This is a genomic window from Streptomyces sp. NPDC005784 (assembly GCF_042871525.1).
GTDB lineage: Bacteria > Actinomycetota > Actinomycetes > Streptomycetales > Streptomycetaceae > Streptomyces.
On record NZ_JBIAIQ010000015.1, the window covers coordinates 105911 to 211454 of the forward strand.

Below are 105544 nucleotides of genomic sequence, written 5' to 3' on the forward strand. Positions count from 1 at the left end.
ACATCCTGTGGGCCAAGCGCGCCCGCGAGGAGCACGACGCCTTCGCCCAGGCCCTGCGGGACCAGGGGGCGCGGGTCCACTACTTCGCGGAGTTGCTCGCCCAGAGCCTCGACCTGCCGGACGCCCGCACCTGGCTCCTGGACCGGGTCGTCACCCCGGCGACCGTGGGGCCCGCCCTGGTGGAGGCCGTACGGACGTTCTGCGCCGGTCTGGACGGCGAGACACTGGCCGGGTACCTGATCGGCGGCCTGCTCAAGGCCGACCTGCCGATCGCCGGCCCGCGCAGTCTCGTGTGGACCGCGCTGGAACCGGACGACTTCGCGCTCGCCCCGCTGCCCAACCACCTCTTCCCGCGCGACAATTCGTGCTGGATCTTCGACCGCGTCAGCGTGAACCCGATGGCCAAGCAGGCCCGGAGAAGGGAGAGCCTGCACGCCGCGGTGATCTACCGGTTCCACCCGCTGTTCGCCGGGTCCGTCAAGGCGCCCCTCCTGGACGGGAGTTCGGTGCGGGACGGGCTCGCCAGCCTCGAAGGCGGTGACGTCCACGTCCTCGGCAACGGGGCCGTCATGGTCGGCATGGGGGAGCGGACCACCCCGATGGCCGTGGAATCCCTCGCGGGCCGGCTCTTCGCGGACGGCACGGCCCGAAGGCTGATCGCCGTCCAACTCCCCTCCAGCCGTGCCTTCATGCACCTGGACACCGTGCTCACCATGGTCGACCGCGACGCGTTCACCATCTACCCGGGACTGGCCGACTCGCTCCGCTCCTGGACCCTCCTGCCCGGCGGCGAACGGGAGAGCGGGTTCGACGTCACGGCGAACTCCGACCTGGCGACCGCCCTGGCCGAGGCGCTCGACCTGGACAAGGTACGCATGCTCTCCGCTCCGCAGGACGTACGCGCCGCCGAACGCGAACAGTGGGACGACGGCAGCAACTTCCTCGCCGTGGCGCCCGGGGTCGTCGTCGGCTACGAGCGCAACGTCACGACCAACACCTATCTGCGCAAGCAGGGCATCGAGGTGATCACCATCGCCGGCGGCGAACTCGGCCGCGGGCGCGGCGGACCCCGCTGCATGAGCTGCCCCATCGAACGCGACCCGGTCACCTGACCACAGCGAGGAGAACCCCCATCATGACCGTCGACCTGCGAGGCCGCTCCTACCTGAGCGAACTCGACTTCACCGGGGAAGAGATCCACCATCTGCTGGACCTCGCCGCGGACCTCAAGGCGGCCAAGCGCGGCGGCACCGAACGCCCCCGCCTGACCGGCAAGAACCTCGCGCTGATCTTCGAGAAGACCTCCACCCGTACGCGCTGTGCCTTCGAGGTCGCGGCCGCCGACCAGGGCGCCGCCACCACCTACCTCGGTCCCAGCGACACCCATTTGGGTGTCAAGGAGTCCGTGCGCGACACCGCGCAGGTCCTCGGCCGGATGTTCGACGGCATCGAGTACCGGGGCTCGGCGCAGGCCATCGTCACCCAACTCGCCAAGTACTCCGGCGTTCCCGTCTTCAACGGTCTGACCGACACCGCGCACCCCACCCAGAGCCTGTGCGACGTGCTCACCATGCGCGAGCACTCCCACAAGCCCCTGACCGACATCAGCTACTGCTACCTCGGCGACGCCCGCAACAACATGGGCAACTCGCTGCTCTCCATGGGCGCCCTGCTCGGCATGGACGTACGGATCGCCGCGCCCCGGGCCCTCTGGCCCGAGGACACCCTGGTGGGCACCTGCCGAGCCCTCGCCGAACGCAGCGGAGCCCGCGTCACCCTGACGGAGGACGTCGAAACGGCGGTCCGGCAGGCCGACTTCCTGCACACCGACGTCTGGGTCTCCATGGGGGAACCCGCCGACACCTGGCGGGAACGCGTCGAACTGCTCCTGCCCTACCAGGTCGACGCCAAGGCCCTCGCGGCCACCGGCAACCCGGACGTGCGGTTCATGCACTGTCTGCCCGCACTCCACGACCGCGGCACCCGTCTAGGCCGCGAACTGTTCGACACCTACGGCCTCGAAGGGCTCGAAGTCACCGACGAGGTGTTCAACTCACCCGCTTCCATCGTCTTCGACCAGGCTGAGAACCGGCTGCACACCATCAAGGCGGTACTCGTGGCCACCCTGGAGGACTGAACCATGCGTATCGTCGTCGCCCTCGGCGGCAACGCGCTCCTGCATCGCGGCGAACGCCCCGACGCGGAGCGGCAGCGCGCCAACATCGACCGGGCGGTCACCTCTCTCGCGGCACTCGCCCACGAGAACGAACTCGTCATCACCCATGGCAACGGTCCCCAGATCGGGCTTCTCGCGGTCGAGAGCGCCGCCGATCCGGCGCTGAGTGCCCCGTACCCGCTGGACCTCCTCGGCGCCCAGACCCAGGGCATGATCGGCTCGATGCTGGCCCGCGCGCTGCGCGCCGCGCTGCCGGGGAGAGCGGTGGCCGCCCTGGTCACCCACACCGTGGTCCGGGCCGACGATCCGGCCTTCGACCGTCCGACGAAGTTCGTCGGACAGGTCTTCCCGCGGGAACTGGCGCAGTCCCTGGCCCGTGCCCGTGGCTGGGACGTCGCGGCGGACACCACGGGCTGGCGCCGCGTGGTGCCCTCGCCCGAGCCGGCCGGGATCGTCGAGACGGACACCGTCCGCGCGCTGCTGGCCGCCGGCACGCTGGTGATCTGCGCGGGCGGCGGGGGCGTCCCCGTCACCGCCGACCGGGACACCGGCGCGCTGACCGGGGTGGACGCCGTCATCGACAAGGACCTCACCGCCGTACTGCTCGCGGAGGAGCTGAAGGCGGACTTCCTGCTCATCCTCACCGACGTCCCGTACGTCTACTCCGGCTACGGAACCCCCGGCCGGCGGCCCGTCCTGGATGCCACCCCCGCCGAGCTGAGGCGCGGCGACTTTCCCGACGGTTCGATGCGGCCCAAGACCGAGGCGGCCGCGCGGTTCGTCGAGCGCACCGGCGGCCTCGCCGCGATCGGTGCCCTCGACAGCGCGTACGAGATCGTCCACGGCAAGGCCGGGACCCTGGTCAGACCCGAACTGCCCATCGGGTAGCGGCACAAGCGGGCCGTCTCGGCAACGGCAGCCGGGGGAGAGCCGGTGGGTCAGGCCGGGTCGGCGTGGTGCAACGGCACCGTCCACTCCAGGACGGTGCCGCTCGGCTCGTTGGGCGTCAGGGCGCAGGTGCCACCGAGGTGGTCCGCGCGGGTGCTGATGTTGCCGAGACCACTGCGGCGGGAGACGTCGGAGCCGATGCCTCGTCCGTCGTCCGCCACGCGCAGCCGCAGCGTGGTGGCGGTGGCCTCGGCCGTGACCTCCACGGCGGTGGCGTGGGCGTGCCGGGCCGCGTTGGACAGGGCCTCGCGCAGGACCGCGACCACGTGTTCCCGCTGCTCGTCGGACACGTCGGTGTCCAGCAGGCCGCTCATGCGCAGGGAGGGGGTGAAGCCGAGTGTCTCGGCCGCACGGCCCACCTCGGTGACGAGCCGGGCGCGCAGACCGGTGGCGCCCGACCGGTCGCTCTCCCGCAGGGCGTAGATCGTGGAGCGCACGACCTTGATCGTGTCGTCGAGATCGTCCACCACCCGCTGGACGCGTTCGGCCACCTCGGGCCGGTCGGAGAGCCGGTTGAGCACCGACTGCAGGCTGAGGCCGCCGGCGAAGAGCCGCTGGATGGCCAGGTCGTGCAGGTCGCGCGCGATGCGGTCCCGGTCGTTGAGGACGAGCAACTGCTCCGCGTCGCGGCGGTGTTCGGCGATCTCCAGGGCGAGCGCGGCGTGCCCGGCGAAACCGGCGATCATCTCGACGGTGGCGTCCGGGAACACGGTGCCGCCCTGCCGGTTCGCGACCTGGAGGACGCCGCGCACCCGCTCCGGGGTGCCCAGCGGAATCACGAACGCCGGGCCGAGTTCGAGAACCGACGCGCTGCCCGTCCCGGTGCGCGGGTCCTCGCTGAGCGACGCACTGACGATGCGCTCGCCGGAGGTGAACACCTTGGCCGCCAGACTCGTCCCGTCCGGCAGGGCCAACCCCCGTACCAGTTCGGCGTCGCGTCCCTCGGCGGACTCGATGACCAGGTCCGTGGTGCCGGTCACCGGCACCGCCAGGGTCACCAGATCCGCGTCGGACAGCTCCCGGACCGTCGCGGTGAACGTGTGCAGGACCTCGACCGGATCGGCACCCGACAGCAGGGTGCGGGTCAGGTCGCTGCTCGCGGCCAGCCAGCGCTCACGGCGCCGGGCGTCGTCGTACAGCCGGGCGTTGTCGATGGCCACACCGGCCCCCGCGCCGAGCGTGCGCAGCACCGCCTCGTCCTCGGCGTCGAACTCGGCCCCGCCGTGTTTCTCCGTGAGGTACAGATTGCCGAAGACCTTGCCGCGGACTTGTACGGGGGTGCCGAGGAACGTGGTCATCGGGGGATGACCGGGCGGGAAGCCGACCGAGTCCGGGTGGTCGCTCAGCACCGGGAGCCGCAGCGCGTGCGGCTCGCGGATGAGGAGGCCGAGGATGCCTTCTCCCCGGGGATAGTTCCCGATGCGGGCGATGGTCTCCTCGTCGATCCCCACCGTGATGAACTGCTTGATGCCGCCCTCTTCGCCGAGGACACCGAGTGCCCCGTAGCGGCAGTCGACGAGCTGAACCGCGGATTCCACTATCTGCCGCAGGACCACGTCCAGGTCCAGGTCGCTGCCGATCGCGAGGACCGCTTCGAGAAGGGTGTGCACCCGGTTCTGGGTGCCGCGCACACGCTGCACCTGCTCCTGCAGGTCCTCGAGCAGGGCGTCCAGCCGGAACTGCGGTGCCGACGGCTCCTCCGGAAGGTTCGCGCTCTGGTCCATTCGTGTTCTCCTCGATCGCCGCCCGACGAAGCCATGATGCCCGACCGGCCGCGCCCGCAGTCGAGCACCTGTGCGGAACGCGGCGGACGGCTTCGGGGCGCAGGGGAGGAACCATGCGAAAGTGAGCCGGGGAGTTGGCGCTACCGGGCGTGCAGGGTCTCCAGCGCTCTGGCCAGCACGCGGGGATCATGGTACCCCTTGTAGACCTCCGGCGGTCGTCCGGGGAGCCGAAGGAGCTCGGCCACCGCGGTCCAGGCGGTACGCACGGAGTACTCGACCGTGAACACGACATCGTCGGGGACCTCGGCGAACTGGCCGATGAAGGCGAGGTTGACCGACCCCTCGGGCACCACCGCGGGCCGGTCGTCACGGCGGCGGACCAGGAACTGACTCGTGATGTACGGCATCACACACGGCACGACGGTCGACGTCTCCCGAACCCGGCCCGTCACGGACGCGTCGAAGCGCAGATGGTGCAGGACCTCGTCGAGGATCTCCCGGCCGGAGCACTCGGTCATCGGCTTGCCGGTGAGATTGCCGGGGCGGTCGGGGGAAAGGCCGTAGCCCCACCAGACCGAGACGCCCTCGGGCTGGTCGCGGTAGACGGGCTGGCGGTTGGCGACGATCGTGAGCAGCCAGTTGGAGGCGGTGAACGTCATCAGACCGCCTCGTCCGGCGGGCCGGCCGCTGAACTTCTCCAGAGCTTCGAGGAACGCCGGGTCCCGGTCGGTGACGGTGAACGACTCCCAGCGGGACTCCTTCACGTTCTTGTCGAAGGCGGCGGGGTTGCCGAAGTCGTCGCGGCCTCTGGCCAGCCGGTTCCAGAGCAGCCACGCGTCGGAGCGGCGCGGCGGCGCGGGGGGTGCCTCGGTGTGCGAACCGAGGCTGGAGGCGTCCGTCATGGAGCCGTTGGTCACCAGGACCAGGTCCTCGGGGGTCACGTCGATCCGCTCGTCCCGGCCGTCGTGGCTCACCCGGATCTGCTCGACCGCGGTGCCGCGATGCCCCGGCGCGAGCCGCAGGTCGGTGACCCGCCACCCCGTCCGGACGATGACGCCCCGCTCGCGGAGCCAGGCCTCCAGGGGGCGCACGATCGAGTCGTACTGGTTGTACCGGGTCCGGTGGATGCCCGTCATGGACGAGAACTCGGGGAACAGGTGGAGGAAGCGCCGGAGATAGCGGCGGAACTCGATCGCGCTGTGCCACGGCTGGAAGGCGAACGTGGTGCACCACATGAACCAGAAGTTCGTGGTGAAGAAGTGCTCGCCGAAGCAGTCCGTGATCCGCGTGCCGTCCAGATGCCCCTCGGGCGCGGCCAGGCAGCGGAGCAGGTCGATCCGGTCCCGTTCGGAGAACCCCATCGAGCGGGTGTCGACGATGTCTCCCTGTCCGTCGACGAGACGGGAGACATCGTCCCAGGCGAACTCCTCGTGCCCGTCGAGAATCTCCCGTGTCACCGGGACCGAGGGGTCGTCGAGGGAGGGGACTGCGGACAACAGGTCGTACGTGCAACGGAATTCGGCCTCGAACATCCGGCCGCCGCGCATGGTGTAGCCGGCCTCCGGGGTGCCGCCCGCGTCCAGGCTTCCGCCGGTTCGCGGCTGTGCCTCGAAGATCTGGATGTCCGAGCCCTCGAACCCGCCGTCGCGGATCAGGAAGGCCGCCGCCGCCAGAGCCGCGATCCCACCGCCCACGAGGTACGCCTTCGTCATCACAGGGCTCCCTGCGCGTCGCCGGAGGCGCCCGTACCGCCGTGTCCGGTGCCATCGGGTTCCGTGCCGTCGACTCCAGTACCGTCGTGCGCCGTAGGGGTGTGCGGTGCCAGGCCGCCGCCGCGCCACGGTGGGGCCTCCTGGTGGTGGCCGGAACGTCCGGAGTGGGCGGCCTGCTCCGTCCGGCGGCGCAGCCGGTCCTTGAGCTGGTCGATCACCTCGCGGCCGGTGGCCTCCTCGGCGAGGACGACCACCTCGTGGCCCCCGACCCGCAGTTCGGCCGCGGCCGACCAGGGGCGGTCCGCATGATGGACCGCCGATCTCGTGATCCGCACCTCGCCGGTGACGTCGGGCAGGCCGGGCCGTCCCACGACCGCGTCGATCTTCGCCCGCGCGTACGCCAGGGTCTCCTCGTCCACCTCGCCGTCGACGCGCAGTCGCACGTCGGGAGCCGTCCGGGTGTTGTCGCTGGTCATGTGAATCCTTCCGAAGATGCGCGGGTGGGTCAGGAGGCTGTGGGGCGGTCGGCCTCGGTGAGGAGGAGGCCGGTGATCAGATCCGGGCGGATACGGACCGTGTAGTCCATGGCCCGCTTCACCCAGGGCCGCAACATCGCCTGGTACCGGGCCAGTTCACCGGGATCGGTGACCAGGGCGGCGAAGCCCGTCACGACCACGCTCCAGCCGAGATGCGTGTCCGGGTCGATGGCGTCGGCCTCGTACGCGACGACGACACCGGACGAACGGCCGCTCTGCCGGGTGTACGCGGTCAGCGCCGCGCCCTCGTGGGTGCGGATGACGATGTCCCCGCCGTGCAGAACGTGGTTGACCGGGCGGATCGTCGGCAACGCGTCCCGGGTGAAGACGACGCGCCCCAGGGACACGCTGCCGAGCAGCCGCAATGCCTCGGTGTCGTCGAGCGCGACGCTCCGCCGCGGTTCCAGGGAATCCGTGCCGCCGCCCCGGACACCAATGATCAACTTCTGTGCCGACTCGTCGCTCACACCGTGCCTCCGGCTGCGGTAGTCCCGCGTTCGCTTCGGCGGGCGGGGGCGCCAGGGGCTACGCGGGGAAAGGGGATCGGGGCCGCGGTCGGCCCCTGGGCCGGCAGTTCGTTCTTGCCCTTCTTGCCCTTCTTGCCGTCCGTGCCCTTCTTGCTGTCCGTGCCGTCCTGGACGTGTGTGCCGGTCGTGCCGCCCGCGCCGGTCGCGTCGTCCGTGCCGCCCGGCCCGTAGTAGGCCGCGCGCATGAGCCGGCTCATGTCGTCGAGCATCGGCATCCGCGGGTTGGCGGGCGCGCACTGGTCCTCGTAGGCGTTGAGGGCCTGTTGGGGCAGGGCGTCGAGGAAGGCGCGCTCGTCGACGCCGAGCGTCCGGAAGGACGGCTCGATGCCCACGGCGTCTCGCAGTCGCTCCACGGCGCGGGCGAGGGACTCCACGCCCTCCGCGGGGGTGGCCGCGGGCAGACCGAGGGTGCGGGCGATGTCCTGGAAGCGTTCGGGCGCGCGGTAACTCTCGTACTTCGGCCAGCCGGTGAGCTTCGACGGGACGGTGCCGTTGTAACGGATCACGTGGGGCAGGAGCACGGCGTTGGTGCGCCCGTGGGCTATGTGGAACGTGGCACCGAGCGTGTGGGACATGGCGTGGACGATGCCGAGGAAGGCGTTGCCGAAGGCCATGCCGGCGATGGTGCCCGCGTTGTGCATCTTCTCCCGCGCCTGCGGCCGGCCCGCACGGTCGTTCACGGCGGCCTCAAGGTGCTCGAAGACGAGCCGGATGGCGTGCAGGGCGGGACCGTCGGTGAAGTCGTTCGCGTACACCGAGACATACGCCTCGATGGCGTGCGTGAGGGCGTCGAAGCCGCTGTCCGCGGCGAGCGCCGGGGGCAGGTCGGCGGCGAGCAGCGGGTCGATGATGGCCACGCTCGGCGTCAGCGCGTAGTCGGCCAGCGGGTACTTCTTGCCGGTCGCGGGATCGGAGATGACGGCGAACGGGGTGACCTCGGCTCCGGTGCCGGAGGTGGTGGGGATGCACACCAGCCGGGCGCGCTCGCCGAGGACCGGGAAGCGGAAGGCCCGCTTGCGGATGTCGGAGAACTTCTGGCGCATGTCGGCGAAGTCGATCTCCGGCTGCTCGTACAGCAGCCACATCACCTTCGCCGCGTCCATGGGGGAGCCGCCGCCGAGCGCGATGATCGTGTCCGGGCGGAAGTCCCGCATGAGACGGGCACCGCGCCGCACCGAGTCGATGCTGGGCTCGGGCTCGACGTCGTCGATGATCTGCACCGTGACGGGCTCGGCCCGGCGCTGCAGGACGCGGCCGACGCGGTCCACGAAACCCAGCCGGGTCATGGTCGCGTCCGTGACCACGGTGACCCGGTGCACGTCCGGCATCGAGGCCAGATAGCGGATGGCCTGCGGCTCGAAGTAGATCTTCGGCGGGACCTTGAACCACTGGAGGTTGTTGTGCCGGCCGCTGACCCGCTTGATGTTCAGCAGGTTCGCCGCGGAGACGTTGTTGGACACCGAGGTGCTCCCCCAGGAGCCGCAGCCGAGGGTGAGCGAGGGCAGCAGGCTGTTGTAGACCCCGCCGATCGCGCCCTGCGAGGAAGGGGCGTTGACGATCACCCGTACCGTCTTCATGCGCTTCCCGTACTCCTCGGCGAGCGCCGGGTCTCCTGTGTGGATCACCGCGCTGTGGCCCTGGCCGTGGAAGGCGACCATGTCGGCGGCCAGGTCGAAGCCCTGCCGCACCGACCCGGCCCGCAGCACGGCCAGCACCGGGCACAGCTTCTCGCGGGTGAGCGGCTCCTCGGGACCGACCCGGTCGGCCTCGACCAGGATGACCGAGGTGTCGGCGGGCACCGTGAACCCGGCCTGTTCCGCGATCCAGGCCGGGCTCCGGCCGACCGCCTTCGCGTTCACCTTGGGTTCGCAGCCGCTGTTCGAGACGGCTCCCGGGAAGAGGTACACCTCCAGCTTGCGCTTCTCCTCGGAGGTGGCCAAGTGGGCGTGCAGCGTGCGGAATTCGGCCACGGCGGAGTCGTAGATCTGGGTGTCGAGGATGACGGCCTGCTCGGAGGCGCAGATCATGCCGTTGTCGAACGACTTGGACAGGACGAGGTCGTTGACAGCGCGGCGCAGGTCGGCACTGCGGTGCACATACGCGGGTACGTTCCCGGCGCCCACGCCGAGGGCCGGCTTCCCCGCCGAATAGGCCGCCTTGACCATGGCGTTGCCGCCGGTCGCGAGAATCACGGAGATGCCCGGGTGGCGCATCAGGACCCCGGTCGCCTCGACGGACGGCGTCTCGATCCACTGCACGCAGTGCTCCGGAGCACCCGCGGCGACCGCCGCGTCCCGCACGATACGGGCCGCCTCGGCGCTGCAGCGCTGGGCCGAGGGGTGGAACGCGAACACGATCGGGTTGCGGGTCTTCAGCGCGATGAGCGCCTTGAACAGGGTCGTGGACGTCGGGTTGGTCACGGGGGTCACCGCGCAGACCACGCCGACGGGCTCCGCGATCTCGATCATGTCCTCGATGTCGTCGCGGGCGATGACCCCGACGGTCTTCATCCGGCCCATGCTGTGCGTGACGTGCTCGCACGCGAACATGTTCTTGGCGGCCTTGTCCTCGAAGACCCCGCGACCTGTCTCCTGCACGGCGAGCAGTGCCAGCTGCGTGTGATGGTCGAGGGCGGCGACCGAGGCCTTCTTGACGATGTGGTCGACCTCTTCCTGGGTCAGGGCCTCGTAGTCGGCGAGCGCCTTGAGCCCGTTCGTGACCAACTGGCCCACGGCGACGGTGATGTCGGAAGGGGCCTGGGTGGCGGGAACGCCGGCGGAGGGAGTCGTGGCGGCAGGAGCGTCGGCGGGAGGCCCCTCGGCAGAGGGCGCGTCGGCGGGAGGAGCGGTCCGGGTTCGGTCGTCCTGCGGGGTCATGGCGGGCGTTCCTCCGTCGTCGTGGGCCGGTGCCGCGGGTCGGCGGCGGTGGGAATGCGGCGCCGCGAGGGACCGGCGCCGCTTCCTCACGAAGCCTCGCGCGATCTCTCCTCGTCACCCACGTCCTGTTGGTCCCCGGCCGGGGACCAACAGGCCCCGGCTCACGCGGGCCGGTGGGCCCACGCAGGGCGGGCCGCACCGCACCGGACCGGGTGCGAAGTCGAGCTGTGCCGTGCCGGAGTTGAGCCAGTCAGGTCGAATCGCCGGGCCGAGTCGAGCCGGATCGAGCGAGTCGCGCCAAGTCGAGTCGGCCCGAACCGGGTTGAGCGGAGTCGAGCCGAGCCCGATCTTCGAAGGCCGGTGGGTCTCTCGCAGGACAGTGAGAGGCAGCATCAAGTCCTGGGACCGCGAGCTCTAGCTGCGCCTCACCGGGCGGCAGCTGGAACCCACGCTGGCCTTCGCCCGCCGCCTGGCCGAGCTGGGCAAGGAGGTCTGGGTCCGCTTCGTACTGGTCCCGGGCCTGACCGACGCCACGGAGAACGTGGCGGGAGTCGCCTCCTTCGCGGCGTTCCTGGGCAACGTCACCCGCGTCGACGTCCTGCCCTTCCACAAACTCGGCGCCGCCAAGTGGGAGGAACTGGGCAAGGAGTTCACCCTCGCCGAGACCTCCGTCCCGACCGCCGCCCAGGTCGCCAAGGTCCGCTCCGTCTTCACCGCGTGCGGCCTGAAAGCGCTGTGAACTCCCGGTCGTGGCCCTTTCGCGGACCCGGCGGCGGCACCGCGGCGACACCCGTGGCGGCACTGGGGGGCGGCTCACCCGGCCGGTCGGCAGGCCGGCGGGCTGTCCGCACGCCGGTCGACTGCCCCCTACCCCTCAGCGTTCAGGCAGCCAGTGGTGGGCGATCCGGTGTGAGGGGTGCCGCTCGGGCGGGTGGGTGTCATCGACGCGGAAGGTGAGGCTGTTCATGACCCCGACAACCCCGTCCACCCGCCACGTCAGCCGGATGGCCTGCGGGATCTCGCTCCGGTGCTCCAGGCGTCCCTCCAGTGTCACCACGCCGTCGGCGACCGAGACGATCACGGTGTGGGGCGGCAACGACAGGGTGTGACCCATTACCTCGTCGGTCACCTCCCGGCGGATCTCCTCGTCCGTCCGCAGGAAGACCCGCAGCAGGTCGCGACGGGTGGCGATCCCGATCAGCCGGTCCTCCTCGTCCACCACGGGAAGCCGTTCGATGCGATGGCGCTCCATCACCCGGGCGGCATCGGCCACGCGCTGCTCCGGATGCACGGTGATCGCGGGCGTCGACATCAGCTGCTCCGCGGTCGTGGCACGGGCCGGCTCGGCCTCGGCACCCGCCGCACGGCGCGCCACCCACTCCGGACGTGCCGACCGCGGCAGCCCGCGGAGCAGGGACGGCAGACGGCGGCCTCGTCCCTGCCCTGGGTCGGACCGGGCCGCCTGCCGGCGCAGCAGATCGGTCTCCGAGATCACACCCACGACCTTGTCGTCGTCGTCCACCACCGGCAGTCCGCTGATCCGATACCGGTCCAGCAGCCGTGCCACGTCCTTGAAGGACATCCTGCGGTGCGCCTCGACGACCTCGCTGGTCATCACCTGCCCGACGATGAGGGTCATCTCGCCATCTCGCTTCCTTCTCGGATGGCTCCAGCGTTCCTTCCCGGCGCGCGCGGGGGCAGGGGCCGACCGTCCTCGGCCAGGGGCCGGACCGTCCCGGCAGGGGGGGTCAGAAGACCCGCGCGCGGGGAACGCCCCTCGCCCCGGGCTAGCCCTTGAAGCCGACCCCGCCGTACAAGGACACCGGCTCGTCGCCGATCGGGGTCTCGCCCTCCGCGAGCTCGGGACGCCAGTCCTTCACGGAGACGACGCCCGGCTCGACCAGGTCCAGTCCCTCGAAGAAGCGGCTCACGTCGGCGTGTGAACGGCCCACGAGGGTGACACCGCCGCGCGCGTACGCCTCGATGCCCCGCCGCACGTCCTCCGGCTCGAAGTCGGCGGTCATCGCGGACAGCGACAGGAAACTGCCCGGCGCCAGCGCGTCGACCAGGCTCTCCACCAGCTCGTAGGCGCCACTCTCGTCGGCGATGAAGTGCATCAGCGCGATCAGCGACAGGGCCACGGGACGGTCGAGGTCGAGCACGCGCGCGGCCTCGTCGAGGATCTTCCGCGGCTCGCGCACGTCCGCCTGGACGTACTCCGTCCTGCCCTCCGGGGTGCCGCGCAGCAGCGCCTCGGCGTGGGCGAGGACGATCGGGTCGTTGTCGACGTACACCACCCGTGCGTCCGGGGCGGTGCTCTGCGCGATCTGGTGGAGGTTGGGCTCGGTGGGAATGCCGGTGCCGATGTCGAGGAACTGGCGGATTCCCGCCGTGCGCACCAGGTGGCGCGTGGCCCGCTGCATGAACCAGCGGTTGCTGCGCGCGGCCCGTTTGGCGCCGGGGTCGCGCGCCGTGATCTGCTGCCCGAGCCGCTCGTCGACCGGGTAGTTGTCCTTGCCGCCCAGGTACCAGTCGTACACCCGGGCCGGATGTGGCCTGCTGGTGTCGATCCGGTCCGCGGTGGACTCCGTCCCCGTCATACGACAACTCCCTGCTCGGCTGGGCCTGTTCACCCCGTCAACCCGTGTTCGGCGGGGTGTACGGGCAGTGTGCCACCGCGCGGAGGGCGGGGCGTGCGCCGCCGTCGATCCTCGGCCACCAAGCGGCCACCCGGCCCCGGGCGTCCGGGACGGATGGGTGGATACCGGCCGGAGGGGGATCTTCCCAAGGGCCCGGAGCGGGGCTATAGTCCGAAACTAGCAGTGCTAATTAATGGCAGTGCTGATCAAGCGTGTGCTCATCAATATCCGGTGTCCGTCTCCGGTGTCCGTCAGGAGTCCTGTCGTGCGTCCCGTCCACTTCGCGGCCGCCCGCCGCACGCCCATCGGCAAGCTGCGCGGGGCCCTGTCCTCCGTGCGGCCCGACGACCTCGCCGCGAGCGTCATCCGCGCTCTGGTCGCCGAGGTGCCCACGCTCGATCCGGCCCGCGTCGACGACGTCTACTGGGGCGCCGCCAACCAGGCCGGCGAGGACAACCGCAATGTCGCCCGGATGGCCGCGCTGCTCGCCGGACTGCCCGACAGCGTGCCCGGCGCCACCGTCAACCGGCTCTGTGCCTCCGGCCTCGAGGCCGTCACGACGGCGGCCCGCGCCATCGCCTCCGGCGAGGCCGACATCGTGCTCGCCGGCGGCTCCGAGTCGATGAGCCGGGCCCCCTTCGTCCTGCCCCGACCGGACGAGGCGCTGCCGCACCGCATCGAGACCGTCGACACCCGGCTCGGCTGGCGGCTGGTCAACCCCGTGATGAAGGAGCTGCACGACGTCCTGTCGATGGGGGAGACCGCGGAGGAGGTCGCCGAGCGGTACGGCGTCTCGCGCGAACGGCAGGACGCGTTCGCGCTCCGTAGCCACCAGCGTGCGGCGGACGCCCGTAAGAACGGGTACTTCGACTCCGAACTGCTCCCTGTGGAGCGCCCCGACGGCGTGATCGTCGACAGCGACGAATGCGTACGGGAGGACACCTCGCTCGACAAACTGGCCCGCCTCAAGCCGGTGTTCCGCGCCGGCGGCACGGTCACCGCGGGCAACGCCTCGCCGATGAACGACGGTGCGGCAGGCGTGCTGCTCGTCAGCGAGGAAGTCCTGAACGAACTCCACCTGGAGTCCCTTGGCCGGTACGTCGCCGGAGCCTCGGCCGGCGTCGACCCCGACGTCATGGGCATCGGCCCCGTGCCCGCCACCCGCAAGGCACTCGGACGCGTCGGCTGGACCGTCGCCGACATCCAGGAGGCCGAGTTCAACGAGGCGTTCGCCGCCCAGGCCCTCGCCTGCGTGGACCGCCTCGGCATCGACCCCGACCTCGTCAACCCGACCGGGGGCGCCATCGCGCTGGGCCACCCGCTCGGCGCCTCGGGCGCCCGTATCCTCACCACCCTGCTGCACCGCATGCGCCGCACGGGCGCCGAGCGCGGCCTGGCCACGATGTGTGTCGGCGTCGGGCAGGGCACCGCGGTCCTGGTCGAGCGCCACTGACGCCCCGGCCCGCCGTCGTACGCGCGGGGCGCCACGGGACGCCGTACCCCCCGCGTGCGGCCGCCCGGTCCGTTCGCTCCCACGCGATCACGACGGCGGGCGGTCCGTTCGCTCCCACGCGATCACGGCGGCGGGCGGTGTGGTCGTCCCCGTGCACCCGAAGGTCCTCAAGAGGGATCCGCGCGCCCGCTGCACCGGGTGACCCACGGCGACCTGGCGGGACCCTCCTCACCCGGGCGAGTTGCGTGGGCATAGCATCGGCCCCCGCATGAACACGATGACGCTCTGGCACATATCCACCGGGGAGTTCGCCGCTCTCGCCGCCGCGGCTCTGCTCGTCGGCTTCTCCAAGACCGCCGTCAGCGGCGCCAACACGGTCAGCCTGGCGGTCTTCGCCGCCGTACTGCCCGCCCGCGCCTCGACCGGCGTTCTGCTGCCCCTTTTGATCGTCGGCGACGTGCTCGCCGTCGCCACCTACCGGCGCCACGCCCACTGGCCCACGCTGTGGCGCCTGTTCCCGGCGGTTGCCGCCGGGGTCGTCCTCGGCACGGTGTTCCTGGTGTGGGCCGACGACGGGGTCGTACGGACCTCTATCGGCGCGACTTTGCTGCTGATGACCGGGATCACCGTGTGGCGCCGCAGGGCCGCCGTCCAGGACGAGGAACCCGACTCGGTCGTGACCCGCACGGGCCGTATCAAGGCACGTTCCTACGGTGTGCTCGGCGGCTTCACCACCATGGTCGCCAACGCGGGCGGCCCGGTCATGTCGATGTATCTCCTGTCGACGGGCTTCCGCAAGCTCGGCTTCCTCGGCACCTCCGCCTTCTTCTTCCTCATCGTCAACGTCTCCAAGCTGCCCTTCAGCGCGGGCCTCGGCCTGATCAACGGTCGTTCGCTGCTGCTGGACGCGGCCCTGGCCGTCTTCGTCGTGCCGGGGGCATTCCTCGGGAAATGGGCGGTGAAGCGCATCAACCAGCTGCTCTTCGAGCGCCTGGTGATCGCGGCGACGGTGGTGGGCGGAGTGCAGCTGCTGCTGTGTTGACTCCGGACCTCCGGACCTCCGGACCTCCGGACCTCCGGACCTCCGGGGCGCCCCGGCCGCCGTCTCCGCCGCCGCCGTTCCCGTACCCCGTACGCTCGGTCCATGTCCCCCCACGTCCTCCTCCTCGGCGGTACGACCGAGGCCCGCGAACTCGCCGCCGAACTGGCCGCGCGCCCCGGCGTGCGGGTGACGACCTCGCTGGCGGGCCGGGTGTCCCGGCCGGGAGCGCTCGAAGGGGACGTACGGACCGGGGGGTTCGGCGGGGCGGACGGACTCGCGCGTTGGCTGCGCGAACACCGGGTGGACGCCGTGGTCGACGCGACGCACCCCTTCGCGTCCGGTATCAGCGCGAACGCGGCACGGGCCGCGGTGGCGACCGGGATTCCCGCCGTGGTGCTGCGCCGTCCCGGCTGGCGCCCCGGCCCCGGCGACCGCTGGCACCCGGTGGACTCCCTCGCCGAAGCCGCCGCACTGCTGCCCGAGCTGGGCCGCCGTGTGTTCCTCAGCACGGGCCGCCTCGGTCTCGCGGCCTTCGCGGATCTCGCCCGGATTCATTTTCTCGTACGTTCGGTGGAGACGCCCGATCCGCCGCTGCCGCCGGACACCGAAGTACTGCTCGCGCGCGGTCCCTTCACCGTGGGCGACGAGAAGAGCCTGCTCCGCGGGCATCGCATCGATGTCCTGGTGACCAAGGACAGCGGAGGAGCCGCGACCGCGGCCAAACTGACCGCCGCCCGCGACCTCGGCCTCCCCGTGGTCGTCGTACGCCGTCCACCCCTCCCGAAGGGCGTGAGCGCGGTACCGGACATCGCGTCGGCGCTGGCCCTGCTGGACCTCGGCCCGAGCTGACCGGCCGCCGGATCCGCCGCACAGCGCGCAACCCCGTCCCGGTTCCCGGTCCCAACGGCGCACCCGCGCACCGCTGTTCGCGGCCGGCCGGGCGCCGGCCCGGGCGCGGGACCCGTCAACTCGTCGTGGCCGACGTCAGTTCCGGGGTCCGGTCGGGCAGGCCCTGGGTCAGGTCCTCGACCAGCAGACGCTTGGCGATCGTGTCGACGGCGGCGCGCAGTTCCGTGCCGGACGGGCGGCCGACATCCTGTTCCACGCGCTCGGCGAGCCATCGGCCCCAGGCCTCGCTGATCACCCGTGCCTCACGTTCGCCCGCCGCGGTGTGCGAGAACAGCGAGCCGTGCCGGGTCAGATAGCCCTCCTCGACCATGCGGTTGAACACCGGGACGAGCACCTCGGGAGGCAGATGGCGCCGCGCGGCGATCAGCGCGAGGTTGGCGTGGCCGACCATACGGGTGAACAGCTCCACCTGCATCACGGCCCAGGCGCCCGCCACATCCAGCCGGGTGTCGGACTCGGAGACGATCCGTCGCGCGGTGTCCATCTCCGTGGTGCCGAGGATTTTCGCGACCGAGAACTCCAGCAGCCGCTGGGAGTTCGCGGTGGACGGCGACGCGAAACCCTCGCCCATGTCCGTCGACCCCATGCGCGCGCTGTCACGCAGCTCCACCTGCTTGAGGAAGAGCGCCACGACGAAGCCGAGGACCGCGACCGGAACCGTCCACAGGAACACCGTGTGAATGGTGTCGGCGTACGCGTCGATGATGGGCGCGGCCGCCTCGGACGGCAGCCTGTGCAGCCCCTCCGGACTCTGCGCCGCCTTGGCGATGACGACCGGCCCGGCCGCACCGGTCTCCGCGGCCGCCCTGACCCCGTCGGCCAGGTTGGGCTTCAGCGCGTTGGTGTAGATCGTGCCGAAGACGGCCGTACCGAACGAACTGCCCAGCGTGCGGAAGAAGGTGACCCCGGACGTGGCGGTGCCGAGGTCGGTGTACTCGACGGTGTTCTGCACGGCGATCGTCAGCACCTGCATGCACAGCCCGATCCCGGTGCCGAGCACGAACATGTACAGGGACTCCAGCCAGGCCCCGGTGTCCGGTCCCATACGCGACATCAGATAGAGCCCGACCGCCATCACCAGGGAGCCGACGATGGGGAAGATCCGGTACTGCCCGGTCTTGCTGACCACGTTCCCGCTGAAGACCGACGCGATGAGCAGCCCCAGGACCATGGGCAGTGTGCGCACACCGGAGAGGGTGGCCGAGTTCCCGTCCACGTACTGCAGATACGTCGGCAGATAGGTCATCGCGCCGAGCATCGCGAATCCCACGATGAAACTGAGGATCGAGCAGACCGTGAAGACCGGGTTGGAGAACAGCCGCATCGGCAGCATCGGTTCGGCCGCGCGCGTCTCCACCCAGCAGAACAGGCCGAGCGCCACCAGACCGCCCACGAAGAGGCCGATGATGGCCGGCGATCCCCAGGGGTACTCGTTGCCGCCCCAACTCGTCGCCAGGATCAGGGCGCTGGCCCCGACCGCGACGAGCGCGATCCCCAGATAGTCGATGACCGGCCGGGTCACCGACTTCACCACGGGAATGGTGCGGGCCGCCGCGATCACCACGACGATCGCGAGCGGCACGTTGATGTAGAACGCCCACCGCCACGACAGATGGTCCGTGAACAGTCCGCCGAGCAGCGGCCCGATGACCGTGGCCACACCGAAGACGGCACCGATCGCGCCCTGGTACTTGCCCCGCTCGCGCAGCGGGATGACATCCGCGATCAGCGCCATGGAGGTCACCATCAGACCGCCCGCGCCGACGCCCTGCAACGCCCGCCAGGCGATCAGCAGCGACATGTTCGTGGCGAGCCCGCACAGGAACGAACCCGTGATGAAGATGATCGCCGACGCCTGGAAGACCACCTTGCGGCCGAACAGGTCGCCGAACTTGCCGACCAGCACCGTCGCGACGGTCTCGGCCAGCAGGTACGCGGTCACCACCCAGGACATGTGCGCCGCGCCACCGAGATCCGACACGATCGTCGGCAGCGCGGTGCCCACGATCGTCTGGTCGAGCGCGGCGAGCAGCATGCCCAGCACGATCGTCGCGAACACGACGTTGCGGCGGCGGTTGTCCAGCACCGGCGGTCCGGGCGCCGCCGCGGGTGGCGCCGCGTCCTCCGTGATCGTCATAATCGCCACCCTCACACCGGCGGGCTCACCGTGCATGCGGGGCGACCCGCCCGGCGTACCGCCGCACTGGCACTGTCCGGGACCGCGCCCGCGGACTCGCGCCCACCATGCGGCGCCCGGTGAACTACGCCCGCGGATTCCTGCGCAGCAGATAGGTGTCCATGATCCATCCCTTGCGCTCCCGGGCCTCGGCGCGCAACCGCTCGATACGGGGGGCTGCTTCGGCCAGAGGACCCGAGGCGAGGATCTCGTCCGGTGTGCCGATATAGGCGCCCCAGTAGATGTCGATGTCCTCGTCCGCGAACTGCCGGAACGTCTGGTGGGCGTCGAGCATCACGACCACGTCGTCCACCCCGTCGGGGAAGCCCTCCGCGAGGCGCCGCCCGGTGGTGATCTGCACGGGCCGGGCCACCCGGTTCAGCCCCGTGCGGTGCCGGGCGACGAGCGCCGAGACGCTGCTGATGCCGGGCACCACGTCGTAAGAGAACTCCACCGTGCCCCGGTCCAGGATCTCCTCCAGGATGCCGAGCGTGCTGTCGTACAGGGCGGGATCGCCCCACACCAGGAACGCGCCGCTCTCGTCCTCGCCCAGCTCCTCGGAGATCAGCCGCTCGTAGATGGCCGCGCGGGCGCTGCGCCAGTCCCCGACGGCCGGCGAGTACGCCGAGCCGCCCGCGGTCCGGTCCCGGTCCGGGTCGCGGGCCTCGACCAGGCGGTACGCCCCCTCCGGTATGTGCGCGTCGAGGATGTCGCGGCGCAGCTGGACGAGGTCCGACTTCACCTCGCCCTTGTCCAGGATGAAGAACACGTCCGTGCTCCTCAGCGCCTTGACCGCCTGCAGTGTGAGCTGATCGGGGTCGCCCGCTCCGATGCCGATGACATGAATCTTTCGCACACCCGGAGTCTGCCGCACGCCACTGACAGTGGACGCACCGCACCCGACAGTGCCCCGGTCGGGCACCGAACACATACGAGCACGGGTGCCGAGGCATGCCCTCGTCAGGCGCCCCGGCCGCGCAGTCGTGGCGATGACCCCGCCGCGTCGACCCGCCCGCCGTCGCGCTCCACGAAGCCCGCCAACTCCCTTGCCCAGGCGGTGAGTTCAGGGAGGTCCAGGTCGTACGGTCGCAGTCGGCCGGTCCCCGAGGCCCACTCCTCGACCGCCGTCGCGCCGCGGCGCAGCAGCCGTACGCCGCCCGTCGCGTTTCCCCGGGCCGCGTGGGTGAGCCCCACGGCGAGCTGGGCCAGCCCCCGCCAGAGCCCCCGCTCGTCCTGCGGGCCGGACTTCCAGGCGTCCTCGAAGACCTCGTGCGCGTGGAACGGCCTGCCCGCGTCCAGCAGCGCCTGCGCCTCGGCGACCGTCTCCCCGGGGCCGCGCACGACCCCCTCCGGCTGTCGCTCCACGCCGTCCGCGCCGTACGGCAGGGGGCGTCCCAGTCCGTCGCGGGGCCGGGCGTTCCGTGCCCGCCCGTCGGTGTCCCGATCCCGTCCGCCGGCCCGCCGCGTCTCAGATGTCCCGGTCATACGCCGATTGTCGCGCGCCCCCGGCCCCCTGCGGAGCAGCCCCCGGCGTGGGGTAAAGTTCTGTTCGCACGATCCCGCGGGTCACCGCGGGTGAAGCACCGGGACGTGGCGCAGCTTGGTAGCGCACTTGACTGGGGGTCAAGGGGTCGCAGGTTCAAATCCTGTCGTCCCGACTGGAGACAGTCGCAGGTCAGGGCCGGTTTCGGAGGTATCCGAAACCGGCCCTTGATCATTTTTGGGGACCAGTTGGGGACCGGCGTACTTGACCGAGGTCAGCGGGTCACGGCGATCGGGCTCGGCAGCGAGCGTGGTGCGCGCAGCACGCTGAAGTGTGCGGAAAGCGCCGCCCTGGCGGCCGTGATCTTGTCCAGGTCCTAGCCGTCGGTCGCCCCGGTCGCTCCGGCCGGTGCCCGATTGACGCCGGGCGGCGGACTTGAGGTTGCCGCCACGCGGGCGGACGGTTTGCATGTGGATTGATCTAACAATCGGGGCGCCACCATCAATGTGCTGACGTTGGGACGCCGAGGACAGCGTCTAACAATTCTCTGGGATGGACAGTGTCCAGAACCCACGCCGCACCGCATACGCCACAACCGGAGCATCGCCCCGCCCCCCGTTCGCCGAGCGGCCCCCAGAGCCAGTCCCAGTTCCGGTCCGCATCGCTGGGGGCGGCCGCCATGGGGGAACGGACCGCCAACGGAGCCTCCGGACCGCCTGATGCCCCGTACGTGCTCCGCATCGCGGATTTCACCCGTGTCCCGGTGCGCTCTGCCACGGCGGAGCGGCTTCAGCCCCGGCTGGCTGCACGATCGTCCGGCGACGTCTTCGAGCAGGAAGCCGACCGGGTGGCGGAGCACGTGGTCGGCAGGGCCCCGTCCGGGTCGCCGCCACCACACCCACATGAGCGTGGGACCGGGGTTCAGCGGGCAACGGCGGTTCCGGCAGCGTCCACCGCCGTGCCGACAGAGGTGGACGACGTCTTGCGTTCGCCGGGACAGCCCCTGGAACCTGTCGCGCGGGCGTTCATGGAGCAGCGCTTCGGACGTGATTTTTCGGGGGTGCGGGTCCACACCGACGCCGAGGCGGCGCGCTCGGCCCAAAGCGTTCGGGCCCTCGCCTACACCGTCGGGAGGCACATCGCTTTCGCCCCGGGCATGTATGCGCCGGCCACCCACGAGGGACGGCGCCTGCTGGCCCACGAGCTGACCCATGTGGCTCAGCAGACGGAAGCCCGCGGTGCGGGTGCGCGTCCGAAGCTCCAAAGACAGCAGGCCCCGGCCCAAGGAGCCACCAAGGTGTCCCCGAAAAGGGGCTTCGTCATTTACCTCGCCGACCCTGACGGCGACAAGCTCGAAGCAGAGCTCCTGCGGCGCGGCATTCTCAAACCCGGCCAGTACGACCCCCCTCTCTTCGCCGGGGACGGCTACTACTTCGAAAAGGTCAGCGGCACCGGACCGACGGCAAGCCACACCCGTGTGCTGGGTGCGACGTCCATCTTCAACGCGGCAGGGGTGGTCATCGGCTTCCGGATCGTTTCCTACCTGCCGGGCCAAGGCCAAGGAGGCCAGCCGGGACAGTCGGGCGAGCAGAAGCCGGTGAAGAGCCCGGCTCAGTTGAAGGCCGAGTTCGACGCGTTGTCGGAGCCGGTCAAGGCCCTGCTGAAGGATGCGGCATCGCGCAACGAAGCCAACCTCGAGCAGGTCATGCGCATCGCGACGAGGCTCGATCGGCTGGCGCCGGAGGATCAGCAAGTCTACAAGCCGCTGGCCAAGCACTTCGCATCCGACCTGGACGCGTTCGGACGATCGATCGACGCGTATGCCGAGTTCAAATCCAACATCAAGGCGCAGGCGGATGCCGAGCGAAAGGGCGCCGCATCCGGGAAAGAAGGTTCCGGCAAGGAAGAGACCGTCGAGCAGAAGCTGGCCAAGACGTGGAGCCGGTTCGACGAGAAGAAGTTCGCCAGCATGAGTGTTGCCCAGAAGGAGGGGCTGGCTCGGGAAGTCGCTGCGCAACAGCGTGACATCCAGCTGGAGCACATGGCGGAGCACCCAGGAGAAACGGCCGTCGGTATGGCCGAGGGAATGGTCCGCCTGGACAAGACGGCCGCAAGGATCGTCGACGCCGTGAAGGAGGCTGCCGACGGGAAAAGAGGCGCCTACGCCCGTCTCGCGGGTGCCGCAGGCGCCTACAACAAGTACGTGGCAGCCGCCGCTTCCGTAGTGTTCGTCGCGCTCCTGTTCGTCCCCGGCGTGAACCTGATCGAAATGGCCGCGTTCGGTCTTGCGACGGCCGCGGCGACCATTGCAGTGTCGGCGGCGGAATCCGAACTGCGCATCAAGGCCGCGGGTGAAGCCAAGAGCCCCGAGGAGCTCAAGACGCAGACGGCCGGGGCGGCGGCGGCCCAGGTCCAGGTCGTCGTGGCCGCTGTGATGCTGGCGCTGACGGTGGTCGCGAAGATCGTCGCCCGGATGCCGTTGCCGGGCCGCTACCAGAACGTGGGGGCGGCGCTGACCGCGGCGCAGAACGCCCTGCTGGAGAAGAGCGGCATCGGCCCGGCATGGCAGGGCGTCAAGGCCGACCTGCTCGGCAAGCTCCGCGCGTCGAAGGGGGGGTTGCCCGAGGCCCTGGCGGAGCAGACGAACGAAGTCGCGGCGGAGGCGAAGTATGTGGAGGCCATGTCGGGCGAGGAGTTTGCGCAGCACCTGGCCGACGGAGACCCGAAGCTTGCCGATCTTGGCATTCCGCCCGCGCAGGCGAAGGGAATGCAGCAGATGGCGGCGGCGACGCCGGAAGGGGCGAACATCGCGGAGCAGCTCCGGCGCAACACGCTCCAGGCGTTGCGGGAAGCCCCGGCGGAGGCGGCGAAGAAGGTCGACACCTTCGTGAGAGGCGTCGACGGCTCCGTCGAGAAGGTGGCGGCAGCCAAGAATCCAGAACAGCTGAAATCGGCCATCGAACAGGGGAAGAAGAGCCTCGGCCCCGAAAACCAGGCCCGCCAGGCGCTCGCCGAAGAGCAGGCCTTCATGAAGAAGAGGATGGTGGGCGCGCGGCGCCGGACTCTGGAGGAGCAGGCTCGCAAGCAGTTGAACGAACTGTCGGCGGCGATGACGGAGATCCAGACGAAGATCGCTGAAGTGAAGGAGGCCGAGTTCGCGGCGGTGAGAAAAGTCATCGAGCTCAGGCGGAAGGTCGCGGGAAGCCCGGCCGGCAGCGATGCCCATGCAGCCGCGCAGAAGGAACTGACCGCGGCCCAAAAGGTGGTGGCCGAGCTGAAGGAGGGGGATGAACTGGGGGGATACCGGGAAAAGGCAGAGAAAACGAAAGTGGCAGAAGGGAAGGTCTTCGCGTCCCTGGGACTCGGCCGCCCGAACTTGTGGGAGGCGACGAAGGCAACCATCAGGAAGGCGGCCAAGACGCTGAACGGGAAGTTCCTCGATGCCAACACGGAGGAAGTCATCGAGGGGACTCCGGAATACGGCCACGTGTGGGGCAGAGAAAATCGCCGACTCGTTCTGGAAGCCGCCGAGCAGGGCATGAACCAGGAGCAGTTCAACCGCTGGGTCAACGCACACCCGGAGTGGTTTCAGTTGGAGACGCTGGAGAACAATCGCAGCCGCCGCTTCGAGAAGAAGGGGACCGACTGACGCTGCGTCGGCCCCACCTTGCCGCAGTCTTCATCCTGTGGTGCTCGAATGATCATCGCCATTGGTCAAGAGGCGTACCGGTACTCGCTGATCACACCGCCGAGGACGACGGTGCGGAGAAGTCTGTGGGCGCCACATGCTTGAGCCGGAGGTGGCTCTTCCTGGGCTCGGAGCGGTAGTTGGTTTCGGCTGCGGTGGGGGCGATGCATGTTGTAGGGCTTCTGGTATTCGGCTAGGACCTGGCGCGTGTGGGGGTCGGTGTCCTGACCGGCGCCGGCGGGACGTTCTCCGCCGGGATGGACCTCAAGGCGTTCCTCAGGGGCGAGAGCCCCGCGATCGAGGGCCGGGGACTGGCCGGCATCACCATCACCCCGCCGAAGAAGCCGCTGATCGGCGCGGCCGAGGGCTGGGCGCTGGCCGGCGGGTTCGAGCTGCTCCTCGCCTGCGACCTGGTGGTCGCGGGCGACACGGCCAGGTTCGGCGTCCCGGAGGTGACCCGCTCCCTCGTGGCGGCCGCCGGTGGCGCACTGCTGCTGCCCCGCCGCATCCCGTACGCGATCGCCATGGAGATGCTCCTCACCGGCGATCCGATCACCGCCCAGCGTGGCGCGGAGGTGGGCCTGGTCAACCGGCTGGTGCCCGAGGGGAAGGCGCTGGAGGGCGCGCTGGAGCTGGCCGCGCGGGTGGCGTCGGCCGGCCCGCTCGCGGTCGCCGCGACGAAGCGGATCGCCCGCTCCAGCGCCGACTGGACCCTCGCCGAGGGCTGGGAGGAGCAGGAGCGGATCATCGCGCCGGTCTTCGTCTCCGAGGACGCGCGTGAGGGCGCAGCCGCCTTCGCCGAGAAGCGCAGCCCGGTGTGGAGCGGCCGGTAGGACGGGTGGTGACGGTCCGTCGGTGTGCGCCCATGGACCGTCGTCCCAACCCGTCGGGCGGCGCCGGGCAGGTCCCGGCCGGGCCCGGCGCCGGACGGTGTCCGGGGTGTCCGTCGGTTCTCCCGCTCTCCGCGTCAGGCGATACGTCCGACGTACGCCAGCGCCTGCCTCAGCAGCACGCCGTGACCGCCCGGCATGTCGTCGGTGACCACCGGTGACGCGGCCTCCTCCGGACTGAACCAGACCAGGTCGAGGGCGTCCTGCCGGGGGCGGCAGTCACCGGTCACCGGCACGATGTACGCCAGGGACACGGCGTGCTGGCGCGGGTCGTGGAACGGGGTGACGCCCAGCGTCGGGAAGTACTCGGCGACGGTGAAGGGATGCAGCGAAGCCGGGATCCGGGGGAGTGCCACCGGGCCGAGGTCCTTCTCCAGATGGCGCAGCAGTGCGTCGCGAACCTTCTCGTGGTGCAGCACCCGGCCGGAGACGAGGGTACGGCTGACCGTCCCGTCCGGACCGATACGGAGCAGGAGCCCGATGTGGGTGACTTCGCCGTTGTCGTCGACGCGCACCGGTACGGCCTCGACGTACAGGATCGGCATGCGGGCGCGGGCCGATTCCAGTTCGTCACGGGACAGCCAGCCGGGCGTGGTTTCGGTCAAGTCAGACATTGCTTGATCATACTTTCCGTGCGTCCGGTGCGGGCGTGATGCTCCAGGTCAACGATGCCCCACGGAAAGGGTCATCGCGCGTCCTCAGCGACACATTGTCGGCCATGCCGCTCGGCCGCACGTGTACGCGAACCGGGGCCGGACGAGGCGGAGAGGATCGCCGGCTTCGAACTGTGAGCCCCGGCGGCCTCGTAGCCTGGTATCCGCCCGGCAGGACGACCGGCGGGACCACGGGAGCGGCATGGCCAAGGAATTCACCACGGACATCACCGACGCTGTCGTCGACAGCTTCGCGGGCACGGCCGACCCGAGGCTGCGGGAGCTGCTCGGCGCGCTCACCCGCCACCTGCACGCCTTCGTCCGCGAGACAAGGCCGACGACGGGGGAGTGGGAGGGCGCCATCGGCTTCCTCACCGCGACCGGCCGGATGTGCACGGACACCCGCCAGGAGTTCATCCTCCTGTCGGACGTGCTCGGCGTCTCCATGCTGCTGGAGAACCTGAACGGCGACCGTGACCCGGCCGCGACGGAGTCGACGGTCCTCGGCCCGTTCCACATGACGGCGTCGCCCGTACGGGAACTCGGCGCGACCATCGACCTGGTGGGCGCCGGCGAGCCGTGCGTGGTCAGCGGCCGGGTGCTGTCACGGGACGGCACTGCGCTGCCCGGCGCGGTCCTCGACGTGTGGCAGGCGGACGGCGAGGGCTTCTACGACGTCCAGCGGCCGGACGTCCAGCCGCCCGGCAACGGACGCGGCCTCTTCACGGCGGACGCCGAGGGCCGCTTCCGGTTCCGCACCTGCGTTCCGAGCCCGTACCCGATCCCCACCGACGGCCCGGTCGGCGCCCTGCTCGCGGCCGCCGGCCGCCACCCCTACCGCCCCGCCCACATCCACTTCATCGCCTCGGCCGAGGGCCACGCCCCCGTCACCACGCACATCTTCGTGGCGGGCAGCCCCTATCTGGACTCCGACGCCGTCTTCGCCGTCAAGCGGAGCCTCGTCCAGGACTTCGCCGAGACCGACGACCCCGCGCTGGCACGGGAGTTCGGCGTCGCGAACCCCTTCCGGCACGCCCACTTCGAACTCGTCCTGGAGCCGGATTGACTTCCTCCGCTGCCTAGAGGCGGGGGGGCCAGCGGTTGCCCGCTGGGGTTCCTGCTTCATCGACGACCGCCCCGTCCGGGAGGACTCCCGTTGAGGTCTTACACCGTCTCCACAGGCAGCCACGGCCAGCCCGGCCGCGAGAATGTTCTGCGCCGCGTTCGCGTCGCGGTCGTGCACCGTGCCGCACTCGCAGGTCCATTCACGGACGTTCAGCGGCAGGGTCGTTTCTCCCCCGCAAGCGGGAGGTACCCCCAGCACGGCCCGAAGGCCGGAGTATCCATGGAGGAAGCCCCATGACCACCCCGCTCGACTTCTCCTACGAGACCCGGCCCGCCCGGGTCGTCTTCCGGCCCGGCGCCTCGGTGACCGCGACACCGAGGGAGGCCGCGCGGCTCGGGCTGCACCGGGTGCTCGTGGTGTGCGGCAGCCGGGGCGTGGAGGTCGCGCGGTCGGTGGCGGACGCGCTCGGCGACAGCTGCGTGGGGGTGCACACGGGCGCCCGGATGCACGTACCCGTGGAGGTCGCCGACGAGGCGGTCGAGGTGGCGCGGGCGGCCGGCGCCGACGGCTGTGTCGCCGTCGGGGGCGGTTCCGCGATCGGCCTCGGCAAGGCGGTCGCGCTGCGTACCGGCCTGCCGCTGATCGCCGTTCCCTCCACGTACTCGGGCTCCGAGATGACGTCCGTGTGGGGCCTGACGGAACACGGGGTCAAACGCACCGGACGCGACTCCTCCGTACTGCCACGCTGCGTCGTCTACGACCCCGAGCTCACCCTCGGCCTCCCGGTCCCGCTCTCGGTGACCAGCGGCGTCAACGCCCTCGCGCACGCGGTCGAGGCGCTGTACGCCCCCGATGGCTCCCCGCTCGTCTCCCTGATGGCCGAGGAGGGCGTACGGGCGATGACCGGCGCCCTTCCCGAGGTGGCCGCGGCCCCCGCTGACCCGGAGGCGCGCGGCCGGGCCCTATACGGCGCCTGGCTCTGCGGTGCCTGCCTCGGCGCGACGACGATGGGCCTGCATCACAAGGTGTGCCATGTCCTCGGCGGCACCTTCGGTCTGCCGCACGCCGAGACCCACACCGTGGTCCTCCCGTACGTCCTCGCCTACAACGCGCCCGCCGCTCCGGAGGCGATCGCCGTCCTGTCGCGGGCCATGGACACCGACGACGTCCCCCGCGCCCTGCGGGAGCTCGCTGGCGGCCTCGGCGCTCCCGGCTCGCTCGCCGAACTCGGTCTGAAGGAGGCCGACTTGGCCCGCGCGGCGACCCAGATCGCAGCGGAGTCCTACCCCAACCCGCGTGAGGTCACAGCGCACGGCGTCCTGGGGCTGCTGACGGCCGCGTACGAGGGATGGGAGCCGCGGCGCGAGGACTCCTAGAAGGCTGCTGAAAATCTTGTCGTGGGGCTGTCCGGCCGTAGGCCGGGCGGCCCTTCTTGCTTATGCGGTGGCCGGGGTGAGGTGCCAACTGCCGTTGGCCCGGGTGAGTCCGAGGTTGATCAGTCGGCGGAGGTTGAGGGCGGCAGCACGGTGGTGGAGCCAGATGTTGTTGGCGATGACGCCCCGGTGTGGGACCCGGCGGTGGCCTTTGGCGACCAGCCAGGCGATGGCGCGTTCGACTGGTGGCCGCCATCTGCGGTATTCGTGCTGCCAGGCCACATCGGTGGCGGCCTGGGCCCGGGCGGTGGCCAGCAGTTCGTGCTGGGGGTGGACGTTGAGGGTGCGTCCGGTCCTGGAGGTGGTGCAGCGTCCGCGCAGGAGGCAGCCGGTGCAGACACGTTTGAACTGGGCGGTGCGGGCGCCGTCCGCTTTGACCTGGCCGAGGTTGGCGGTGTGTCCGGCCGGGCAGGTCGCGGTGCCGGACGCCGTATCGATGCGGAAGTCGTCGATGGCGAAGCCGCCGGGGACGGCCTGCCGCAGCGGCGGCGGTTTGATCACCAGGGTGTGCCCGTCGGCCTGCAGCTGTTCGCGCAGACGGCCGGTGCCGTAGGCGGAGTCGCCGAGCACTGTTAACTCCTGGCCCTCGTGCTCGTCGGCCAGCAGATCGCAGGCGACAGCGGCCTCGTGGTTGCCGGGGCCGTAGCCGCCGGTGAGGGCAACCGCGGTGAACAGCCCGGTCTCCGGCTCGAAGGACACATGCCCTTTAAATCCGTCCTGGTGTCGGGTTCGGTTCTTGTGGATGTGCCGTGCGTCGGGATCGACGGTGGACACGGTCCGGTCCGCCACCGTGCGCCGGGCGATGCGCCAGCGGCCGTCGCGGCCGTCGGAGTCGTCGGCCGGTTCCACGTCCTGGCCCGCGACCAGGGCCAGCAGGCCCACCGCATTCGCCGCCCTCTCACCCAGTTCCTGTTCGGGCAGGCGTCCGAGCAGGTTGAGGGCGTCGGTGACCAGCGCGTCGACCAGCGTGGCGCGGGCGGCCTCGTCGTCCCAGGCGATCCTCGGCTTGCCCGGGTCGGTGTAGTCGTGCGCCGTGCACCACTGCTCCGCGCTCTCCTCCGCGCCGGGGACCTCCCGGATCACCCGGCGGATGGCCGAGATGATCTGGGTGACGGTGTCCTGGGTGGCCACCGCGTCATCAAGCACGGTGGAGTCCAGCGCCCGCCGCTGCCTGCCCTTGAGTACGCCGGTCGCGGCCACGACCTCTTTGACCTTGGTGAAGATCCGCGTCGGATCGGCCGAGTGACGCAGCCGGCGCCGGAAATACGTCAGCAGCGACGGATCGAACGCCATGTCGTACAGGCCCAGCCCGCAAGCGGCCTTCCACCGCAGGTCACACCGCAGTTCCTGGACCGTCTCGAAGTCCGACAGCCCGTGCAGGCTCTGCAGCACCACCGTCGCGGCCAGCACCTGCGGCGGCAGACTCGGACGGCCGTTGGACGAGGGATACATGTCGGCGAACATCCCCGGCGGAAACAGCACCTCGCGATGCTCGGCCAGGAACGCGAACACACTCCCCGCCGGGATCAACTCCCGGCAGGTCTCCCACACATCCGGCCCGACCATCTCCCCGGCCCATTCCCCCTGCATGCCTACAAGACTGGCCCCGACCCCACCGAGCCGGGGCCAAAACCCCAGATTTTCAGCAGCCTTCTAGATGAGTAGTTCCGATGTGGCTCAGTGGTCGTAGGCGGTCAGTGATCGGGTGATGGGTGCGCCAGTGTTTCGGTTGTGCCAGATCGCGCAGGTCATCGCCAGGATCCGCTGGGTCACCCGGACTCCGACGCCTTCGATGGTGCGTCCGCCGTAGGACAAAGAGGACTTCGACACGGTGCTGCCCGTGCTCACGGATCAGCAGCGACATCGACTACGCGGGGGACTCACGGTCCAGCGCCGACATCAACACCATCGGCGCGGAGACCGGCAACTGCCCGCCGGTCCAGCATCAGTGAGCCGCGCCGACCCGGGGCACGTCCAGGACCTGTCCGGCCGATCGCGCACACACGCGGGGTGTGGCACGCACAGCTGCGACTTGTCGTCGGCCACCCGCCTGGACGCGGCGGGACTGTCACACCCCCCTGCCATGCTGTGAGCCATGACAGCAGCCAAGGATTCGCCCGCTTCCGCCACCCCAGCGGCCACCATGGACGCCCTGTTATGGCGGTGGGTGGATCACGTCAATCGGGACGGTGAGAAGGGAATGACGCGGCCGGAATGGTTCGCGTGCGTCGGAGAGTTGGAACTGGCGGAGACGGTCACCTGGTACGGGATGGCGACCACCGGTCGATGGGGTCACGGCGGCCTGCTCTCCGGCCCCGGCAAGGCTCCGGTGTACGCGGGCTTCTACTGGTCTCAGGTGGGCGACGAACCGGCGGTGGCCCGGGTCAGCATGGTCGTCCTGCCGCTGGCGGATCCCGCCCGGATCGTCGCGGCCGACTGGAACGACGGGTACAACGGCTACGAACCGGCGGCGCTGGACGGATACGCCGTCCTGTGCGGCGATCCGTTCGATCCGCTGCACGTCGGCGGCCGCGATGCCGAGGCCGATCTCCGCGAGGTCAAGCGGATCATCGCGGCCGGCGACGGCCAGGGCCGCCGGGTCAACTACGCCGAGATCGTCACCGATCCGGACCGCGGTGGCAACGCCCTGTTCTTCCCGGTCAATGAGGAAGAACGAGACGGCTACGAGGCACTGGAGGAGGACGGAACGGTCGTCTGCCTCGCCTTCATCTCCTACGACTTCCCCTACTAGACGAGTAGTTCCGATTGCGGGGTTCTCAGACGTGGGGAGGGTGTCCAGCATCGGGTTGTGGCGACCGATTTAGACACCCTCTTGACGGCACCTGTACGTGCATGTCGATGACCGTTCGAAGACCCCGCGATGGCGTGGGCGACCGCCTCGTCTGACCGACGCGGAACTGGTGACGCTGGCCGTGGCCCAGGCGATTCTGGGCTTTCACTGCGAGGCCCGCTGGCTGCGCTTCGCCCACGCGCATCTGCACGGGATGTTCCCGTATCTGCCGCAACGGCCGGCCTACAACAAGCGCCTGCGGGCTGCTCTGCCCCTGGTCAAACGGGCCATCCGGTCCCTGGCCGCGGACTGCGACCTGTGGCTGGACAATGTGTGGATCGTGGACTCCACCCCCGTCGAGTGCGCCCGCTCGCGCGAGACCGTGCGGCGTTCGGACCTGGCCGGCTGGGCGGGCTACGGCTACTGCCACTCCCACTCCCGTTTCTTCTGGGGTCTGAGACTGCACCTGGTGTGCACCCCGGCCGGCCTGCCCGTCACCTGGGCCCTGGCCGATCCCAAGATCGACGAACGGCAGGTGCTGGCCGCCCTGATCGGCAACGAGCCCCACCTGGCAGCCCGTCCAGGCCTGCTGATCCTGGCCGACAAGGGCTACACTGCCGCCGAACTTGACCGCTTCCTTGCCGCCCGCGGCATCAGCCTGCTGCGGCCCTCCTACCGCAACCGCGGCACCCCGCATCCGGCCGAACCCCTCCTCAAGACGGTCCGCCAGCTCATCGAGTCGGTCAACGACACCCTCAAGGGCCAGCTCGACCTCGAACAGCACGGCGGACGCACCATCGAAGGCGTCGGAGTCCGGGTGGCCCAGCGGATCCTGGCGATGACCTGCGCGATCTGGCACAACCGAAACACTGGCGCACCCATCACCCGATCACTGACCGCCTACGACCACTGAGCCACATCGGAACTACTCATCTAGGGGTTTCTGACTCCTAGGGACTTCCTTGCCTGACAGCGACTTGCCTGACAGTAACTTGACTGTCAGGCAGGGGAGTTGTGCTCCGAATCGGTCCGGCGGCTCCCCACAGGCCGCCCCACCCTCCCCATTGGTGCATCCGTCATCGCTCTGACACCCGCTACCTCTGGTGTTTTTCGCGCCCGCCCGGAAGGCTGATCTGGGCATGCCAAGACGACCGCCTGGTCTGCCCTGCCCCCACGCCGCGGTCGATCTGGAGGAAGCAGTGACAAGAAGCTCGCGGGCCCGCAAGGTCTCGCTCATCCTGGGCAGCGCCGTCGCGCTGGTCGTCGCCTTCCCGGGCAGCGCCCTCGCCGACCCGCCCACGGCCTTGCCCGGGAACGCGGACGGACTGGAGTCGACGTTCCAGCCGGCCTTCGACTACGACACCGACGGCTGTTACCCGACGCCCGCCATCGGCCCCGACGGCACCATCAACCCCGGTCTCAATCCCTCCGGGGCCCTGAACGGCCACTGCCACGACTCCTGGGACCTCGACAACACCAACGGGTACTCCCGCGAGAAGTGCAACAACGGCTGGTGCGCCATCATCTACGGCCTCTTCATGGAGAAGGACCAGGCGGTCGTCGGCAGCGGCCTCGGCGGGCACCGCAACGACTGGGAGCACGTCGTGGTGTGGGTCCAGGACAACGAGGCCAAGTACGTGTCCACCTCGGCCCACGGCAACTTCAACATCTACACCCGAGACCAGATCCGCTGGGACGGAACGCACCCCAAGGTCGTCTACCACAAGGACGGCATCGGCACGCACTGCTTCCGGCCCGCGAACACCAACGACGAGCCGCCGGAGAACTCGTACCACACCTGGCAGTTCCCGACGCTGGTCGGCTGGAACGGCTACCCCGCCGGGCTGCGCGACAAGCTGAGCGCCTACGACTTCGGCAGCGCCGTGTTCGGCCTCAAGGACGGCAACTTCAACTCCCACCTGACGAAGGCCAAGCCGGCCGGCATCCCGTTCGACCCCAACGCCTGACCGGTCCCGTGGGCGACGACCCCCGCCGCGTCGGCCGATGGCCCCTGCCGCGCCCGGACGGCGACCCCTGCTGCGCTGCGACGATGACCGTGTGTGTGCGGCCGTCCACCGAAGTGCGGTAGGGTTCGAGTGCGCGAACACGCGGGCCACCGCGAGTGAGCCGCATCGGGACGTGGCGCAGCTTGGTAGCGCACTTGACTGGGGGTCAAGGGGTCGCAGGTTCAAATCCTGTCGTCCCGACTTTTCGAAGTCGCAGGTCAGAGGCCGTTTCAGACAGGTTCTGGAGTGGCCTTTTGATCATTTCCGGGGACCGGGTGGGGACCAGTTCCGCTTGAACGCGGCCGAAGCCCACCTTGACTCAGTCAAGGTGGGCTGTACAGCTCGTTCGCTGAGCACGGCTTCGCCCACCTTAAGACTGGCGGGCCCTCGGCAAGGGCCGCGCCGACCTGAGGTGGGCGACCGCCCTGATGAGGGTTCTGCTGGTGCCGGCGAACCGCGAAGTCTCCCGGTGACCGACCATCGTTGTCGAAGTCATCCGTCCACGACCAGCGCGAGCACTCCGAGCCACGCATACACCGGACCGTGACCAGCAACTCCACGGTGCACACCGCTCAATGGACACGAGAGGTAGGGCTTGAAGGCGTCCGATCTTCGCGCCGCGGCCTCCGCCCAGTCCGACAGCAGCTCGTCTTTTAGCTGTTTCCCTGTGCTCCTTGAGGTTCCAGCTTCGAAAGTGCACCATGGTCCGCTTCGTTCGCCTGGCGGGCGGGGCGGCTCTCGGCGGCCTGCCCGCCAGGCGCCCGGGGAACAGGGCACCCGGCCGCGCCACCGCGACCCGCGGTTCCTCGCCCCGAGCGTTGAAAACGGGTAAGGAGGCTTCGGCAACGACACCTCCTGGAGTCGAGGGGCGGCCCGCATGCGCGGACCGCCCCGGTGGTGCTGTCAGACCGTCAGGTTCAGGGGATGCTCTGGTACAGCGCGGAGACCTGATTGGCCGTCAGGGCGTAGTCGTACGCCTGGACGCCGCTCACGGAACCGTTCACCCAGTCGTCCTGGCTGCCGTTGTACAGCCCCCGGCCGATGACCAGGCTTCCGGTGGCCGCCCACGGGGTGACGCCGGTGGCGGTGCCGGCCGGGGTGCCGTTCACGTACAGCTGGGCGGTCCTGGTGGCGGCGTTGTAGACGCCGACCAGGTGGGTCCAGGTGTTGGCCGAGGCGCCCGCGGTGTAGGCGAAGGCGAAGGTCGGGCTCGGGGTATCGGCGCTGGTGAAGCCCAGGGCCCAGCCGGGGCTGCCGGTGTGGGAGTGGTTGTATTGCAGGTAGAACGGACTGTTCTGGGTGCCCTCCTCCGCGAGGACGGTCTGGTTGGCGGTGCCGACAGCGTTGAGCTTCACCCATGCGGAGAGGGTGAAACTGCCCGTGCTGTCCACCACTTGGGGGTTGGGGCTGACGGCGTAGCCGGTGCTGCCGTCCAGGCTCAGCACGGTGCCCCGGGTCGCGTCGGTGGCCCAGGTCGCGCCGCCCGTCAGGGTGAGCGGGTTGTTGCCGAGGTTCGGGTTGGCGCCCGCCGCGTTGAGGGTGTTGAGGGTGTCGGTCGCGGCAGTGTCGGTGGCCACCGGCATGCCGCCGCCGTCGTCCAGGTTCCAGGTGTCGATGGGGGAGAGCAGGGCCGTGGTGAGCGCGCCGAAGGCGGGGTTGGACAGGTTGACGTGGTCGCCGCCGTCGGCTGCCGCCGCCAGTTTCTCCTCACCGGTGGCCGAGTCCGTCACGGCCACGGCCGCGTCGAGGTCGGCGAAGTAGACGGCCGGAGAGGCCCAGGGGTTGCCCAGATTCATGCCGCCGAGGAAGGCGTTGACGTCCGTTCGGTTGGTGTCCGTGGTGCTCGTGCAGGGGGCGTTGGGCGTGGCACCGTCACCGGTGAAGCCCTCGCAGGGCGTCAGCGAGGTGAGCACCACGTTGATGCCCCAGCCCTGGAGCTGCTCCACGAGTGCGGTGTAGCCGTTGGCGTCCAGGTCGTCGCTGGTGGCCCCGGCCAGCAGGTCCTCGAGGCCGTCGTCCACGATGACGGTGGAGATGCCGGGCTGGTCGAGGATGTCGCGGTCGAGGCGGGAGAGCACCGAAGGCCCTCCGATGACACTGCCGTTGTAGGTCTCTGGGTTGTCGGTCATGAGCTGGTTGGACTCGATGCCCTCGGCGATGACGCCGTAGGGGGTGGGCGTCGAGGGCTCGGCGGCGGTCAGCCCGTCGGCCACCCGGTACCCGTTGGAGTTGGGCAGCGTGGTGCCGGGCTGGAACGGGTCGACTAGGTGGTCGCCCAGCACGGCCTCGGTGGGCACGCTCGCCGACTGCACGTCCAGGTCGGTGACCAGATCGGTGAAGTTGCCGTAGGCGACCGCGTTGGTGGTGAAGGGCGTAGCGCTGGTGCTGGTGGTCAGGTCGCCGGTGCCGCTCGCGGTGATGTACTCGTAGGAGCCGCCCGCGTAGGAGTGCTGCACCAGGTAGGGGACGGCGTTGCTGAGTTGGTAGGAGACCAGCAGGTACTGGCCTGCGGTGACGGTGAACGCCAGCGGGTCGCTGTAGACCATGCCGCCGACGGGGACGGTGACCGACTGGCTGCCGCCGAACTTGAGCGTCGTCGGGGTGCCGGCCGGGATTGAGCCGATCGCGCTCGGGGTGGAGCTGAGGGCGACGGTGGCGTGGCCGATGGAGAGCTTGTCGGTCCCGAGCGCGTTGTCGAGCTTGACGCGGACGGTGCCGCCGGAGACCGAGGGCTTCAGGGCCAGGCGGATGGTCTGGTTGGAGAAGGTGCCGCCGCCCGGCAGCCCATAGCTGTCCTCGGTGGCGCTGGACCAGGCGCCGGTCCAGGACTGCCCGGCCGGAGCGGCGGCGTAGCTGCCGTTGGCCTCGGTGGTGCCCGCGGTGGTGTTGCGGGTGCCCAGGGCGAAGACGTGCAGGGTGGACTCGCTCGGTCCGGCCGCGCCGGTCAGGTCGGGCATGGTGACCGAGGCGATGGTGCGGGTCGGGTCGACCGGTACCGAGAAGGCGTAGAGCTGGCGGTTGGCCGTGCTCTGGGTGGTGCCGTTGGCGTGCGGGAAGACCGCGGCCCTGGGTGGCGCGCTCCTCGCGAGCGGCATCGGGGCGCTCGGACCGGGCGAGGCGCTGATCCTCGCGGGCTCCGCACTCGCCATCACCGGTACCACCACGGTAGCCGCCTCGGTCGCCGCACCCAACATTGCCTACGCCGTCCAGAACGGCGATGGCGGCGGCGACGGGGGCGGCTCCGACAGCTCGTCCTCCGAGGACCCGAGCCGGGACGGGGATGCGCGGGCCCTGGTTGAGGAGCACACCGACGGCAAGAACAATCCGCAGCTCACTCTGGACAATGCCTACCGCGCGTTGGACGGTGCCCCGGAAGGGACTCGTGCCCGGGTGATGCCCAAGGAGAACGAGCTCACGAGCAAGCCAGGAGCCAAGGGGAAAGACAGGGTCAAGAACGCTGACCTCGAATACCTCGACCAGCAGGGTGACATCGTCGGCTACGGCGAGGTCAAGACCATCGGAGAGGCCGACGAGGGGAGGTTCACCGGGCAACTTGACAGTGCCGTCAAGCAGTTGCGCTGGCGGCAGGACTGGAAGGGCGGCACGGACGTCGACGAGATCTTCATCCAGGTCCCCGACCTGGCCGATCCTCCGGAGGTCAAGCAGTGGGTTCGCAGCTATCAGGACGCCCGCAGGGGCGGAGTGAAGTCGATCAGCGGGTTCCGTCTGCGGGTCTTCAGCGAAAGCGGCAACAGTCTGGGGACCTTCGACTTGGGCGCCAATGCCGACGAAGGCTATGTCGAGGACCACACCTACCATTCGTCGAACGGGTACTCCTACTGAACCGCCCGGCGCTGAATGACCTCAGACCGTAACCCGGGGCAGGGGCGGACGCATGCCGTAGAGGCGCGTCCGCCCCTGGCCCTGTCCGAAAGGCACGTTCCTTGTCCTCGACGCTCTACCGAGTGCGCGAATCCTTTCTCGACGCCCCGAGTGCCCTGACGCGGGCGCGGGCGATCATGCACGACCTGGCTGACTGGACCGCCCTCCCCTGGCCCCAACTGAAGCCGGTCACCACGGCCGAGCAGTACGCACACGCCCTCCAAGCTTTCGACACGGCACGCATCTACGGGAACCAGGGACGGCCCGGCGTTGGTGCTGCCCTGGACGAACTGCGGCGGCAAAGCGTCATCACGTTCGACAACGAAGAGCCGAACTCCTCGTTCGCGGGGTACCTAAGGCTCCGCCCCGACTTGGCCGAACTCTGGCCGCTGCCAGAGGGGCTGACCCTCACGCTGGACTCGGCCCTGCCCTTCGGCCATCCCTACAGCGAGCCCGACGAGAACTGCACCGAGGAGGAACTGGACCAGATGGTCTCGGTGCTCGGGCCGCTGACCCTGAAGGTCAGATGGGACTGTGGCTGGCGCGGCCTCCCCGAGTTCAAGGACTGCGGCGTGCAACTCTGCCTGAACAGCGTCTGGCTGGAGCAGATCGCCAAGCCGTCCCCCGGCGAGTTCGGCGTCTGGGTCTCCCTCGGTCCCCGCGTCGCCTGGACGCCCGAGGGCGAAGCCTGGCTCCGCGACTCCGGACTTCCGCTGGGCGAACCCCAGCAAGGTTGGTGACTCGGACGCCCGGAGCCCTACGCCCCGGTGGAGGCGAGGCGTACGCGCCACTCGCGCGAAGCGCCCGCGCGAAGCGGCCGGGGCTGGGCAGGCCGATCTGGCGGGAGATCTTGGTAAGCGGCAGACCGATGCTTTCGTCAGCTGGCCGGCATCGGTGAGGCGCTACTCGGTGAGTGGTGCGCGCGCATAAGTCCAGTCCCCTTCAGGCGCCCGAGCGCCAGATCGAGAAGACGGTCGGCGTGATCATCCCGGGCGAGGCGCTCGCGGGAATCGGCCACCATGCTGCGACGCGAGCCGGGATCGTCCAGTTCCATGGCCAGGGCGTATGTGAAATCGATGCGGCAGTGGACCGCATTCGCCGCCTGACGGTCCGACGGACCGAGCGGGAGTTGCAACACACAGACGGTCGCCGAAGGGGTGGGCGAGATGCCGGGGCGTCTGTCGCGCGGGCACCAGCTCGTGAAGTCTTCGTCGCACCACAGTCCGTCCAGCGGGTTTCACACCCACACCGCCGTCGTACCGCCCGGGCTGCTCGCCCGCGTGATCTGCGCGGTTAGAGACGGGACTTGCTCGCCGAAACGGGGACGGAGTGACAACAGGCACCTTGAGAACTGCATCGATCTTCGAAACAGTCCTGAGCGTGCCTGCTGATCATGCTGGCGCACCGGAAAACGCCAAAATCCCCGACTGTGAGGATGCGGGAGGCACCGCTCAAGGGTCTGACCCGATCCCCGTGGGGACCAGTTGGGGACCACACGATGCTCGCGACCCTGAACAACACACGCGGGGACGCACGTTCAGCACCCCAGTTCTGCCTGATATGTGCAGGTAGTTCATATGGCCCTCACTCCTGGGGGTCAAGGGGTCGCAGGTTCAAATCCTGTCGTCCCGACTTGTGAGAGTCGGGTCAGGGCCGGTTTCGGAGGAATCCGAAACCGGCCCTCGGTCGTTCCCGGGGACCAGTTGGGACCCGCGTCCTTGACCGGTGTCGACGGGTGACGACGATCGGGTTGGGCAGCGAGCGCGGTGCGCGCAACAACGGCTGCTCGTGTGTCCGAGAGCGGTTCCAGCGAGCCGTGGACGACGGCGACCTGCCTCCGGAGACCTGCCTCCGGAGACCGATCCGGGGCTACTGGCCCGCTACGTCACCACCTTGGCATTCGGCATCGCCGTGCAAGCGACGAGCGGTGTCGGCCGCGATGAGCTCCAGGAGATGGCCGACGCCGCCCTGCGCAACCGGCCGCTCTCCTGAGGACCGCCCGGCGTTCTTCTTCGCGAGCAACTGCTCGCTGTAACTCACCGTGCCGCTCATGCTCCGGCGCGGTCGCCGGCGCTGGCATGGGCTGCCGCCTCTGGGAACGCTCCGACTGCCCCCAGCGCGCCGCACCACCCCTCGGACGCCCGTTGCGGGTCGACCGGAACAGCACCACGTTCGTGCCCTGTCCCGTGGCCCGATCCCCGGAATGACCGAGCAAGGGCACGGCGTCTCGCCGGAAGGAGTGACGCCCTACCTGGCTGTGCGTGGGCGCGGACCCGGCCGAGGTCGCCAGGCCGGCAGGAAACAGCGTCGAGGTTCTCCTGTCCCGTACGCGAAGTGTCTCCATGACCGGCGCGGCGCGGCGTTCAGTACTGCTCGGTCTCCACGAAACCCGCGTCCGCGTCGTCGGCGCCGAAGGCGTCGGCGGCGGCGGTCGGGTCGAATCCGGGCGGGCTGTCCTTGAGGCCCAGGCCCATGCCGGCCAGCTTCGCCTTGACCTCGTCGATGGACTTCGCACCGAAGTTGCGGATGTCCAGGAGGTCGGCCTCGGAGCGGGCGACGAGCTCACCCACGGAGTGGACGCCCTCACGCTTGAGGCAGTTGTACGAGCGGACCGTGAGCTCCAGCTCCTCGATCGGCATGACCAGATCGGCGGCGAGGGCGGCGTCCACCGGGGACGGGCCCATGTCGATGCCCTCGGCGTCGATGTTGAGCTCGCGGGCCAGACCGAACAGCTCGACCAGGGTCTTACCGGCCGACGCCATGGCGTCACGCGGACGCATGGCCTGCTTGGTCTCGACGTCGACGATCAGCTTGTCGAAGTCGGTGCGCTGCTCGACACGGGTCGCCTCGACCTTGTACGTGACCTTCAGCACCGGCGAGTAGATCGAGTCGACCGGGATGCGCCCGATCTCCTGACCGACCTGCTTGTTCTGGACGGCGGAGACGTAGCCGCGACCGCGCTCGACGGTCAGCTCCATCTCCAGCTTGCCCTTGCCGTTGAGCGTGGCGAGGACGAGGTCGGGGTTGTGGACCTCGACACCGGCCGGGGGCGCGATGTCGGCGGCGGTGACCAGACCCGGACCCTGCTTGCGCAGGTACATCACGACCGGCTCGTCGTGCTCCGAGGAGACGACCAGCTGCTTGATGTTGAGGATCAGGTCGGTGACGTCCTCCTTGACGCCCGGCACGGTGGTGAACTCGTGCAGGACACCGTCGATGCGGATGCTGGTGACAGCAGCGCCGGGGATCGACGAGAGGAGGGTTCGACGCAGGGAGTTGCCGAGGGTGTAGCCGAAGCCCGGCTCCAGCGGCTCGATCACGAACCGGGAGCGGAACTCGTCGACGACCTCTTCGGTCAGGGACGGACGCTGAGCAATCAGCACGGGGTGTTGCCTCCAGTGGTTTGGCGCCCGCTATGTGACGCCGTAGACACCACGAAGGGTACGGGCGATCCGGGCGATCCGGTCTCCGCAGAGGCCAAACCGCCCGTCACCCCAACCCGGCGGGGTGGGTTGGGGCTGCCATTCCGCCCTCGCCCCCACGGCCGTTCCTGCTTTACCCGCGTCCATCGCTCGGGCGCGCAGGGCGGCCAGGCAGGCATGCGGGGCCACGGCAGGGTGATGTCGTGGTCATGGCGTTGGCCGGGACAGTTGGCAGGGGTGGTGTACGGGACGTCCACGTCGCCGCCTTGGTGCCCGTGCCGTCGGGACATTGGTTGGATCGGGATCCGGGGGATACCTCGTCCGACCGCTGGTCATCATCGCCGTGCCAATCGTGGCGGGCACCCGAGGTTGAGCCGTGCGGATGACGTTCCAGTACCTCGCCGGACCACCGCCGACCGCACATCCCGAGCAGGCCGTCGTCCCGTGATACGACAGCCATGAGGCCCGTATGCCGACGTGTTTCAGATGGCTTCTGATACCGAGGAGACGATGAACGTGTCGGCCACACCCGCCGAATCTTCCCCCGCCGCACCAATGGATCCGCTCGCGCTGATCCGCAGCCGCCGGTACGTGGTTCTGCTCGTGATGGCGGCGCTTCTCGGCATCCCGGTCTCCGCGGTCGCGTTCGGATTCCTCGCACTCGTGTCCGAACTCCAGTCGTTGACCTACACCGACCTGCCCACAGGCCTGGGCTTCGACGGGACGCCGTCGTGGTGGCCGATCCCGCTCCTGACCCTGGCCGGACTGCTGGTGGCGCTGACCATCCGCTACCTGCCGGGGGAGGGTGGGCACAAGCCGGCCGAGGGTCTCGTCGCCAAGGGAGCGCCGTCGGCGGCGGAACTGCCCGGCATCGCACTCGCGGCAGTGGCCTCGCTGGGAATGGGCGTGGTGCTCGGGCCCGAGGCACCGCTCATCGCGCTCGGCGGAGGCCTGGCGGTGTACGCCGTCAGATCGGTGAAGCGTGACATCCAGCCGAACGCGAGCGCCGTGCTGGGCGCCGCGGGAAGTTTCGCGGCCGTCAGCACGCTGCTCGGCTCCCCTCTGCTCGGCGCGTTCCTCCTGATGGAGGCCGCGGGCCTCGGTGGCGTGATGATGGGCGTCGTCCTGGTGCCGGGCCTGCTCGCGGCGGGCGTCGGCGCACTGATCTTCACCGGACTCGGGTCGTGGACCGGGCTGGGCACGTACTCCCTGGTGCTTGACCACGTGCCGCACGCCGACCGCCCGGACATCGCCGGGTTCGGCTGGGCGCTTGCCGTCGGGGTGGCCGCCGCCCTGCTCGGGACGGGCATCCGTCGGGCGGCACTGTTCCTGCAGCCACGGGTCGAGCGGCGGCGGGTGGCGGCCACCGCGCTGGCCGGTGCCCTCGTGGGAGTGGCCGCGCTCGTGTACGCCGAGGGGACGGGGAAGGCGGCGTCCGACGTGCTGTACTCGGGTCAGAGCGCGCTCGGCCCGCTGCTGGCCGGTCAGTCCGGATACACGGCAGCCGCCCTGGTCGTGCTCGTGGTCTGCAAGGCCGTCGCCTACAGCCTCTCCCTCAGCAGCTTCCGCGGCGGCCCGGTCTTTCCGTCGATGTTCGTAGGCGCGGCCGTCGGGCTGGCCATGAGCCACCTCCCCGGGCTGGACGTGACATCGGGCTTCGCGATGGGCGTCGGCGCCATGTGCGTGGCGATGCTGAAACTGCCGATGACCGCCGTGCTGCTGGCCACCCTGCTCCTGGGAACACAGGGCCTCACCGTCATGCCTCTCGTGATCGTCGCGGTCGTGGTCTCCTACGTCCTCTCGCAGCGGCTCGCCCCCGCCGCCGCTACCGCATCGCTCCCGGCGACAGGAGCCCCGTGAGCCGTCGGTCCCCGCTCCGCCGCACGGGGCCGACTCCCCTGGCCCGGTCGTGGCGTTCCGCCGCCGACGGCGGGACGCCCGTCCCGTCCCGCCCCGACCCCCGGCGGAACCGAAGTTCTGCGCACCGGGCCGTTCCGTAGCCGGGCCGACTGGTGGAGCCCACCGCCGCTGCGGCTCCAGGGGCCTCCGTCCGACCGAAAACAGACGCCTTGTCGATGGGAGGACCCCGCATCTTTGGGCTATCACGTCCCCGGGATCACCTACTCGGAGCACTGGGGGCCGCCCAGCCGCCCTCGCCGTCCACCGGCTCGGCAACAACGGCACCGACCGGAAACTCCTCAAATCCTGGCCGCTCGGGCACCTGACCACCGCGAGCCCACTCGTCATGTCCTGCTGAATCGCCGGGGAACAGGCCGAGATGTCGCCGGAGGCCGTATCGGAATTCCGATACGGCCTCCGGCTGTTTCGTGTGCACCGCACGGGACCGATGTGGGCGCCGCTGGGCGATGTCCTCGGACCGCCCGGAAAATGCGGGTCAGGCTTGGTCCAGGAGCGCGACCAGGGCCTTCCGCAGGGTCGTCCGGGGGTCCTTGGACGGGCCCTCGGACCGCCAGGCGACGAAGCCGTCGGGGCGGACCAGCACCGCACCGTCCGCGGAGACGCCGTGGACCGCCGCCCAGTCCGTGTCGACCGCGGGGACCAGGTCCGCCTCGGGCCCGCCGCCGATCCGGTACGAGTCGAGCGGGACGCACAGCTGCCGGGCCGTGTCCTTCGCCGCCGCGTGCCACGCGCCGGCACCGTCCGCCGAGCTCAGCAGCACCATGGAACGCTCGTACAGATCGAGGGTGGAGATCCGGGCGCCCGCGCGGGTCAGCCACAGGTGCGGCGCCCGGGTCCCCGGCTCGCCCGTCAGCCGTACACCCTCCGGCACGACCGGAGCGGCCGCGTCGGCGCCCAGCACCGCGCCCTTCGGGTAGCGGTAGGCGAGCGCCACATTGAGAATCCCGCCCTTCCTGCCGCCGGGGCCGCCCGGCCCGCCCTGCCCGCCGGCTCCCGGCTCCGGGGTGTACCCGGGGTGGCTGTGCTCGACCGAACGCGACGAGGCGCGGGCGCTCGTCGCCTCCGCCACCGGCCGGCGCTCCGCGTCGTACGACTTCAGCAGACCCGGGCCGGCCCAGCCACCCAGCACCGCGGACAGCTTCCAGGCGAGATTGTGCGCGTCCTGGATACCGGTGTTGGAGCCGAACGCCCCGGTGGGGGACATCTCGTGGGCCGAGTCGCCGGCCAGGAACACCCGTCCCTGCGCGTACCGTTCGGCGACCCGCTCCGCCGCGTGCCAGGCCGCCCGGCCGGTGATCTCCACGTCGAGATCCGGCACGCCGATGGCCCGCCGGATGTGCTCGACGCAGCGCTCGTCGGTGAACTCCTCCAGCGTTTCCCCGTGTTCGGGGTGCCAGGGCGCGTGGAAGACCCAGTGCTCCTTGTTGTCCACGGGCAGCAGAGCCCCGTCGGCCTCCGGATCGGTCAGATAGCAGACGATGAACCGCCGGTCGCCGACGACCTCCGCGAGACCGCGGGAGGTGAACGTGAGACTCACGTTGTGGAACAGGTCGCCCGGACCCGTCTGCCCGATGCGGAGCGTGTCGCGGACGGGGCTGCGCGGACCGTCCGCCGCGACGAGGTAGTCCGCGCGGATCGTCGTGTGCTCACCGGTCTCCCGGCTCTTGACCTTCGCCGTCACTCCTTCGGAGTCCTGCTCGAACGACATCAGCTCCGTGGAGAACCGCAGATCGGCGCCCAGCTCCCGGGCGCTCTCCAGCAGCACCGGTTCGAGGTCGTTCTGGCTGCACAGGCACCAGGCGCCCGGGCTGAAACGGGCCAGCCCGCCGCCCGGGTCGATCTCCTTGAACAGCCACTCCCCGGCATCGCCCACCAGGGTCGGCGTCTGCAGGATGCCGTGGTTCTCCGCGAGGACCGACGCGGCCTCCTCGATGCGCCGCTGCACCCCGGCCACCCGGAAGATCTCCATGGTGCGCACATTGTTGCCGCGACCGCGCGGGTGGATCGAGGTACCCGCGTGACGCTCGACCAGGATGTGCGGCACCCCGAGGCGCCCCAGGAACAGCGAGGTGGACAGGCCCACCAGCGAGCCGCCGACGATGAGGACGGGCGTGTGGTGACCGATGTCTCCGGCGTCTTCGAATCGGTTCATTGACTGCCTCCAGCGTCACCTGCGACGTGAGTGAGGAATGGGTACGCAAATTCCATCCCCTGCAGGGACCGGTTCGCTCGGCGGGGGCACCCGGATGGCGCGCGGTTCACTCGTCCGACCCGTGGGGCTCGCGAACTTCCGGCCTCGCGTCAACGATCAGCTCATGGCGGCCCCGGCGCTTCGGACACCGCGGTCGTTCCTGACTTCCGTGACGAAGAGGAGAGGTGTGCCGCAATGGCAGTCTCGGGACGTATCTCGCAGTCGGCGTTCGACGGCTCCAAGCTTCGGGTGATCCTGCTGCTCGACCTGTACGAAGGCGCTCAGCAGCAGTTCCTCGACGCGTACGAACTCATGCGCAACCAGGTCGCCTCGATCCCCGGCCACATCAGCGACCAGCTGTGCCAGTCGATCGAGAACCCCTCGCAGTGGCTCATCACCAGCGAGTGGGAGAGTGCCCCGCCCTTCCTCGCCTGGGTGAACAGCGAGGAGCACGTCGAGACCGTCCGGCCGATGCACAGCTGCGTCCGCGACACCCGGTCGATGCGCTACAGCATCCTCCGCGAGACCAGCCCCGCCGAGCCCCTGACCCCGGAGTCGGCCAGGACGCCCCGGCAGGTCGAGGCCCGCGTCGGCGACGGTGTCGCGCGCCACGCCCTCACCTTCACCGTCAAGCCCGGATCCGAGTCGAAGGTCGCGGAGATCCTGGCCGGGTACCAGTCGCCCCAGGCCCAGGTGGACGACAAGACCCGGCTGCGCCGCACCTCGCTGTTCATGCACGGCAACCGCGTCGTGCGGGCCGTCGAGGTGGAGGGCGACCTCCTCGCCGCGCTGCGCCACGTATCGCGCCAGCCCGAGGTGCGGGCGGTCGAGGAGGCCATCAACCCCTACCTGGAGCAGGACCGGGACCTGAGCGACGCCGACTCGGCGCGGGTCTTCTTCACCCGTGCGGCGCTCCCGGCGGTGCACCACGTGGTCTCCGGCCGCAAGGAACCCGCGAAGCTGCGCCGGCACGCGCTGTACTACCCGGCCCGGCAGGGCTGCGGCATGGAACTGGCCCGGCTGCTCGCCCACCAGGACGAGGCCGCGGCCGACGACAAGGACAGCCCGGTGTACAGCAGCACCGTGTTCCAGCGCGACGACATCGTGGTGCGGCTCATCGACATCGTCGGCGAGCTCGACGCCGACCCGGTCGCCTCCCTCGGCCTCAAGGGCGCCAAGAAGGCCGCGGAGCTGGAGCGCCTCCTCGACGGTTCCGCGATCGGCGTCGAAGGCTCCCTGGGGACGGAACGCAACATCAACCGCCTCCTGTCGCACGCCGACATGCTGCCGATCACCGACCGAAGCTCGGCGGGCTCCTGACGGACCGCCGCAGCCCGCGTCCCCGGACGTCCCATCCGACGTCCTCGCCACACCCGGAGGTATCAAGCATGATCAAGCACCATCCACGCATCGTGGACCTGAGCGAGACGGAACCGAACCGCAGGCGCGGAGGAGACATCCGGGCCCTGCTCACGCCCGCCACGGCGGGGTCCACCAGCGGATTCATGGGGCTGGCCATCATCCAGCCCGGTGAGCGCATCGGCGAGCACTACCACCCGTACTCCGAGGAGTTCGTGTACGTCGTCAGCGGCGCCCTCGAAGTGGATCTGGACGGTGAGGCGTTCGGGCTCCGGCCCGACCAGGGTCTGTTGATCCCGATCGACATGCGGCACCGCTTCCGCAACGTCGGCGACGAGGAAGCCCGCATGGTCTTCCACCTGGGCCCGCTCGCCCCGCGTCCGAGCCTCGGCCACGTCGACACCGAAGAGACCGACGCCGCGCCCGGCCACGAGGTCGTCATCGGCGGGCCGGACCTGTCCGCGCCGGACCACGGACAGCCGTCCGAGCGAAGTGGGGCCATACAGTGACCCGGCGGGTGGCCGTCACCGGTATCGGTGTGGTCGCTCCGGGAGGCACCGGGGCAAAGGCGTTCTGGGACCTCCTCGCGGCCGGCCGCACCGCGACCCGCGGTATCACGCTGTTCGACCCGGAGGGCCTGCGCTCGCGCATAGCCGCCGAATGCGACTTCGACCCGCTCGAGCACGGACTCGACCCGGACATGAGCCGCCACGCCGACCGCTACATACAGTTCGCCGTGGTCGCCGCCGGGGAAGCGGTCCGTGACTCAGGACTCGACGCCGGCCGGGAGGACCCCTGGCGCGTCGGAGTCTGCCTGGGCAGCGCCGTCGGCGGCACCACCCGACTGGAGCACGACTACGTCCTGGTCAGCGAAGGGGGCCGGCGCTGGGACGTGGACCACCGCACGGCCGACCCGCAGCTGCACCTGGCGTTCTCGCCCAGCACGCTCGCCTCGGTCGTCGCCTCGCAGTTCGGGGCGCAGGGACCGGTGCAGACCGTCTCCACCGGCTGCACCTCCGGACTCGACGCGGTCGGATACGCCTTCCACACCATCGAGGAGGGCCGGGCCGACGTCTGCATAGCCGGGGCGTCCGACTCGCCGATATCCCCGATCACGATGGCCTGCTTCGACGCCATCAAGGCCACGTCGCCCAACAACGACGACCCCGAGCACGCCTCCCGGCCCTTCGACGCAGACCGCAACGGCTTCGTCATGGGCGAGGGCGCGGCCGTACTGGTCCTGGAGGAGTACGAGCACGCCCGGGCCCGCGGCGCGCACATCTACTGCGAGATCGGCGGCTACGCCACCTACGGCAACGCCTATCACATGACCGGTCTGACCAGCGAGGGCCTGGAAATGTCCCGGGCGATCGACAGCACCCTCGACCAGGCCCGCCTCGACCCCACGCTGATCGACTACGTCAACGCGCACGGCTCGGGCACCCGGCAGAACGACCGGCACGAGACCGCCGCGGTCAAGCAGTCCCTGGGCGAGCACGCGTACGACACGCCCATGAGCTCCATCAAATCCATGGTGGGCCACTCGCTGGGCGCGATCGGCGCGATCGAGGTCGTCGCCTGCGTCCTCGCCCTGAAGCACCAGGTGGTGCCGCCCACGGCGAACTACGAAACCCCCGACCCCGAATGCGACCTGGACTACGTGCCGCGCACCGCACGCCCCCGGAAGCTCAGGAATGTGCTCTCCGTCGGCAGCGGGTTCGGCGGATTCCAGTCCGCGGTGCTCCTGACCGGGCCGGGTGGGAGGACACGATGAGCACTCAGCGCCCCCGGCGCGCGGCAGTCACCGGAATCGGTGTGATCGCGCCCAACGGATTGCGCGCCGACGCCTACTGGAAGTCCGTCAGGGAAGGCCTCGGCGTGCTGGACCGGATCACCCGCGAGGGCTGCGAGCATCTGCCGCTGCGCGTCGCGGGTGAGGTCCGGGCCTTCGATGCCGCGGACCTCATCGAGGAGCGGTTCCTCGTCCAGACCGACCGATTCAGCCATTTCGCGATGGCCGCGACCGTCCTCGCCCTCGACGACGCGGGCCTCGGAGCGGTCGACCCCGAGGAGGCGTACGACATCGGAGTGGTCACCGCCGCCGGATCCGGCGGCGGCGAGTTCGGCCAGCGGGAACTGCAGAAACTGTGGGGCCAGGGCTCCCGGTTCGTGGGCCCGTACCAGTCCATCGCCTGGTTCTACGCGGCGAGCACCGGCCAGATCTCCATCCGCGGCGGCTTCAAGGGGCCGTGCGGGGTCGTCGCGAGCGACGAGGCCGGGGGACTGGACGCCATCGCGCACGCCGCCCGGGGTGTACGGCGCGGCACCGGCGCGATGGTCGTCGGCGCCGCGGAGGCGCCCCTGGCCCCGTACTCGATGGTCTGCCAGCTCGCCTACCCCGAGCTCAGTACCGTCGAGGACCCCGATCGCGCCTACCGCCCCTTCACCAAGGGAGCCTGCGGCTTTGTACCCGCGGAGGGCGGCGCCATGCTCGTCGTGGAGGACGAGGGGCGTGCGCGCGACCGGGGAGCGGCGGTCCGGGCCGTCGTCGCCGGACACGCGGCCACGTTCACCGGCGCCTCGCAGTGGGAGCGGTCCCGGGAGGGACTCGCGCACGCGATCCGCGGCGCCCTCGCCGAGGCCGACTGCGCCCCGGAGGAGATCGACGTCGTCTTCGCCGACGCCCTGGGCGTCCCGGCGGCGGACCGCGCCGAAGCCCTGGCCATCGCCGACGCCCTGGGGGCGCACGGCACCCGGGTACCCGTCACGGCGCCCAAGACGGGAATCGGACGGGCCTACTGCGGGGCGCCCCTGCTGGACACCGCGGCCGCGGTGCTCGCGATGGAGCACGGCCAGATTCCCCCCACCCCCAACGTGTTCGACATCTGCCACGACCTCGACCTGGTGATGTCGAACGCCCGCCCCGCCGAACTGCGCACGGCCCTGGTCCTCAGCAGGGGACTCATGGGGTCCAACGCGGCCCTGGTCGTGCGCCGCGGCGGAGACCACGCCCGGTAGTCCGGGCAGCACGTGAGGAGAACACCCGCATGATCACCACCGAAGTGACCGTCGACGAACTGGCCGCGCTCATGAAGAAGGCGGCCGGGATAACCGTCGACCCCAAGGAACTCGCCGGGTCCATGGACGCGCCGTTCGGCACCCTCGGACTCGACTCGCTCGCCCTGCTCGGCATCGTCGGCGAGCTGGAGAACCGGTACAGCCGGCCCCTGCCGCCCGACGCGGAGCGCTGCAAGACGCCTCGCGCGTTCCTCGATCTCGTCAACGACACCCTCAAGGCTGGAGCCTGAAGTGGCCGGACACACCGAGAACAGCATCGTCATCGACGCCCCGCTCGACCTCGTCTGGGACATCACCAACGACATCGAGAACTGGCCGCAGCTCTTCAGCGAGTACGCGTCCCTCGAAGTCCTCTCCCGGGACGGCGACACGACGACCTTCCGCCTCACCATGCACCCCGACGAGAACGGGAAGGTGTGGAGCTGGGTCTCGCAGAGAACCGTGGACCGAGCGAAGCGAACCGTCCGGGCACGCCGGGTCGAGACGGGACCGTTCGCGCACATGAACATCCGGTGGGAGTACGAGGAGACCCCGGCCGGCACCCACATGCGCTGGGTGCAGGACTTCGCGATGAAGCCCGACGCCCCGGTCGACGACGCCTGGATGACGGACAACATCAACCGCAACTCCGTCACACAGATGGCCCTCATCCGGGACCGGATCGAGCAGGCCGCCCGCGAGCGCCGCAGCCCGGCCGCCATGCCCCGCTGACCGACGGCACCGGCACAGAAAGGACACCCGATGCACCACGCCCTGATCGTCGCCCGCATGGCGCCCGACTCGGCGCCGGCGATCTCCGACGTGTTCGCCGCCTCCGACCGGGGTGAACTCCCGCACCTCATCGGCGTCAACCGGCGCAGCCTCTTCCAGTTCGGTGACGTGTATCTGCACCTCATCGAGTCCGAGCGGGACCCCGGACCGGCCATCGCGAAGATCGCCGGACACCCCGAGTTCCGGAGCGTGAGCGAGGAACTGTCGGCGTACGTCAGCGCGTACGACCCGCAGACGTGGCGGAGCCCCAAGGACGCCATGGCGCACTGCTTCTACCGCTGGGAGCGGGACGCCGCCGGCTGAGCGGGCGTCCGGACACAACCCGAGGCCGCCGGCTCCGCGACGAAGCGGAACCGGCGGCCTCGGGATTTCTCGGGTGCCTTCCGGATCAGCCGGGGACGGTGCACTCGAAGGCGTGCAGATAGGCGTTCACCGGGCGGATCTCGCCGATGACCAGGCCCGCGGCCGTGAGCCGGTCGACCATGCTCTGCCGGGTGTGCTTGGCACCGCCGACGTTGAGGAGCAGCAGCAGGTCCATGGCCGTCGTGAACCTCATCGACGGGGTGTCGTCCACGAGGTTCTCGATGACGACGACCCGGGCACCGGGCCGTGCGGCCTTGCGGACGTTCGAAAGCGCCCTGCGGGTGCTCTCGTCGTCCCACTCCAGGATGTTCTTGATGATGTACACGTCCGCCTGGACCGGGATGTCCTCACGGCAGTCCCCGGCCACGATCCGCACCCGGTCGGCCAGCGCCCCGCCGCTCCGCAGTCGCGGATCGGCGTTCTCCACCACGCCCGGCAGATCGAGCAGGGTGCCGTGCATGCCGGGGTGCTTCTCCAGCAGACTGGCCACGACGTGTCCCTGACCGCCACCGATGTCGGCGACCGCCTTCACACCCCGCAGGTCGAGCAGGTCCGCGACGTCCCGCGCCGACTGCGAACTGGACGTCGTCATCGCCCGGTTGAAGACGTGCGCGGACTCGGGGGCGTCCTCGTTGAGGTACGTGAAGAACTCCTTGTCGTACACGTCCTCGAAGACGTTGCGGCCGGAACGGACCGCCTCGTCGAGCTGCGGCCACACGTTCCACGTCCAGGGCTCGGTGCACCACAGGGCGATGTACCGCAGGCTGTTCGGGTCGTCCTCGCGCAGGAGCCGGGACATCTCCGTGTGCGCGAACGTGCCGTCGGGGCGCTCCGTGAAGACTCCCTGGCAGGACAGGGCGCGCAGCAGCCGGCGCAGGGTCCCCGGCTGGGTCTTCACCGCGGCGGCCAGGTCCTCCGCGCTCATGGGCGTTTCGTCCAGGGCGTCCGCCACACCCAGCCGCGCCGCGGCGCGTACGGCGGCGGCGCAGGCCGCCCCGAAGACGAGTTCCCTCAGCCGCATGGGCGGCGGGGGACTCTGATCGACAGTCGTCATTCAATGCCTCGTTTCTGGTGTCGTGCCGTACGGGCAGACCGGATCGGTCCGAACGGGGGGCGGACCGGGCTGAACGGAGGCAGGACCGGGCCGTACGGGGGTGCGGACCCGGCTCTGCGGTCGGGCCGGGACGTCAGCACAATCCGGCGGGCTCGGAGACCTTGCAGGTGTTGCCCGGGAACGTGTTGCCCTTGCCGGTGTCGCGGTTGGCCAGGTCGGACGGGCCGTTGCGCAGGACCACGTTGTCGCGCACGACGTTGCGCTCGCTGAGCGCGCCCACGAAGCTCTTGAACAGCACGATGCCGCCCGACAGCGGGGACGTGCCCACGTTGTCCTCGACCCGGTTGTGCGTCACGCGCACGTCCTCCGCGCCGGTGAGGACGATTCCCGAGCCCTGGAGGGCGGGCAGCCGGGCGGTCTTGGGGCAGGACTTGTTGTTGGCGTGGATGTAGTTCCGGCGCACGGACAGGTCCCCGACCCGGGGCTTGTTCTCGTCACCCACGATGAACACGGCGGTGCAGTTGCCGGTGGCCTCGTTGCGGGCGACGGTCAGGTTCCGCAGCCGCCGCACCGTGATGCCGATCCGGTTGCCGCTCAACTGGTTGTGGGCGACCAGCGTGCCCTTGGTGTCGCGGGCTCCCTCCTCGGTGGCGACCGTGTTGGAAAGGAACACTCCGGCGTCGCCGTTGTCCTTCGCGACGTTGCGGACGAACTTCGTGCGAACGGACCTCTCCTCGGCGAGGCCCCACTGGCCGTTCTTCTCGGCGGTCACCCCGCGGACCGTCAGCCCGTCGGTCCCCGACGCCCACAGACCCTGCTTGGAGAAGCCCCTGAGGGTCAGTGAGGCGACGGTGACGCCCCGGACGCGACTCTTGTCCGTCCCTGTCACACAAATGCCGTTGCCCGCCTTGGCGCACGCGTCGGTGGTGGACGTACCCGGCACGATGACGGTGGCACGGGCGCTCGCGCCCCGCAGGGTCAGGTTCGCCACCGTGATGGTGACGCTCTCGTGGTAAGTGCCGGGGGCGACGACGACGGTGTCGCCCGCTCGCGCCGAGTTCACGGCCTTCTGGATGGATTCACCCGGGCGTACCAGGTGCACTGACGGGTGGTCGGCCGGCAGAGCGGCACCCACGCCGGACGCCACGACCACCGCGGTGCACGCGAGGTAGGCCATCTGTTGTTTGGTCATAGGCCGAAGTTATGAACGGGTGTTCCGGCCCGCCACCGGTGATCCCCCAGGTGGGCCGCAGCTGTCACCGTGACGCGCCGGGAGGACCTCACGACGACGCCGCCCCGGCCGGAGGATCCGGCCGGGGCGGCGTGCGCGGAACCGTGCCCGCGGGGGTGGTGCTGGGGTGGTGCGTGGGTCAGGCGAGGATCGCCAGCGTCTCGTTCCAGGTGGCGGACGGGCGCATGACCTTCGCGGCCTTGGCCGGGTCGGGCTGGTAGTAGCCGCCGATGTCGGCCGGGTTGCCCTGGACCGCGTTCAGCTCGTCGACGATCGTCTGCTCCTGCGCGGTGAGCGTCTCGGCGAGCTGGGCGAACGCCTTGGCGAGGTCCGCGTCGTCGGTCTGCCGCGCCAGCTCGTCCGCCCAGTACAGGGAGAGGAAGAAGTGGCTGCCGCGGTTGTCGATGCCGCCGACGCGACGGGTCGGCGACTTGTCCTCGTTGAGGAAGGTCGCCGTCGCGCGGTCGAGGGTGTCGGCGAGCACCTGGGCGCGCGCGTTGCCCGTGGTGGTCGCGAGGTGCTCGAAGCTGGAGGCCAGCGCGAGGAACTCACCGAGGCTGTCCCAGCGCAGGTAGTTCTCCTTGACGAGCTGCTGCACGTGCTTCGGGGCGGAGCCGCCGGCGCCCGTCTCGAAGAGGCCGCCGCCCGCCATCAGCGGGACGATCGACAGCATCTTGGCGCTGGTGCCCAGCTCCAGGATCGGGAACAGGTCGGTCAGGTAGTCGCGCAGCACGTTGCCGGTGACCGAGATCGTGTCCTCGCCGCGGCGGATGCGCTCCACCGACAGCTTGGTCGCCTCGACCGGGGACAGGATGCGGATGTCCAGGCCCTCGGTGTCGTGCTCCGGCAGGTACCGCTTGATCTTCTCGATGAGGACGGCGTCGTGGGCGCGGTCCTCGTCCAGCCAGAACACGGTCGGGTCGCCGGTGGCGCGGGCGCGGGTGACGGCCAGCTTCACCCAGTCGCGGATCGGGGCGTCCTTGGTCTGGCAGGCGCGGAAGATGTCGCCGGCGGAGACGGCCTGCTCCAGGACGACGTTGCCGGCCCGGTCGACGAGGCGGACCGTGCCGGTCGTCGGGATCTCGAAGGTCTTGTCGTGGCTGCCGTACTCCTCGGCCTTCTGCGCCATCAGACCGACGTTCGGGACGGTGCCCATGGTCGACGGGTCGAAGGCGCCGTTGGCGCGGCAGTCGTCGATGACGACCTGGTAGACACCGGAGTAGCTGCTGTCCGGCAGGACCGCGAGGGTGTCGGCCTCCTGGCCGTCCGGACCCCACATGTGGCCGGAGGTGCGGATCATGGCCGGCATCGAGGCGTCGACGATGACGTCGGACGGCACGTGCAGGTTCGTGATGCCCTTGTCGGAGTCGACCATCGCGAGGGCCGGGCCCTCGGCGAGTTCGGCGTCGAAGGACGCCTTGATCTCGGCACCCTCGGGCAGCGCCTCCAGGCCCTTGTAGATGCCGCCGAGACCGTCGTTCGGGGTCAGACCGGCGGCGGCGAGCGTCGCGCCGTGCGCGGCGAACGTCTTCGGGAAGAAGGCGCGCACCACGTGACCGAAGACGATCGGGTCGGAGACCTTCATCATCGTGGCCTTGAGGTGCACCGAGAACAGCACGTCCTCGGCCTTGGCGCGGGCGATCTGCTCCGTGAGGAACTCGCGCAGCGGCGCGACGTGCAGGACGGACGCGTCCACGACCTCGTCCGCGAGGACGGGTACGGACTCGCGCAGCACGGTGGTGGAGCCGTCGTCGCCGACCAGCTCGATCCGCAGCGAGCCGGCCTCCGAGATCACCGCGGACTTCTCGGTGGACCGGAAGTCGTCGACGCCCATCGTGGCGACGTTCGTCTTCGAGTCGGACGTCCACTTGCCCATGCGGTGCGGGTGGGTCTTGGCGTAGTTCTTGACCGACGCGGGGGCGCGGCGGTCGGAGTTGCCCTCGCGCAGCACCGGGTTCACGGCGCTGCCCTTGACCTTGTCGTAACGGGCGCGGATGTCGCGCTCCTCGTCCGACTTCGGGTCGTCCGGGTAGTCCGGGAGTGCGTAGCCCTGGGCCTGCAGCTCGGCGACCGCGGCCTTGAGCTGGGGGATCGAGGCCGAGATGTTCGGCAGCTTGATGATGTTCGCGCCGGGCGTCTTGGCCAGCTCACCGAGCTCGGACAGGGCGTCCTCGATGCGCTGGTCCTCCTGGAGGAACTCCGGGAAGAGGGCGATGATGCGCCCGGCCAGCGAGATGTCACGGGTCTCCACAGTGACACCCGCCTGCGAGGCGTACGCCTGGACCACCGGCAGGAACGAATACGTCGCCAGGGCCGGGGCCTCGTCAGTGTGCGTGTAAATGATGGTCGAGTCAGTCACCGGGTGCTCCGCTCCACGTCTGCAACATTGCTCGACATCAAGATATCTCCTGAGCGGCCCCGGCTCGACAGGGGTCCGTCCCGGGTCGGGCCGGGCGTGGCGGAAACCGCCGTCCGCATCGGACCGGGCGGGCCGGACCGGACACCGCCCCCGTCGCGCCGCGCCGGGGCGGAAGTGAAAACGGCGGCCGAAGTGAACGCGGAATTGCCGGTTCGAGGCAACCGGGCGCCCCGCCCAGGCGTACTGGAGGGTGATCGCGTACTTGATCTTGCGGCGGAACGCCAGGCTCCCCGCCGCCCGAACGAAAGCGGACCATGAGATATCGCACCAGAGTGACGGCCCCCGCGGCCGCGCTGCTCGGCACGGCCGCCGCGCTCGTCGCCGCACCCACGGCCTCGGCGCGGCCCCTCGCCTTAAGGCCTGATGAGGGCACCCCGGGCGCGGAGACCCTCGGCGATTCCGTCTTCCCGGCCCTCGGCAACGACGGCTACCGCGTCGAGGCGTACCACCTCGACTTCTCGTACGACGCCACGACCCGGCTGGTCGACGCCAAGGCGACCCTGATGATCAGGGCGACCCAGGACCTCTCCCGCTTCTCGCTCGACGCGCTCGGCCTGGACGTGCGCGTGGTGCAGGTCGGCGGTGTCGCGGCCGGCTTCGAGCAGGCGGGCGAGAAGCTGCGGGTCACCCCGGCCCGGACCCTGCCGAGGTCCCGTGCCGTCGCGGTCTGCGTCGAGTACCGCGCCGACCCGGCCAAGGCGCTCGCGCACACCGCCTGGGTTCCCACCCCCGACGGCTTCGCGGTCTGCCCCCAGCCGAACTCCGCGCACACCGTCTTCCCGTGCAACGACCACCCGGTGGACAAGGCGGACTTCAGTTTCCGCATCACCGTGCCGAACACCCTGCGCGGTGTCGCGAACGGCACGCTGGTCTGCACGGAGAGCCTGGACGGCGACCGGACCGCGTACACGTACCGCTCGGGTTCCCCGATAGCCACCGAGCTGGTGCAGATCACGGTCGGCGACTACGTCGTCAAGGAGCGGCAGGGCCCGAACGGGCTGGGGCTTCGGGATGTCGTCCCGACCGCGCGCGCCGCCGCGCTGGAGCCGGCGCTAGCGCTCACCCCCGGCCTTGTCGACTGGCTGGAACAGCGCCTCGGCGCCTACCCGTTCGAGACGTACGGGCTGCTGCCCTGCAACTCCGACGACGCGAACGCCTTCGACTTCACGGGCCTGGAGACCCAGACCCTGACGCTGTACAAGCCGAACTTCCTGCTCCAGGAGGAGAAGAAGATCGGCTCGCACATGATGCACGAGCTGGTCCACTCCTGGTTCGGCAACAGCGTCAGCCCGGCCAACTGGGCCGATCTGTGGCTGAACGAGGGCCACGCGGACTTCTACGGGCTGCTCTACCGCTACGAGCGCGGCTGGGCCGACTCGCTCGGCATGACCACCATGGAAGCCCGGATGAAGGACACGTACGCCAGGGGCGACCAGTGGCGCAACGACTCCGGGCCCGTCGCCGCGCCGAACGAGGCCAACCTCTTCGACAACCAGCGCTACCTGGGCGGTGTCCTGGTCCTCTACGCGCTGCGCGAGGCCCTCGGTGAGGACGTCTTCAACCGCATCGAGCGCACCTTCCTCGCGCGCCACCGCAACTCCGCGGCGACCACCGCGGACTACATCGCGGTCGTCTCCGAGATCTCCGGACAGGACCAGTCCGGTTTCCTGAACGACTGGCTGTACGGGACGAGGACACCGCGTATGCCGAACCACCCGGACTGGACGGTCACCCCGGTGGTGTCGAGCCTGGTCGCGCCGCGCAACCGCGCGCCCGGCCACTACCCGGACTCGACCGCCACGCTCTGATCGCGCCGGCGACCGGCGGGGGCAACCGGCGGGGGGCCGGGCGGAGTGTTCCGCCCGGCCCCCCCGGACCGATCTCAGGTCGTCAACGGACGGGCTCTCAGGGCCGTTTCGCGGCCTCGCGCTGATGGGGGATGGCGGTCTCCAGGAATCCCGCGCCGCCGGGCTGGAGCGCGACCGTCCGGGCGGGCGACGGAATCCGGATGCCCTCGTCCCGGTAGCGCTTGTGCAGGCGCTTGATGAACTCGTGCTTGATCCGGTACTGGTCGCTGAACTCGCCCACGCCGAGGATCACGGTGAGACCGATGCGGGAGTCGCCGAAGGTGTGGAAACGCACCGCGGGTTCGTGCTCCGGGACGGCGCCGTCGATCCCGGTCATCACCTGGGCGACGACCTCGTTGGTGACCCGCTCGACGTGGTCCAGGTCGCTGTCGTAGCCGACGCCGACCTGCACGGTGAGCGTCATCCGTTGCTCGGGCCGGGTGAAGTTGGTCATGTTGGTGCCCGAGAGCTGGGCGTTGGGGATGATGACCAGGTTGTTGGAGAGCTGACGGACCGTGGTGTTGCGCCAGTTGATGTCGACGACATACCCCTCCTCGCCGCTGCTCAGCTGGATGTAGTCGCCCGGCTGGATCGTCTTCGACGCGAGGATGTGCACGCCCGCGAAGAGATTGGCGAGAGTGTCCTGGAGGGCGAGGGCGACGGCCAGACCGCCCACGCCCAAGGCCGTCAGCAGCGGCGCGATCGAGATCCCGAGGGTCTGCAGGACGATCAGGAAGCCGATCGCCAGCACCACGACCCGGGTGATGTTGACGAAGATGGTGGCCGAACCGGCGACGCCCGAGCGGGACTGGGTCACCGACCGGACCAGGCCGGTGATCAGCCGGGCCGCGGTGACCGTCGTGACCAGGATGAGCAGGACGGTCAGCGACCGGTTGACGGTGCGGCCGACCGGCGCCGTCAGCGGAAGCACCGCGGCCGCCGCCGCGATGCCCCCGGCGACGGCCGACCACGGCACCACGGTGCGCAGCGCGTCCACCATGACGTCGTCGCCGCTCCAGCGGGTGCGCTCGGCGTGCCTGCCCAGCCAGCGCAGCAGCATCCGCAGCAGGAACGCCGCCAGCAGCCCGGCTGCCACGGCTATTCCGGCGATCATCAGGTCGTCCACGGTGACGGAGCGCTTCATCGATGACCTCCTCGGAAGCCGGGACCGGGGTGAGGGCCCGCGGGCCGAATGTGCTGTGTCGTCACTTGCCACCTGCTCGAATCCGGGAACGCACGATCATGCCCGGACGGGTGTTCGTCGTCGTCCGGGGGGACCGCTCATCCTGCCGCATCCGCATGCCCCTCCGTCACCAGCCCTGTGTGCCAGCCCTCTTGACGGCCGGCCCGGCCAACTGCCTTTGCCGGCGGGGGCGCAGGTGCGGGTGGCCGTCGCGCGGGCTCCGGCGTCACCGCCACGGCCAGGAGTTGCTCGCCCTGCCGTCGCGGCCGGCCCTCGCGGGACAACTGCGGGCCCGGCCCGGTCTTCCACATCCGGGAACGGCGGCCGGCGCTTCAAACGGTCTTCTCGCTGTCCCTACCGCTCCTTGACCTCGACGCGTGCTGTGTTGTTCTTCGGGCGGGGGTCTCCCTCCCGGTACATCGTGGTGACGAAACCGGGCCGCAGATCCCCTGACGCCTCGATGCGGAACTCGAACACGTACCGCAGCTCCTCCCCGGCCGCGAGGTACTGCCCGCCGGTGCCCCCGCAGCTGTAACCCCGCCCCTTGGGCTTGCCCAGCCCCACATTGTCCTCATATCGCGTGGAGGGCCGGTTCGTTTTGTGCCCGAAGCAGATCGGCGGGGCGTGCACCACGGTCACGCCCGGAGGCACGGACAGCCACAACGGGGCGTAGGCGCTCCTCCCCTCCTTCTGCGTGGGGTTCCTGGAACCGGGCCCGAGGTTGCGCACGGTGAACTCCGCCCGCACCACGTCGCCGGGCCTGCCCCGCAGGGTGGTCCCGGTGACGGCGAAGTCCGCCGTGTTGGCCACGTCGACGGCGGTGCGCAGTGGATGCTGCACCTTTGCGTCCGTGCGCAGGTGCGTGGCGGCGGAGGACCGGGGGACGGCCGTCAGCTCGTCGGGTGCGTCGCCCATCCGTTCATTGCCCAGGGGCACCTGCACCAGGGGGGCGTCGGCCGACATCGATCTCACTTGGTACCCGACGCCTTCCCACATGGCGTGGACGTCGGCCCGTACCGCGCCGAGATCGAGGTCGTACGAGGCCAGCGGTTCGAAGGGGCCCAGCACCTTGCAACTCACGGTCGCCGAGCCGGTCTCCGAGCGCACCCACACGCAGTTGCGGAACCGTTTGGTGAGCGACAGGCCCGACGAAAGCGTCAGTTCGACCCGGACCGCAGGGAGAGGCGCGCGGGTGAAGTTGGTGAAGCCACCCGGCAGTGGCAGCGTCCCGCCGGGGGCGAGCCGTTCGCGGGCGTTCGCCCCCCGGTCGAACGTCGGCCCGGTCTCCGGCACCGTGACCGTGTACCGCTGCATGCCGCGCGAGCCGTCCCCGGCGGTGGCCGTGATCCGCACCTGATGGGAGGTTCCCGTGGCTGAGGTCTTCGGGCGGCCGACGCGCACCGCTCCGGCCCGGACGGGCACGCCCCGCCGGACCGGGCCGATGCCGTCACAGACACCGATCAGGTCGCCGTCGGGGTCGCAGGGCACGTCCACGTCGTCCGAGACGGCCTTCAGGGCGGAGGCGTCGATCGTCACAGTGACGTCGGTGAGGTCCGCCCGTCCCACGTCGGACACCCAGATGCCGTTGGAGTGGGCGGTCTTGTCCATGGGGGCGATCTCCTCCCACGGTGTGTCGATGACCACGACCAGGGGGCGTGTTGTGGCGTCCGGCCGGGTGGTGTTCGCGTCGGCGGGTGCCGTGGTCAGCAGGGCGCCCGCCGCCAGAGCCATGCCGACGAGTGTGAGGCGAGGGGAGCGCCGGGGGGTGCGATTCATCAGGACTCCTCCCGGAGGGTGTGGGAAGCCTCGGACCGGCGCCGCCGCCACAGGGCGCCGCCGCCCAGGGCCAGTGCCGCGGCGATGCCGCCGCCGATGAGGACGTGGGAGGGGGAGACGCCCCCGCTCGAGGCCGACGGGAGGGACGGGGCGTCGGCGATGTCGACCTTGATGGCGGCCGAGTCGTTCGACGGGTCGCTGTCGTCGCGTTGGTCGGACGTCGCCATTTCGATCCTGCCGGGCCTGTTGTCGGCCCGGTCGATGCGGAACACGAAGGGGAAGTACTCGAACTGCCCCGGGGACATGGTCCGGCTCTTGTCGAGACGGTGCTGCCAGCAGTAGTAGTGGGACGCGCCCGGGGCACCCTTGTCCCCGTGTCCTCGCTCCTTGCCCCGGCAGAAGTCGGGGACCTCGACGGCCGTCAGTCCGGGCGGCACCGTCAGGTTGACCACTACCGCCGTCTCGTTGTCCTCCTCGCTGTCGAAGACGGCCCGTATGCCCGCGGGACCGTTGTTGACGAAGAAGAAGTCGGCCTTGACTCTGTCTCCCCGCTTGCCGCGCAGGGTCACCTCGTTGAGCGCGAGGTCGACGGGGTTGTCGACGTCCAGACGGGTCGACACCACGTCGTACGAAGCCGAAGCCGAAGCCGAAGCCGAAGCCGAAGCCGAACGGACGTACCGGTCCGCGTGGTCACGCTCGCCGAAGGTCAGCTGGCGGCCTGTGCCCCGGCGTGTGCCTTCCGGCGGCTTGGCGTCGACGCCCACGCTGTAGTAGATGTTCCCGAAGCGCGCCGCGTTGTCGACGTTCACCTTGCCGAAGTCCAGGTCGTAGGACCGGCCGGACCGGATCGTGCCTTCCAGCCGGCAGGTCATTCCGTCGACCAGCAAGGTGTCGTTGTCCTCCTCGTACCAGCAGTTGCCGAACTCCTCCGCGAAGGAGAGGTAGTCGGCGAGCTGAACCTCCACATACAGGGTGTCGAGCGTTCGTCCCGTGCTGTTGGTGAATCCTCCGGGCAGGTCGAACTTCGCCCCGGGGGTCGTGGTGACCTTCTCGACCGCCCGGTCGAAGCGGGGCTTGTCCTCCTCGGCGGCGGCGAGGTGCGGTGTCCCAAGGGCCAGCAGCAGACCGGCCACCAGAGACAGTGACCAGGCACGACCGGACGGCTGCCCGAGCGTGCGGCTCTCTCGACGGGGCAAAAGCCCTCCCTCTGTCGTGGAACGCCGGTGGGCCGACCCCTCGGGGCCGGCCCACCGGACGGTGTGTTCGCACGCTGAGACCATGATCGCCGTACGAAGGTTGTACGACCCGGGCGTCGGACCTCGCTGCCGGCGGTGGCATCGTGGTCGACGCCCGCGCGGCGCCGAATGGCGCACCCGCATCGCCGCCCTGGCAGGGCATCCGCCGGGGCGGTCGCCCGCTCGCCGCCGCGGCCTGAACGACCCGGCGAACCCAGGCGGTCGGAGTACTGGTGCCGGAGCGGGCGTCGGCCCCGGTGTCAGACTCCGCCGAACGAACCGTGCCGCCCCGCGCCGGAGGCGAAGCGGGCCGCGCCTTCCATGCTTTCGTCCAGTACGCCCATGCCGTACCGGAGTTCGGTCCGCATGGCCTCCTTCTCGATCAGGCCCTCCTGGTCGAGGACCGAGGCACGGTCGCTGCGCAGACAGGACTGCGGGAAGTCTGCGATCTCGGCGGCCAGTTGCTCGGCCTCGGTGCGGGCCCGGCCCACCGGGACGAGCCGGTTGGCGAGCCCCATCCCGTACGCCTCCGGAGCGGTGACCGGGCGACCGGTGAGGATCATGTCCATCGCGCGGCTCATGCCGATGAGCCGGGGCAGTCGTACCGTGCCCCCGTCGATCAGCGGGACACCCCAGCGGCGGCAGAACACCCCGAAGACGGCGTCCTCCTCGGCGACCCGCAGATCGCACCAGAGCGCCAGCTCCAGACCGCCGGCCACGGCGTGTCCCGCGACCGCCGCGATCACCGGCTTGGTCAGCCGCAGCCGGGTGGGACCCATCGGCCCGTCACCGTCCTCGGCGACCTCGTTGCCGCGCTCGGTACCGATGGCCTTGAGGTCCGCGCCCGCGCAGAAGGTGCCGCCCTCGCCCCACAGCACGGCGACGCGAGCCGTCTCGTCGGCCTCGAACTTCCGGAAGGCGTCCGCGAGTTCGGCGGCGGTCGCACCGTCCACCGCGTTGCGGGCGGCGGGCCGGGAGAGGACGACGGTGGTGACGTAACCCTGACGTTCGATCCGGACCGGCATCGCGCTGCCCCTTTCTGAGTCGGCGCGCCTCATCGCACGCCGTGGCTACTCCTCGGTATCACAGCACGCGACAGAACGCACCACCCGGAGCGGACGGGCTCCGTCCCCTGCCGTGGGGCGTGCGGCCGATCCCCCGCGAGACCGGGAGCCGACGGGCTCGGCCTCTGGTGTCCGGATCCCGGGTTGAGCAGTTCGTGCGACTCGGAGCCGACGGGCTCGGCCTCTGACACCCGGATCCCGGGTTGAGCAGTTCGTGCGACTCGGAGCCGACGGGCTCGGCCTCCGGTGTCCGGAACCCGGGTTGAGCAGATCGTGCGACCGGGGGCCGACGGGCTCGGCCTCTGACACCCGGCTCCCGGGGTTGAGCAGACCGGCCGCACGGGAACGGGCCGGGCGGCGGCTCGGATCACCTTCGGCTCAGATCACCTTGTAGCGGACCAGCGCCCCCAGCGTCAGCGCCCCAGGGAGGAGCGGCAGCCACACGGTGATGATCCGGTACGCCAGCACCACCGCGGTCGCCACCGCCACCGGGCCGCCCGCGGCGACCAGCGCCAGGATCAGCGCCGCCTCCACCGAACCGAGACCGCCGGGCGTCGGCACCATCGCGACCGCCACCGTCGCCGCCAAATAGGCGATCATCATGTGCGTGGGCGACACCGGGAGCCCCAGCGCACGCCCCACCGCGGCCAGTCCGGCCGCCTGGAGCAGCGGGAAGGCGAGCGAGCCGCCCCACAGGGCGAAGGCCCGGGACGGACGGGTGTGCACCGAGCGGGCCTCGCCGAACGCGGTGCGCAGGAAGGAGAAGACGGCCGCGCGCAGCCGCCGTACGAGAGCGAGCGCCGCCACCGCGGCGCACACGGCCGCTCCGATGCCGAGCAGCAGCGGGCCGGCCGTCCCGTCCGGCAGCAGACCGCCGAGCCGCAGCGCTCCGGGGAACGCGATCAGCAGACCGATGAGGAGGCTCAGCCGGGTGACCGACTCGGCGAGCAGATACAGCGCGAGCGCGGCCGACGAGCGGGCCAGTGGCACTCCGCACACGGTCATGAACCGCAGATTGACCGCCCCGGCGCCGAGCCCCGTCGGCAGCAGATGGTTCGCCGCGCCCGCGGCGAACTGCGTGGCGAGGAGCCGGCGCGCAGGCAGCCGTTCCATGACCGCGCCCTGGCGGGTCACGGCCGCGGCGACCCAGGTCAGACAGGTCGCGGCGGCCGCGGCCACGAGCCAGGGCCACTCGGCCGACTTCAGATGGCCGAAGCCCTCCATGAGCACGGACCGGTGGCGCACGGCCACCACCAGGACCAGGGCCAGCGGGAGCAGGCACAGGACCGGCCGGGCGGCAGGCCTCAGGGTGAGGCGGCGGGGGAGCCGGGGCAGTGCCCGGGGAAGTCGTACGGCTGTCACATCGGGAGAGGTTTTCCACACCGCACCAACGTGAGGTTGCGGGCGCGGAGACTGCGGCTGACACGCCGGGCAAGCTGCGGGAGGGGTGGCCCTCGGGTGCCCGGTGTTGACCCTGGTATTCACCTCGATGTCGATCCCGATGCCCGTCCCGATGCCGACCACGGTGCCTACGCGGGGCCCTCCGCGCGTATGTTCCCGACCGGAGGCGTTGACCTCAACAAAGCTTGAGGTCCTACTGTCTCTCCCATGAGCATGGAGACCACAGCCTGGACACAGCTGCACAGTGTCATGAACGCCCAACAGGAGCGTCGTCCCTTCGACCCCGCGACGCTGCGCCGCATCGCCGCCTTCGCAAGCCCGCACCGCCGTCGTATCGCGCAGTTCGTCCTCCTCAGTGTGGTGACCGCGCTGCTGGCCGTCGCGACGCCGGTGCTCGCGGGGCGCGTCGTGGACGCCATCGTGACCCACGGGGACGAGAGCACCGTCATCCGTCTTGCCGTGCTCATCGCCGTCATCGCGCTCGCCGAGGCGGCCTTCGGGATACTGGGCCGCTGGCTTTCGTCGACGCTCGGCGAGGGACTCATCCTCGATCTGCGGACGGCTGTCTTCGATCATGTGCAGCGCATGCCGGTCGCGTTCTTCACACGTACACGTACGGGCGCGCTCGTCAGTCGACTCAACAACGACGTCATCGGCGCCCAGCGCGCCTTCAGCAACACCCTGTCCGGAGTCGTCAGCAACGTCGTGACGCTGCTGCTCACCCTGGTCGTCATGCTCACCCTGTCCTGGCAGATCACCCTGCTCGCGCTGGCCCTGCTGCCGGTGTTCGTGCTCCCCGCCCGACGGATGGGCAGCCGGATGGCCAAGCTCCAGCGGGAGGCCGCGGACCTCAACGCCTCCATGGGCACGCGGATGACCGAGCGCTTCTCCGCGCCCGGCGCCACCCTCGTCAAGCTCTTCGGGCGGCCCGGGGAGGAGTCCGCCGAGTTCGCTGAGCGCGCGTCGCGGGTGCGGGACATCGGGGTGCGTACGGCGATGGCGCAGTCCGCCTTCATCACCGCGCTGACGCTGGTGTCGGCCCTGGCGCTCGCCCTCGTCTACGGGCTCGGCGGCTGGTTCGCGCTGGAGGGCACGCTGCAACCCGGCGCCGTCGTGTCACTGGCGCTGCTGCTCACCCGCCTGTACGCCCCCCTCACCTCGCTCGCCGGGGCGCGCGTCGAGGTGATGAGCGCCCTGGTCAGCTTCGAGCGCGTCTTCGAGGTGCTCGACCTGAAGCCGCTCATCGAGGAGAAGCCCGACGCCCGCGCGGTCCCGGACGGACCCGCCGCCGTCGAGTTCGACGACGTCCGCTTCGCCTACCCCTCCGCCGACAAGGTCTCCCTCGCCTCCCTGGAGGAGGTCGCCGCCCTCGACACCCGGGGCGGTGCCGAGGTCCTGCACGGCATCTCCTTCCGCGCCGAACCCGGCCAGACCGTCGCGCTCGTCGGCTCCTCCGGCGCCGGCAAGTCGACCATCGCGCAACTGCTGCCGCGCCTGTACGACACCGACGGGGGCGCCGTGCGCATCGGCGGGGTCGACGTCCGCGAGCTCAGCGCCGCGTCGATGCGCGCGACCCTCGGCATGGTCACGCAGGACGGGCACCTCTTCCACGAATCGGTCCGCGAGAACCTGCTCCTCGCCCGGCCGGGCGCGAGCGAGGACGAGCTGTGGGACGTGCTGCGCCGCGCCCGCCTCGACGAGCTCGTACGGTCCCTGCCCGACGGCCTCGACACCGTGGTCGGCGAGCGCGGCTACCGGCTCTCCGGCGGCGAGCGCCAGCGCATGACCATCGCCCGGCTGCTGCTCGCCCGCCAGCGCGTCGTCATCCTCGACGAGGCCACCGCCCACCTCGACAACACCTCGGAGGCGGCCGTCCAGGAGGCACTCACCGAGGCACTGGCGGGTCGCACCGCCGTCGTGATCGCGCACCGGCTGTCGACGGTGCGGGCCGCGGACATGATCCTCGTCGTCGAGGCGGGCCGGATCGTCGAGCGGGGCACCCACGAGGACCTGCTCGCGGCGGACGGGCGCTACGCGGAGCTGTACCGGACACAGTTCAGGACCGGGCGGGAGGACGCGGCGGAGATCCCGGTCGCGGAGGTCCCGGTCGCTGACATTGCGGTCACGGTGGACGCGACGCCGTAGGCGCGGGGTGGAACAGCCAAGTGGACGCCCGCCGCACACCGGCGGGCGTCCACTCATGTTCCCTTTCGGGACGCTCGGTCCTGGTTCCCCTTCGGGCCCTCGGTCAGGTGGTGAACCGGTGACTGCCGGAACCGACCCGGTACACCGCGCAGCCGTCCTCCGTACGCAGGAAGGTCGCGCGGGTGTGGGAGACCGCGTCCGGTCCGGTCGCGGGGATCCACACCTCGGCCGTGGTGTTGGCGGGCACGGCGCAGGTGAGGTCGAAGCCGCCGGAGCGCTGGTGCCACCGCGTGGACACCTCGCCGTACACGGAGGTGAAAGTGGCGCGGGCGGAGGTGACGTCGCCGCCCGGCCGGGGGCGGACGACGATCTCCCGGTAGCCGGGCCGGCCCGGTGAGATGCCGGCGATGTTGGCGTACATCCACTCGCCCACCGAGCCGTACGCGTAGTGGTTGAAGGAGTTCATGTCCGGGGTCTGGAAGCTGCCGTCGGGCCGGATGGAGTCCCAGCGTTCCCACATCGTCGTGGAGCCCTTGTCGATCTGGTAGCCCCAGCTCGGGAAGGAGCGCTGCTGGAGCAGCCGGTAGGCGACGTCGGTGTGCCCGGTGTCCGTGAGGACGGGCAGCAGCCGGGGCGTGCCGAGGAAGCCCGTCGACAGGTGCCAGTCCTTCGCGCGGATCAGTTCGACGAGACGGCCGGCCGCCGCCGTGCGCAGGGCGTCCGGCAGCAGGTTCATCGACAGGGCGAGAACGTACGCCGTCTGTGTGTCGCCCTTCACCTTCCCGTCGGCGCCGACGTAGGCGTTCTGGAACGCTTCCCGAATGCGCTCGAACAGGGCGGTGTGGGGCGCGGGGTCCTTGCCGAGCGCGGTGGCCATCCGGGCCGCGAGGTCGGCGCTGTGCGCGAAGTACGCGGTGGCGATGACGTCCTTGGGCGTCTCGTCCGAGACGTTCAGCCAGTCCCCGTATCCGTCCGCCGGCCGCAGCAGGCCGTTGCTGTGACGCTCCAGGTAGGTCAGCCAGGCCTGGACGGACGACCAGGCATCGGCCAGGACCTGCCGGTCCCCGTAGGCCTGGTACAGCGACCAGGGGACCGTGACACCCGCGTCGCCCCAGCCCGCGACGCCGTTGCCGACCGTACCGACCATCGGGGCCACGTCCGTGAACGCGCCCTCCGCGGTCTGGCCGTCACGCAGGTCCACGAGCCACTTGGCCAGGAACCGGGCCGACTCCATCGTGTACGCGGCCGTGGGCGCGAAGACGTTGATGTCGCCGGTCCAGCCCAGCCGCTCGTCGCGCGCGGGCGTGTCCGTCGGGACGGAGAGGAAGTTGCCCCGCTGCCCCCAAGTGATGTTGCTGTGAAGCTGGTTGAGCATCGGGACGTCGGTCTCGAACTCAAGGGTGAACGGCGCCGAGGTATGCATCACGCGACCGGTCACGGCCCGCGCGGAGGGAGTGCCGGGGAACCCGGTGAGTTCGACATAGCGGAATCCGTGGAAGGTGAAGCGCGGCTCGTACGTCTCCTCGCCGCCTCCCTTGAGGGTGTACGTGTCGGTCGCCGCGGCCGAGCGCAGGTTCGCGGTGTAGAGGGTGCCGTCCGGGTTGAGGACCTCGGCATGGCGCATCCGCACGGTCGTCCCGGCGTCGCCCGAGACGCGCAGCCGGACCGAGCCGACCATGTTCTGGCCCAGGTCGAAGACGAAGACGCCCGGCGCGGGTTCGGTCACCTTCTCGGCCGGCCGTTCACCGGCCACGCGTACCGGGCCGTCGACCTGCGCGACGATCTGAGGGGGAACGGCATCGCCCGCGGCGCGGGCAGCGAGCCAGGCCCGGTCGTCGAAACCGGGTGAGGTCCAGCCGGCGGTCTCCATCCGCGCGTCGTACGTCTCGCCGCCCAGCAGGTCGGCCGCGACGATCGGCCCCGCCGCGGCCCGCCAGTCCGTACCCGAAGTGACGCGCTCACTCGTCCCGTCGGCGTACTCGACCTCCAACTGCGCCAGCAGCGCGGGGCGTTCACCGTACTGGTGAGGCCCGAACATGCCGACGTCGCCCGCGTACCAGCCCGGCGCCACATACGCGCCGATGGCGTTGGCGCCGGGCCGCAGGAGGGAGGTGACGTCGTACGTCTGGTACTGGACGCGTTCGCGGTAGTCGGTCCAGCCGGGGGCGAGCTGATCGCGGCCCACCCGGCGGCCGTTGAGGTGGGCCTCGTACAGGCCGAGGGCCGTGGCGTACAGGCGGGCGCGGGCCACCCTCTTGCGGGGGAGCGTGAACTCGTGCCGCAACTGGTTGGCGGCGAACGACGCCGGGACGACCCTGCCCCAGGGGCCCGACCCCCACGCGGCGGCCACCTTCGCCGCAGACCAGCCGCTGTCGTCGAAGCCGTCCCCGCGCCAGTCGCCCGCGGGCTCCGCGTCCGTCGTCCTCCAGGAGGTGTCGGTGGCGATCCGCTGCTCGCCGGACGCCGTGCTCAGGGTGAGAACGGCGATCAGACCGGCGGGCCCCACCGTCGCGTTGGTCGCCGCGACCGCGAGGACGTTCCGGCCGGGGCGCAGCCGCCCGAGGACGTCGACGACGGCGGGACGGCGCCAGCCGTCGTGGTCCGTCGCCAGATCGGTGCGGGCCACTTCGGCGCCGTTCACGGACAGGGAGAAAACGTTGTCAACGGTGATGGCGATCTTCGCCGCCGTGACACCGTCGGGGACATCGACCACCCGCCGGAACCATCGCGTTTCCGCCGGAGCGCTGCTCGCCGGATCTCCTTCGGGGAACCAGATCCAGTTGCTGCCTTCGAGGGAGGGTGCGTCCGTGAGGACGGTGGGAGCGGAGACCCAGTCCGCGGACCACCGCGCGTCCATGAGTCCGGTCTCCCACCAGGACGGCGCGCTCCAGCCGGAGGCCGCGCCATCGGTGTCCCAGACCCGTACGGACCAGAAGTAGCGGGTCCGCGGGGTGAGTTGAGGACCGGCGTACGGGACGAGGACGGACTGATCGGACGTCACCTTCCCGCTGTCCCAGACGTCCGGACGGGACAGCCTCGACGCGCTGGAGGCGACGCGGAGTTGGTAGGCGCTCTGGAGCGTCCCGGGCTTGTCCGAGACCAACGGCCAGCTCAGCCGGGGGTGTTGCGCGTCGAGCCCCAAGGGGTGCTGGACGTACTCGACGGTCGGAGCGGTGATGCGCGGAGCTCCGCGCCGGGCGCGCGACCCGGCTGGCGCGGACGCCGGTGCCGACGTGGGTGCGGCCGCGGCCGGTCCCGCTCCGGCGGCCGTCGCGGCGACGGCACCCGCCGCGCCCGCGAGAATGTTCCTCCTGCTGATCAACTGCGGCCCCTCACTTAGGAGTTGTGAATCGATTCAAATCAACTTCCCAGCGGTGAACGTAGGGGTGTGAGGGGTGAGGGTCAATGAGTGTGCAGGCGATTTCCGGAATTCGGCGCTGCTGATCCGTGTCATCACGGGGATCCGGCCGGTTCGTTCGCTTGAGGATTGAACGGTTTCAATCGGTGGGCGGCCCGCTTTCGGCACGGGTCCCGGCATGCTGCCGCGCGCAGGATGGCCGCAGTCGTGACCGCCCACGCCCGCGCCCGGCGGCGAGGGGCCGGAGAGGTGCGTCGGAACTCCGTGGCCCTGAGCCGGGTCCTCGGCCATGATGAACGGCGTTGTCTAGACAGAGGTGGTAGTCGGGGTGGCGATTTCGTGGGCGACGCGGGAGTTGCTCGACAGGTACGTCAGTGATCCGAAGACGGTGACCTGGCGGTGGGAGTCGATGGTCGTGGACGTGGTGCTGCGGTACGGGTCCCGATCCGACGTCGAGGCGCTTCTCCCGGTGTTCCTCGATGATCCCGGAGCGCGCGAGAAGCTGGTTCCGGTATTCGCCCGGCACGGAGACATCGGTGTGGCCGAACGCCTGCTGGAAGCGAGCGTCGAGGCGGGCAGGCTGCGCGAAGGTGTGCCGACCGGTGTGCTGCACGCCGTCGGTTACCTGGGGTGCGAGTCGGCCGAGCGGATGCTGTGGGAGTACGTCGACGGTCCTCACCACGATCACCACGAGGCGATGGATGCGTGCCTGGGATTGCTGCACCTGTCGTGTCAGGGACTGCGGACCGAGATCGCGGAGGCACTGGAGCGGCACATCGGCTCCAACGTGTTCCCAGAGTTCCTGCCGATCCTTGCCGCGAAGACGGGTGACCCATCATGGTTGGGAAAGCTCGTCGAGTGGGGCGAGGGCGGCGCATCCACGGACTGCAACGGTGGCCTGATCCTTGGCATCGCTCTGCATGGCGATGCCGCGCGCGCCGAATTCGCCCGACTGTTGTGGAACCCGCGCTGGCAGGCTTACGGCGGCGGGCCGGGCTCGGACTACTGGGCGTATGCGGGCACACGCGTGCTGGGACTCGGTATACCGGAGCTGTACGCGGAGCTGGTCGCGCAATTGGGTTCCGACGAGGGCCCCGACAGGAAGCGGCACTGCATCGAGACATTCACCGTCCTCCTGAGTCACTGGCTGGACCGTCGATGGGTCGGTCTGCGTGCGGCGCCGGATCCGGACGAGAGCAGCGACGCCGTTTGCGACCTTCTCTTCGAGTGGTCTTCCCCTCATGGGGACGACTCGTTGATCGGCCTGGCCGGCCGTGCGCTCGGTCACGAAGACCGGCTCGTCACCGAGTTGCACCATCTGGAGGCGACCCTGCGGAGTGAGGCGAGACACGAGATGGAGCTTCGCGTGGTCGCGTCTCATTGACGGGCGAAGTCATACCGACTCCGCAGGTCGGACACCTGGGTTTCTGGCGGGGGAAGGCGAGGGCGAGGTCGATGGAAGGCCCCCTGGCCTGCCCCTTCCTGCCCCTTCCTGCCTCTTCGCGCCCCGGAACCGATCGTGGACGGTCGCAGGGTGCGAGAAGGTCGTGCTTTCGCCTCAGCCGGCGTGCCCGGCCGCGAAGCCGACGAAGTCGGTCCAGGCGTTGTTGCCGAGGCTCACTATGGGTCCGGCCGTGTTTTTCGAGTCGCGTACGAGTGTGTTGCCCATCCAGGGGGCTACTTCGAGGCACTCGCCCCCTTCGCCGCTGCTGTAGCTGCTCTTGCTCCAGGCCGACTCGGGCACGATCCCAACCGGGTCTACGACGCTCATCTCTCCCCTAGCAACTTCTCAACGAAGGCCAGCGATTCGCGCGGAGTGAGTGCCTCGGCGCGCAGAATCCCGTACTGCTCTTCGAGTTCTCGGACCGACTTCCGCTCCGTGTAGAGGCGGCTGTCCTTGTGCACCTCTGCATAGGCGATCCTCCGCCCTTCCAAGGTCTCGATCAAGGTGAACGGACCTGCAAGTCCCGCATGGTCCTCGCGCTCCGTGGGCATCACCTGGACTCTGACGTTACGCCGATGGCCGTGGAGCAGCATCTGCTCCAACTGGCCGCGCATTACGGGCCAACCGCCCAGTGGACGTCGTAGAACCGACTCTTCGATCACGAAGCTGATCGTGGGCAGCGGCATCCGAGAGAAGATCCCCTGTCGGGCCAAGCGCGCTGCGACCCGCTGCTCGACGATCTCATCGTCCAGCAACGGGCGCCGCATGGTGAATACGGCCCGTGCGTACTCATCGGTCTGCAAGAGACCTGGTACTGCCTGATTCGCGTAGACGTGCAGCTCAACCGCTTCTGCTTCCAGTCGCGCCGCATCCCGGAAGAAGGCCGGATACTGCGCCCGAGCCACCTCCTCCTTGCCCGCGCCCAACACCCCGCCCGCGTCCAGTACTTCATCGGCCCGGTCGATGAACTTGGGCGGCGGGATTCGCCTCCCCTGCTCGAAGGAGGCGATCGTCGACGCCGAGTACCCCGTCCGCGCCCCCAGTTCCGTCCGGTCGAGTCCCGCCCGCTCCCGGAACAGCTTCAACTGCCGTCCGAACACGTGCAGGATGCCCGCCCCGGACTCGTACTCACTCTCCGCCCGCTGCTCCTCCACGCCCGGCACCTCCCGTACGTACCGCCGATGGAACCGCTCCCGCGGCCAACGCGCCGCGGGGGAGGCCGGTCACGCCTCACTCCGCGTACAACCGAGCAGCCGTCACGTACAACGGGTGCCGGTCCGCGCGTCATGCCTGTTCAAAGCTACGCACGGGCCGCGACCGTTCTCCCCATGAAGCCGGAAATTCCCCCACACAGGCATATGCCGCAACGCACGGTGGTCGTACGGGAGTTCGCGATGCGGTTCACATCGACCCCACGCGGCGCACGACTCGCCCGTCGTCTCATCTCGCACCGGCTGAACGAGTGGGGTCACCCGTACACGTCATCGGCCAACGAGACCGTCACCCTGATCACGGCCGAACTCACCGCGAACGCCGTCCGGCACGGCCATGTTCCCGGCCGCGACTTCCACCTCCGGCTCGCCGGGACCGACGGCGTCCTACGGGTCGAGGTCACCGACACACGGGCCGAGAGACTGCCGGTCCCGGCGGCGCCGTACCCGGACGAGGCATCCGGGCGCGGCCTCCTCCTCGTCGACGCCCTCGCCGACGACTGGGGAGTCACCCCGTGCCCGGTCGCCCCCGGCAAGACCGTATGGGCGGAGGTACGCCTCCCCACGCCGGCGGGCACACCTTGAACAGGGCGGGTGAGAGGTCACATGTCGAGTGTCATGAGGAGGCGATGGGCGCCGGGGCCGAAGTGGTCCGGGCGGGGGCCCGAGGGGTCGCGCGCGAAGCCCAGGGACAGGTAGAGCGCTATGGCCGGGTCGTTGGCCGGCTCCACCCAGAGGAGGACGGTCTCCGCGTCCGCGGTGCGGAGTTTCTTGAGGGTTTCCAGCATCAGTTGCCGAGCCACTCCCTTGCCTCGCATGCCGGGTGAGACTCCCAGGCTGACGATCCAGCTTTGCCCGTTGTGCGGTGGCGTGGCCAGGACGTAGCCGCAGACGCGGCCGTCGTCGTCTTCCACTACGAGCAGATGGTCCGGGTACATGTCCATGAACTGACGCATCAGGGAGAAGGGAAACGGATCGGCGGGAAAGACTTCGTGATCCAGACGCAGTAGATCGGACATGTCTCGATCGCTGGCCTTGCTGACCCGGACGAACCAAGGGTGAAGTGCTCGCATCGAACCAGAATCGCCCTGCCGCTCGGCCCGTTCAAGTCCTCGGATCCGGTGTCGGGTGCCGCATGCGACCGTGCGCCCCTCATGCCTCCTTTGTCGGCAGGGATTCAGAAGGAGGGGAAGTCGTGGATCGGCTCTGTTGATACCGTGGAGCATGCCTTTGGGATCACCCGGAAAACAGGCGCAGTTGAACGCGGACGCGCCGTGGGACGCCTTCGACCCCGCACTCTACGTCCAGAACAACTACCGCACGGTGCTGTCCGTGGACGAGACGATCATGTCGATCGTTCGCGCTCACTTCAGTGATCATTTCCGTAAGGCTCCCGCTCGGCCGGTCCGGGGTATCGACGTGGGGGCGGGAGCCAATCTCTATCCGGCCCTCTCGATGCTGCCCTGGTGCGACGAGATCACCTTGCTGGACAAGGCGAAGCCCAACCTCCGCTATCTGCGGCAGCAACTCGCCCGGCACGACGGAAGTTGGGACGACTTCTGGCGCAAGTTGTGCCTGGACGACGCCTACGCGTCGATGCCGGGTGGCCCCTGGCAGCGACTGGGCGATGTGGCGCGGGTCGAGCAGGGCGATGTCCTGAAGCCCGCCGAGCGAGGAGAGAAGTGGCAGGTGGGGACCATGTTCTTCGTCGCCGAGTCCATCTCCACCTCCCCCGATGAATTCCATTGCGCTGTCGAACACTTCCTGGAGTCCCTTGTTCCGGGAGCGCCCTTCGCGGCTGCCTTCATGGAGAATTCCGAGGGATATCAGGTGGGGGACACCTGGTTTCCCTCGTGCGAGGTGAAGCAGGCCGAAATCAGCGCCAGCATAGAGCGCCGCACCGAGCACGTGCAGACCCACCGGATCGGCGGTCCGGGGGAGGTGCGGCCCGGCTATACGTCCATGATCCTCGCGTGCGGATTCCGGTGAGCGGGCGGCTTCCGAGGGGCCATTCAGGAATCCGCGGCCGGGCGAGAGGGCCGGTGAGGGGGAGCACGGAATGCGGATCAAGCCGCGTCAGCACCTGCTGGATATGTGGCGGGCATTGGCCCGTCACTCTTTCGAGCAAGGAGCGTGGTCCTGGGGTGAACGGGGTGGTCTCAGCAGTGTCGCCGACGCGGAACGACTGCTCTGCCTTCTGTACCCCGCGACGGAGATCCCGGCATTCCGCCTGGACGACCCGGACACCACCCAGAGGGATGTGAGAGAGGCTCTGCGCAACGCGGGAGACTCCACCGACATTCCGCTGCGACTCATCGAGATCCTGGGTGAGTTCATGAAGAAGCACCACGACGGTGAAGCCCCCACCTTCGCCGGTGGCCACTACTTCGCCTCCGTCGACCCCGAGCGGGAACTCTCCGAGGAGCAGAGAGAACTCGATGTGGTCGACTCCTATTCCATGTCCGTGAGCCTTTGCCTGGCCACCCTCGGGTTCCTCAAGGTGTACCGGTCGACCGCTCGCACGTCCGCCCGGGCCCGCATCGACCAGCTCTGGGAAGACACGAGCGAGCGGCTGACCGCCGCGATCGTGGGCCTGCTGCGCTCCTTCACCGTCGACGTCGTCGAGATCTCGTCCGGTCAAGGGCAGGCGCTCGCGGGCCTGCTCGGCGGAGGCCGTCTGTCCGACCGGCAGGTCATGCAGCGATTCCAGCGCCGGTTCAAGCCGCTGCGCGCGCTGATCACCGAGAGCCTCACTCTGGGGCTGCCCTACGACGTCCGCGACGAACTCCGCAACGAGAACCGCCTGTTCGAGTGCGGCTGGGCGTGGGGCGTGGTCAAGGACGCCCCCGAGATCCACACGGAGTCGCGGACCCGTCGCGGCGCGCAGCCCGGGGGCGTCGCTCACCCCGTGCCGTACCTCCACTTCACCGTCGTCGCCCTCGACGGCATCATCGACCTCCTTTCCGAGCGCACCCTCACCCTCGGCCTGCTCGACGCCGAACAGCAGCAACTGGCCTCGGCCCTGAGGCTGCGCTTCGAGATCACCCAGCAGTACTGGTCGACCATCGCCCGCTTCGACGACGACGCCTGGCCTCTGGAGGAGATCCCCTGGCGCACCACGCTGCAGCGGCTGGAATCGGAGTACTTCTCCCTCACGGTCGTCTCCATCCTGGTCCACGACCTGATGCGCCGAAGAACGACCGACCACGACCTCACCCGCATCGTCACCGTCATGGAACGCCTCGCCGAACGCGGCCGGATCACCGGGCGCACCATTCGTGACGACCCGGCCGTCGCGCTGCACAGCCCCGGGATCACGATGCCACTGCTGGGCAGTGACGAACTCGGCCCGACCATGGCCTGGGTGATGAACGACTTCTCCACCCAGTTGCTCAAGCGGGCCGTCCAACTCTGCTCCCTGGCAGGCAACGTCGAGTCCGAGGAGCGTCTGCTCCAACTGGCCGAGAGCGTCCTTGACCATGTGTGGCGGCGCCGTGTCCCCGAAGGCGAGGGCGCCGGACTGTGGGACGACGTGCGGTCCGTCCACCCCGAGTCACCGGCTCCCACGACGACGCCGTCCTGGAGCGTCACCGAGCGCGTCACCGAATGCATGGTCGCCGCGCACGGTCTCTTCGACCGTCCGCCGATCCCGAGCCTCGCACTGTCCGCCACGGCGAGGGAGGCGATCAGCGAAGCCGCCCATCTGCTGGGCAGGGAACAGAAGGATCACCCGGCACCGCCCTCCAGGACCCAGCAGGGAGAATGGACCAAGGGCATCGAAGCGGACCTCCGGCGCGCCCGGGAACTGATCGAACGCCGGCCCGGAACCGCCCTCGCGCTGGCGCTCGACGTCCTCGTGCGGCTCGACACCCTCGCCCGCGCCGCGGACCGGGAGGTGTGACCGTGCTCGTGCTCGCCGCCTCGGACAAGGGAGGGACCGGCCGCTCCGTCACCAGCGCCAATCTGGCTTACCGTCACGCCCTGGACGGAGCGGACGTCTGCTTCCTGGACTTCGACTTCGGATCCCCCACCGCGTCCGCCGTGTTCGACCTGCCCACCACGGACCTGGAGGTCCAGGGAACCGGTCTGCACTCCTATCTCCAAGGCACGACCGGCGAACCGCACCGCGTCGACGTCTGGGCGCGCACGGAACACCCCGACCTGCGCGACCGGCCTAGCGGATCCGGCCGGCTCGTCCTGTTCCCGGGCGACCGCTCCGGAGGGGAGTTCGTCACCGGGGAGGACCAACTCCACCGATGCGTCGACCTCGTACTGAGCCTCAACCGAGAATTCGACATGATCGTCGTGGACCTCAGCGCCGGGCGCAGTTACGCGATGGACCTGGTCCTCGCGGCCACCGCGCCCCGCGGTGGGCTCGACAAGCTGAAGCAGCGCTGGCTCGTCTTCCACCGCTGGACCCACCAGCATGTGAGAGCCGCCGCCGAACTCACCTTCGGCAGGCAAGGCATCGTGCAGGCCGGTGCGGCCAGAGGTCACCGGCCCGACACACTCAGCGGCTCCATCCGCTTCGTCCGAGCCGCCGTACCCGACCTGGAGTCACCCCTGTGGGCCCAGGTGACCCCCGCCCAATACGCGTGGATGCGGCAGTGCGACCGGGCACTCGAGGAACTCGCCGCCGACCGGGGCATCGGCGAGAGCCGGGTACTGGCATCGATTCCGCTGGAACCCGTCCTCCAGTGGCAGGAGCGTCTCATCACCGACGCGGACGTACACGACCGCAGGATCGCCGCCAACGAGACCCTGCAGGCCATGGGTGACCTGGCTCGGCGACTGAACGACGAGAGGTACTGGGGGGAGCTGTGAACCAACCCAGCTCGGTCTTCCGGGAGACCAGCGCCGAACCCCGCACGGAGTCCGTGCCGTTCTCCCATGTGTCCCTGGAACTGGGGCACTTGTACATGGAGGACTTCACCGAGGGGGGCGACCGCCTTCGTCGGCACTTCGCGACGGCAAGGCCGTGGGCGGACGCCGCCCGCGTCGGCGTCGGCACCCGGCTCGCGGGCGGCAGACCGCGCGTGAGTACCTGCTTCCTGATCGACGACTACTTCTCCCGGCTGTCCACACCGGCCGAGCTGATCCCCCCGCTCCTGGCCGCCGCCGCCGAGGCCGGACTGACGATCGACTACCTTGCCCGCGAGTCCGGTTGCGCGGTCACAGCCGGCACCGATCGTGCGGAGGTCCACCCGGCCGAGTCCGTTCTGCAACGGCTCGTGGAGTCCCCGCCGCCCGGCAGCAGCGGGTTCCGGCCGCCCGTCAGCCGCATCGGCTGGCTCAGCAACGGCCGGCGCGCCCCGACCCAGCGCACCTCAGCGGCCCTGGACTCCGCCGGCGCGGTCTGGCAGCCACCGTCGGAGACCGGCGCACGCGGTCACTCCGTCTTCATGGACGTCGAGTTGTGGAGCGACTCGGACGAGCGGCGCACCTGGTCCTGCGCCTTCCTGGCCGCTGTCTGGCAGTTGGTCCGGTTGGGGCTCCTGCGCGACAACGGCCGCGCGGTGCTCGCGCCGACCCCCTGGGACGACAGGGAGTTCCCCGAGGACTGGGACGAACTGCCGTCTGTCGTAAGGCTGAACCCGCGGGCCCAGCCCTTCACCGCCTACCTCACCTGCAGCGTGCTGCCCACCCGGTTCATGCCCGTCGAACACGCCGTACGCGTCATCCTCGAACAGGTCCACATCGAGGCCCAGGTGCAGGAGCAGGTGAACCAGCGCTCCAATCGCGAGAGTTTCACCGTGCCCGCGGATGTCGCCGACCGCACGTCCTACGTCTTTCCACCAGGACTGTGATGACTCACCTCGCCACGCACACACCCCCCGCCATCGCCTGCGGCGAGGTACGCACCTGCATGCTGCCCGCCGGCAACGCCTTGGACGAGCGAGCGGCCACGCGTCTGCTGCACCTGCGCGCCGACGAACGGGTCAGGATCTCCCGGCGGCCGAACCGTCTCGCCGTCTCCCCGGACATCCTCACCGGCGTCGACTGCGCTCTGCCCGCCTCCACCGGCGCCCGCGTGCGTGCCGTGGGCACCGTGACCACCCGCGCCCTGCTCATCGAGGGCCGGGTCCTCCAGTCCACAGCCTCCTTCTCGCTCCCCGCCTCCGGAACCGACCGCCGACAGCCCTGGGGCTACTACCTGGCCCGGCCCGGATCCCTGATCCCCATCGGAGGACTGGCCGAGAAGCCGGTCGCCCAGGGCCTTCTCGGCAACCCTCAGCCAGGCCTGCTCGATGTCGGATCGATCGCCGAAAGCATGCTGGCCAGGATCTCCCAGCACCGGATCCTCGACCACGACGCCCCGCTCCGCGCCGCCGACACCACACTGCGCTGGACGGTGACGACGGCCGCCGCCGACGAGGAACCGTCCGCACTGTTCACCATGGCCGACGAACGCCTGCGCACCCTCGAACTCCGCCTGCCGGGCAGTACCCCGCTCATCGCGGCGGCCGGACTCTGCGAGGACCTGGCCCTGCACGACTGGCTGCTCACGACCGTCGCGGACAGACTCGACGGCCTGAGAGTCAGCACCACGGACAGCCGGAGCGTTCTGAAAGTGCTGCGCCCGCTCGTCGACCACCTGCTGCATCTGTGGATGCCCAGGGCCCGCCTGGACCCCGCCCTGCACAGTGTCTGGGACCAGTTGGAGAAGACCCCGGGCCTCAGCCGACAGTGGAACACGCTGACACAACGCGTCCGGGACCAACTCGCGCTCCACGCAATCCGGTTGCGTGAGGAGGTGCCGACCTCGCGCTGATCGGGCAGCATCCTGGGAGACATCTGGCGGGGGAGACGACAATGCACGGAGCATCGGGGACGCCGGGGCCGGTGGCGGGCGGGGTGCGGATAGCGCCCATTGTGCTCAAGACGCTGGTCACCGTCGTCGTCAGCACCATCGCGTATGTGCTCACCAACCTGGTGCACCAGTCCGGCGACGAGCTGTGGAAGATCGCGGTGTCCGTCGTCATCGGCGGATCCGCTCTCATCGTCCAGTACATGGTCGACTTCGAGCAGCGGCTGGCGCAGATGGAGACCGGGCAGCAGGAGCGCAGCCGAGAGCACCAGGAACACTTCATCGAGCTCAGCGAGGCCGCCGGACTCCTGCGCGACCTGGACCAGGCGGGCATGAGCGCCGGCGACGCGAGACGCCTGATCAAGAGTCTGAGCCGGGTCGGGCAGCAGGGACCGGAGATCGTGAAGGCATTCGCCCGGGCCGAGACGGAGAGTCTTGCCTTCGTCGTCACCGACCTGACCGGGATGACCGCCCAGTGGCCCCGGGACAACACCGAATGGCTCATCAGACTCACCGAGTGCGCGCGTCGCACCATCGACGCCACGAGCAGTTCCGTCGACCAGCCCTTCTGGGACACGGACTCGGCGAAGCCGTACCTGGACGCCCAGATAGAAGCGATGCGGGCCCGCAGTGTCACCATCCGACGGCTGTTCATGATCAAGGAATCCGAGCGGAACGATCCCGCGTTCATGACACGGTTCCTCAAACTCTGCGAAGAGCAGCGCGGCTTCAGCATCGACGTGCGTTTCCGCGTCCTGTCCTCCTCCGGATCTCCCGAGCGGCGGAACCGCAGGGCAGCGGCCGCACGAGACGTCGTCATATTCGACAGCGAGCTGTGTCTGGAGTTCGACCCGGACCGGCAGGAGGGCAACGTGAAGACCCGACTCGACGCGGACGGCCGTCGCATCGACGGCGAGGTGAGGACGTTCAACGAACTCTGGGCGACCGCCACCGAACCCTCCGCCCAGCCGGAGCCGTCACCCGACCCCCAGGCGTGAGGTCTCCCGTCCCGCCGGTCGACGAACCGAGGCGTCCCGGCCCCGCCCCTCAGCCGGTGCCGGGCGGGCCCTGCGGGGAGATCAGGCCACTCTCGTAGGCGAGTACGACGGCCTGTACGCGGTCTCTCAGGTCGAGCTTCGACAGGATGCGGCCGACATGCGTCTTGACCGTGGTCGGGCTGAGGAAGAGGCGGTCCGCGAGTTCGGCGTTGCTGAGGCCCGTCGCCAGCAGGCGCAACACCTCCAGTTCGCGCGGGGTCAGCCCGGACAGGTCCCGGTGGAGGCCGGTCCGCGGGGACTCCTGGCGGTGCGCGAAGCGCTCGATCAGTCTGCGGGTGATCGTGGGCGCGAGCAGCGCGTCGCCGGAGCGCACGAGGCGCACGGCTGCCACGAGGTGCTCGGGGGTGACGTCCTTGAGCAGGAAGCCGCTCGCTCCGGCGGTGAGCGCCGCGTACACGTAGTGGTCGAGGTCGTACGTGGTGAGGATGATGACCCGGGTGCCGTCGGAGCCGTCGGGTCCGCCGCCGAGGATGCGCCGGGTGGCCTCGATGCCGTCCATCCGCGGCATCCGGATGTCCATGAGGACGACATCGGGCCGGGTGCGCCTGACGGCGTCGACGGCCTCGGCCCCGTCCGCCGCCTCGGCCGTCACCTCGATGCCGTCGGCGGCGAGGATCATCCCGAAACCCGTACGCACCAGGGCCTGGTCGTCCGCGATGACGGCGCGCAGGGCGGGACCGTTCACAGCGACTCCCACGGGACCCGGGCCGTGACCCGGTATCCGCCGGTGAGCGTGGGCCCGGCGGTGAGCTCGCCGCCGTAGACCGCGAGCCGCTCGCGCAGCCCGATCAGTCCGCGGCCGTTGCCGTCCACCGGAGGCGAGTCCCGGACGGCTCCCGTGTCGGTCACCTCGATCTCCAGCCAAGGGCCGGCGAAGCCGATCGCCACCGACGCACCGGCGCCTCCCGCGTGCTTGATCGTGTTGGTGAGCGCCTCCTGGACGACGCGGTACGCCGTGAGTTCCACCCCGGGCGGCAGCGGCCCGGGCGGCAGCGACACCGCCAGGCCCACCGGTGTCCCGGCGGCCCGCACCCTTTCGGCGAGGGCGTCGAGCTGTCCGAGGCCGGGCTGCGGTTCCAGGCCGTCGGCGGGGCTGTCGGCAGCCGCGTCCGGGCCGGCGAGCAGGCCCATCACATGGCGGAGTTCGGCCATGGCGGCGCGGCCGCCGGCCTCCACCGCCAGCAGCGCTTCCTTGGACCGCTCCGGGGCCGCGTCCATCACCTTGCGCGCCGCGCCCGCCTGAATGACCATCACGCTCACATTGTGGGTGACGACGTCGTGCAGTTCGGCGGCTATCCGGGCGCGCTCCTCCTCGACGGCCCGTCGCATGGCCTTCTCCTGGGCCTGCTGGAGGTCCGTGAAGCGTTTCCGGCTGGCCTCCAGCCGCAGGCGCCCGAAGCGGACGAGGCTGGCCAGCACCCCGACGACCAGGAGCACGACGGCGGGGCTGGACCAGCCGGGGAGCACGGGGTCCGAGTCCCGGAACGCGACACCCGCCAGCACGGCGGCGACGATCAGCGCGGCCATCGCCCGCGTCCGGTAGCGGCTGTGCGCGACGGCTCCGTACGCGCCGATACTGCAGGTCAGCACGTTGATCCAGGAGACGCGGTCACCTATGGCCAGTGCGGCGGCGGCGACCACCCCGAACGCGAGCAGCGGATACCTGCGCCTGGCCACGAGCGGCAGCGCCGACAGCACGACCAGGACCCAGGGCGCGGAGGACCGTGGGTCGTACGGGCCCACCGGGCCAGGGGACTCCGGGCCGGGGGCCGGAGGCCGCACCGGGTACCTCAATGCGCCCCGGCTCTCGGACACGGCCCTGGAGCTGATCCGTACCGGCCCGTCGCCGGGGTAGCGCGCCGCCACGACCAGCGCGACGACCGTCAGCACGACCGCCAGCACCACGTCCACGCGCACCGCCCGCCGGGACAGCGGGGCGGGCTCACCCTCCGGCCGCATCGCGTCGCGGACGTGCGCCCACCACGTCCCCGGCCGCAGCACGTCACCGGCCCGCTCTCGCCATGCGCCCGCCAACGGCTCGTCACGCGGCCGCCCGTACGGGTCCTCCGTCTTCATCCGCACATTGTGTGGCCCCGCTGCACGGGTCCGCGTCCGCCTGCGCGGCCGGGTCCCCGGTCCGCCAGGAGTACTCCTCGGGGATGACCCCTCGGCCGGGTCCTCCGCGGGGAGGGCCCGATGTCGGTGCCGCGGCCGACGCGCCCGGCCGGCGTCCGCCCGTACGTTCACCGGGCCCGCACCGGGCAGCGGCTCCTCGACCACGAAGGACGGACACACCCATGACTCAGGTGATCGAACTGGAGGGCGTGGCCAAGCGGTACGGCGGCGCCGACGCCGCGGCGCTGGGACCGGTCGACCTCCGCGTGGCCCAGGGCGAGGCCCTCGCCGTGACGGGTCCGTCCGGCAGCGGCAAATCCACGCTGCTCAACCTCGTCGCCGGTCTGGACCGGCCGAGCGAGGGCACCGTGACGGTGGCCGGGCAGCGCATCGACCGGCTGAGCGAGCACGCGCTGGCCCGGTTCCGCCGCGAACACATCGGCATGGTCTTCCAGTTCTTCAATCTGCTCGACGACCTCACCGTCGCCGACAACATCCAGCTTCCCGCCCAGCTGACCGGGACCGCCCGGCGAGCGGCGGCATCCCGTGCCGGGGAGCTGATGGACGTGCTGGGAATCCAGAAGCACGCCCGCGCCTACCCGGGGCGGTTGTCCGGCGGCGAACGCCAACGGGTCGCGGTGGCACGGGCCTTGGTGAACCGGCCCGCCCTGCTGCTCGCCGACGAGCCGACCGGCGCGCTGGACACCGCGTCGGGGCAGGAGGTACGGGAGCTGCTCGTGGATCTGCACCGCGGCGGGCAGACCGTCGTCCTCGTCACGCACGACCTGGAGCTCGCCCGGGCGTGCGCGCACCGCACGATCCATCTGGTGGACGGCCACGTCGCCGTCGACACGCAGGCGGAGGCCGTCCGATGAGCCGGCTCGGCAGCGGCGCGCTGGGGCGGGTGGTGCGCTCCGGGGTCGGCAGACGACGCGTCCAGACGCTGGTGATCGCCGTGGCCACGATGATGGCGGTGGCCTCGGCCGTGGTCGCCGGGTCCCTCATGGTCGCCACGAACGCTCCCTTCGACCGTGCCTTCGGGCAGCAGCACGGCGCGCACATCACCGCGGAGTTCGACCCGGACCGGGTGAGCGCGGCTCAACTGGCGAGCACCCGCCGCCTGGACGGGGTCACGGCGAGCGCGGGACCCTTCCCGTCCACGACGATCAGCCCGGTGGGCCGGGACGGCGGACACCTGCCCGCGCTGACGCTGCTCGGACGGTCCGGTCCGCGGAGCGACGTGGACGAACTGGACCTGAAGTCGGGCCGGTGGGCACGGAAGTCCGGCGAGATCGTGCTGTCCGCCTCGTTCTCCGGCCCGGACCTCAAGCTCGGTTCGACACTGATGAGTTCCGGCACCGCGGACGCGCGGACGCTGACCGTCGTCGGCTTCGCGCTGTCCGCCGGCGGGAGCGCCGACGTCTGGGCGACCCCCGCTCAGGCCAGGTCGCTCGCGACCGGGGACAGCGGCCTCACGAGCCAGATGCTCTACCGCTTCGACTCCGCGGGGACGAAGTCCCGGATCGCGGCCGACCGGAAGAAGCTCGCCGCCGCCCTGCCCTCCGGGGCGCTGGTCGGTACGCAGTCGTGGCTGGACACCAAACGCGCGGCCGATCAGGGCGCGGCGGCGACGATCCCGTTCCTGTTCGCGTTCGGCGTGCTCGGCATCGTGATGTCGGTGATCATCGTCGGCAGCGTGATCAGCGGCTCGGTCGGCACGAGCCTGCGCCGCATCGGCATCCTCAAGGCCATTGGATTCACCCCGCGCGAGGTCGTACGGGCCTATGTGGCCCAGGCGTTGATCCCGGCCGGGGCGGGCATCGCGCTGGGTGTCGTCCTGGGCAACCTGCTGGCCGTGCCGCTGCTGGAGGACACCGAGTCCGTGTACGGCACGGTGTCGCTCTCGGTGGCCTGGTGGGTGGACGTCGTGGTGCCGGCCTGTGCGCTGCTCGTGGTCGGGATCGCGGCCCTGGTGCCCGCGCTGCGGGCCGGGAGGCTGCGTACGGTCGAGGCGATCGCCGTCGGCAGGGCGCCGCGCTCCGCGCGCGGCCAGTGGGCGCACCGCGCGGCCGGGCGGCTCCCGCTGCCCAGGCCGGTGACGTACGGCCTCGCGAGTCCCTTCGCGCACCCCGTGCGTGCCATCGCGATGGTGCTCGCGGTGACCTTCGGGACCGTGGCCGCGACGTTCGCGGTGGGACTGACGCAGTCCCTCGACGCGGTCGCCGGGGCGCAGGATCCCGAGAACCGCGCCGATGTCACCGCCATCAGTGGCGGCCCCGCCGCCGGCTCCGGGCCGGGCCGGGTGCAGAAGGCGCCGAAGCAGTCCGCGGCCGGCCCCGAGCGCGCGCCCGCCGCCTCGGGACCGAACCAGGAGCAGCCGTCGGCCGATCCCGAGGCGGTGCGTGCCGCCGTCGCGGCGCAGCCCGGCACCGCCTCGTACTACGGCGTGGCGACGGGCGACGCCACGGTGCGCGGGATCTCCGGCACCGTCCGGGCCGTCCTCTACCAGGGTGATTCCCGCCCCGGGAGCTACGAGATGATCGCGGGGCACTGGATCTCGGGGCGGGGCCAGGTCGTGGTGCCCACTCGCTTCCTGGAGAGGACGGGCACCAGGATCGGCGACACCGTGCGGGTGACGTTCGAGAAGGAGACGGTGCGTCTGCGGATCGTCGGCGAGGCCTTCGACACCTCGGACGACGGTACGCGGGTCCACGCGGATCTCGACAGCTTCGCCACGGTGGAGCCGCAGGCCTTCCACATCGAGGTCGAGCCGGGGGTCTCTCCCGCCGACTACGCGCAAGAACTCGGCAAGGTGGTCAAGCCGTTGGGCGGCGACGTCTTCGCCGACTCCGCCCCGGAGGGCGAGAACATGATCCTCGTACTGGAGGCGATGGCTGGGCTCCTCACCCTGATGCTGGTCTCCGTGGCGGGCCTCGGAGTGCTCAACTCCGTGGTCCTGGACACCCGCGAGCGCGTCCACGACCTGGGAGTGTGCAAGGCGCTCGGTATGTCCCCGCGGCAGACCGTGACGCTCGTGCTCGCCTCGGTGGCCGGGATCGGTGTGCTCGGCGGGCTGATCGGCGTCCCGGCCGGGTTCGCGCTGCACGGCTATGTGCTGCCGGTCATGGGAGAGGCCGCGGGCACCGGCCTGCCGCCGTCGGTCCTCGAGGTGTACGACACCTCGCAACTGCTGCTGCTGGGCTTGGCCGGGGTGCTCGTCGCCCTGCTGGGGGCGATGGTCCCGGCGGGCTGGGCGGCCAAGGTCCGTACGGCCACGGCGTTGCGCACCGAGTGACCGGCGGGCGGTCGACGCCGTGCGGTCCCCGCCGGGACGCGGCGGCCTGAACCGCGCGGCGCCGGTGGCGAGGGCGCGGCCGAGGCCGGGGGGTTCGGCCCGCGCCGGCCGCCCCCTCGCCACCGGCCCCGGTGGTTGTGCGTGTGCCCCCGGCCCCCGACGGCGGGCACGCGGGCACGCGGCGAGGAACTCGCCTCCGGAGTGCGGCACTTTGTTGAGGGTTCCCTCAACGCCCTTAAAGCATGGGCAAAGAAACCGGCTCCGGTTGAACCGGTCGCGGTGTTTGTTGTCGGGCGGTGGTCGTAGGGGTGTACGGGGCGAAGCGCGCCTGTCCGGGCGGGTTGTGGGGGTGGTTCGAGCGGGCGAACACCTGGTCAGAATGGTGGAACAGGTGCTTCGAGCCAAAGGGGTGAGTAGGGGTACTCCCGGCTTTGTCGGCTCTGCTAGACATGACCTTGCCCGCAGCGCGTACGAAGGCGGAACAAGGGTTCGAGGCAAACGAGCGCGCTGCATCTGGGGCCAGAACAGGGGGTTTCAATCCGTTGATTGAAAAGCAAAACACCAGTCGTTGGGTTCGCCGTTACCATGCTTCGGACGAAAGCCCGATCCAGCTGGTCTGCCTGCCGCACGCGGGCGGGTCGGCCTCTTTCTATTTCCCGATGTCCCAGGCCTTGGCGCCCGCCGTGGACGTGCTCTGCGTGCAGTACCCGGGTCGCCAGGACCGCCGCGAAGAGCCCGGCATCACCGACATCGGCGCCTACGCCGACGCGCTGGCCAGCCAGATCCGTCCCTGGGCCGACCGGCCGCTGGCCCTCTTCGGGCACAGCATGGGCGCCGTGCTGGCCTTCGAGGTGACCCGCAGGCTGGAGCGTGACCACGGGGTCGGCCCGGTGCGGATCTTCGCCTCCGGCCGCCGCTCGCCCGCCAGTCACCGGCACGAGACCGTGCACCTGCGCGACGACGACGGCATTGTCCGGGAAATGCGCGAACTCAGCGGAACCGACGGGAGGATCCTCGGCAACGAGGAAATCCTCCGCATGGTGCTGCCCGCGATCCGCACCGACTACACCGCGATCGAGAACTATCGCGCATCGGCCGAGGACTCGGTCCGCGCACCCATCACCGTACTGACGGGGGACGCCGATCCCCGCACCAGTTCGGAGGAAGCGGAAGCCTGGGCGGCACACACGTCCGGCGCGTTCGATATCCATCGTTTCCCGGGCGGCCACTTCTTCTTGGCGAACCATCAGGAACAGATCCTGAAGATTGTCTCCGAGGAACTCGCCACCGTCCGTTGAAAATCGGACAGAATTTCGAGCACGTACAATATCGGTAACGGCCGGGGCGACCACCCCGGCCCGGCCCCCGCCAGAAGACGCACTGGCGCCGGGGCCCAGCGCGTCGCCCGGCCCCTGGCCGAACGGCGACGATCGCACGGGGTGGGTCGTCGAGTTGACCCGGGCAGCGCGCCTCGCGCGCTGCCCGCACGCCCCCTTCGCGCACCGGCCGCTCGATGTGGCGCCCTGACCAGGCGTCCGCCGTGCCGGTCGCGCGGTCCTCAGGAAAGTCATGCGTATCGGGGGAAGGAACGCCAGTGGCGGCTAGGCTCGTCGAGCGGGACAGGCAACTGGAGACATTGAGGGAATTGCTCGGCAGTGCCGGCAGAGGGCGCGGGTGCGTCGCCGTCATCAGCGGCGTGGTCGCCGGCGGAAAGACAAGTCTGCTGGAAGGCTTCACCCAGGAAGCCATCACCGCCGGCGCGCTGGTCCTGGAGGCTGCCGGATCCCGCGCCGAACGCTATCTGCCGTTCGGCATCCTGCGCCGGATCCTCGACGCCGCCGCCCCTCACGCGCCCGACGTCCACGCCTACGCACTCTCCCTGCTGGACCAGGTCCTCTCCGGGACCGCCGACGGCGACAGCGCCATGGACGCCGGCATGGCCGTACTGCCGCACCTGTCCACCGCGCTGCTGCAGATAGCCCGGGACCGCACCGTGGTCATAGCCGTCGACGATGTGCACCACGGCGACGACGTCTCCCTCGCCTTCCTGCTCTGCCTCGCCCGCCGGGTGCGCCAGGCCGGGGTCCTCATCGTGCTGACCGCCGCCGTCAGGCTGCGGCCCGCCCAACTCGCCTTCCACGCGGAGCTCCAGCGCCAGCCCAACTGCACCAGCCTGCGACTGCCGCTGCTCACCGCCGAGGGCAGCGCCCGGGTACTGGCCGAGCACTTCTCGCCCGCCGCCGCCCAGCGGCTGGCCGCCCAGTGCCAGGAGACCACGGGCGGCAACCCGCTGCTGGTCGGAGCGCTCATCGAGGACGGGCTGCGGGCGCGGGAGACCAGCGAGCCCTTCCAGCGACTGGCCCCCGCCGAGACCTTCGAGCGGGCCGTCATGGACTGCCTGTACCGAGGCGACCCCGAACTCCTCGCCGTCGCCCGCGCCGTCGCCGTCCTCGGCGACTCCGGATCCGCGCGCCTGCTCAGCCAGGTCGCCGACCTGCATGTGAAGGCCACCGAACAGGCGCTGCGGGACCTGGGCGGGTGCGGGCTGGTGCGCGGCGCCGCCTTCCGGGACCCGGCAGCGCGCGACGCGGTGCTCGAAGCCCTGCCGCCCGCCGCCCTGTCGGCCCTGCACCAGCGCGCCGCCCGGCTGCTGCACCAGGAGGGCGCCGCCGCCCTCGACGTGGCCCGCCACCTGCTCGCCGCCCGTCGCACCGCCGAGGAGTGGGCGATCCCCGTGCTGCAGGAGGCCGCCGAGTACGCCCTCGTCGGTGACGAGCACCAACTGGCCCTCCAATGCGGCGAGTTGGCTGTCTCCTCCTGCCCCGAGGGCCCTCGCCACGCGGCCCTGAATTCCCGGCTGGTGAGCATCGTCTGGCGCAGCAGCCCGGCGGCGGCCGAAAGCCATCTGCGGCGGCTCGCGCGCGAACTGGCCGACGGACTGCTCACCGACCGCGACCTCGTCCAGACCGTCTCCTGCCTCGTGTGGATGGGCGAGGCGCGACGCGCCGGCGAGGCCGTGCGACACCTGCAGACCTCCGGCGGAGAGGCCGTGGCCGCCGGACGTCGTCCGGTGTACGACCCGGGCACCCTCGCCGCCGCCCGCGCCTGGCTCTCCATGATCAGCCCCCCGCTCGGCGACACCGACACCGAACAGGTCGCCCAGACAACGCTGTTGGGCGCGCGCGCCGCCGACGCGACCCCGTACGACATGCCGGACAACGCCCACGTCCAGGCCGCCGACGCCATGCGCACCGCGCTGCGCGGCACCCAGCACGCCGAGGCGACCGTCGCCGAGACCACCCGGGTGCTCCAGCGCTACCCGCTCGGCGACCGCACCCTCCAGCCTCTCGTCTTCGCGCTGCTGGCCCTCGTCTACGCGGGCCGCCCCGACCTCGCCCTTGCCTGGTGCGAGCGGCTGCTGGGGGAGTGCTCCGCCCGCAACGCCCCCACCTGGGAGGCCGCGCTCAGCGCGGTGCGCGCCGAGATCTCACTGCGCCAGGGCGACCTGCCGGGCGCCGCCGCCCAGGCCCGGCACGCCATGTCGCTGATCTCCCCGCAGAGTTGGGGCGTCGGCGTCGCCCTGCCGCTGGCGACCCTCGTCGAGGCGGAGACCCACATGGGCAACCACGAGGACGCCCGGACCCTGCTCGAACAGCCCGTTCCCGAGGCCATGTTCGACACTCTGCTGGGCCTGCACTACCTGCGCGCCCGGGGCCGCAGCCACCTCGCCACCGGTCGCTACCACGCCGCCCTGCGCGACTTCCTCAACTGCGGCGAGCTGATGCAGTCCTGGCAGGTGGACGCGGCCGAACTCGTGCCGTGGCGGCTGGACGCCGCCGAGGCCTGGCTCGCGCTGGGCAAGCCGGCCCGCGCCAAGGAGTACACGGAGCAGCAGCGGCGCCGCGAGACCGGCACCGAGGGCAGCCGCACCCGCGGGCTGCTCCTCCTTGCCGCGGCCCGTACCGGGACCGACCTCTCCGCCCGGCTCAAGCGCCTGACCGAAGCGGTCGAGACCCTGGAGGAGGGCGGCAGCAGGCTCCATCTCGCTCTCGCGCTGGGCGAGTTGGGCGGTGGATACCGTGCGCTCGGCGACTTCAACCGGGCCCGGATGCTGGTGCGCAAGGCCTGGCACGTCGCCAAGTCCTGCGGAGCCGAGCCGCTGTGCCGGCAGTACATGCCGGGCCACGGCGACGGCGAGGTCCCGGTGCCCGCCGGGCCGGCAAGCGGCGAGGCGGAGCAGCCCAAGGAGGTCGAGGTCCTCTCCGAGGCCGAGGCACGCGTGGCCCTGCTGGCCGCCCGGGGCCACACCAACCGCGAGATCGCCACCAAGCTGTACGTGACCATCTCCACGGTCGAGCAGCATCTGACGCGGATATACCGCAAGTTGAAGGTGAAGCGTCGTCGGGACCTGCCCGACCGCCTCTCGGACGTGTGCCTGCCGGGCGTCGCCTGAGCGTACGGGCGGTCCGCCTGGCCGCACTTCGCCCCGCCGCCGCGCGGCGGGGCGATCCGGGGAGGCCGTTGCCGGGCCCTTCTCCCGTGGGGGCGGGTGCCCTCAGGGCAGCAACCCGCGCTCCAGCGCGGTGATCACCGCCGACGTCCGGTCGGAGACCCCCAGCTTCTTGAAGGAGCGCAGCAGGTGCGTCTTCACCGTCGCCTCGCCGATGAACAGCCGCTTGCCGATGTCGGCGTTCGTCAGCCCCTGGCTGACCAGTTGGAGCACCTCGCGCTCGCGATCCGACAGCAGCGGGGGCGGCTCCGGCAGCCGGGCGCGGAACAGCTTGGGCGCCAGCGACGGTGTCAGCACCGTCTCGCCGCGCGCCGCCGCCTTCACCGCCTGCACCAGATCGTCGCGCGAACTGCCCTTGAGGAGATAGCCCGCCGCGCCCGCCTCCACCGCGCGCAGGATGTCGGTGTCCGTCTCGTACGTCGTGACGATCACGACCTTGGTGGCGGGGGCGACACGCAGAATGCGGCCGGTGGCCTCCACCCCGTCCATGCCGCCCATCTGCAGGTCCAGCAGCACGATGTCGGGCGGTGAGGCGGTGACCATGACCACCGCCTCCTCGCCCGAACCGGCCTGCCCCACCACGGCGATGCCCTCGGCGGAGCGCAACATCGAGCTCAGGCCCTCGCGGACCATCGGATGGTCGTCGACCAGCAGCACGCCGATCGTCCCGTCAGAGCTCATCGGCTTCCCCTGCTTCCTCGACGTCCTCGGTCCGGGCCGCCCGTGTGTCCTCCAGGGGCACCGGGACCGTCACCTCGACGGTCGTGCCCCTGCCCGGGGCGCTGTCCACGGTGGAGTCCCCACCGATCTCCTGGGCACGGGTGCGCATGCCGGGCAGCCCGAACCCGCCCTTCTCGCCCGACGTCCGCTCGCCGGGTTCGAACCCCGGCCCGTCGTCGCGTACATACAGCCGTACCGTGTCCGTCCCGTACAGCAGTCGCACCTCGGCGGACCGGGCCTTGGGGGCGTGCTTGCGGATGTTGGCCACCGCCTCCTGCAGCGAGCGCAGCAGCACCACGCTGACCGCCATGGGCAGTTCGCGCTCGTTGCCGTTCACGACCACCTCGGCGCGCATCCCGGTCTGTGCGACAAGCCCCTCGGCCTGCCGGCGAGCGGCCTGCACCAGCGAGGACTCCTTGAGTACCGGCGGGGTCAACGCGGTGACGAACTCCCGTGCCTCCGCCAGGGATTCGCGGGCCACCTGGCCGGCCAGCCCCAGGTGCGAGCGGGCCACCTCCGGGTCGGTGGCGAAGCCGGTCTCGGCCGCCTGTACGAGGCTGATGATGCTGGTCAGACCCTGGGCGAGAGTGTCGTGGATCTCGCGGGCCAGCCGCTCGCGCTCGGCCGCGACGCCTGCCTCCCGCGACAGCCGCGCCACCCGCTCGCGGTTGCGCCGCAGTTCATCGATCAGTGTCCCGCGCTCCCGGCTCTGCCGGGTCACCCGGGTGATCCACAACCCCAGCATCACCGACAACGCGATGCCCAGCAGCGAGGTCGGCAGCACGGCCGCGATGTCCCGGTCCAGGGTGCCACCGCGCAGCCACACCACGATCACCGGCATCAGGTTGGCCAGCGTCACCACGGCGATCGCCGGGGAGGTCGACAGGCTCATCATCAGCATCGGCACCACGGCGAACAGCGCGAAGGACGACGCCAGATCGAAGACGACGGCCACCGAGAACAGCAGGAACAGGCCCACCGAGAAAACGACGCTGCGCCGTCCGTGGTCCTCCCCGACCTGCCGCAGCATCGCGTCCCGCCCCATCGCCGCGTACCAGGGGACCGCCAGGGTCAACGCGGCCATCGCCACGGCCCGATGGACCTGCTCACCGGCGGAGGTGAACAGCAGTACGGTGGTCACGGCGTACGACACCGCGAAGAAGGCGTCCCACAGGCCGAACCACCGGGTTCCCGCCTCGGGCGCATGGTCCGGGGTCTCTGCCACCGCCCGATTTTCAGTGCTCACCGGACCAGTCCTATCAGCCTGATGGGCGAGGGCACGAGTGCGGCCCACGGCGCGGGTCCCATCCTCCGCCGTCCACCGGTGTCCACCGGTCGGTGGACAGCCGATTCAACCGGACGGTTGTCCGTGCACCCCCCTCCCGAACCATAGCGTTGCAGGTGAGAGCCACGGACTGCCGCCGAGCGGCCACGACGCAGGCTCAAGAGCACCCACGCACCGAAGGAGGAGGCTCCGTCCCATGAGCCCGTTCATGACCGCCCTGATCGCCAGCGGGACCATCCTGACCATCATCCTCGCGACCGACCTCGGCACCCGCAAGATCACCAACATGCGGCTGCTGCGCTCGATCCTCGCGGTCGCGATCGTGATCGCGCTCTTCGTCCACTCCCTGCCCATCGACGGCAACGACCCCTCGCTCCAGCTCGCCGGCATCGGTACGGGCGTCATCTGCGGCCTGGTCGCCGCGGCGCTGCTCCCAGCCCACTCGGGCGCCGACGGCGAGATCTACACCAAGGGCGGCATCGCCTACGCGATCGTCTGGACGCTGCTGTCCGCCTCCCGCGTGCTGTTCGCCTACGGCTCCGAACACTGGTTCGCCCAGGGCATCATCAAGTTCAGCATCGACTACAAGCTGAGCGGCCAGGACGTCTACTCGAACGCCTTCGTCTTCATGGCCCTGGCCATGGTCCTCACCCGCACCGCGGTCCTGGTCGGCAAGCGCCGCCGACTGCGCGACAGCGCGGCGCCGGTGGCCGACACCGCGGGCAGGCAGGAAAGTTCCGCGGCTCGCTGATGCCACGTCACATGCCGACCGATCACGACTCCCCGTCCCAGTAAAAGGGTGAACAGCAGTGGAACGCTTGGATGATGTCAGGCTCCGGCCCCCGCACAACCGGGTGGAGAGCCGCGCGATCGGCTGGTGGACACTCCAGGCGGCGGTGTTCGCCCTCCCTCTGCCGCTCACCTTCGGCATCCTCTACCTCAGCATCCCGCCCGCCAGGCCGTTCTTCGGCTGGGCGACCCTGATCTCGCTGGTACCCGGACTCGCCTACATGCTGGTCATGCCGCTGTGGCGCTACCGGGTGCACCGCTGGGAGACCACCGACGAGGCCGTGTACGCCGCCTCCGGCTGGCTGTGGCAGCGCTGGCGGGTCGTCCCCCTCTCCCGGGTGCAGACCGTGGACACCCTGCGCGGCCCGATCCAGCAGATGTTCGGCCTGTCCGGCATCACCGTCACGACCGCCTCCTCCTCCGGCGCCGTGAAGATCAAGGGCATCGACCACCGCACCGCCCAGGAGGTCGTCGAGCACCTGACGCGGACCACCCAGGCCACGCCCGGAGACGCGACATGAGCCACTACACCGAGCAGCGGGCCGACAGGGCCGCGCACCGGGCCGCCGGCGACGACGAGGCCGAGTGGGGACGGCTCAGCCCCCGGCTGCTGCTGGTCAACCTCAGCATGCTGGCCGGACCGCTCGCCCTCTTCGTCGCCACCCTCGTCCTGACCGGTGCCAACCTCCAGGCGCTGATCTCGCTCGGCTCCCTGCTGACCACCTTCCTGGTGATCACCGGGATCAGCACGATGCGCCTGATCACCACCCGCTACCGGATCACCGCCGACCGCGTGGAACTGCGCTCCGGACTGTTCTTCCGCAGCCACCGCTCGGTCCCCAACGACCGCATCCGCAGCATCGACCGCGACGCGAAACCGGTGCACCGGCTCTTCGGCCTCACCACGCTGCGCATCGGCACAGGCGAGCAGACCTCGTCCTCCGCACGCCGGCTCTCCCTCGACGGCATCACCGTCCAACAGGCCGAGGAACTGCGCCGGCTGCTGCTGGACCGCCGCGGCACCGGCAGCGGCACCGGTACCGACGAGAACCGCCCCCTCATCGAGATGGACTGGGCCTGGCTGCGCTACGCGCCGCTGACCGTATGGGGCGTCGGCAGCGTCTTCATCGGCGTCGGCACCGCCTACCGCATCCTGCACGAGATGAAGATCGACCCACTGGAGCTCGGCGTCGTCAAGGACATCGAGCACCGCTTCGGCACCGTGCCGCTGTGGTTCGGCATCCTTGTCACCGTCGTAGTCATCCTGCTGGCCGGTATCGCCGTCTCCTTCGCCACCTTCGTCGAGACCTGGGCCAACTTCCGCCTGGAGCGCGAGCAGGACGACGTCCTGCGGGTCCGCCGCGGTCTGCTCGTCTCCCGCTCCGTCACCATGGAGGAGCGCCGGCTGCGCGGCGTGGAACTCGCCGAGCCGATGCTGCTGCGCTGGGCCGGCGGCGCCCGCCTCAATGCCATCGCCGGCGGCCTCGGCGACAGCGACGAGAACCGCAGCCGGAGCATCCTCACCCCGCCGGTGCCGCGCGCCGAGGCGCTGCGCGTCGCCGCCGACGTCCTCGCCGAGGAGCGCTCGCCCAACGAGGCGGCCCGGCTCGTGCCGCACCCCCGGGTGGCGCTGCGACGCCGCCTCAACCGCGGCCTGATCGTGCTCGCGCTGATCGTCGCCGTCCCGCTGGGCCTGGGCCTGTGGCTCACCCAGGTCCTGGTGCACACCGCCTGGATCACCGCCGTGATCGGGCTGCCAGTGGTGTACCTGCTGGCCAGGGACGCCCATCAGGCGCTCGGCCACGCGCTGCACGACCACTACCTGGTCGTCCGCGCCGGCACCTTCACCCGCCGCACCGCCGCCCTGGAGCGGGACGGCATCATCGGCTGGAACATCACCCGCTCCTACTTCCAGCGCCGCAACGGACTGCTCACCATCGGCGCCACCACCTCCGCGGGCCACGGCTCCTACAAGGTCCGCGACATCCGCGTACGGGACGGTCTCTCCCTCGCCGAGGACACCGTGCCCGGGCTGCTCGCCCCGTTCATCGAACACGGGCCGCGCGGCTGACCCCACCCGACCAACTGGCGAACCCCCGAGAGGTGGAGGGGCGGCGACCTCCCCCGGGCCGCCCCTCCACCTCGCCCCCGGTTCCCCGGTACATCGCAGGGGCCGTACCCGAGAACATCGGGTACGGCCCCTGCGACGTACGGCCGTTCAGCCGGCCAACTCCTCCAGGCGCGGCACCAGCGACACCGGCGACGGCATGGTGGCGATCTCCTCGCGCACCTCGCGCGCCACCGTCGCCATCTTCTCGTCCGACAGCAGCCGGCGCAGCACCTCCACCTCCAGGTCGGCGGCCGTGCCCAGCAGACCCGCGCCCCGGTCGCGTACCGACTCGGCGTTGATCTGCCGGTCCGCGCCGTCGGGCAGCACCAGTTGCGGGACGCCCGCGTTCAGCGCCGCCAGCGTGGTGCCGGCGCCGCCGTGGTGGACGGCCGCGTCACAGGTCCGAAGCAGCTGCGTCAGCGGAACCCAGCCCACCACCCTTACGTTGTCCGGGAGTTCACCAAGACCGGTGGTGTCCACGTCACCGAGGGCCAGCACGAACTCCGCGTCCACCCCGGCGGCGGCGGCCACCAGCCGCTGTACCGGACCCAGCCCGTTGACGTGCACCGAAGCGGTGCCCAGCGTCACCCCGATCCGGCGCCGCCCCGGCTCGTCCAGCAGCCAGTCCGGCAGCACCGCACCGCTGTTGTACGGCACCGGACGCATCGACCAGCCGTCCCGCTCCGGCGCCGCCATGCTCGGCGGCGCGATGTCGATGACCGGCACCCGCTCGGCCACCTTCGCCACCCCGTGCCGGGCCATCGTCTCGCCCAGCATCGACACGGTCAGTTCGCGCAGCTCGGTGCCGCGCGCGAACCCGAAGTTGTGCTGCACCGCCGGAACACCCAGCCGCTCGGCGGCTATCAGACCCGCGACGAAGATCTGCTCGAAGACCACCAGGTCCGGCCTGAACCGGTCCGCGACGTCGACGATCCCGTCCGCCAGCGACTCGTTGAGGTGCTGGAACAGGCGCAGCCCGTCCATCGGGTCCACCCCGTCCGGGCCGCGCAACCGGGCCATCAGGTCCGCGACCGTGGACTGCAGGAAACTCTCCAGCTCGAACCCGGGGTGGACGTCGGCGACATGCAGACCGGCGTCGGCGGCCTTCAGCGCGTCGCCCGCGCTGGCCACCAGCACCTCGTGCCCGGCCGAGCGCAGCGCCCAGGCCAGCGGAACAGTCGGAAAGACATGGCCAAGGGCCGGATACGTGACGAACAGTACGCGCATGAAAACGGGCTCCTCCCGCATGGACGAAGTATGTGCCGTCTGGTGATTCGGCGACGGAATTGAATTGCCATCCGCCTTGCAATTACCAGCCTTCTCGGCGCATCCTGATACAGTCGCGCATTCTGAGTCAAGGCGCTGCTCAGCGGCCCGTGATAGGGGTCGATAGGGGCTTGTTAGGGGTTTCTCGACCTTCTTCCGCATGTCAGAGTGACCCCGGTCTTGCATTTTTTATTCGGGGGTAATGGAGCGCGTCATGCGGAATGAGTCCCAAGATTTCACGCTCGAAATCAACGGCACCTCCGAAACCGGCGCGACGCCGGCGGAAAGTCCCGAGGACACCCCCTGGGCGCAGCGCCTGGCCGGTCTGACCCCCGACGAGCAGCACGCCCTCCTGCTGGAGTGGGTCGCCGCCATGGCCTCCGCCGCCCTCAAGGACCAGGCCCCCGACGCGCTCGACCCCGAGCGGTCCTTCATGGACCTCGGGTTCGACTCCCTGGCCGCCGTCGACCTGCACTCCCGGCTCGTCGCCGGCACCGGTCTGCGCCTGCCGGTCACCCTCGCCTTCGACCACCCCACCCCCGCCCACCTCGCCCGCCACCTGCGCGCCCGACTCCTGGGCCTCACCGAGGACATCGCGCCCGTGGCCGCCGCGACGAGCAGCGACGAACCCATCGCCATCGTCGGCATCGGCTGCCGCTTCCCCGGCGGCGTCCACTCGCCCGAGGCACTGTGGGACCTCGTCGCCGCCGGCACCGACGCCATCACCCCCTTCCCGACCGGCCGCGGCTGGGACCTCGACGCGCTCTACGACCCCGACCCGGACAACCCCGGCACCAGCTACGCCCGCGAGGGCGGCTTCCTGCACGACGCCGACGAGTTCGACGCCGACTTCTTCGGCATCAACCCGCGCGAGGCCCTCGCCATGGACCCCCAGCAGCGGCTGCTGCTGGAGACGTCCTGGGAGGCCTTCGAACGCGTCGGCGTCGACCCCGCCGCACTGCGCGGCGGCCAGGTCGGCGTCTTCGTCGGCGCCGAGACCCAGGAGTACGGCCCCCGACTCCTCGACGCCACCGACGGGTTCGAGGGCTACCTCGTCACCGGCAACGCCGCCAGCGTCGCCTCCGGCCGCATCGCCTACACCTTCGGCTTCGAGGGCCCCACCGTCACCGTCGACACCGCCTGCTCCTCCTCGCTGGCCGCCCTCCACCTCGCCGCGCAGGCGCTGCGCACGGGAGAGTGCTCCCTCGCCCTCGCGGGCGGCGTCGCGGTCATGGCGAGCCCCGGCTCCTTCGTCTCCTTCAGCCGGCAGCGCGGCCTCGCCGCCGACGGGCGCTGCAAGCCGTTCGCCGACGCAGCCGACGGCACGGGCTGGGGCGAGGGCGTCGGCATGCTGCTCGTGGAGCGCCTCTCCGACGCCCGCCGCAACGGTCACCAGGTCCTCGCCGTCGTGCGCGGCACCGCGCTGAACCAGGACGGCGCCTCCAACGGCCTGACCGCCCCCAGCGGCGCCGCCCAGCAGCGCGTCATCCGCCAGGCCCTCGCCAACGCCGGCCTCGCGGCCGCCGAGGTGGACGTCGTCGAGGCCCACGGCACCGGCACCAGGCTCGGCGACCCGATCGAGGCCCAGGCCCTGCTCGCCACGTACGGCCGCGAGCACACCGACGAGCTGCCCCTCTACCTCGGCTCCCTGAAGTCGAACATCGGCCACACCCAGTCGGCCGCCGGTGTCGCCGGCATCATCAAGATGGTCATGGCGATGCGCCACGGCGTGCTGCCCCGCACCCTGCACGTCGACGCGCCCACCTCGCACGTCGACTGGAGCGCCGGCGCCGTCAGCCTGCTCACCGAGGACGTGCCCTGGCCGGAGACCGGCCGGCCGCGCCGGGCCGCCGTCTCCTCCTTCGGCATGAGCGGCACCAACGCGCACGCCGTCATCGAGGAGCCGGCCGCCGAGGACCGTACCGGGGCCCGTGCCGACGAGCAGGCCGGTCCGGACGCCGAAATCGCCGACGGGGAGCCGACCGGTTCCGACGCCGATACCGCCGACGGGGAGCAGGCCGGTCCGGACGCCGGAATCACTGACGGGGAGCAGGCCGGTCCGGGCGCTGATATCGCCGACGGGGAGCAGGCCGGACCGCTGGCCTGGGTGCTGTCCGCCAAGACCTCCGAAGCGCTGCGCGGCCAGGCCCGCACCCTCGCCGCCCGGCTCGCCGCCGACCCGGAGGCGGGCGCCGCCGACATCGGCCACTCCCTCGTCACCACCCGGGGCCGCTTCGAGCGACGCGCCGTCGTTCTCGGTGAGGACCGCGAGCGACTGCTCGCCGGACTGCACGCCCTCGCCACCGGCGCCGAGGCCACCGGCCTCGTCCAGGACCTGCCCGCCACCGGCCGACTCGCCTTCCTCTTCACCGGCCAGGGCAGCCAACGTCTGGGAATGGGAAGGGAGTTGTACGACACCTACCCGGTGTTCGCCGACGCCCTGGACGACGCCTGCTGGTACCTGGACGAGCGACTCGACGTGCCCCTGCTGGACGTGCTGTTCGCCGAGGCCGGTACCCCCGAGGCCGCCCTGCTCGACCGCACCGCGTACACCCAGCCCGCGCTGTTCGCCGTCGAGGTTGCGCTGTTCCGCCTGCTGGAGTCGTGGGGCGTGCGCCCCGACGTCGTGGCCGGCCACTCGATCGGTGAGATCGCGGCGGCGCACGTGGCCGGGGTGTTCTCGCTGGAGGACGCCTGCACGCTCGTCGCGGCACGCGGCCGGCTGATGCAGGCACTGCCCGAGGGCGGGGCGATGATCGCGCTCCAGGCGACGGAGGACGAGGTCGCCCCGCTGCTGACCGAGGGCATCGGGATCGCGGCCGTCAACGGGCCGCAGTCGGTCGTCATCGCCGGTGACGCGGACGAGGCCGAGACACTCGCGGGATCGTTCCCCGATCGCAAATCCAAGCGGCTCACGGTCAGTCACGCCTTCCACTCGCCCCACATGGACGGCATGCTCGCCGAGTTCCGGCGGATCGCCCAGGTCGTCGACTACGCGCGCCCCACCCTGCCCGTCGTCTCCCTCCTCACCGGCGCCGTCGCCGGCGCCGAGCTGACCGACCCCGAACACTGGGTCCGCCACGTCCGAGAGGCCGTCCGCTTCCTCGACGGGGTGCGCGCCCTCCACAAGGGCGGTGCCCGCACCTTCCTGGAACTCGGCCCCGACCCGGTCCTCACCGCCCTCGCCCAGGAATGCGTCGACCCCGAGGGCAGCGCCTTCGCACCCGCCCTGCGCGCAGGGCGCCCCGAGGCCGAGGGCCTGCTGACCGCCGTCGCCCGCGCCCATGTCCGGGGTGCCGAGACGGACTGGTCCGCCCTCTTCGCCGGCACCGGCGCCCGCCGCGTCGACCTGCCCACGTACGCCTTCCAGCGGCAGCGCTACTGGATGGACGCGACCGGTCCGGTGGCCCGGACCCTCGCCGCCGCCGGCTCCGACCCGGCCGACCACGACTTCTGGGACGCCGTCGAGAACGAGGACGTCGCCGGTCTCACCGCCGCCCTCGCCCTGAACCCGGCCGACGAGCAGTCCCTCGGCGAGCTCGTCCCCGCCCTGTCGGCCTGGCGCCGCCGCCGCAAACTCCAGTCGGCCGTCGACTCCTGGCGCTATCGCATCACTTGGAAACCTCTGACGGGTGTCCCTTCCGGTGCTGGTGCCGGCATTGCCGTCGGCGGGCTGAGTGGTGCGTGGTTGGTGGTGTCGGCCGCGGAGGGTGCGGGTGATGCTGATGTGGTGGCCGCGTTGTCGGGTGCGGGCGTGCAGGTGCGTTCGATCTCGGTGTCGGCGGGCGCGGATCGTGCGGTGGTCGCTGGACTGATCGCGGATACCGGTGAATTGGCCGGTGTCGTCTCGTTGCTGGGTGTGGTGGACACCGCCGTTCTGGTGCAGGCGTTGGGTGATGCCGGTGTCACGGCTCCGTTGTGGGCGGTGACGCGGGGTGCGGTTTCGGTGGGCCGGTCCGATCGGCTGGTCGACCCGGTTGCTGCCGAGGTGTGGGGCCTGGGCCGGGTGGTGGCGCTGGAGGACCCGGACCGTTGGGGTGGTCTGGTCGACATCCCTGCCGAGTTGGACGAGCGGGTCGGGGCGCGGTTCGTCGGCGTGCTGGCCGGCAGGGAGTCCGGGCTCGACGAGGATCAGGTCGCGGTGCGGGGCTCGGGTGTTTTCGGGCGTCGTCTGGTCCGGGCCCCGCAGGGTGAGGGTGTGGTGGCGTGGGCTCCGTCGGGGACGGTGCTGGTCACTGGTGGTACGGGTGCGCTGGGTGGCCGGGTGGCTCGTTGGCTGGCGGGTGCGGGTGTCTCGCGGCTGGTGTTGACCAGTCGTCGGGGTATGGAGGCTCCGGGTGCGGCCGAACTGGTCGCTGAGCTGGTCGACTTGGGTGTGGATGTGTCCGTGGTGGCGTGCGACGCCGCGGACCGGGACGCGTTGCGGGAGCTGCTGGCGGGCGAGGCGGAGGGTCTGACGGCCGTCGTGCACACGGCCGGTGTCCTGGACGACGGGGTGCTGGACTCCCTGACCGCCGAGCGGTTCGCGTCGGTGCTGCGGGCCAAGGCGGACTCTGCCCGCAACCTGCACGAGCTGACCGTCGAACTGGGCATCGAGCTCTCCGCGTTCGTCCTCTTTTCTTCGGTCACCGGCACGCTCGGTGCGGCGGGTCAGGCCAACTACGCCGCCGCCAACGCCTACTTGGATGCCCTGGCCGAGCAGCGCCGCACCGACGGCCTGGCGGCGACCTCGCTGGCCTGGGGTCCGTGGGCCGACGGCGGCATGGCCGCCGACGGCGCCCTGGAGGCCCGGATGCGGCGCGAGGGCATGCCCCCGATGGCGCCCGCCACCGCCCTGGCCGCCCTGGCACACGCCGTGGGCACGGCCGACGTCGCGGTCACCGTCGCGGACATCGACTGGGAGCGGCTCCCGGCCGTCCTGGCCGGGATCCGGGTCAACCCGCTGATCAGCGACTTCGCCGCGAACACACAGGACACCCCGGCCGCCTCCGGCCGCGGCTCGGTGGTCACCGGCGCGGACGTCGCCGCCACCCTGGGCCCGCTCGCCGGACTGACCCGGGCCGAGCAGGAGAAGGCACTGCTCGCTCTGGTCCGTACGCATGTGGCCGCGGTACTCGGACACGGTGGCACGGAGGCCGTCTCGGCCGAACGCGCCTTCAAGGAGCTCGGCTTCGACTCGCTCACCGCCGTCGAGCTGCGCAACCGGCTCGGTGCCGCCACCGGCGTGCGCCTGCCCGCCACGCTCGTCTACGACTACCCGACCTCGGCCGCCCTGACCGCGTACCTGCTCGACGAACTCGGCGCTACGCCGCAGGAGTCGGAGGGCGCCGCGACCGTCACGACGGCGGTCGACGACGACCCGATCGCCATCGTCGCGATGGGCTGCCGTTTCCCCGGTGGCGTCACCACCCCCGAGGAACTGTGGGGACTGCTCGGCGACGGCACCGACGCCGTCGCCGACTTCCCGACCGATCGCGGTTGGGACTTGACCGGGCTCCTCGGCGCCGACTCCGACCGGCCCGGCACTTCGTACACCGGCCGGGGTGGATTCCTTTACGACGCGCCCGAGTTCGACGCCGACCTCTTCGGCATCTCCCCGCGCGAGGCCCTCGCCATGGACCCGCAGCAGCGGCTGCTGCTGGAGACCTCCTGGGAGGTCTTCGAGCGCGCGGGCATCGACCCGACCTCGCTGCGCGGCAGCCGGGCCGGTGTCTTCGTCGGCACCAACGGTCAGGACTACCTGTCGCTCGTCGCCCGTGAGGCCGAAGGCCTGGAGGGCCACGTCGGCACCGGCAACGCCGCCAGCGTCGTCTCCGGCCGGCTCTCGTACGTCTTCGGTCTGGAGGGCCCGGCCGTCACCGTCGACACCGCCTGCTCCTCCGCCCTGGTCGCGCTGCACCTCGCCGTCCAGGCGCTGCGCAACGGCGAGTGCGACATGGCGCTCGCCGGCGGCGTCACCGTGATGTCCACGCCGGACGCCTTCGTGGACTTCAGCCGCCAGCGCGGGCTGGCCGAGGACGGTCGCATCAAGGCCTTCGCGGCGGCCGCCGACGGCACCGGCTGGGGAGAGGGCGTCGGCATGCTGCTCGTCGAGCGCCTCTCCGACGCCCGGGCCAAGGGCCACCAGGTCCTCGCCCTCGTGCGCGGCTCCGCCATCAACCAGGACGGCGCCTCCAACGGGCTGACCGCCCCCAACGGCCCCTCCCAACAGCGCGTCATCCGCCAGGCGTTGGCGAGCGCCGGTCTCTCGGCGACGGATGTGGACGCGGTCGAGGCGCACGGCACAGGTACGCGGCTGGGTGACCCGATCGAGGCCCAGGCCCTGCTGGCGACGTACGGCCAGGACCGGCCCGAGGGCCACCCGCTGCACCTCGGCTCCGTCAAGTCCAACATCGGGCACACCCAGGCCGCCGCCGGTGTCGCGGGCATCATCAAGATGGTGCTGGCCATGCGCCATGGCATGCTGCCGCGCACCCTGCACGTGGACGAGCCCACCCCGCACGTCGACTGGTCCGCCGGGGACATCTCCCTGCTGACCGAGGCCGTGGCCTGGCCGGAGACCGGGCGCCCGCGCCGTGCCGGCGTCTCCTCCTTCGGCCTGAGCGGCACGAACGCGCACACGATCCTGGAGCAGGCGCCGGGAACGGCCACGGAGGCGCGGGCGGGGGCGCTCTCCGCCGCGTCCGGTGAGCTGGCCGGGACCGGCACGGAGATCGAGACCGGCACGGAGATCGAGACCGGGGCCGAGACCGGGGCCGGGGCCGGTAATGCTGCCGTGAGCGGGCTCCCGCCGGTGCTGCCGTTCGTGCTGGCCGCCCGTACCCCGGCGGGGCTGCGCGCCCAGGCCGGTCGCTTGGCGGACCGGTTGGCGCAGGACCCGGCCTCGCGTCCAGGCGATGTTGCCCATTCCCTGACGGCCGGGCGCGCGGCGCTGGAGGCGCGGGCCGTACTCGTGGCCGGCTCCTCGGACCTCGACGGGCTCGTGGCGGGGCTGCGCGCGCTGGCCGCCGGGGAGCAGGCTCCCGGCCTGGTCCAGGACACCGTCGGTGAGGGCGGGCTCGCCTTCCTGTTCACGGGGCAGGGGAGTCAGCGGCTGGGTATGGGGCGTGAGTTGTACGCCGGGTACCCGGTGTTCGCCGATGCCTTCGACGCGGTGTGCGCGCATCTGGACACGGAGCTGGAACTCCCTCTGCGGGAGGTGGTGTTCGGTGCGGACGCCGAACTGTTGAACCGTACGGAGTTCGCGCAGCCGGCTCTGTTCGCGGTTGAGGTGGCGTTGTTCCGGCTCGTGGAGTCATGGGGTGTGCGGCCGGAGTTTGTTTCCGGGCACTCGATCGGTGAGATCGCGGCTGCTCATGTGGCGGGGGTGTTCTCGCTGGAGGACGCGTGCCGGCTGGTGGCCGCTCGTGGTCGGCTGATGCAGGCGCTGCCGGAGGGTGGCGTGATGATCGCCCTCCAGGCGACGGAGGACGAGGTCACGCCGCTGCTGTCGGAGCGCGTGAGCATCGCCGCGGTCAACGGTCCGCAGTCCGTGGTGATCGCGGGTGATGCGGATGAGGCGGAAAGGATTGCGGGATCGTTCAGCGGTCGCAAGTCCAAGCGGCTGACGGTCAGTCATGCGTTCCACTCGCCGCACATGGACGGCATGCTCGACGCCTTCCGCGAGGTTGCGGAGTCCCTGACGTACGAGCTGCCGAAGATATCGGTGATCTCGAATGTGAGCGGTGCTCTCGCTTCGGAGCAGTTGACGCGGCCGGAGTTCTGGGTGCGTCATGTCCGTGAGGCGGTCCGCTTCGCCGACGGCATCCGCGCCCTGGAAGCGGCCGGCGTCACCATGTTTGTCGAGTTGGGTCCGGACGGGGTGCTCTCCGCCATGGGCCAGGACTGCGTGTCCGACGGCAACGCCGACGCCGTCTTCGTTCCCGTCCTCCGCGCCGGTCGTGAGGAGGCGGACACTCTTACCACCGCCCTCGCTCGGGCCCATGCCCACGGCGTGGTCGTCGACTGGGCCGCGTACTTCGCCGGCACGGGCGCGCGCCGGGTCGACCTTCCGACGTACGCCTTCCAGCGCACGCGCTACTGGCCCAGCGGGGTCGGGCTCGCGGCCGGGGACCCGGCCGCGATCGGGCTCGGCGCGGCCGGACACCCGCTGCTCGGCGCGGCCGTCGCGCTCGCCGACTCCGAGGGTGTGCTCCTGACCGGCCGACTGGCCCTGGACTCGCACCCCTGGATCGGCGATCACATGATCCACGGCAGCGCGTTGCTGCCGGGCACCGCGTTTGTGGATCTGGCGGTGCGGGCGGGTGATCAGGTGGGGTGCGGCACGGTCGAGGAGTTGATGCTGGAGGCTCCGCTGGTGCTGCCCGAGCGTGGTGGCGTGCAGCTCCAGCTTGTCGTGGAGGCCCCTGATGGCGCGGGTCGGCGTCCGTTCAGTGTGTACTCGCGTCGGCAGGACGCGCTCACGGAGGAGCCGTGGACCCGGCACGCCTCCGGTGCGCTGCTCGCCGCCGCCGGCACTGAGACCCCGGATTTCGCCGAGTTCGCCGTCTGGCCCCCGGCCGGTGCCGTTCCGGTGGACGTGCGGGACCTGTACGCGGAGTTGGCCGCCGAGGGACTTGCGTACGGTCCGCTGTTCCAGGGCTTGACGGCTGCATGGCGGCGTGGCGGCGAACTGTTCACCGAGGTCGTGCTGCCTGAGGCCGGGCGGCGTGAGGCGGCTCGGTTCGGGGTGCATCCCGCGCTGCTGGACGCCGGTCTGCACGCCATCGGGTACGGCGAGTCCAAGGACACTTCCGCCGGCGCCCTGCTGCCGTTTGCCTGGTCGGGCGTCACGCTGCACGCGGCGGGCGCCACCGGGCTGCGCATGCGGCTCACCCCGCACGCCCTCGGAGACCCGCACACCTTCGCGCTGCTGGTGGCGGACGAGGCCGGTCGCCCGGTCGCCACGGTCGACGCGCTCACGCTGCGTGCCGCGACCGCTGAACAGGTCCGGGCGGCGGCTGACGGTGGTCATCTGGATTCGTTGTTCCGGGTGGAGTGGGTGCCGATTGCGCCGGGTGCGGCGGTTGCCGCGGACGCGGCGGGTACCGCGGGTGTGGCGGAGGCTGAGGGGCAGCGTTGGGCTGTTCTGGGTCATGATGTGCAGGGGCTGGCGGCTTGCGGGGCTCGGGTGACCGAGTACCCGGATGTCGCCGCGCTCTCCGCCGCGGTCGGGGACGGTGAGCCGCTGCCTGACGCCGTGTTCGTCTCCCCGGTGGTGTCGGACGACTCCGACGTGCCGGCCGCTGTGCATGCGGCGGTGACGGACGCGCTGGCCATTCTCCAGGCGTGGTTCGCCGACGAACTCCTCACCGGAGTACGGCTGGTGTGGCTGACCAGCGACGCTGTGGCATCCGACCCCGTCGGTGGTGCGGTGCGTGGTTTGTTGCGTTCGGCACAGTCCGAGAATCCGGGTCAGTTGGTGATGGTCGATCTGGATGATCGGGTCGAGTCGCTGTCCGTACTTCCTGCTGCCCTGACCGCCGGTGAGCCTGAACTCGCTGTTCGAGGTGGGGTGGTGAGTGTTCCGAGGCTGGCCCGTGTTCTGGCGGGTGAGCGTGTGGACGAGGTGTCGGGGCTGCTGGGTGAGACTCCCGGGACCGTGCTGGTGACGGGTGCGACGGGTATGCTCGGCCGGCTTTTCGCCCGTCACCTGGTTGTCGAGCATGGTGCGCGCAGGCTGCTGCTGCTGAGCCGTCGTGGTGTGGATGCCGCTGGTGCTTCGGAACTGCTTGCCGAGTTGGGCGAGTTGGGTGCCGAGGCGGAGCTGGTCGCCTGCGATGTGGCTGACCGTGATGCGCTTGCCGCCGTGTTGGGTTCGGTGCCTGCTGAGTGGCCGCTCACCGCGGTGGTGCACACGGCTGGTGTCCTGGATGACGGTGTGCTGGCCTCGCTCACGCCGGAGCGGGTTGCCGGGGTGTTGCGGCCGAAGGTCGATGCGGCTTGGCATTTGCATGAGTTGACGCGGCATCTGGATCTGTCCGCGTTCGTGCTGTTCTCGGGTGCGGCTGCCGCTTTCGGTGCGGCGGGTCAGGGCAGTTACGCGGCGGCGAATGCGTTTTTGGAGGTGCTTGCCGAGAGGCGTCGTGCCGAGGGGTTGCCGGCGTCCGCGCTTGCTTGGGGTCTGTGGGCTCCGCAGGAGGGCGGTATGGCGGAGCGGCTCGACGAGGTCGATCTGCGGCGCATGGCCCGTGACGGGGTGGGTGCGCTGTCCGGGTCGGAGGGTCTGGCGCTGTTCGACACGGCGATGGCGGTGGACGCGCCGGTGCTGTTGCCGATGCGGTTGGACGTTGGGGTGTTGCGCGCCCAGGCGGTGTCCACCGGTGCCACGGCGGCGTTGCTGCGTGATCTGGTGCGGGTTCCCGCCCGTCGCCGGGCGGAGCAGCGATCGGTGGTGGAGGGCGGTTCTCCGCTGGCCGTCCGGCTGGCCGATATGTCGGCCGATGAACGCGCCTCCTTCCTATTGGA

General features: G+C 70.6%; 74 protein-coding genes, 2 tRNA genes and 5 pseudogenes (1 of these 81 only partly in view). 46 read left to right on the forward strand and 35 right to left on the reverse strand.

The window, feature by feature from the left end:
* The 3 genes in view from ACFYR3_RS23760 to ACFYR3_RS23770 are tightly spaced (at most 23 nt apart) and all read left to right on the forward strand, a layout consistent with a single transcriptional unit that may run on beyond the window.
* Positions 1-1112 carry the 3' portion of an arginine deiminase gene (locus ACFYR3_RS23760; RefSeq protein ID WP_389284673.1) on the forward strand. Its footprint begins 118 nt before the window's first position, so the window shows 1112 of its 1230 coding nt (coding positions 119-1230); the start codon falls outside the window, past its left edge; it ends in the stop codon at positions 1110-1112.
* Positions 1113-1135: 23 nt separating this feature from the next.
* Complete coding sequence (gene argF / locus ACFYR3_RS23765; protein WP_355853793.1) at positions 1136-2137, forward strand: ornithine carbamoyltransferase; 1002 nt, start codon at positions 1136-1138, stop codon at positions 2135-2137.
* 3 nt (positions 2138-2140) lie between these two features.
* Complete coding sequence (locus tag ACFYR3_RS23770) at positions 2141-3064, forward strand: carbamate kinase (RefSeq protein WP_355853796.1); 924 nt, start codon at positions 2141-2143, stop codon at positions 3062-3064.
* Between the two features lie 50 nt (positions 3065-3114).
* On the opposite strand, the gene ACFYR3_RS23775 is transcribed toward ACFYR3_RS23770, so the two are convergent.
* From ACFYR3_RS23775 to adhE, 5 genes are all read right to left on the reverse strand, one after another.
* Positions 3115-4848 carry a GAF domain-containing protein gene (locus tag ACFYR3_RS23775; RefSeq protein WP_355853799.1) on the reverse strand — a complete coding sequence of 578 codons (1734 nt, stop codon included), beginning with the start codon at positions 4846-4848 and terminating at the stop codon, positions 3115-3117.
* 140 nt (positions 4849-4988) lie between these two features.
* Positions 4989-6560 (reverse strand): oleate hydratase, encoded by a 1572-nt coding sequence (locus ACFYR3_RS23780; protein WP_355853802.1) that lies wholly within the window; start codon positions 6558-6560, stop codon positions 4989-4991.
* Entirely contained in the window at positions 6560-7036 is a 477-nt protein-coding gene (locus ACFYR3_RS23785; RefSeq protein WP_355853805.1) for a hypothetical protein, read from the reverse strand. The genes ACFYR3_RS23780 and ACFYR3_RS23785 overlap by 1 nt, the downstream gene beginning before the upstream one ends.
* Before the next feature lie 29 nt (positions 7037-7065).
* Positions 7066-7533 carry a pyridoxamine 5'-phosphate oxidase family protein gene (locus ACFYR3_RS23790; protein WP_355853838.1) on the reverse strand — a complete coding sequence of 156 codons (468 nt, stop codon included), beginning with the start codon at positions 7531-7533 and terminating at the stop codon, positions 7066-7068.
* Between the two features lie 26 nt (positions 7534-7559).
* Complete coding sequence (adhE, locus tag ACFYR3_RS23795) at positions 7560-10499, reverse strand: bifunctional acetaldehyde-CoA/alcohol dehydrogenase (protein ID WP_389284674.1); 2940 nt, start codon at positions 10497-10499, stop codon at positions 7560-7562.
* Positions 10500-11040: 541 nt separating this feature from the next.
* Here adhE and ACFYR3_RS23800 point away from each other — a divergent pair.
* A complete protein-coding gene (locus tag ACFYR3_RS23800; RefSeq protein ID WP_355853811.1) occupies positions 11041-11238 on the forward strand; it encodes a hypothetical protein in 198 nt (65 codons plus the stop codon).
* Positions 11239-11373: 135 nt separating this feature from the next.
* Here ACFYR3_RS23800 and ACFYR3_RS23805 read toward each other — a convergent pair whose 3' ends face one another.
* Both ACFYR3_RS23805 and ACFYR3_RS23810 read right to left on the reverse strand, forming a co-directional pair.
* Positions 11374-12138, reverse strand: coding sequence for a CBS domain-containing protein (locus ACFYR3_RS23805; RefSeq protein ID WP_355853814.1), 765 nt, complete (start codon positions 12136-12138; stop codon positions 11374-11376).
* 148 nt (positions 12139-12286) lie between these two features.
* Complete coding sequence (locus tag ACFYR3_RS23810; RefSeq protein ID WP_355857747.1) at positions 12287-13099, reverse strand: SAM-dependent methyltransferase; 813 nt, start codon at positions 13097-13099, stop codon at positions 12287-12289.
* Positions 13100-13403: 304 nt separating this feature from the next.
* Between ACFYR3_RS23810 and ACFYR3_RS23815 the strand changes: the two genes are divergently transcribed.
* From ACFYR3_RS23815 to ACFYR3_RS23825, 3 genes are all read left to right on the forward strand, one after another.
* The gene (locus ACFYR3_RS23815) at positions 13404-14591 is read left to right on the forward strand and encodes a thiolase family protein (protein WP_355857745.1); all 1188 of its coding nucleotides are present in this window, start codon (positions 13404-13406) and stop codon (positions 14589-14591) included.
* 268 nt (positions 14592-14859) lie between these two features.
* The gene (locus ACFYR3_RS23820; RefSeq protein WP_389284675.1) at positions 14860-15633 is read left to right on the forward strand and encodes a sulfite exporter TauE/SafE family protein; all 774 of its coding nucleotides are present in this window, start codon (positions 14860-14862) and stop codon (positions 15631-15633) included.
* 102 nt (positions 15634-15735) lie between these two features.
* Entirely contained in the window at positions 15736-16482 is a 747-nt protein-coding gene (locus tag ACFYR3_RS23825; RefSeq protein WP_355857740.1) for a cobalt-precorrin-6A reductase, read from the forward strand.
* Positions 16483-16597: 115 nt separating this feature from the next.
* On the opposite strand, the gene ACFYR3_RS23830 is transcribed toward ACFYR3_RS23825, so the two are convergent.
* The 3 genes from ACFYR3_RS23830 to ACFYR3_RS23840 all read right to left on the reverse strand — a co-directional run bounded on the left by ACFYR3_RS23830 (position 16598) and on the right by ACFYR3_RS23840 (position 20203).
* Positions 16598-18679: an MDR family MFS transporter gene (locus ACFYR3_RS23830; RefSeq protein ID WP_356786484.1), complete on the reverse strand. Its 2082-nt coding sequence runs from the start codon at positions 18677-18679 to the stop codon at positions 16598-16600.
* A gap of 124 nt (positions 18680-18803) precedes the next feature.
* Positions 18804-19574 carry a precorrin-6A synthase (deacetylating) gene (cobF, locus tag ACFYR3_RS23835; RefSeq protein WP_355857734.1) on the reverse strand — a complete coding sequence of 257 codons (771 nt, stop codon included), beginning with the start codon at positions 19572-19574 and terminating at the stop codon, positions 18804-18806.
* Between the two features lie 104 nt (positions 19575-19678).
* On the reverse strand, positions 19679-20203 hold the full coding sequence (locus ACFYR3_RS23840) for a DUF309 domain-containing protein (protein ID WP_355857731.1): 525 nt from the start codon (positions 20201-20203) through the stop codon (positions 19679-19681).
* 99 nt (positions 20204-20302) lie between these two features.
* Here ACFYR3_RS23840 and ACFYR3_RS23845 point away from each other — a divergent pair.
* The 3 genes from ACFYR3_RS23845 to ACFYR3_RS23855 all read left to right on the forward strand — a co-directional run bounded on the left by ACFYR3_RS23845 (position 20303) and on the right by ACFYR3_RS23855 (position 24722).
* Positions 20303-20376: transfer RNA gene (locus ACFYR3_RS23845), tRNA-Pro, on the forward strand.
* 555 nt (positions 20377-20931) lie between these two features.
* A complete protein-coding gene (locus ACFYR3_RS23850; RefSeq protein WP_355857728.1) occupies positions 20932-23850 on the forward strand; it encodes a DUF4157 domain-containing protein in 2919 nt (972 codons plus the stop codon).
* Positions 23851-24146: 296 nt separating this feature from the next.
* The gene (locus ACFYR3_RS23855; RefSeq protein ID WP_389284704.1) at positions 24147-24722 is read left to right on the forward strand and encodes a crotonase/enoyl-CoA hydratase family protein; all 576 of its coding nucleotides are present in this window, start codon (positions 24147-24149) and stop codon (positions 24720-24722) included.
* 134 nt (positions 24723-24856) lie between these two features.
* Here ACFYR3_RS23855 and ACFYR3_RS23860 read toward each other — a convergent pair whose 3' ends face one another.
* Positions 24857-25393 carry an NUDIX hydrolase family protein gene (locus ACFYR3_RS23860; protein WP_355857722.1) on the reverse strand — a complete coding sequence of 179 codons (537 nt, stop codon included), beginning with the start codon at positions 25391-25393 and terminating at the stop codon, positions 24857-24859.
* A gap of 241 nt (positions 25394-25634) precedes the next feature.
* Here ACFYR3_RS23860 and ACFYR3_RS23865 point away from each other — a divergent pair, with 241 nt between their 5' ends.
* Positions 25635-26498, forward strand: a complete 864-nt coding sequence (locus ACFYR3_RS23865) for a dioxygenase (protein WP_389284676.1) — start codon at positions 25635-25637, stop codon at positions 26496-26498.
* 21 nt (positions 26499-26519) lie between these two features.
* Here ACFYR3_RS23865 and ACFYR3_RS23870 read toward each other — a convergent pair.
* Positions 26520-26873 (reverse strand): annotated as a pseudogene (locus tag ACFYR3_RS23870) (zinc ribbon domain-containing protein); the annotation flags it as partial.
* Here ACFYR3_RS23870 and ACFYR3_RS23875 point away from each other — a divergent pair.
* Positions 26792-27874 (forward strand): maleylacetate reductase, encoded by a 1083-nt coding sequence (locus ACFYR3_RS23875; protein ID WP_389284677.1) that lies wholly within the window; start codon positions 26792-26794, stop codon positions 27872-27874. The pseudogene ACFYR3_RS23870 and the gene ACFYR3_RS23875 overlap by 82 nt on opposite strands.
* Positions 27875-27934: 60 nt before the next feature.
* Here ACFYR3_RS23875 and ACFYR3_RS23880 read toward each other — a convergent pair whose 3' ends face one another.
* Together ACFYR3_RS23880 and ACFYR3_RS23885 are read right to left on the reverse strand one after the other, a co-directional pair.
* Positions 27935-29521 (reverse strand): IS1182 family transposase, encoded by a 1587-nt coding sequence (locus tag ACFYR3_RS23880; protein ID WP_389284678.1) that lies wholly within the window; start codon positions 29519-29521, stop codon positions 27935-27937.
* Between the two features lie 87 nt (positions 29522-29608).
* A pseudogene (locus ACFYR3_RS23885) lies at positions 29609-29740 on the reverse strand (IS982 family transposase); the annotation flags it as partial.
* Positions 29741-30026: 286 nt separating this feature from the next.
* Here ACFYR3_RS23885 and ACFYR3_RS23890 point away from each other — a divergent pair.
* The 4 genes and pseudogenes from ACFYR3_RS23890 to ACFYR3_RS23905 all read left to right on the forward strand — a co-directional run bounded on the left by ACFYR3_RS23890 (position 30027) and on the right by ACFYR3_RS23905 (position 32929).
* Positions 30027-30683 (forward strand): hypothetical protein, encoded by a 657-nt coding sequence (locus ACFYR3_RS23890; protein WP_389284679.1) that lies wholly within the window; start codon positions 30027-30029, stop codon positions 30681-30683.
* 57 nt (positions 30684-30740) lie between these two features.
* Positions 30741-31635 (forward strand): annotated as a pseudogene (locus ACFYR3_RS23895) (IS982 family transposase).
* A gap of 286 nt (positions 31636-31921) precedes the next feature.
* Positions 31922-32689, forward strand: a complete 768-nt coding sequence (locus tag ACFYR3_RS23900) for an NPP1 family protein (RefSeq protein WP_355857707.1) — start codon at positions 31922-31924, stop codon at positions 32687-32689.
* Positions 32690-32855: 166 nt separating this feature from the next.
* Positions 32856-32929 (forward strand) — tRNA-Pro (locus tag ACFYR3_RS23905).
* Between the two features lie 716 nt (positions 32930-33645).
* On the opposite strand, the gene ACFYR3_RS23910 is transcribed toward ACFYR3_RS23905, so the two are convergent.
* Entirely contained in the window at positions 33646-35823 is a 2178-nt protein-coding gene (locus ACFYR3_RS23910; RefSeq protein WP_389284680.1) for a LamG-like jellyroll fold domain-containing protein, read from the reverse strand.
* Here ACFYR3_RS23910 and ACFYR3_RS23915 point away from each other — a divergent pair.
* Positions 35747-36571 (forward strand): hypothetical protein, encoded by an 825-nt coding sequence (locus ACFYR3_RS23915; RefSeq protein ID WP_389284681.1) that lies wholly within the window; start codon positions 35747-35749, stop codon positions 36569-36571. The genes ACFYR3_RS23910 and ACFYR3_RS23915 overlap by 77 nt on opposite strands.
* 122 nt (positions 36572-36693) lie before the next feature.
* Positions 36694-37350, forward strand: coding sequence for a hypothetical protein (locus tag ACFYR3_RS23920; RefSeq protein ID WP_389284682.1), 657 nt, complete (start codon positions 36694-36696; stop codon positions 37348-37350).
* 137 nt (positions 37351-37487) lie between these two features.
* Here ACFYR3_RS23920 and ACFYR3_RS23925 read toward each other — a convergent pair whose 3' ends face one another.
* Complete coding sequence (locus ACFYR3_RS23925) at positions 37488-37841, reverse strand: transposase (RefSeq protein ID WP_389284705.1); 354 nt, start codon at positions 37839-37841, stop codon at positions 37488-37490.
* A gap of 662 nt (positions 37842-38503) precedes the next feature.
* Here ACFYR3_RS23925 and ACFYR3_RS23930 point away from each other — a divergent pair.
* Positions 38504-38602: a TetR family transcriptional regulator gene (locus tag ACFYR3_RS23930; RefSeq protein ID WP_389284683.1), complete on the forward strand. Its 99-nt coding sequence runs from the start codon at positions 38504-38506 to the stop codon at positions 38600-38602.
* Between the two features lie 77 nt (positions 38603-38679).
* Positions 38680-38817 (forward strand): annotated as a pseudogene (locus tag ACFYR3_RS23935) (short-chain fatty acyl-CoA regulator family protein); the annotation flags it as partial.
* A gap of 156 nt (positions 38818-38973) precedes the next feature.
* Here the strand turns inward: ACFYR3_RS23935 and ACFYR3_RS23940 are convergent.
* Positions 38974-39993 (reverse strand): DNA-directed RNA polymerase subunit alpha, encoded by a 1020-nt coding sequence (locus tag ACFYR3_RS23940; RefSeq protein ID WP_389284684.1) that lies wholly within the window; start codon positions 39991-39993, stop codon positions 38974-38976.
* 555 nt (positions 39994-40548) lie between these two features.
* On the opposite strand from ACFYR3_RS23940, the gene ACFYR3_RS23945 reads away from it, so the two are divergent.
* Positions 40549-41892, forward strand: coding sequence for a chloride channel protein (locus ACFYR3_RS23945; protein ID WP_389284706.1), 1344 nt, complete (start codon positions 40549-40551; stop codon positions 41890-41892).
* Between the two features lie 535 nt (positions 41893-42427).
* Here ACFYR3_RS23945 and ACFYR3_RS23950 read toward each other — a convergent pair.
* The gene (locus ACFYR3_RS23950; RefSeq protein WP_389284685.1) at positions 42428-44104 is read right to left on the reverse strand and encodes an FAD-dependent oxidoreductase; all 1677 of its coding nucleotides are present in this window, start codon (positions 44102-44104) and stop codon (positions 42428-42430) included.
* A 234-nt stretch (positions 44105-44338) separates the two neighbouring features.
* Between ACFYR3_RS23950 and ACFYR3_RS23955 the strand changes: the two genes are divergently transcribed.
* The 7 genes from ACFYR3_RS23955 to ACFYR3_RS23985 all read left to right on the forward strand — a co-directional run bounded on the left by ACFYR3_RS23955 (position 44339) and on the right by ACFYR3_RS23985 (position 49654).
* A complete protein-coding gene (locus ACFYR3_RS23955) occupies positions 44339-45463 on the forward strand; it encodes a SchA/CurD-like domain-containing protein (protein ID WP_355854171.1) in 1125 nt (374 codons plus the stop codon).
* A 68-nt stretch (positions 45464-45531) separates the two neighbouring features.
* A complete protein-coding gene (locus ACFYR3_RS23960) occupies positions 45532-46011 on the forward strand; it encodes a cupin domain-containing protein (RefSeq protein WP_355854174.1) in 480 nt (159 codons plus the stop codon).
* Complete coding sequence (locus tag ACFYR3_RS23965; RefSeq protein ID WP_356786356.1) at positions 46008-47276, forward strand: beta-ketoacyl-[acyl-carrier-protein] synthase family protein; 1269 nt, start codon at positions 46008-46010, stop codon at positions 47274-47276. The genes ACFYR3_RS23960 and ACFYR3_RS23965 overlap by 4 nt, the downstream gene beginning before the upstream one ends.
* Positions 47273-48520 carry a ketosynthase chain-length factor gene (locus tag ACFYR3_RS23970; protein WP_355854178.1) on the forward strand — a complete coding sequence of 416 codons (1248 nt, stop codon included), beginning with the start codon at positions 47273-47275 and terminating at the stop codon, positions 48518-48520. The genes ACFYR3_RS23965 and ACFYR3_RS23970 overlap by 4 nt, the downstream gene beginning before the upstream one ends.
* A gap of 29 nt (positions 48521-48549) precedes the next feature.
* Positions 48550-48810: an acyl carrier protein gene (locus tag ACFYR3_RS23975; RefSeq protein ID WP_355854181.1), complete on the forward strand. Its 261-nt coding sequence runs from the start codon at positions 48550-48552 to the stop codon at positions 48808-48810.
* A gap of 1 nt (position 48811) precedes the next feature.
* Positions 48812-49291, forward strand: coding sequence for an SRPBCC family protein (locus ACFYR3_RS23980; protein WP_355854184.1), 480 nt, complete (start codon positions 48812-48814; stop codon positions 49289-49291).
* A gap of 30 nt (positions 49292-49321) precedes the next feature.
* Positions 49322-49654 (forward strand): TcmI family type II polyketide cyclase, encoded by a 333-nt coding sequence (locus ACFYR3_RS23985; protein WP_355854187.1) that lies wholly within the window; start codon positions 49322-49324, stop codon positions 49652-49654.
* Between the two features lie 85 nt (positions 49655-49739).
* On the opposite strand, the gene ACFYR3_RS23990 is transcribed toward ACFYR3_RS23985, so the two are convergent.
* The 3 genes from ACFYR3_RS23990 to ACFYR3_RS24000 all read right to left on the reverse strand — a co-directional run bounded on the left by ACFYR3_RS23990 (position 49740) and on the right by ACFYR3_RS24000 (position 54358).
* The gene (locus tag ACFYR3_RS23990; protein WP_355854190.1) at positions 49740-50768 is read right to left on the reverse strand and encodes a methyltransferase; all 1029 of its coding nucleotides are present in this window, start codon (positions 50766-50768) and stop codon (positions 49740-49742) included.
* A gap of 133 nt (positions 50769-50901) precedes the next feature.
* Complete coding sequence (locus ACFYR3_RS23995; protein ID WP_355854193.1) at positions 50902-51960, reverse strand: right-handed parallel beta-helix repeat-containing protein; 1059 nt, start codon at positions 51958-51960, stop codon at positions 50902-50904.
* A gap of 178 nt (positions 51961-52138) precedes the next feature.
* Entirely contained in the window at positions 52139-54358 is a 2220-nt protein-coding gene (locus ACFYR3_RS24000; RefSeq protein ID WP_356786353.1) for an NADP-dependent isocitrate dehydrogenase, read from the reverse strand.
* Positions 54359-54672: 314 nt separating this feature from the next.
* Here ACFYR3_RS24000 and ACFYR3_RS24005 point away from each other — a divergent pair, with 314 nt between their 5' ends.
* Complete coding sequence (locus tag ACFYR3_RS24005) at positions 54673-56226, forward strand: M1 family metallopeptidase (protein ID WP_389284686.1); 1554 nt, start codon at positions 54673-54675, stop codon at positions 56224-56226.
* A 97-nt stretch (positions 56227-56323) separates the two neighbouring features.
* Here ACFYR3_RS24005 and ACFYR3_RS24010 read toward each other — a convergent pair whose 3' ends face one another.
* From ACFYR3_RS24010 to ACFYR3_RS24030, 5 genes are all read right to left on the reverse strand, one after another.
* On the reverse strand, positions 56324-57409 hold the full coding sequence (locus tag ACFYR3_RS24010) for a mechanosensitive ion channel family protein (protein ID WP_355854202.1): 1086 nt from the start codon (positions 57407-57409) through the stop codon (positions 56324-56326).
* Between the two features lie 393 nt (positions 57410-57802).
* Positions 57803-59224 carry a hypothetical protein gene (locus ACFYR3_RS24015; protein WP_389284687.1) on the reverse strand — a complete coding sequence of 474 codons (1422 nt, stop codon included), beginning with the start codon at positions 59222-59224 and terminating at the stop codon, positions 57803-57805.
* Positions 59224-60420 carry a hypothetical protein gene (locus ACFYR3_RS24020; RefSeq protein WP_389284688.1) on the reverse strand — a complete coding sequence of 399 codons (1197 nt, stop codon included), beginning with the start codon at positions 60418-60420 and terminating at the stop codon, positions 59224-59226. Before ACFYR3_RS24020 ends, ACFYR3_RS24015 begins: the two co-directional genes overlap by 1 nt.
* Positions 60421-60719: 299 nt before the next feature.
* Positions 60720-61484, reverse strand: coding sequence for a crotonase/enoyl-CoA hydratase family protein (locus ACFYR3_RS24025; protein WP_389284689.1), 765 nt, complete (start codon positions 61482-61484; stop codon positions 60720-60722).
* 417 nt (positions 61485-61901) lie between these two features.
* A complete protein-coding gene (locus tag ACFYR3_RS24030) occupies positions 61902-62885 on the reverse strand; it encodes a lysylphosphatidylglycerol synthase transmembrane domain-containing protein (RefSeq protein WP_355854217.1) in 984 nt (327 codons plus the stop codon).
* 252 nt (positions 62886-63137) lie between these two features.
* On the opposite strand from ACFYR3_RS24030, the gene ACFYR3_RS24035 reads away from it, so the two are divergent.
* Entirely contained in the window at positions 63138-65069 is a 1932-nt protein-coding gene (locus tag ACFYR3_RS24035; RefSeq protein ID WP_356786362.1) for an ABC transporter ATP-binding protein, read from the forward strand.
* A 103-nt stretch (positions 65070-65172) separates the two neighbouring features.
* Here the strand turns inward: ACFYR3_RS24035 and ACFYR3_RS24040 are convergent, their stop codons facing one another.
* Positions 65173-68391: an alpha-L-rhamnosidase gene (locus ACFYR3_RS24040; protein ID WP_389284690.1), complete on the reverse strand. Its 3219-nt coding sequence runs from the start codon at positions 68389-68391 to the stop codon at positions 65173-65175.
* Between the two features lie 451 nt (positions 68392-68842).
* Here ACFYR3_RS24040 and ACFYR3_RS24045 point away from each other — a divergent pair, with 451 nt between their 5' ends.
* A complete protein-coding gene (locus tag ACFYR3_RS24045) occupies positions 68843-69811 on the forward strand; it encodes a hypothetical protein (RefSeq protein WP_389284691.1) in 969 nt (322 codons plus the stop codon).
* 174 nt (positions 69812-69985) lie between these two features.
* Here the strand turns inward: ACFYR3_RS24045 and ACFYR3_RS24050 are convergent, their stop codons facing one another.
* Entirely contained in the window at positions 69986-70198 is a 213-nt protein-coding gene (locus ACFYR3_RS24050) for a DUF397 domain-containing protein (RefSeq protein WP_355854226.1), read from the reverse strand.
* Positions 70195-71025: a helix-turn-helix transcriptional regulator gene (locus ACFYR3_RS24055; RefSeq protein ID WP_356785482.1), complete on the reverse strand. Its 831-nt coding sequence runs from the start codon at positions 71023-71025 to the stop codon at positions 70195-70197. Before ACFYR3_RS24055 ends, ACFYR3_RS24050 begins: the two co-directional genes overlap by 4 nt.
* Positions 71026-71229: 204 nt before the next feature.
* Here ACFYR3_RS24055 and ACFYR3_RS24060 point away from each other — a divergent pair, with 204 nt between their 5' ends.
* Positions 71230-71667: an ATP-binding protein gene (locus ACFYR3_RS24060; RefSeq protein WP_389284692.1), complete on the forward strand. Its 438-nt coding sequence runs from the start codon at positions 71230-71232 to the stop codon at positions 71665-71667.
* 17 nt (positions 71668-71684) lie between these two features.
* On the opposite strand, the gene ACFYR3_RS24065 is transcribed toward ACFYR3_RS24060, so the two are convergent.
* The gene (locus ACFYR3_RS24065) at positions 71685-72308 is read right to left on the reverse strand and encodes a GNAT family N-acetyltransferase (protein ID WP_355854235.1); all 624 of its coding nucleotides are present in this window, start codon (positions 72306-72308) and stop codon (positions 71685-71687) included.
* Between ACFYR3_RS24065 and ACFYR3_RS24070 the strand changes: the two genes are divergently transcribed.
* From ACFYR3_RS24070 to ACFYR3_RS24095, 6 genes are all read left to right on the forward strand, one after another.
* Complete coding sequence (locus ACFYR3_RS24070) at positions 72307-73071, forward strand: SCO2525 family SAM-dependent methyltransferase (RefSeq protein WP_355854238.1); 765 nt, start codon at positions 72307-72309, stop codon at positions 73069-73071. The two genes, ACFYR3_RS24065 and ACFYR3_RS24070, sit on opposite strands and share 2 nt — an antisense overlap.
* A 70-nt stretch (positions 73072-73141) precedes the next feature.
* Entirely contained in the window at positions 73142-74983 is a 1842-nt protein-coding gene (locus ACFYR3_RS24075; RefSeq protein WP_356785486.1) for an SCO2524 family protein, read from the forward strand.
* Positions 74984-74985: 2 nt separating this feature from the next.
* Positions 74986-75906, forward strand: a complete 921-nt coding sequence (locus tag ACFYR3_RS24080; RefSeq protein ID WP_355854293.1) for an SCO2523 family variant P-loop protein — start codon at positions 74986-74988, stop codon at positions 75904-75906.
* Entirely contained in the window at positions 75903-76889 is a 987-nt protein-coding gene (locus ACFYR3_RS24085) for an SCO2522 family protein (protein ID WP_389284693.1), read from the forward strand. The genes ACFYR3_RS24080 and ACFYR3_RS24085 overlap by 4 nt, the downstream gene beginning before the upstream one ends.
* The gene (locus tag ACFYR3_RS24090; RefSeq protein ID WP_389284694.1) at positions 76889-77854 is read left to right on the forward strand and encodes an SCO2521 family protein; all 966 of its coding nucleotides are present in this window, start codon (positions 76889-76891) and stop codon (positions 77852-77854) included. Before ACFYR3_RS24085 ends, ACFYR3_RS24090 begins: the two co-directional genes overlap by 1 nt.
* A gap of 41 nt (positions 77855-77895) precedes the next feature.
* Positions 77896-78888 (forward strand): hypothetical protein, encoded by a 993-nt coding sequence (locus ACFYR3_RS24095; protein WP_355854249.1) that lies wholly within the window; start codon positions 77896-77898, stop codon positions 78886-78888.
* A gap of 49 nt (positions 78889-78937) precedes the next feature.
* Here ACFYR3_RS24095 and ACFYR3_RS24100 read toward each other — a convergent pair whose 3' ends face one another.
* Entirely contained in the window at positions 78938-79633 is a 696-nt protein-coding gene (locus tag ACFYR3_RS24100) for a response regulator (RefSeq protein ID WP_389284695.1), read from the reverse strand.
* A complete protein-coding gene (locus tag ACFYR3_RS24105) occupies positions 79630-81024 on the reverse strand; it encodes a histidine kinase (RefSeq protein ID WP_356785491.1) in 1395 nt (464 codons plus the stop codon). The genes ACFYR3_RS24100 and ACFYR3_RS24105 overlap by 4 nt, the downstream gene beginning before the upstream one ends.
* Positions 81025-81245: 221 nt before the next feature.
* On the opposite strand from ACFYR3_RS24105, the gene ACFYR3_RS24110 reads away from it, so the two are divergent.
* The 4 genes from ACFYR3_RS24110 (at position 81246) to ACFYR3_RS24125 (ending at position 88811) form a co-directional block, all read left to right on the forward strand.
* A complete protein-coding gene (locus tag ACFYR3_RS24110) occupies positions 81246-81938 on the forward strand; it encodes an ABC transporter ATP-binding protein (RefSeq protein WP_355854257.1) in 693 nt (230 codons plus the stop codon).
* Complete coding sequence (locus ACFYR3_RS24115; protein WP_389284696.1) at positions 81935-84358, forward strand: ABC transporter permease; 2424 nt, start codon at positions 81935-81937, stop codon at positions 84356-84358. Before ACFYR3_RS24110 ends, ACFYR3_RS24115 begins: the two co-directional genes overlap by 4 nt.
* A 542-nt stretch (positions 84359-84900) precedes the next feature.
* Positions 84901-85656, forward strand: a complete 756-nt coding sequence (locus ACFYR3_RS24120; protein ID WP_355854296.1) for an alpha/beta fold hydrolase — start codon at positions 84901-84903, stop codon at positions 85654-85656.
* 296 nt (positions 85657-85952) lie between these two features.
* Positions 85953-88811, forward strand: coding sequence for an AAA family ATPase (locus ACFYR3_RS24125; protein ID WP_355854263.1), 2859 nt, complete (start codon positions 85953-85955; stop codon positions 88809-88811).
* A gap of 102 nt (positions 88812-88913) precedes the next feature.
* Here the strand turns inward: ACFYR3_RS24125 and ACFYR3_RS24130 are convergent, their stop codons facing one another.
* Together ACFYR3_RS24130 and ACFYR3_RS24135 are read right to left on the reverse strand one after the other, a co-directional pair.
* Positions 88914-89549 (reverse strand): response regulator transcription factor, encoded by a 636-nt coding sequence (locus ACFYR3_RS24130; protein WP_355854266.1) that lies wholly within the window; start codon positions 89547-89549, stop codon positions 88914-88916.
* Complete coding sequence (locus ACFYR3_RS24135; RefSeq protein ID WP_355854269.1) at positions 89539-90813, reverse strand: sensor histidine kinase; 1275 nt, start codon at positions 90811-90813, stop codon at positions 89539-89541. Before ACFYR3_RS24135 ends, ACFYR3_RS24130 begins: the two co-directional genes overlap by 11 nt.
* Positions 90814-91069: 256 nt before the next feature.
* On the opposite strand from ACFYR3_RS24135, the gene ACFYR3_RS24140 reads away from it, so the two are divergent.
* From ACFYR3_RS24140 to ACFYR3_RS24150, 3 genes are read left to right on the forward strand one after another with little or no spacing between them, the layout of a single operon-like run.
* Complete coding sequence (locus tag ACFYR3_RS24140) at positions 91070-91624, forward strand: hypothetical protein (protein ID WP_355854272.1); 555 nt, start codon at positions 91070-91072, stop codon at positions 91622-91624.
* A 58-nt stretch (positions 91625-91682) separates the two neighbouring features.
* Positions 91683-92183: a PH domain-containing protein gene (locus tag ACFYR3_RS24145; protein ID WP_355854275.1), complete on the forward strand. Its 501-nt coding sequence runs from the start codon at positions 91683-91685 to the stop codon at positions 92181-92183.
* Entirely contained in the window at positions 92180-93733 is a 1554-nt protein-coding gene (locus tag ACFYR3_RS24150) for a PH domain-containing protein (protein ID WP_355854278.1), read from the forward strand. Before ACFYR3_RS24145 ends, ACFYR3_RS24150 begins: the two co-directional genes overlap by 4 nt.
* Positions 93734-93880: 147 nt before the next feature.
* Here ACFYR3_RS24150 and ACFYR3_RS24155 read toward each other — a convergent pair whose 3' ends face one another.
* A complete protein-coding gene (locus ACFYR3_RS24155; protein ID WP_389284697.1) occupies positions 93881-94999 on the reverse strand; it encodes a nucleotide disphospho-sugar-binding domain-containing protein in 1119 nt (372 codons plus the stop codon).
* Positions 95000-95282: 283 nt separating this feature from the next.
* Here ACFYR3_RS24155 and ACFYR3_RS24160 point away from each other — a divergent pair.
* Positions 95283-105544 (forward strand): annotated as a pseudogene (locus ACFYR3_RS24160) (type I polyketide synthase); the annotation flags it as partial.

Bases quoted from the DNA above. Each gene is read 5' to 3' on its own strand.
- ACFYR3_RS24130 (WP_355854266.1), bottom strand. From the start codon at position 89,549: ATGAGCTCTGACGGGACGATCGGCGTGCTGCTGGTCGACGACCATCCG.
- ACFYR3_RS24070 (WP_355854238.1), top strand. From the start codon at position 72,307: ATGCCTTTGGGATCACCCGGAAAACAGGCGCAGTTGAACGCGGACGCG.
- ACFYR3_RS24115 (WP_389284696.1), top strand. From the start codon at position 81,935: ATGAGCCGGCTCGGCAGCGGCGCGCTGGGGCGGGTGGTGCGCTCCGGG.
- ACFYR3_RS23780 (WP_355853802.1), bottom strand. From the start codon at position 6,560: ATGACGAAGGCGTACCTCGTGGGCGGTGGGATCGCGGCTCTGGCGGCG.
- ACFYR3_RS24015 (WP_389284687.1), bottom strand. From the start codon at position 59,224: ATGAATCGCACCCCCCGGCGCTCCCCTCGCCTCACACTCGTCGGCATG.
- ACFYR3_RS23890 (WP_389284679.1), top strand. From the start codon at position 30,027: ATGACAGCAGCCAAGGATTCGCCCGCTTCCGCCACCCCAGCGGCCACC.
- ACFYR3_RS23810 (WP_355857747.1), bottom strand. From the start codon at position 13,099: ATGACGGGGACGGAGTCCACCGCGGACCGGATCGACACCAGCAGGCCA.
- ACFYR3_RS24140 (WP_355854272.1), top strand. From the start codon at position 91,070: ATGAGCCCGTTCATGACCGCCCTGATCGCCAGCGGGACCATCCTGACC.
- ACFYR3_RS23990 (WP_355854190.1), bottom strand. From the start codon at position 50,768: ATGACGACTGTCGATCAGAGTCCCCCGCCGCCCATGCGGCTGAGGGAA.
- ACFYR3_RS24025 (WP_389284689.1), bottom strand. From the start codon at position 61,484: ATGCCGGTCCGGATCGAACGTCAGGGTTACGTCACCACCGTCGTCCTC.
- ACFYR3_RS23770 (WP_355853796.1), top strand. From the start codon at position 2,141: ATGCGTATCGTCGTCGCCCTCGGCGGCAACGCGCTCCTGCATCGCGGC.
- ACFYR3_RS23910 (WP_389284680.1), bottom strand. From the start codon at position 35,823: ATGCCGCTCGCGAGGAGCGCGCCACCCAGGGCCGCGGTCTTCCCGCAC.
- ACFYR3_RS23805 (WP_355853814.1), bottom strand. From the start codon at position 12,138: ATGACCCTCATCGTCGGGCAGGTGATGACCAGCGAGGTCGTCGAGGCG.
- ACFYR3_RS24150 (WP_355854278.1), top strand. From the start codon at position 92,180: ATGAGCCACTACACCGAGCAGCGGGCCGACAGGGCCGCGCACCGGGCC.
- ACFYR3_RS24090 (WP_389284694.1), top strand. From the start codon at position 76,889: ATGACTCACCTCGCCACGCACACACCCCCCGCCATCGCCTGCGGCGAG.
- ACFYR3_RS24010 (WP_355854202.1), bottom strand. From the start codon at position 57,409: ATGAAGCGCTCCGTCACCGTGGACGACCTGATGATCGCCGGAATAGCC.
- adhE (WP_389284674.1), bottom strand. From the start codon at position 10,499: ATGACCCCGCAGGACGACCGAACCCGGACCGCTCCTCCCGCCGACGCG.
- ACFYR3_RS24110 (WP_355854257.1), top strand. From the start codon at position 81,246: ATGACTCAGGTGATCGAACTGGAGGGCGTGGCCAAGCGGTACGGCGGC.
- ACFYR3_RS23830 (WP_356786484.1), bottom strand. From the start codon at position 18,679: ATGACGATCACGGAGGACGCGGCGCCACCCGCGGCGGCGCCCGGACCG.
- ACFYR3_RS23970 (WP_355854178.1), top strand. From the start codon at position 47,273: ATGAGCACTCAGCGCCCCCGGCGCGCGGCAGTCACCGGAATCGGTGTG.
- ACFYR3_RS23825 (WP_355857740.1), top strand. From the start codon at position 15,736: ATGTCCCCCCACGTCCTCCTCCTCGGCGGTACGACCGAGGCCCGCGAA.
- argF (WP_355853793.1), top strand. From the start codon at position 1,136: ATGACCGTCGACCTGCGAGGCCGCTCCTACCTGAGCGAACTCGACTTC.
- ACFYR3_RS24155 (WP_389284697.1), bottom strand. From the start codon at position 94,999: ATGCGCGTACTGTTCGTCACGTATCCGGCCCTTGGCCATGTCTTTCCG.
- ACFYR3_RS24035 (WP_356786362.1), top strand. From the start codon at position 63,138: ATGGAGACCACAGCCTGGACACAGCTGCACAGTGTCATGAACGCCCAA.
- ACFYR3_RS23995 (WP_355854193.1), bottom strand. From the start codon at position 51,960: ATGACCAAACAACAGATGGCCTACCTCGCGTGCACCGCGGTGGTCGTG.
- ACFYR3_RS23880 (WP_389284678.1), bottom strand. From the start codon at position 29,521: ATGCAGGGGGAATGGGCCGGGGAGATGGTCGGGCCGGATGTGTGGGAG.
- ACFYR3_RS23820 (WP_389284675.1), top strand. From the start codon at position 14,860: ATGAACACGATGACGCTCTGGCACATATCCACCGGGGAGTTCGCCGCT.
- ACFYR3_RS23775 (WP_355853799.1), bottom strand. From the start codon at position 4,848: ATGGACCAGAGCGCGAACCTTCCGGAGGAGCCGTCGGCACCGCAGTTC.
- ACFYR3_RS23840 (WP_355857731.1), bottom strand. From the start codon at position 20,203: ATGACCGGGACATCTGAGACGCGGCGGGCCGGCGGACGGGATCGGGAC.
- ACFYR3_RS24095 (WP_355854249.1), top strand. From the start codon at position 77,896: ATGCACGGAGCATCGGGGACGCCGGGGCCGGTGGCGGGCGGGGTGCGG.
- ACFYR3_RS23985 (WP_355854187.1), top strand. From the start codon at position 49,322: ATGCACCACGCCCTGATCGTCGCCCGCATGGCGCCCGACTCGGCGCCG.
- ACFYR3_RS23955 (WP_355854171.1), top strand. From the start codon at position 44,339: ATGGCAGTCTCGGGACGTATCTCGCAGTCGGCGTTCGACGGCTCCAAG.
- ACFYR3_RS23855 (WP_389284704.1), top strand. From the start codon at position 24,147: ATGGACCTCAAGGCGTTCCTCAGGGGCGAGAGCCCCGCGATCGAGGGC.
- ACFYR3_RS24060 (WP_389284692.1), top strand. From the start codon at position 71,230: ATGCCGCAACGCACGGTGGTCGTACGGGAGTTCGCGATGCGGTTCACA.
- ACFYR3_RS23865 (WP_389284676.1), top strand. From the start codon at position 25,635: ATGGCCAAGGAATTCACCACGGACATCACCGACGCTGTCGTCGACAGC.
- ACFYR3_RS23860 (WP_355857722.1), bottom strand. From the start codon at position 25,393: ATGTCTGACTTGACCGAAACCACGCCCGGCTGGCTGTCCCGTGACGAA.
- ACFYR3_RS24075 (WP_356785486.1), top strand. From the start codon at position 73,142: ATGCGGATCAAGCCGCGTCAGCACCTGCTGGATATGTGGCGGGCATTG.
- ACFYR3_RS24105 (WP_356785491.1), bottom strand. From the start codon at position 81,024: ATGAAGACGGAGGACCCGTACGGGCGGCCGCGTGACGAGCCGTTGGCG.
- ACFYR3_RS23785 (WP_355853805.1), bottom strand. From the start codon at position 7,036: ATGACCAGCGACAACACCCGGACGGCTCCCGACGTGCGACTGCGCGTC.
- ACFYR3_RS23950 (WP_389284685.1), bottom strand. From the start codon at position 44,104: ATGAACCGATTCGAAGACGCCGGAGACATCGGTCACCACACGCCCGTC.
- ACFYR3_RS24005 (WP_389284686.1), top strand. From the start codon at position 54,673: ATGAGATATCGCACCAGAGTGACGGCCCCCGCGGCCGCGCTGCTCGGC.
- ACFYR3_RS24065 (WP_355854235.1), bottom strand. From the start codon at position 72,308: ATGCTCCACGGTATCAACAGAGCCGATCCACGACTTCCCCTCCTTCTG.
- ACFYR3_RS23875 (WP_389284677.1), top strand. From the start codon at position 26,792: ATGACCACCCCGCTCGACTTCTCCTACGAGACCCGGCCCGCCCGGGTC.
- ACFYR3_RS23960 (WP_355854174.1), top strand. From the start codon at position 45,532: ATGATCAAGCACCATCCACGCATCGTGGACCTGAGCGAGACGGAACCG.
- ACFYR3_RS24050 (WP_355854226.1), bottom strand. From the start codon at position 70,198: ATGAGCGTCGTAGACCCGGTTGGGATCGTGCCCGAGTCGGCCTGGAGC.
- ACFYR3_RS23975 (WP_355854181.1), top strand. From the start codon at position 48,550: ATGATCACCACCGAAGTGACCGTCGACGAACTGGCCGCGCTCATGAAG.